Annotated in this window: 99 protein-coding genes, 1 tRNA gene and 2 pseudogenes (2 of these 102 cut by a window edge); 61 read left to right on the plus strand and 41 right to left on the minus strand. The window is 59.6% G+C overall.

Going from position 1 to position 115,343, the window contains the following annotated elements; translation table 11 throughout:
• From HU718_RS27780 to HU718_RS27840, 13 genes are all read left to right on the plus strand, one after another.
• A protein-coding gene (locus HU718_RS27780; RefSeq protein ID WP_186616309.1) for a bifunctional diguanylate cyclase/phosphodiesterase crosses the window boundary here: on the plus strand, window positions 1-793 show its final stretch. It extends 2,954 nt beyond the left edge of the window; only the last 793 of its 3,747 coding nucleotides appear in the window; the start codon falls outside the window, past its left edge; the stop codon is at window positions 791-793.
• Window positions 794-808: 15 nt separating this feature from the next.
• A tRNA-Ile gene (locus HU718_RS27785) sits at window positions 809-885 on the plus strand.
• Window positions 886-1,100: 215 nt separating this feature from the next.
• On the plus strand, window positions 1,101-1,667 hold the full coding sequence (locus HU718_RS27790) for a PBECR2 nuclease fold domain-containing protein (protein WP_186616310.1): 567 nt from the start codon (window positions 1,101-1,103) through the stop codon (window positions 1,665-1,667).
• A gap of 297 nt (window positions 1,668-1,964) precedes the next feature.
• Window positions 1,965-2,426: an Lrp/AsnC family transcriptional regulator gene (locus tag HU718_RS27795; protein ID WP_150708514.1), complete on the plus strand. Its 462-nt coding sequence runs from the start codon at window positions 1,965-1,967 to the stop codon at window positions 2,424-2,426.
• Between the two features lie 222 nt (window positions 2,427-2,648).
• Entirely contained in the window at window positions 2,649-4,331 is a 1,683-nt protein-coding gene (locus HU718_RS27800; protein ID WP_008085177.1) for a flavin monoamine oxidase family protein, read from the plus strand.
• Window positions 4,332-4,343: 12 nt separating this feature from the next.
• Window positions 4,344-5,138: a carbon-nitrogen hydrolase family protein gene (locus HU718_RS27805; protein WP_095122590.1), complete on the plus strand. Its 795-nt coding sequence runs from the start codon at window positions 4,344-4,346 to the stop codon at window positions 5,136-5,138.
• Between the two features lie 38 nt (window positions 5,139-5,176).
• Window positions 5,177-7,591, plus strand: coding sequence for a pyrroloquinoline quinone biosynthesis protein PqqF (gene pqqF / locus HU718_RS27810; protein WP_186616311.1), 2,415 nt, complete (start codon window positions 5,177-5,179; stop codon window positions 7,589-7,591).
• A gap of 156 nt (window positions 7,592-7,747) precedes the next feature.
• Window positions 7,748-7,822: a pyrroloquinoline quinone precursor peptide PqqA gene (gene pqqA, locus HU718_RS27815; protein ID WP_003422658.1), complete on the plus strand. Its 75-nt coding sequence runs from the start codon at window positions 7,748-7,750 to the stop codon at window positions 7,820-7,822.
• A gap of 81 nt (window positions 7,823-7,903) precedes the next feature.
• Window positions 7,904-8,815 (plus strand): pyrroloquinoline quinone biosynthesis protein PqqB, encoded by a 912-nt coding sequence (pqqB, locus tag HU718_RS27820; protein WP_108225161.1) that lies wholly within the window; start codon window positions 7,904-7,906, stop codon window positions 8,813-8,815.
• A gap of 142 nt (window positions 8,816-8,957) precedes the next feature.
• Window positions 8,958-9,710 (plus strand): pyrroloquinoline-quinone synthase PqqC, encoded by a 753-nt coding sequence (pqqC, locus tag HU718_RS27825; RefSeq protein WP_064365278.1) that lies wholly within the window; start codon window positions 8,958-8,960, stop codon window positions 9,708-9,710.
• Window positions 9,707-9,982: a pyrroloquinoline quinone biosynthesis peptide chaperone PqqD gene (pqqD, locus tag HU718_RS27830; RefSeq protein ID WP_186616312.1), complete on the plus strand. Its 276-nt coding sequence runs from the start codon at window positions 9,707-9,709 to the stop codon at window positions 9,980-9,982. Before pqqC ends, pqqD begins: the two co-directional genes overlap by 4 nt.
• Window positions 9,975-11,114, plus strand: coding sequence for a pyrroloquinoline quinone biosynthesis protein PqqE (gene pqqE, locus HU718_RS27835; RefSeq protein WP_016983158.1), 1,140 nt, complete (start codon window positions 9,975-9,977; stop codon window positions 11,112-11,114). The genes pqqD and pqqE overlap by 8 nt, the downstream gene beginning before the upstream one ends.
• The gene (locus HU718_RS27840) at window positions 11,080-12,891 is read left to right on the plus strand and encodes a S9 family peptidase (RefSeq protein ID WP_186616313.1); all 1,812 of its coding nucleotides are present in this window, start codon (window positions 11,080-11,082) and stop codon (window positions 12,889-12,891) included. The genes pqqE and HU718_RS27840 overlap by 35 nt, the downstream gene beginning before the upstream one ends.
• Window positions 12,892-13,041: 150 nt before the next feature.
• Here HU718_RS27840 and HU718_RS27845 read toward each other — a convergent pair whose 3' ends face one another.
• The 3 genes from HU718_RS27845 to HU718_RS27855 all read right to left on the minus strand — a co-directional run bounded on the left by HU718_RS27845 (window position 13,042) and on the right by HU718_RS27855 (window position 15,183).
• Window positions 13,042-13,200 carry a YqaE/Pmp3 family membrane protein gene (locus tag HU718_RS27845; RefSeq protein ID WP_003228885.1) on the minus strand — a complete coding sequence of 53 codons (159 nt, stop codon included), beginning with the start codon at window positions 13,198-13,200 and terminating at the stop codon, window positions 13,042-13,044.
• A gap of 110 nt (window positions 13,201-13,310) precedes the next feature.
• Window positions 13,311-13,631 carry a helix-turn-helix domain-containing protein gene (locus HU718_RS27850; protein WP_150730231.1) on the minus strand — a complete coding sequence of 107 codons (321 nt, stop codon included), beginning with the start codon at window positions 13,629-13,631 and terminating at the stop codon, window positions 13,311-13,313.
• A gap of 268 nt (window positions 13,632-13,899) precedes the next feature.
• Entirely contained in the window at window positions 13,900-15,183 is a 1,284-nt protein-coding gene (locus tag HU718_RS27855) for an aspartate aminotransferase family protein (protein ID WP_186616314.1), read from the minus strand.
• A gap of 169 nt (window positions 15,184-15,352) precedes the next feature.
• Here HU718_RS27855 and HU718_RS27860 point away from each other — a divergent pair, with 169 nt between their 5' ends.
• Window positions 15,353-16,270, plus strand: a complete 918-nt coding sequence (locus HU718_RS27860; protein ID WP_186616315.1) for a LysR family transcriptional regulator — start codon at window positions 15,353-15,355, stop codon at window positions 16,268-16,270.
• 227 nt (window positions 16,271-16,497) lie between these two features.
• On the opposite strand, the gene HU718_RS27865 is transcribed toward HU718_RS27860, so the two are convergent.
• The 10 genes from HU718_RS27865 to bioB form a co-directional block, all read right to left on the minus strand.
• On the minus strand, window positions 16,498-18,276 hold the full coding sequence (locus tag HU718_RS27865; RefSeq protein ID WP_095122571.1) for an acyl-CoA dehydrogenase C-terminal domain-containing protein: 1,779 nt from the start codon (window positions 18,274-18,276) through the stop codon (window positions 16,498-16,500).
• Window positions 18,277-18,489: 213 nt separating this feature from the next.
• Complete coding sequence (locus HU718_RS27870; RefSeq protein ID WP_186616316.1) at window positions 18,490-20,286, minus strand: acyl-CoA dehydrogenase C-terminal domain-containing protein; 1,797 nt, start codon at window positions 20,284-20,286, stop codon at window positions 18,490-18,492.
• Between the two features lie 90 nt (window positions 20,287-20,376).
• Window positions 20,377-21,666: a GGDEF domain-containing protein gene (locus HU718_RS27875; RefSeq protein ID WP_016983164.1), complete on the minus strand. Its 1,290-nt coding sequence runs from the start codon at window positions 21,664-21,666 to the stop codon at window positions 20,377-20,379.
• 192 nt (window positions 21,667-21,858) lie between these two features.
• The gene (locus HU718_RS27880; protein WP_150708504.1) at window positions 21,859-23,664 is read right to left on the minus strand and encodes a phenylacyl-CoA dehydrogenase; all 1,806 of its coding nucleotides are present in this window, start codon (window positions 23,662-23,664) and stop codon (window positions 21,859-21,861) included.
• A 274-nt stretch (window positions 23,665-23,938) separates the two neighbouring features.
• On the minus strand, window positions 23,939-24,235 hold the full coding sequence (locus HU718_RS27885) for a pyrroloquinoline quinone biosynthesis protein PqqE (RefSeq protein ID WP_150708503.1): 297 nt from the start codon (window positions 24,233-24,235) through the stop codon (window positions 23,939-23,941).
• A 108-nt stretch (window positions 24,236-24,343) separates the two neighbouring features.
• On the minus strand, window positions 24,344-25,024 hold the full coding sequence (gene bioD / locus HU718_RS27890) for a dethiobiotin synthase (protein ID WP_186616317.1): 681 nt from the start codon (window positions 25,022-25,024) through the stop codon (window positions 24,344-24,346).
• Entirely contained in the window at window positions 25,021-25,830 is an 810-nt protein-coding gene (gene bioC, locus HU718_RS27895) for a malonyl-ACP O-methyltransferase BioC (RefSeq protein WP_186616318.1), read from the minus strand. The genes bioD and bioC overlap by 4 nt, the downstream gene beginning before the upstream one ends.
• The gene (locus tag HU718_RS27900; protein WP_186616319.1) at window positions 25,823-26,554 is read right to left on the minus strand and encodes an alpha/beta fold hydrolase; all 732 of its coding nucleotides are present in this window, start codon (window positions 26,552-26,554) and stop codon (window positions 25,823-25,825) included. Before HU718_RS27900 ends, bioC begins: the two co-directional genes overlap by 8 nt.
• On the minus strand, window positions 26,547-27,725 hold the full coding sequence (gene bioF / locus HU718_RS27905; protein ID WP_186616320.1) for an 8-amino-7-oxononanoate synthase: 1,179 nt from the start codon (window positions 27,723-27,725) through the stop codon (window positions 26,547-26,549). Before bioF ends, HU718_RS27900 begins: the two co-directional genes overlap by 8 nt.
• A gap of 159 nt (window positions 27,726-27,884) precedes the next feature.
• A complete protein-coding gene (bioB, locus tag HU718_RS27910; RefSeq protein ID WP_129395794.1) occupies window positions 27,885-28,940 on the minus strand; it encodes a biotin synthase BioB in 1,056 nt (351 codons plus the stop codon).
• A 91-nt stretch (window positions 28,941-29,031) separates the two neighbouring features.
• Here bioB and HU718_RS27915 point away from each other — a divergent pair, with 91 nt between their 5' ends.
• The 5 genes from HU718_RS27915 to rarD all read left to right on the plus strand — a co-directional run bounded on the left by HU718_RS27915 (window position 29,032) and on the right by rarD (window position 34,961).
• Window positions 29,032-29,766: a ComFC family protein gene (locus HU718_RS27915; protein ID WP_186616321.1), complete on the plus strand. Its 735-nt coding sequence runs from the start codon at window positions 29,032-29,034 to the stop codon at window positions 29,764-29,766.
• Between the two features lie 185 nt (window positions 29,767-29,951).
• Window positions 29,952-30,716 carry a TOBE domain-containing protein gene (locus HU718_RS27920; protein ID WP_186616322.1) on the plus strand — a complete coding sequence of 255 codons (765 nt, stop codon included), beginning with the start codon at window positions 29,952-29,954 and terminating at the stop codon, window positions 30,714-30,716.
• Between the two features lie 70 nt (window positions 30,717-30,786).
• A complete protein-coding gene (locus HU718_RS27925; protein ID WP_150730227.1) occupies window positions 30,787-32,688 on the plus strand; it encodes a PhoX family protein in 1,902 nt (633 codons plus the stop codon).
• A 207-nt stretch (window positions 32,689-32,895) separates the two neighbouring features.
• The gene (locus tag HU718_RS27930) at window positions 32,896-33,870 is read left to right on the plus strand and encodes a serine/threonine protein kinase (protein ID WP_110720743.1); all 975 of its coding nucleotides are present in this window, start codon (window positions 32,896-32,898) and stop codon (window positions 33,868-33,870) included.
• Window positions 33,871-34,073: 203 nt separating this feature from the next.
• Window positions 34,074-34,961, plus strand: coding sequence for an EamA family transporter RarD (gene rarD / locus HU718_RS27935; RefSeq protein WP_186616323.1), 888 nt, complete (start codon window positions 34,074-34,076; stop codon window positions 34,959-34,961).
• 223 nt (window positions 34,962-35,184) lie between these two features.
• On the opposite strand, the gene HU718_RS27940 is transcribed toward rarD, so the two are convergent.
• On the minus strand, window positions 35,185-35,703 hold the full coding sequence (locus HU718_RS27940) for a glycine cleavage system transcriptional repressor (RefSeq protein ID WP_007910018.1): 519 nt from the start codon (window positions 35,701-35,703) through the stop codon (window positions 35,185-35,187).
• A gap of 504 nt (window positions 35,704-36,207) precedes the next feature.
• Between HU718_RS27940 and HU718_RS27945 the strand changes: the two genes are divergently transcribed.
• Window positions 36,208-38,385: a malate synthase G gene (locus tag HU718_RS27945; protein ID WP_186616324.1), complete on the plus strand. Its 2,178-nt coding sequence runs from the start codon at window positions 36,208-36,210 to the stop codon at window positions 38,383-38,385.
• A gap of 535 nt (window positions 38,386-38,920) precedes the next feature.
• Here the strand turns inward: HU718_RS27945 and HU718_RS27950 are convergent.
• Window positions 38,921-39,367: a response regulator gene (locus tag HU718_RS27950; protein ID WP_150708211.1), complete on the minus strand. Its 447-nt coding sequence runs from the start codon at window positions 39,365-39,367 to the stop codon at window positions 38,921-38,923.
• Window positions 39,368-39,626: 259 nt separating this feature from the next.
• On the opposite strand from HU718_RS27950, the gene HU718_RS27955 reads away from it, so the two are divergent.
• The 8 genes from HU718_RS27955 to HU718_RS27990 all read left to right on the plus strand — a co-directional run bounded on the left by HU718_RS27955 (window position 39,627) and on the right by HU718_RS27990 (window position 48,888).
• Window positions 39,627-41,561, plus strand: a complete 1,935-nt coding sequence (locus HU718_RS27955) for a putative nucleotidyltransferase substrate binding domain-containing protein (protein WP_302471979.1) — start codon at window positions 39,627-39,629, stop codon at window positions 41,559-41,561.
• Entirely contained in the window at window positions 41,558-42,265 is a 708-nt protein-coding gene (locus HU718_RS27960; RefSeq protein WP_186616326.1) for a 3'-5' exonuclease, read from the plus strand. The genes HU718_RS27955 and HU718_RS27960 overlap by 4 nt, the downstream gene beginning before the upstream one ends.
• 353 nt (window positions 42,266-42,618) lie before the next feature.
• Window positions 42,619-43,095, plus strand: coding sequence for an RNA polymerase sigma factor (locus HU718_RS27965; protein ID WP_189684071.1), 477 nt, complete (start codon window positions 42,619-42,621; stop codon window positions 43,093-43,095).
• Window positions 43,092-44,066, plus strand: coding sequence for a FecR domain-containing protein (locus tag HU718_RS27970; RefSeq protein WP_186616327.1), 975 nt, complete (start codon window positions 43,092-43,094; stop codon window positions 44,064-44,066). Before HU718_RS27965 ends, HU718_RS27970 begins: the two co-directional genes overlap by 4 nt.
• Window positions 44,067-44,274: 208 nt before the next feature.
• Window positions 44,275-46,701, plus strand: a complete 2,427-nt coding sequence (locus tag HU718_RS27975; protein ID WP_186616328.1) for a TonB-dependent siderophore receptor — start codon at window positions 44,275-44,277, stop codon at window positions 46,699-46,701.
• A gap of 74 nt (window positions 46,702-46,775) precedes the next feature.
• Window positions 46,776-47,906, plus strand: a complete 1,131-nt coding sequence (locus HU718_RS27980; RefSeq protein ID WP_186616329.1) for a PepSY-associated TM helix domain-containing protein — start codon at window positions 46,776-46,778, stop codon at window positions 47,904-47,906.
• Window positions 47,903-48,082 carry a hypothetical protein gene (locus HU718_RS27985; RefSeq protein WP_077574808.1) on the plus strand — a complete coding sequence of 60 codons (180 nt, stop codon included), beginning with the start codon at window positions 47,903-47,905 and terminating at the stop codon, window positions 48,080-48,082. Before HU718_RS27980 ends, HU718_RS27985 begins: the two co-directional genes overlap by 4 nt.
• Window positions 48,083-48,258: 176 nt before the next feature.
• Window positions 48,259-48,888 (plus strand): glutathione S-transferase, encoded by a 630-nt coding sequence (locus HU718_RS27990; RefSeq protein WP_122604349.1) that lies wholly within the window; start codon window positions 48,259-48,261, stop codon window positions 48,886-48,888.
• Window positions 48,889-49,096: 208 nt separating this feature from the next.
• Here HU718_RS27990 and creD read toward each other — a convergent pair whose 3' ends face one another.
• The 4 genes from creD to rloA2 all read right to left on the minus strand — a co-directional run bounded on the left by creD (window position 49,097) and on the right by rloA2 (window position 53,328).
• Window positions 49,097-50,467: a cell envelope integrity protein CreD gene (creD, locus tag HU718_RS27995; protein ID WP_186616330.1), complete on the minus strand. Its 1,371-nt coding sequence runs from the start codon at window positions 50,465-50,467 to the stop codon at window positions 49,097-49,099.
• A gap of 185 nt (window positions 50,468-50,652) precedes the next feature.
• Entirely contained in the window at window positions 50,653-52,071 is a 1,419-nt protein-coding gene (gene creC, locus HU718_RS28000) for a two-component system sensor histidine kinase CreC (RefSeq protein WP_186616331.1), read from the minus strand.
• A complete protein-coding gene (gene creB, locus HU718_RS28005; RefSeq protein WP_122599253.1) occupies window positions 52,071-52,751 on the minus strand; it encodes a two-component system response regulator CreB in 681 nt (226 codons plus the stop codon). Before creB ends, creC begins: the two co-directional genes overlap by 1 nt.
• A 73-nt stretch (window positions 52,752-52,824) precedes the next feature.
• The gene (rloA2, locus tag HU718_RS28010) at window positions 52,825-53,328 is read right to left on the minus strand and encodes a retropepsin-like aspartic peptidase RloA2 (protein WP_110720758.1); all 504 of its coding nucleotides are present in this window, start codon (window positions 53,326-53,328) and stop codon (window positions 52,825-52,827) included.
• 306 nt (window positions 53,329-53,634) lie between these two features.
• Here rloA2 and yihG point away from each other — a divergent pair, with 306 nt between their 5' ends.
• The gene (yihG, locus tag HU718_RS28015; protein WP_186616332.1) at window positions 53,635-54,522 is read left to right on the plus strand and encodes a 1-acylglycerol-3-phosphate O-acyltransferase, YihG family; all 888 of its coding nucleotides are present in this window, start codon (window positions 53,635-53,637) and stop codon (window positions 54,520-54,522) included.
• A gap of 1 nt (window position 54,523) precedes the next feature.
• Here yihG and HU718_RS28020 read toward each other — a convergent pair whose 3' ends face one another.
• The gene (locus HU718_RS28020; protein ID WP_095112740.1) at window positions 54,524-55,081 is read right to left on the minus strand and encodes a DUF2780 domain-containing protein; all 558 of its coding nucleotides are present in this window, start codon (window positions 55,079-55,081) and stop codon (window positions 54,524-54,526) included.
• A 150-nt stretch (window positions 55,082-55,231) separates the two neighbouring features.
• On the opposite strand from HU718_RS28020, the gene HU718_RS28025 reads away from it, so the two are divergent.
• The 4 genes and pseudogenes from HU718_RS28025 to HU718_RS28040 all read left to right on the plus strand — a co-directional run bounded on the left by HU718_RS28025 (window position 55,232) and on the right by HU718_RS28040 (window position 57,560).
• Window positions 55,232-55,867: an RNA polymerase sigma factor gene (locus HU718_RS28025; RefSeq protein WP_110720761.1), complete on the plus strand. Its 636-nt coding sequence runs from the start codon at window positions 55,232-55,234 to the stop codon at window positions 55,865-55,867.
• On the plus strand, window positions 55,864-56,538 hold the full coding sequence (locus HU718_RS28030; RefSeq protein ID WP_186616333.1) for an anti-sigma factor: 675 nt from the start codon (window positions 55,864-55,866) through the stop codon (window positions 56,536-56,538). The genes HU718_RS28025 and HU718_RS28030 overlap by 4 nt, the downstream gene beginning before the upstream one ends.
• Before the next feature lie 391 nt (window positions 56,539-56,929).
• Window positions 56,930-57,250 (plus strand): hypothetical protein, encoded by a 321-nt coding sequence (locus tag HU718_RS28035; protein ID WP_150708224.1) that lies wholly within the window; start codon window positions 56,930-56,932, stop codon window positions 57,248-57,250.
• Window positions 57,251-57,344: 94 nt separating this feature from the next.
• Window positions 57,345-57,560, plus strand: a pseudogene (locus tag HU718_RS28040) (cold-shock protein).
• Between the two features lie 68 nt (window positions 57,561-57,628).
• Here HU718_RS28040 and HU718_RS28045 read toward each other — a convergent pair.
• Window positions 57,629-57,763 (minus strand): annotated as a pseudogene (locus tag HU718_RS28045) (DUF2780 domain-containing protein); the annotation flags it as partial.
• 338 nt (window positions 57,764-58,101) lie between these two features.
• Between HU718_RS28045 and HU718_RS28050 the strand changes: the two are divergent.
• Complete coding sequence (locus HU718_RS28050; protein ID WP_186616193.1) at window positions 58,102-58,485, plus strand: DUF3757 domain-containing protein; 384 nt, start codon at window positions 58,102-58,104, stop codon at window positions 58,483-58,485.
• A 91-nt stretch (window positions 58,486-58,576) separates the two neighbouring features.
• Here HU718_RS28050 and fdhA read toward each other — a convergent pair whose 3' ends face one another.
• The 8 genes from fdhA to HU718_RS28090 all read right to left on the minus strand — a co-directional run bounded on the left by fdhA (window position 58,577) and on the right by HU718_RS28090 (window position 68,702).
• Complete coding sequence (gene fdhA / locus HU718_RS28055) at window positions 58,577-59,776, minus strand: formaldehyde dehydrogenase, glutathione-independent (protein ID WP_034155015.1); 1,200 nt, start codon at window positions 59,774-59,776, stop codon at window positions 58,577-58,579.
• A 203-nt stretch (window positions 59,777-59,979) separates the two neighbouring features.
• On the minus strand, window positions 59,980-60,837 hold the full coding sequence (gene purU, locus HU718_RS28060) for a formyltetrahydrofolate deformylase (RefSeq protein ID WP_042561445.1): 858 nt from the start codon (window positions 60,835-60,837) through the stop codon (window positions 59,980-59,982).
• Between the two features lie 221 nt (window positions 60,838-61,058).
• Window positions 61,059-61,691: a sarcosine oxidase subunit gamma gene (locus HU718_RS28065; protein WP_008086919.1), complete on the minus strand. Its 633-nt coding sequence runs from the start codon at window positions 61,689-61,691 to the stop codon at window positions 61,059-61,061.
• Between the two features lie 143 nt (window positions 61,692-61,834).
• Window positions 61,835-64,852, minus strand: coding sequence for a sarcosine oxidase subunit alpha (locus HU718_RS28070; protein ID WP_186616192.1), 3,018 nt, complete (start codon window positions 64,850-64,852; stop codon window positions 61,835-61,837).
• Window positions 64,849-65,178 carry a sarcosine oxidase subunit delta gene (locus HU718_RS28075; protein ID WP_007913119.1) on the minus strand — a complete coding sequence of 110 codons (330 nt, stop codon included), beginning with the start codon at window positions 65,176-65,178 and terminating at the stop codon, window positions 64,849-64,851. Before HU718_RS28075 ends, HU718_RS28070 begins: the two co-directional genes overlap by 4 nt.
• 14 nt (window positions 65,179-65,192) lie before the next feature.
• Window positions 65,193-66,443 (minus strand): sarcosine oxidase subunit beta, encoded by a 1,251-nt coding sequence (locus HU718_RS28080; RefSeq protein WP_034155011.1) that lies wholly within the window; start codon window positions 66,441-66,443, stop codon window positions 65,193-65,195.
• Between the two features lie 20 nt (window positions 66,444-66,463).
• A complete protein-coding gene (locus tag HU718_RS28085) occupies window positions 66,464-67,717 on the minus strand; it encodes a serine hydroxymethyltransferase (RefSeq protein ID WP_150708227.1) in 1,254 nt (417 codons plus the stop codon).
• Window positions 67,718-67,991: 274 nt separating this feature from the next.
• Window positions 67,992-68,702, minus strand: coding sequence for a TraX family protein (locus HU718_RS28090; RefSeq protein ID WP_186616191.1), 711 nt, complete (start codon window positions 68,700-68,702; stop codon window positions 67,992-67,994).
• A gap of 126 nt (window positions 68,703-68,828) precedes the next feature.
• Here HU718_RS28090 and HU718_RS28095 point away from each other — a divergent pair, with 126 nt between their 5' ends.
• The 3 genes from HU718_RS28095 (at window position 68,829) to HU718_RS28105 (ending at window position 71,667) form a co-directional block, all read left to right on the plus strand.
• On the plus strand, window positions 68,829-69,869 hold the full coding sequence (locus HU718_RS28095; protein ID WP_007913115.1) for a threonine aldolase family protein: 1,041 nt from the start codon (window positions 68,829-68,831) through the stop codon (window positions 69,867-69,869).
• A 309-nt stretch (window positions 69,870-70,178) separates the two neighbouring features.
• Window positions 70,179-70,712, plus strand: a complete 534-nt coding sequence (locus HU718_RS28100) for an REP-associated tyrosine transposase (protein WP_186616190.1) — start codon at window positions 70,179-70,181, stop codon at window positions 70,710-70,712.
• Window positions 70,713-70,842: 130 nt separating this feature from the next.
• Window positions 70,843-71,667 (plus strand): SDR family oxidoreductase, encoded by an 825-nt coding sequence (locus HU718_RS28105; RefSeq protein ID WP_186616189.1) that lies wholly within the window; start codon window positions 70,843-70,845, stop codon window positions 71,665-71,667.
• A gap of 321 nt (window positions 71,668-71,988) precedes the next feature.
• Here HU718_RS28105 and gbcB read toward each other — a convergent pair whose 3' ends face one another.
• On the minus strand, window positions 71,989-73,089 hold the full coding sequence (gbcB, locus tag HU718_RS28110) for a glycine betaine monooxygenase reductase subunit (protein WP_007911227.1): 1,101 nt from the start codon (window positions 73,087-73,089) through the stop codon (window positions 71,989-71,991).
• Window positions 73,090-73,386: 297 nt separating this feature from the next.
• Here gbcB and gbca point away from each other — a divergent pair, with 297 nt between their 5' ends.
• Both gbca and HU718_RS28120 read left to right on the plus strand, forming a co-directional pair.
• A complete protein-coding gene (gene gbca, locus HU718_RS28115; RefSeq protein ID WP_064388154.1) occupies window positions 73,387-74,682 on the plus strand; it encodes a glycine betaine monooxygenase oxygenase subunit in 1,296 nt (431 codons plus the stop codon).
• 259 nt (window positions 74,683-74,941) lie between these two features.
• Window positions 74,942-75,148, plus strand: coding sequence for a hypothetical protein (locus tag HU718_RS28120; RefSeq protein ID WP_186616188.1), 207 nt, complete (start codon window positions 74,942-74,944; stop codon window positions 75,146-75,148).
• A gap of 285 nt (window positions 75,149-75,433) precedes the next feature.
• On the opposite strand, the gene HU718_RS28125 is transcribed toward HU718_RS28120, so the two are convergent.
• From HU718_RS28125 to HU718_RS28155, 7 genes are all read right to left on the minus strand, one after another.
• Entirely contained in the window at window positions 75,434-76,000 is a 567-nt protein-coding gene (locus tag HU718_RS28125) for a GNAT family N-acetyltransferase (protein ID WP_102900087.1), read from the minus strand.
• 154 nt (window positions 76,001-76,154) lie between these two features.
• Window positions 76,155-76,925, minus strand: a complete 771-nt coding sequence (gene etfB, locus HU718_RS28130) for an electron transfer flavoprotein subunit beta (RefSeq protein ID WP_150708232.1) — start codon at window positions 76,923-76,925, stop codon at window positions 76,155-76,157.
• A 9-nt stretch (window positions 76,926-76,934) separates the two neighbouring features.
• A complete protein-coding gene (gene etfA, locus HU718_RS28135; RefSeq protein ID WP_186616187.1) occupies window positions 76,935-78,155 on the minus strand; it encodes an electron transfer flavoprotein subunit alpha in 1,221 nt (406 codons plus the stop codon).
• The gene (gene dgcB, locus HU718_RS28140) at window positions 78,155-80,104 is read right to left on the minus strand and encodes a dimethylglycine demethylation protein DgcB (RefSeq protein ID WP_186616186.1); all 1,950 of its coding nucleotides are present in this window, start codon (window positions 80,102-80,104) and stop codon (window positions 78,155-78,157) included. Before dgcB ends, etfA begins: the two co-directional genes overlap by 1 nt.
• A gap of 112 nt (window positions 80,105-80,216) precedes the next feature.
• Window positions 80,217-82,277, minus strand: coding sequence for a dimethylglycine demethylation protein DgcA (gene dgcA, locus HU718_RS28145; protein WP_186616185.1), 2,061 nt, complete (start codon window positions 82,275-82,277; stop codon window positions 80,217-80,219).
• Between the two features lie 15 nt (window positions 82,278-82,292).
• The gene (locus HU718_RS28150; protein WP_005792152.1) at window positions 82,293-82,823 is read right to left on the minus strand and encodes a DUF5943 domain-containing protein; all 531 of its coding nucleotides are present in this window, start codon (window positions 82,821-82,823) and stop codon (window positions 82,293-82,295) included.
• 106 nt (window positions 82,824-82,929) lie between these two features.
• Complete coding sequence (locus HU718_RS28155) at window positions 82,930-83,907, minus strand: dipeptidase (RefSeq protein WP_007911246.1); 978 nt, start codon at window positions 83,905-83,907, stop codon at window positions 82,930-82,932.
• 234 nt (window positions 83,908-84,141) lie between these two features.
• Here HU718_RS28155 and HU718_RS28160 point away from each other — a divergent pair, with 234 nt between their 5' ends.
• From HU718_RS28160 to HU718_RS28175, 4 genes are all read left to right on the plus strand, one after another.
• Window positions 84,142-84,543: a lysozyme inhibitor LprI family protein gene (locus tag HU718_RS28160; protein ID WP_186616184.1), complete on the plus strand. Its 402-nt coding sequence runs from the start codon at window positions 84,142-84,144 to the stop codon at window positions 84,541-84,543.
• A gap of 6 nt (window positions 84,544-84,549) precedes the next feature.
• A complete protein-coding gene (locus HU718_RS28165) occupies window positions 84,550-85,092 on the plus strand; it encodes a hypothetical protein (RefSeq protein WP_186616183.1) in 543 nt (180 codons plus the stop codon).
• 8 nt (window positions 85,093-85,100) lie between these two features.
• Window positions 85,101-85,487 (plus strand): TIR domain-containing protein, encoded by a 387-nt coding sequence (locus HU718_RS28170; protein WP_186616182.1) that lies wholly within the window; start codon window positions 85,101-85,103, stop codon window positions 85,485-85,487.
• 76 nt (window positions 85,488-85,563) lie between these two features.
• Complete coding sequence (locus HU718_RS28175; RefSeq protein ID WP_186616181.1) at window positions 85,564-85,980, plus strand: DUF3010 family protein; 417 nt, start codon at window positions 85,564-85,566, stop codon at window positions 85,978-85,980.
• A gap of 134 nt (window positions 85,981-86,114) precedes the next feature.
• Here HU718_RS28175 and HU718_RS28180 read toward each other — a convergent pair whose 3' ends face one another.
• Window positions 86,115-87,059, minus strand: coding sequence for a GlxA family transcriptional regulator (locus HU718_RS28180; protein ID WP_150708238.1), 945 nt, complete (start codon window positions 87,057-87,059; stop codon window positions 86,115-86,117).
• 192 nt (window positions 87,060-87,251) lie between these two features.
• Between HU718_RS28180 and HU718_RS28185 the strand changes: the two genes are divergently transcribed.
• From HU718_RS28185 to HU718_RS28210, 6 genes are all read left to right on the plus strand, one after another.
• Window positions 87,252-88,196: a choline ABC transporter substrate-binding protein gene (locus tag HU718_RS28185; RefSeq protein WP_102900074.1), complete on the plus strand. Its 945-nt coding sequence runs from the start codon at window positions 87,252-87,254 to the stop codon at window positions 88,194-88,196.
• A 119-nt stretch (window positions 88,197-88,315) separates the two neighbouring features.
• Window positions 88,316-89,203: a 3-dehydrocarnitine:acetyl-CoA trimethylamine transferase CdhC gene (cdhC, locus tag HU718_RS28190; protein WP_016983621.1), complete on the plus strand. Its 888-nt coding sequence runs from the start codon at window positions 88,316-88,318 to the stop codon at window positions 89,201-89,203.
• 142 nt (window positions 89,204-89,345) lie between these two features.
• Window positions 89,346-90,311, plus strand: coding sequence for an L-carnitine dehydrogenase (locus HU718_RS28195; protein WP_186616180.1), 966 nt, complete (start codon window positions 89,346-89,348; stop codon window positions 90,309-90,311).
• A 338-nt stretch (window positions 90,312-90,649) separates the two neighbouring features.
• Window positions 90,650-91,126 carry a thioesterase family protein gene (locus HU718_RS28200; RefSeq protein ID WP_150708240.1) on the plus strand — a complete coding sequence of 159 codons (477 nt, stop codon included), beginning with the start codon at window positions 90,650-90,652 and terminating at the stop codon, window positions 91,124-91,126.
• A 24-nt stretch (window positions 91,127-91,150) separates the two neighbouring features.
• The gene (locus tag HU718_RS28205) at window positions 91,151-92,314 is read left to right on the plus strand and encodes a gamma-butyrobetaine dioxygenase (RefSeq protein WP_186616179.1); all 1,164 of its coding nucleotides are present in this window, start codon (window positions 91,151-91,153) and stop codon (window positions 92,312-92,314) included.
• Window positions 92,315-92,698: 384 nt separating this feature from the next.
• Window positions 92,699-92,962 (plus strand): hypothetical protein, encoded by a 264-nt coding sequence (locus HU718_RS28210; protein ID WP_016983943.1) that lies wholly within the window; start codon window positions 92,699-92,701, stop codon window positions 92,960-92,962.
• Between the two features lie 88 nt (window positions 92,963-93,050).
• On the opposite strand, the gene gbdR is transcribed toward HU718_RS28210, so the two are convergent.
• Window positions 93,051-94,154: a choline metabolism transcriptional regulator GbdR gene (gbdR, locus tag HU718_RS28215; RefSeq protein WP_007949927.1), complete on the minus strand. Its 1,104-nt coding sequence runs from the start codon at window positions 94,152-94,154 to the stop codon at window positions 93,051-93,053.
• A gap of 549 nt (window positions 94,155-94,703) precedes the next feature.
• Complete coding sequence (locus HU718_RS28220) at window positions 94,704-96,080, minus strand: L-serine ammonia-lyase (RefSeq protein ID WP_186616178.1); 1,377 nt, start codon at window positions 96,078-96,080, stop codon at window positions 94,704-94,706.
• A gap of 437 nt (window positions 96,081-96,517) precedes the next feature.
• Here HU718_RS28220 and HU718_RS28225 point away from each other — a divergent pair, with 437 nt between their 5' ends.
• The 3 genes from HU718_RS28225 (at window position 96,518) to choV (ending at window position 99,549) form a co-directional block, all read left to right on the plus strand.
• On the plus strand, window positions 96,518-97,462 hold the full coding sequence (locus HU718_RS28225; protein ID WP_038363126.1) for a choline ABC transporter substrate-binding protein: 945 nt from the start codon (window positions 96,518-96,520) through the stop codon (window positions 97,460-97,462).
• 66 nt (window positions 97,463-97,528) lie between these two features.
• The gene (choW, locus tag HU718_RS28230) at window positions 97,529-98,374 is read left to right on the plus strand and encodes a choline ABC transporter permease subunit (RefSeq protein ID WP_016983941.1); all 846 of its coding nucleotides are present in this window, start codon (window positions 97,529-97,531) and stop codon (window positions 98,372-98,374) included.
• Complete coding sequence (gene choV / locus HU718_RS28235; protein ID WP_034153601.1) at window positions 98,371-99,549, plus strand: choline ABC transporter ATP-binding protein; 1,179 nt, start codon at window positions 98,371-98,373, stop codon at window positions 99,547-99,549. Before choW ends, choV begins: the two co-directional genes overlap by 4 nt.
• 364 nt (window positions 99,550-99,913) lie before the next feature.
• Here choV and betT read toward each other — a convergent pair whose 3' ends face one another.
• Entirely contained in the window at window positions 99,914-101,911 is a 1,998-nt protein-coding gene (betT, locus tag HU718_RS28240; protein ID WP_150729899.1) for a choline BCCT transporter BetT, read from the minus strand.
• Between the two features lie 429 nt (window positions 101,912-102,340).
• Here betT and betI point away from each other — a divergent pair, with 429 nt between their 5' ends.
• From betI to yccS, 9 genes are all read left to right on the plus strand, one after another.
• The gene (gene betI / locus HU718_RS28245; RefSeq protein ID WP_007918292.1) at window positions 102,341-102,934 is read left to right on the plus strand and encodes a transcriptional regulator BetI; all 594 of its coding nucleotides are present in this window, start codon (window positions 102,341-102,343) and stop codon (window positions 102,932-102,934) included.
• A gap of 88 nt (window positions 102,935-103,022) precedes the next feature.
• Complete coding sequence (gene betB / locus HU718_RS28250) at window positions 103,023-104,495, plus strand: betaine-aldehyde dehydrogenase (protein ID WP_186616177.1); 1,473 nt, start codon at window positions 103,023-103,025, stop codon at window positions 104,493-104,495.
• 145 nt (window positions 104,496-104,640) lie between these two features.
• Window positions 104,641-106,344: a choline dehydrogenase gene (betA, locus tag HU718_RS28255; protein WP_150708246.1), complete on the plus strand. Its 1,704-nt coding sequence runs from the start codon at window positions 104,641-104,643 to the stop codon at window positions 106,342-106,344.
• Between the two features lie 281 nt (window positions 106,345-106,625).
• The gene (locus HU718_RS28260; RefSeq protein ID WP_150708247.1) at window positions 106,626-108,068 is read left to right on the plus strand and encodes a TldD/PmbA family protein; all 1,443 of its coding nucleotides are present in this window, start codon (window positions 106,626-106,628) and stop codon (window positions 108,066-108,068) included.
• Window positions 108,068-109,405, plus strand: coding sequence for a TldD/PmbA family protein (locus HU718_RS28265; protein ID WP_186616176.1), 1,338 nt, complete (start codon window positions 108,068-108,070; stop codon window positions 109,403-109,405). Before HU718_RS28260 ends, HU718_RS28265 begins: the two co-directional genes overlap by 1 nt.
• A 151-nt stretch (window positions 109,406-109,556) precedes the next feature.
• Complete coding sequence (gene mdtD, locus HU718_RS28270; RefSeq protein WP_186616175.1) at window positions 109,557-110,984, plus strand: multidrug transporter subunit MdtD; 1,428 nt, start codon at window positions 109,557-109,559, stop codon at window positions 110,982-110,984.
• A gap of 80 nt (window positions 110,985-111,064) precedes the next feature.
• Window positions 111,065-112,450: an ATP-dependent RNA helicase DbpA gene (gene dbpA, locus HU718_RS28275; protein ID WP_064388129.1), complete on the plus strand. Its 1,386-nt coding sequence runs from the start codon at window positions 111,065-111,067 to the stop codon at window positions 112,448-112,450.
• A 148-nt stretch (window positions 112,451-112,598) separates the two neighbouring features.
• Entirely contained in the window at window positions 112,599-113,777 is a 1,179-nt protein-coding gene (locus HU718_RS28280; protein ID WP_186616174.1) for a BaiN/RdsA family NAD(P)/FAD-dependent oxidoreductase, read from the plus strand.
• A 230-nt stretch (window positions 113,778-114,007) separates the two neighbouring features.
• Window positions 114,008-115,343 carry the 5' portion of a YccS family putative transporter gene (gene yccS, locus HU718_RS28285; protein ID WP_186616173.1) on the plus strand. It continues 857 nt past the right edge of the window, so only the first 1,336 of its 2,193 coding nucleotides appear in the window; its start codon is at window positions 114,008-114,010; its stop codon lies beyond the right edge, outside the window.

Here is a 115,343-nt window from a genome sequence, read left to right on the forward strand (position 1 = left end):
CGAACTGCGCCGGGCCATCGAGCGCGATGAACTGTTTCTCTACTACCAGCCGAAAATCAGTCTGGAGGATCACAGCCTGGTCGGTGCCGAAGCGCTGATCCGCTGGCGCCATCCGACCTTCGGCGACGTGCCGCCAGAGCATTTCATTCCGCTGGCCGAAGAGAACGGCATGATCCTGCAGATCGGTGACTGGGTGCTCGAGACAGCGTGCCGGCAAATGTTCGAATGGAATCAGGTCTACGACAGCCTCGGCCCTCTGTCGGTGAACCTCGCCGGCGCGCAACTGCGTCAGCCGAATCTACTCGGACGCATCGAACAACTGCTCAACGACAACGGCCTGCAGCCGGATTTACTGCAACTGGAAATTACCGAGAATTTCATCATGAGTCAGGCCGAAGAGGCGCTGGCCGTGCTGCACCAGCTCAAACATCTCGGCGTACAACTGGCGATCGACGACTTCGGTACCGGATATTCTTCGCTCAGTTACCTCAAACGCCTGCCGCTGGATATCCTCAAGATCGACCAGTCATTCGTTCGTGGACTGCCCGACGATCCCCACGACGCGGCCATTGTCCGGGCCATTATCGCGCTGGGCCGGAGCATGCAATTCACCGTCATCGCCGAAGGTGTGGAAACCCAGGCGCAACAACAATTTCTCGCCGCCGAAGGCTGCGAACAGATCCAGGGCTACATCGTCAGCCTGCCGCTGCCGCCAGAAGAATTCGCCGCGACGTTTCTTCGTGTAACCGTATCGGATTATTCGGATAGCACAGCCGAGAAACCGTCGCTATAATCCGCGACCTACTGAGGGCCTATAGCTCAGTTGGTTAGAGCAGAGGACTCATAATCCTTTGGTCCACGGTTCAAGTCCGTGTGGGCCCACCAAATTGAAAGCCGCGCAATGCGCGGCTTTTTTTTGGGTGATGGATTAGGGCTCGAAGTCTTGGCGAGCACAATATTCGGAAGCGCATTGTTAGGAATACAACCGCAAGATCTGTAGGAATGTTCCCAAATTATGTTTTCTCTCCTCCCCGCGTGTTGTTGACCGTTTCTACAGACGAGTAATCTCCGGACGCCACCGCCCGTCCAGGATTGTTTTTATGCTCGTGAATGCTGCGCCACTGATAAAGGAAGCAGCCGACCAACCAACCTGGATCAACCTTGCTTTACCTGATCTGAGAACGTTATCGAGAGAACTTCGGTCAGCGGCAATCGACGAGATAAAAAGGGCTGACAACGCAGAAGACGCCCTCAAAATCCTTCTGGACCACTTTGGGTTCGTAGACGAGTCCGTACTGACCGTTACTATCCTCACACCCATTGGGAGAGTGGCAGTCATGAGAGACAAACTGGCTCATATCGTTGAGAAACGTCCAGACTCCCGAGAGCGCTATGTTCGACATGCCATCGATACGCTCACGGGACCTTTCGAAGTCTGGAAAGTCCTTTACGATAATGGCGGTCACCGAATGGCATTCATCAATGCCTATGAGGCAAAAAACGACATGCTTGTCGTGGTCGATGTGCGAAACGGGCATGTCCTCTGGAACTTCATGCACGCACCGGCAAGAGCGATGAACAAACACCGCCAAGGCGAGCTTTTGTACAAGCGGTACATTCTTGAAGACAAAGAAAAGGGCAGCCATTCGGCTGCCCTTGATGTTTGAATCCTGATATTTGCACCCTCAGGAAATGGGATGAAGAGGTCTCACCTTACACCGATGTTGCAGCATCGCTGAGGTACCTACGTCCGCTAATGCCCTGCAAGGCAGCAGATTTCGCGCTCTTGCTGGCATTCTTGATAAATAGGCCAGGCAAGTCAAATCAAATATCCGATGTTTTGTTTCAGCGCACCGTTAGCGTCGACGATTGGGTGAACCGCTCCAACATCACCCGCAGCGTGTCGTTTGTAGTGCCTGTAACATGCACAACTCATCGCCCCCCACACACACCGGAGCCACCCCTTGCCAGACACCCGCCCGCCCGTGCTCGATGAAATCGACCGTCAGCTGATCGCCGCCCTGCAAATCAACGCCCGCGAGAGCGTGGCCATGCTCGCCCGGCAATTAGGCATTGCGCGCACCACCGTGACGTCGCGGCTGGCACGGCTGGAAAAGGCGAGAGTGATCACCGGCTATGGCGTGCGCCTGGGTCAGCGCGTGGTCGATGGTGGGCTGCAGGCCTACGTCGGGATCAAGGTACAGCCGCGTTCAGGCAAAGAGGTGTTGCGTCGGTTAAGTGCGATGGCCCAAGTGCAACAGCTGTGTGCGGTGAGTGGCGAGTTTGATTATGTGGCGTGGTTGCGTACGGATTCGCCGGAGCAACTGGATCAGTTGCTCGATCAGATTGGCAGCGTGGACGGGGTGGAGAAGACCACGACGTCGATCATTTTGAGCAGCAAGATTGATCGGGGGCAGCCGGTTTAAGATTTTGATGGGCTTCTCGGGTGAATTTCAGGGCCTCTTCGCGAGCAGGCTCGCTCCCACATTTTGGTCGTTCTGTAGTCACTGTCCGTCATATTGATTGCTAATTTTGCAAAACGACGACACTTTGCGTCTTATTAACGTGTTCTACGCTCCCTAGAATGGCTGGCATCTTTTCCTATACTCAGACGCGCATCCCGCGTCGGGTCGCAAGCAAGGTCAGCCATGAACAAGAACAATCGCCATCCCGCAGACGGTAAGAAACCGGTCACCATTTTCGGTCCGGACTTTCCGTTCGCCTTCGACGACTGGATCGAACACCCGGCCGGTCTCGGCACTATTCCTGAACATAATCACGGCGCCGAAGTGGCGATTGTCGGCGCGGGTATCGCCGGTCTGGTAGCCGCTTACGAGTTGATGAAACTCGGCCTGAAGCCTGTGGTTTATGAGGCATCGAAACTCGGTGGGCGTCTGCGTTCGCAGGCCTTCAACGGCACTGACGGCATCGTCGCTGAACTGGGTGGCATGCGTTTTCCGGTGTCCTCCACCGCGTTTTATCACTACGTCGACAAGCTCGGCCTGGAAACCAAACCTTTCCCGAACCCGCTGACGCCGGCCTCCGGCAGCACCGTGATCGACCTCGAAGGCAAAACCCATTACGCACAGAAGCTAGCGGATCTTCCTGCACTGTTCCAGGAAGTGGCTGACGCCTGGGCGGACGCACTGGAGGCCGGCTCGCAGTTCGCCGATATCCAGCAAGCCATTCGCGACCGTGATGTGCCACGCCTGAAAGAGCTGTGGAATACCCTGGTACCGCTGTGGGATGACCGCACCTTCTACGACTTCGTCGCCACCTCCGAAGCCTTCGCCAAACTGTCGTTCCATCACCGCGAAGTGTTCGGTCAGGTTGGTTTCGGCACCGGCGGCTGGGACTCGGATTTCCCTAACTCGATGCTGGAAATCTTCCGCGTGGTGATGACCAACTGCGACGATCACCAGCACCTGGTGGTCGGCGGTGTCGAGCAAGTGCCGCAAGGCATCTGGCGGCATGTGCCGGAGCGCTGCGTGCACTGGCCCGAAGGCACCAGCCTGAAATCCCTGCACCGTGGCGCGCCGCGTTCCGGCGTGAAGAAAATCGCCCATGCACCAGATGGCCGTTTCGCTGTCACCGACAACAACGGCGATACCCGCGAATACGCCGCCGTGCTGACCACTTGCCAGAGCTGGCTGCTGACCACCCAGATCGAATGCGACGAAACCCTGTTCTCGCAAAAGATGTGGATGGCGCTCGACCGCACCCGCTACATGCAGTCGTCAAAGACTTTCGTGATGGTCGACCGGCCGTTCTGGAAGGACAAGGATCCGGAAACCGGTCGCGACCTGATGAGCATGACCCTCACTGATCGCCTGACCCGTGGCACCTACCTGTTCGACAACGGTGACGACAAGCCGGGCGTAATCTGCCTGTCATACTCATGGATGAGCGATGCGTTGAAAATGCTGCCGCACCCTGTGGAAAAGCGCGTTGAGCTGGCGTTGAACGCGCTGAAAAAGATCTACCCGAAAGTCGACATCGCTGCGCGGATCATCGGCGACCCGATCACCGTGTCTTGGGAAGCCGACCCGTACTTCCTCGGCGCCTTCAAAGGTGCACTGCCGGGCCACTATCGCTACAACCAGCGCATGTACGCGCACTTCATGCAGGACGAGATGCCGGCCGAACAGCGCGGGATTTTTATCGCTGGCGACGACGTTTCGTGGACACCGGCGTGGGTCGAAGGCGCAGTGCAAACCTCGCTCAACGCGGTGTGGGGGATCATGAAGCATTTCGGCGGTTCGACACATAAAGCGAACCCGGGCCCGGGTGATGTGTTCAAAGACATCGGCCCTATCGCCCTGCCCGAGTAAGAGGAATCCCTGATGCGTGTAGCCCTTTACCAATGTCCACCGCTGCCACTGGACCCCGCCGCCAACCTGCAACGCTTGCATCAACTGGCGATGGAGGCCAAGGGCGCCGACCTGTTGGTGCTGCCGGAGATGTTCATGACCGGCTACAACATCGGCGCAGAAGCGGTCAGCACCTTGGCCGAGGTCTACAACGGTGAATGGGCGCAGCAGATCGGGCGGATCGCCAAAGCCGCAGGTTTAGCGATTGTTTACGGCTATCCGGAGCGCACTGCCGAAGGGCAGATTTACAACGCCGTGCAGTTGATCGATTCGCACGGCGAGCGCCTGTGCAATTACCGCAAGACGCATCTGTTTGGTGATCTGGATCGCTCGATGTTCAGCCCCGGCAATGATGATTTTCCCATCGTCGAACTCAACGGCTGGAAGCTCGGTTTCCTGATCTGTTACGACCTGGAGTTTCCGGAAAACACCCGCCGTCTGGCACTCGCCGGCGCCGAGCTGATTCTGGTGCCGACGGCGAACATGATTCCGTTCGATTTCGTCGCTGACGTCACCGTGCGTTCCCGCGCTTTCGAAAACCAGTGCTACGTGGCCTACGCCAACTATTGCGGCAGCGAAGGCGAGATCCACTATTGCGGGCAAAGCAGCATCGCTGCACCGGACGGCAGCCGCATCGCCCAGGCCGGTCTCGACGAAGCGCTGATCGTCGGTGAACTGGATCGGCAGTTGATGCTCGACTCGCGCGCGGCCAATCGCTACCTCAGCGACCGCCGTCCGGAGCTTTACGGCGCGCTCAACCAGCGCTAATCCGCTAGCATTGGCACTTCACTGTTCTGGAAGTGCCCATGCCTGCGCCGACTCACCCCCGCCCCCACACCGAAACCCTGGCCAATGGCTTGCGCGTGACCCTGCGTCATGTGCCCGGCCTGAAGCGCAGCGCCGCTGCACTACGCGTGGCCGCCGGTAGCCATGACGTGCCATTGGCGTGGCCGGGGCTGGCGCATTTTCTCGAGCATTTGTTGTTTCTCGGCACCGAGCGTTTTCCTGCGGGCGAAGGACTGATGGCCTACGTGCGAGGCCATGGCGGGCAAGTGAATGCCAGCACGCGAGAACGTACCACCGACTTTTTCTTTGAGCTGCCGACACAAGCGTTCAGCGCTGGATTGGAGCGTCTGTCAGACATGCTCGCCAATCCGCGTATGAATCTGGACGATCAGTTGCGGGAACGGGAAGTGTTGCAGGCGGAATTTGTCGCCTGGTCGCAGGATCCTGCGGCTCAGCAGCAGTTTGCGTTGTATGAAGGTTTACCGGCAGAGCATCCGTTGCGCGGGTTTCACGCGGGGAATCGGGACAGTCTCAGAGTGGAGGATCCGGCGTTTCAGCAGGCGTTGAACGATTTCCACCAACAGTTTTATCAGACCGGGCAAATGACCTTGAGTCTGGCGGGGCCGCAAAGTCTTGAAGAACTAAAAGCGCTGGCTGAGCATTTCGCGTCTATGTTGCCGGTTGGGGATAAAGTTGCGCAGGTCATGCCCCTGCCGCTGGCGGTGAAAAGTTATCAACAGGTCGGTAAACAGCGCGGCAACCTGATGTTCGCCTTCGATACCGTGCCTGAATCGTCCGGCGAGGCTTTGGCGTTTCTCTGTCATTGGTTGAACAGCGGCAAACCCGGCGGATTGCTGGCGCATTTGCAGCAGCAGAATCTCGCCGATGGTTTGAACGCAGTGCCGGTTTATCACTTTGCCGGACAAGCGTTACTGCATCTGGAATTCACTGCTCCATCCGAATCGTTGACGGCCATTCGCGAACATCTGCGCGATTGGCTGAGTTTCTTTGCCCAGCAGGATTGGGCGCCACTGCGCGAGGAATACGCCGCCCTGCTTCAACGTCAGCAGCAAGTCAGTGGCGCGCTGCAACTGGCGCGGCTCGACAGTGAGCAGTTGGAACACGGTTTGGCCGATTCCGGCGTTGCAGCCCTCAGGCAGATCCTCGGCGACATCGGCACTGTGGATAACTTCAGCGAGCACTGGCACCTGCCCGCTGCCAATCCATTCCTGCGCGCCAGCGAACCTCTGGCCAATGCCGGGCTGATTCGCGGCCAGACCAGCGCCCACCGTGGCCTGCGCACGTTTGCTCAGGATCGCTCACGCGGGCGCCGCGAACGCTCGCCGATGCAGTTCAGCCAGGCATTGACGGACAGCGGCGATGAAGGCGCGATCTACCTGCGTTGGTACATGGAAGCTGCAGCCACCGCTGATCTGCACTCAAGATTGCAACGCAGTCTTCGGCAAACGCAGCAGGACGCGCGCGAAGCCGGGGTGGAGTTGACTTTCAACGCCAGCGTCACGCAATGGCTCCTGAAGCTCACCGGTTTTCAGGAATCGATGCCCAGCATCCTTGAGCACGCGCTGAAAAATCTGACGCAAGTTGACGCGAATTCCCCACGTAGTGAGTCGGAAACGCCGCTGATCCCCCTTCGCCAGCTGCTTAAGGCGTTGCCGGAACATGTTCTGCAATCTGCCAAAACCGGCGACGACGCCAAACACCTGTGGACAACTTCGCGCTGGGACGGCCTCGCCTTGGGTCTGAATCAACAGACACAGTCAGCCATGGGCCTGGCCCTTAGCCGCATTCCCGGGATCCCGGACAATCAGTTGCCAGCAACTGAGGCGATCGCAGTGCAAAAACACTGGAGCCACATCGATACCGCATCCAGCGAACACGCCTTGCTGCTGTGCTGCCCGACCGCCAATCGTGACATCGCCGACGAAGCCGCATGGCGCCTGCTCGCGCAGCTTTGCCAGACACCGTTCTATCAGCGTTTGCGAGTCGAGTTGCAATTGGGCTACGCGGTATTCAGTGCGCTGCGCCAGATCCAGGGTCAAACCGCCCTCCTGTTCGGTGTGCAATCGCCAAGTGCCAAACCTGCGGAGTTGCTCGAGCACATTCAACAGTTTCTCAACGGCATTCCCGCGCTGATCGAACAGCTTGATGACGTCGGCCTCAGCCAACACCGGCAAAAGCTCGCCGATCAATTCGACGACGCCACCCTGGCCGGCAAAGAGGCGGCCGAATTGCTCTGGCAGGCCAAACTCGCTGGCCACTCGTCGGATTATCTTGAGCAACTGATCGTTGCCATCGGCCTACTGGATCGCAAGACACTGCTCAGCGCTGCACAGCGCTTGATCAACGCAGAAGGTGGCTGGCTCTGCCTCGCCAGCGATCCAGTGCCGCAAACCCCATGGCAAGCGGCAAATTGATCATTACCTAGGCTGCAAGGAGCTTTCTCAAAGATTCACGGGCAAACCCGGTGAAATTTTGAGTAACATAGCAGCCTAACTATTTGGAACATCTCTGCGCTGCCGTGGACTATAACTATGGACAGCGCTATCCCACCCACCCTGAGGAGACACACCATGTCCTGGACAAAACCTGCTTACACTGACCTGCGTATCGGCTTCGAAGTCACCATGTACTTCGCCAGCCGCTGAGTTCTGCTTACGTAGAATTGCAGTGCAACGCCTCGGCTCGCCGGGGCGTTTTATTTTCCGCGTTGAAATGATGGAGTGTTCATGTTCGTCCAGATTCTGGGTTCGGCCGCTGGTGGCGGTTTTCCGCAGTGGAACTGCAACTGCGTCAACTGTGCAGGTTTTCGCGACGGCAGCCTGAATGCCAAGGCCCGCACCCAATCGTCCATCGCGATCTCCGATGACGGCGTGAACTGGGTGCTGTGCAACGCCTCGCCGGACATCCGCGCGCAGCTGCAAAGCTTCGCCCCGATGCAACCGGGCCGCGCCCTGCGTGACACTGGCATCAGCGCGATCATTCTGATGGACAGCCAGATCGACCACACCACCGGCCTGCTCAGCCTGCGCGAAGGCTGCCCGCATCAGGTCTGGTGCACGGACATGGTTCATGAAGATCTGAGCACCGGTTTCCCGCTGTTCAAGATGCTCACGCACTGGAATGGCGGGCTGGACTGGAACCGCATCGAACTCGACCAGAGCTTCACCGTGGCCGCATGCCCGAACCTGCGCTTCACCCCGCTGCCGTTGCGCAGCGCCGCGCCGCCGTACTCGCCGCACCGCTTCGATCCGCATCCGGGCGACAACATTGGCTTGATCGTTGAAGACCTGAACACCGGCGGCAAATTGTTCTATGCGCCGGGGCTGGGCAAGGTCGATGCGCCGTTGCTGGAAATCATGGCGGGCAGCGATTGCCTGCTGGTCGACGGCACGATGTGGGATGACGATGAAATGCAGCGCCGTGGTGTCGGTACCCGCACCGGTCGCGAGATGGGCCATCTGGCACAGAACGGACCTGGCGGCATGCTCGAAGTGCTGGAGCAGTTGCCTGAGCAGCGCAAGGTGCTTATCCATATCAACAACACCAACCCGATTCTCGATGAAGATTCGCCGGAGCGTGCCGAACTGGCGCGGCGTAATGTTGAAGTGGCGTTCGATGGCATGAGTATTGTGTTGTAAGCCGTAGATACCGATGCGCGGCCCTTCGCGAGCAGGCTCGCTCCCACATTTGGAGTGCGATCAACCTGTGGGAGCGAGCCTGCTCGCGAAGAGGCCAGTGCAAACAGAAAAGATTTCTAGGGTTGTTCCCCGGAGAACAAACATGACTGACACGCCAATGTCCCCCGCCGAATTCGAAGCGGCCCTGCGCGCCAAGGGCGCCTACTACCACATCTACCACCCTTACCACGTGGCAATGTACGAGGGCCGCGCCACTCGCGAACAGATTCAGGGCTGGGTCGCCAACCGCTTCTACTATCAGGTGAACATCCCCCTGAAAGACGCGGCGATTCTCGCCAATTGCCCCGATCGGGAAATTCGCCGCGAGTGGATTCAGCGCCTGCTCGACCACGACGGCGCCCCCGGCGAAGATGGCGGTATCGAAGCCTGGCTGCGCCTTGGCCAAGCGGTCGGTCTCGACCCGGACCAACTGCGTTCCCAGGAGCTGGTGCTGCCCGGAGTACGTTTCGCCGTCGACGCCTACGTCAACTTCGCCCGCCGCGCCAGTTGGCAGGAAGCCGCCAGCAGCTCGTTGACCGAACTGTTCGCGCCGCAGATCCACCAGTCGCGCCTCGACAGCTGGCCGCAGCATTACCCGTGGATCGACCCGGCCGGTTACGAATACTTCCGCACCCGCCTCGGTCAGGCGCGGCGTGATGTCGAGCATGGTCTGGCGATCACGCTTGAGCACTACAAGACGCGTGAAGGCCAGGAGCGCATGCTGGAAATTCTCCAGTTCAAACTGGACATTCTTTGGAGCATGCTCGATGCCATGAGCATGGCCTACGAACTGAACCGCCCGCCGTATCACAGCGTCACCGAACAACGCGTCTGGCATAAAGGAATCACCTTATGAGTTTCGACCGCAGCAAAGTCCCGACCTGGCGTCCCGGCTACCGCTTCCAGTACGAACCGGCACAAAAAGGTCATGTGCTGCTTTATCCGGAAGGCATGATCAAGCTCAATGAATCTGCCGCGCTGATCGGCGGTTTGATTGACGGTCAAAGCGATGTCGCGGCGATCATTGCCAAACTCGATGAGCAGTTCCCCGGCGTGCCTGAGCTCGGTGACGACATCGAGCAATTCATGGAGGTTGCCCGTGCGCAGCACTGGATCGAACTTGCCTGATCTGCCGCCCAAGCCTGAAGTCGGCCTGCCGCTGTGGCTGCTCGCCGAGCTGACCTACCGTTGCCCTCTGCAATGCCCGTACTGCTCCAATCCACTGGATTTCGCCGAGCAGGGCAAAGAGCTGAGCACCGAGCAGTGGATCAAGGTGTTCCGCGAGGCGCGGGAGATGGGCGCGGCGCAACTGGGCTTTTCCGGCGGCGAGCCGCTGGTGCGTCAGGATCTCGCCGAGCTGATTCATGAAGCACGGCAGTTGGGTTTCTACACCAACCTGATCACCTCTGGCATCGGCCTGACCGAGCAGAAAATCAGCGACTTCAAGAAGGCCGGGCTCGATCACATCCAGATCAGTTTTCAGGCCAGCGATGAGCAAGTGAACAACCTGCTGGCCGGCTCGAAAAAGGCTTTCGCGCAGAAGCTGGAAATGGCTCGGGCGGTGAAGGCCCACGGCTATCCGATGGTGCTGAACTTCGTCACCCATCGGCACAACATCGACAAGATCGACCGCATCATCGAGCTGTGCATTGCGCTCGAAGCCGACTTCGTTGAACTCGCCACCTGCCAGTTCTACGGTTGGGCGCAGCTCAATCGTGTCGGCCTGTTGCCAACCAAAGAGCAACTGGTGCGTGCCGAACGCATCACCAACGAATACCGCGCCAAGCTGGAAGCCGAAGGGCATCCATGCAAACTGATTTTCGTCACTCCGGATTACTACGAAGAACGTCCGAAAGCCTGCATGAACGGCTGGGGCAGCATCTTTCTGACGGTCACCCCGGACGGCACCGCCCTGCCCTGCCACGGCGCCCGACAGCTGCCGGTGCAGTTTCCCAATGTGCGCGATCACAGCATGCAGCACATCTGGTACGACTCGTTCGGCTTCAACCGCTTTCGCGGTTACGACTGGATGCCCGAGCCGTGCCGCTCCTGCGATGAGAAAGAAAAAGACTTCGGCGGCTGCCGCTGTCAGGCGTTCATGCTCACCGGCGACGCGAGCAATGCTGACCCTGTGTGCAGCAAATCCGAACATCACGGCGTGATTCTCAAGGCCCGCGAAGAAGCCGAGACCGCCACTCAAACCATCGAACAATTGGCCTTCCGCAATGAACGAAACTCGCGCCTCATCGCCAAGGGCTGAGCCATTCAGCGCTTCGCAAGCCGTCGCTGCCGGCATGGATTTCGCCGAACTGCAGCTCGGCGCCAATGGTTTGTTCTGGAATGAATACCGCCCGGAAGATGCCGCGTGCCGGATCTGGCATTGGCGCGATGGCGTGGCGAAATGTCTGACGCCGGATGGCTTCAGTGTGCGCAGTCGGGTGTACGAATATGGCGGTGGCGCGTTTTGTCTGACGCCGGATGGGGTGGTTTTTGTCGCTGAGGCGGATCAGCAGTTGTATCGGCAGAGGCTCGGTGGCGAGCCGGAAGCATTGACCTCGGGCGAGTGCCGTTATGGCGATCTGCATTTTGCTTTCGGCCAAGTGCTGGCGGTCGAAGAACAGCAAGATCAGCATCGGCTGGTGGCAATCGATCTGGCTAACGGTGGGCGGCATTTATTGGCTGAAGGCGCGGATTTTTATGCGGCGCCAATCCTTAGTGTGGATGGCCAGCGTTTGGCCTGGATCGAGTGGAGTCGGCCGCATCAGCCGTGGACGTCGACCCGGTTGATGGTGGCTGAGCGTTCGACCAATAGCGCTTTTGGTTCGCCGCGATGCGTTGCCGGCGCCGAGTTTGAAGAGTCCATCCAACAACCGCGATTCGATGCCGACAATCGCCTTTATTGCCTGACCGATCGTGGTGGATTCTGGCAGCCGTGGGCTGAGACTTCCGACGGTTTGGAGCCATTACCTGCTGCGCAAGCCGATCACGCGCCAGCACCGTGGCAACTGGGCGGCTGCACTTGGTTGCCTGTTGAAAATTCGGTTTTAGCCAGTTGGAGTGAAGGTGGTTTCGGGCGTCTGACGCTTGGCAATGACGATTTCACTGGCGACTACAGCCGCCTCCGGCATTTGGCTTTGGATGCGCAATTTATCTACTGCATTGCCGCCTCGCCGATCAGTCCTTCGGCGGTCATCGCCATTGATCGAGCGACGCGTGAAGTGAACGTGCTGGCCGGTGGCGTAGCGCCCCTGCCTGCCGAACGCATCAGCCGTCCGCAAACCCTGCGCTACCCAAGTGGTTCGGGCGAAGCACACGGATTCTTTTATCCAGCCATGAGCGGCGAGACGAAACCACCGCTGGTGGTGTTCATCCACGGCGGCCCGACATCAGCCTGCTACCCGATGCTCGACCCGCGCATCCAGTACTGGACGCAACGCGGCTTCGCCGTCGCTGATCTCAACTATCGCGGCAGCAGTGGTTATGGCCGCGAATATCGACAGGCCTTGCATCTGAGCTGGGGTGAAGTGGACGTCGAGGATGCTTGTGCGGTGGTCGCGTATCTCGCCGAACAAGGCTTGATCGACGGTGAACGCGCATTCATTCGTGGCGGCAGCGCAGGCGGCTACACCACATTATGTGCGCTGGCGTTCAAACAGGTTTTCCGCGCCGGAGCGAGCTTGTACGGCGTCAGCGACCCGGTTGCGTTGGCTCGGGCAACGCACAAATTCGAGGGTGATTATCTGGACTGGCTGATCGGTGATCCCGAGCAAGACGCCGAACGCTACGCCGCCCGCACGCCGTTGTTGCACGCAAACAAAATACGCGTACCGGTGATCTTCTTTCAGGGAGAACTGGACGCCGTGGTTGTACCGCAACAAACCCGCGACATGGTCACGGCGCTGGAGCAGAACGGCATCGCGGTCGAAGCGCATTACTACCCCGACGAACGCCACGGCTTCCGCCGCGCCGCCAATCAGGCGCATGCACTGGAGCAGGAGTGGAAATTCTATCGGCGGGTCATGGGGTTGGCGGACTGATCAGGGCGCCCCGTTGAAATCGCGCAGCCCCATTCGCGAGCAGGCTCGCTCCCACATTGGACCTGTGTTGTTCACAAATCCCCTGTCGTTCACAAATCCCCTGTGGGAGCGAGCCTGCTCGCGAAAGCTATCTACTTGGCGCCGCAGTACTCAGCGCTTGGCGATGATGTACACCGCATGCACGATCCCCGGAATATAACCGCACAACGTCAGCAGAATGTTCAACCAGAACGCCCCGCCAAAACCGACCTGCAGAAACACGCCCAGTGGTGGCAACAGAATAGCGATGATGATGCGAATGAAATCCATGGGGCAGCTCCTGTATGGGGGGTTGGCTCACTTGAGCCATACAAGCTAATCGACCTGCGCCGTTCGTCAGGGTTCAGTGCTAATCACGGTGTCGGTATCAAACTGATAGCTCAGCCAAGAATTTGCAGTCCGTGCTTCTGCACGATGCTCAGTAACTTCAGCGCCATTCCGCTGGGGTGTTTGTCTCCCGACTCCCATTGTTTGACTGTCGACGCGCTCGTGTTCAAGTAGCGAGCGAATACCGGCTGGCTAACGTTATTGCGTTCGCGCAGAGCCTTGATCTGTTCCGCCGGGATCGCTTCAGGAATCGTTGCCAGACACGACTCATCAAACTCCCGCATTGTTGCCTTGCTGATTGCGCCGACAGCCAGTAGAGCGCTGGCTGATTCGTGTATCGATCCAAAAACTTCACTTTTGAATTTCTTACTCATGAAATATCTCCACAAACTCCTTCATTGCCAACAAATCCCGGATCTGCTCCTCGGTAAGCTGAGCATAGGCTTTGGCTAACTTTCGTAAATCCTTCAATTCAGATGTCGCAGGGACCTCCTAAAAAACCATTCGTACGACGAACTCTCAAGCTCTAAACACCATTTGCAAAACCCGGCCACAAAAAAAACGCCCCACGCCAAAAGAATCAGGCGTGGGGCGTGCGTTATACCGCGAGACGGTTCTGGAAATCGGGTAGGAAACTTCAGCTCAGACGGCAATCCCTTTGCGGCATTGCAGTTGTGCGGTGCGCACTCGCGAAAAGCCGCGGCCCAGGCGCAGGAGCATTTCGTCGATGTTGGTTTTGCTCACGGTGAGCGCCGGGGTGAAGCGCAGGCAGTTGGCTTGCGGGGCATTGAGCAGCAGGCCTTCATGCAGTGCGGCGTGAACCACGGCTTCGGCGGAATCGTCTGACAGGGTCAATCCGTAGAACAGGCCCTGGCCGCGCAGTTCGCCGTGGTCGTAGCGGTGTGCCAATCGGGCCAGACCTTCACGCAGGTGCTGACCGTTATCTTTGATCTGCTGGAGGAAGCTGCGGTCGTGCACGCTGTCGAGCACGACCAGACCGGCCGCCATCATCAATGCATTGCCGTGATGCGTGCCGCCGAGTTCGCGGGCCTCGAAACAGCAGGCCTTGCCCCGCGCCAGCAGCGCCGCCAACGGCACACCGCCGCCAAGCCCTTTGCCGAGCACAACGATATCGGCGCGCACGCCGTAGGATTGTTCGGCGAGCAAGGTGCCGCAGCGACCGATGCCGGTCTGTACTTCGTCGAGAATCAGCAGAATGCCCAATTCGCGGCACAGTCGTTCGACACCTTTGAGGTAATGCTCGGTCGCCGGCACAACGCCGGCGTCGCTCTGGATCGGCTCCAGCATGATCGCCACGGTCTGCGCATCAACCGCCGCGTGCAGTGCCGGCAAGTCGTTGAACGGCACCAGATCAAAACCCGGCAGCAGTGGCGCAAAACGGTTGTGCAGGTTGCAGCTGTCGGAGGCGGAAATCGTCGCCAGACTACGGCCATGACAACCCTGCTTCGCAACAATAATCCGCGACGCGCCGCCGCGATGCAGTTGGCCCCATTTGCGCGCCAGTTTGATCGCTGCTTCACAGGCTTCGCTGCCGCTGTTGAGCAAATAAGCCTGATCGCTGGAGGTAGCGGCGCACAGACGCTCGGCAAGGCTGAGCATGCCGCGATTATGCAGATTGAAACCGGGATTGATCAGCGCGTGCGCCTGACTGCTGATGGCTTTGACCAATGCCGAAGGGCTGTGGCCAAGGCTGTTGGCGCCACCGGCCTGGGAGAAATCGAGGTACGCGCGGTCGTTACTGTCCCACAACCACGATCCCTGCCCCCGGACGAACACCTGCTGCGGTCGTTCGATGCTGGGCATCAGCCTTTCAACGCTAAGATTTTCGCTGCTTTCTGCAGGATTGGCCTCGAAGGCGAGGTCATCAAGACTCGGCGTCTGACGCCGCAAACTGAACAGATTCATTGAAAAACACCCCGTTTCAGGTGTTTTGAACTGCCTATGCAAACACTGTCGAAGCGAACGCTATTCATCGCGCTTTCTGGCCCTGTAAGCCTTGTGAATGCGGTTAGACTAGGCTCACCGAGGCTTGCGGGCCATTTCGATTTACCAGCATTTTCGATAAGCATTACTTATGGATTTCAAACAACTGCGTTATTTCGTCGCGGTCTACGAAGAAGGCCATGTTGGCCGGGCGGCGGAGCGCCTTTCGATCTCGCAACCGGCACTGTCGCAGCAGATCCGTCAGCTCGAACAGAACCTCGACGTCACCCTGTTCGAACGCAGCAGCAAGCGCCTGCTGCCGACCCTCGCCGCGCACACGCTGTACAACCATGCCTTGCCATTGCTTGATGGATTGCAACGGGCGCGCGAGGCGTTGGGAAATTTCAAAGGCCAGGCCTTGCGCACACTGGCGATCGGCGTGCTGCAAACGGTTCACACCAGTCTGGTGCCACAAATGCTTGAGCGGGTGCGTAAAGCGCAGCCGCATCTGGTGGTGCAGATTTATGAGTTGACCGGACTTGAAATCGAGCGGCGACTGCTCAACGGTTCATTGGACATCGGCATTAGTTATCTGCCGCCGCGCCAACCTGGGCTGCATGGCGTCATGCTTTACGAAGATGAGCTGACGCTGGTCATCCCGGCCGATCACCCCTTGCGTGAATTCAAGAAAGTCTCAATGCGCCAGGCTGCCGAGTTGCCGATGCTGCTGTTGGGCGAAGAATTTCAGATCCGCCAGATCTGGCAGGCGCAACTGACCGCGCTGGGACGTCGCCCGCAGGTGCAAGCTGAGCTGAACAATATGGTGGGGATTCTCGACAGCCTGCCACACACCAAACTGGCGACGGTGCTGCCGGGGCGTTCGCAAAAGGAGTACGACGATCAGGATCTGCTGTGGAAACCGCTAAGCGAACCACGGGTGCCGCTGAAGGTAGGTCTGGTGTGTCGCGATGTGCAACGCCAGCAGGCCTCTTTGGCGTTACTGCGGACCTTGCTCGAAGAAGTGATGACGCGTGAAGAATTGAAACCGGCGCTGGATCCCTTGGCCTGAGCACTTTTCTGCAGGCAAAAGAAAACCCCGCCGAAGCGGGGCTTTGCAGACTGTTTCCCTGACATCCATTTCACTCCGCCACCCTGGCAGAATCCTACGTGTCCGTGTTGTTGCTTTGCGCTTCCTGCGCGACGTCCATGAAATGTAGATTAGCCGTGGATCCAATCTACGCATATGGGAGAACAGCAGCACGTCATGTAAGAGAATGCTTACATGACGTCATCGCATCAGAATTGCGCTGCATCCAGCAGGAACAGCGACTCGCTACCGGCCTTCACCGACGCACTCAACGAGTGAATACGCGGCAGCAAACGGGCGAAGTAGAAGCGCGCGGTGCCAAGCTTGCTGGCATAGAAATCGTCCTGCGCTTCTTTACCCAACGAGGCTTTGGCCATCAACGCCCACATGTAGGCGTAGGAAACGTATCCAAACGCTTGCAGATATTCGACTGAGGCCGCGCCGATTTCGTTCGGGTTGTTCTTCGCCCGATCCAGCAGCCACGAGGTCAGCTCGTCGAGGGTGTTGACGGCATCGTTCAGCGGTTTGGTGAATTCGCCCAGATCGGCACTGGCGGTAGCGGTGAAATGGCGGATCTCGTCGGCGAACAGCTTGTAGAACGCGCCACCGCTGCCGACGATCTTGCGACCGACCAGGTCCAGTGCCTGAATGCCGTTGGTGCCTTCGTAGATCTGGGTGATGCGCACGTCGCGCACCAGTTGCTCCTGACCCCACTCGCGGATATAGCCGTGGCCGCCGAAAATCTGCTGGCCGTGCACGGTGGTTTCCAAACCCAGATCGGTGAGGAACGCCTTGGCCACCGGCGTCAGCAGTGCAACCAGATCTTCCGCACGTTTGCGGGTGGTGGCGTCTTCGCTGAACTTGGCGGTGTCGAGTTGCATCGCCACGTAGGTGGAGAACGCACGGCCGCCTTCGTTCGAGGCTTTCATGGTCAGCAGCATGCGCCGCACGTCCGGGTGGACGATGATCGGGTCTGCGACTTTGTCTTTGTTCTGCGCGCCGGTTGGCGAACGGCTTTGCAGACGGTCACGCGCATATTCAACGGCGTTCTGGTAAGAGCGCTCGCCGGTGGCCAGGCCCTGGATGCCGACGCCCAGACGTTCGTAGTTCATCATGGTGAACATCGCGGCGAGGCCTTTGTTCGGCTCGCCAACCAGATAACCCACGGCTTCGTCGAAGTTCATCACGCAGGTCGCGGAGGCCTGGATACCCATTTTGTGTTCGATCGAACCGCAGTTCGCCGGGTTGCGCGCGCCCAGGCTGCCGTCGGCATTGACCATGAACTTCGGCACGAGGAACAGCGAAATGCCTTTCGGGCCCGCCGGGGCATCAGGCAGTTTGGCCAGCACCAGGTGAATAATGTTTTCGGTGAGGTCGTGTTCGCCACCGGTGATGAAGATCTTGGTGCCGCTGACCTTGTAGGAACCGTCGGCCTGAGGCTCGGCCTTGGTGCGAATAATCCCCAGGTCGGTGCCAGCGTGCGGCTCGGTCAGGCACATGGAACCGGCCCAGACGCCGGCGTACATGTTCGGCAGGTACGCGGCTTTCAGCTCTTCGCTGGCGTGGGCGTTGATCGACAGGCAGGCGCCGGCGGTCAGCATCGGGTACAAACCGAAGGACAGGCTGGCGGAGTTGACCATTTCTTCAACCTGCGCCGACACGGCTTTGGGCATGCCCATGCCGCCGTATTGCGGATCGCCACCGACGCCAACCCAGCCGCCTTCGGCATAAGTCTGATAAGCCTGTGGGAAACCTGCCGGAGTGGTGACGGCACCGTCGGCCCAATGGCAACCTTCTTCGTCAGCCGCACGGCTCAGTGGCGCGATGCTTTTGCTGGTGACCTTGCCGGCCTCTTCGAGAATGGCTTCAACGGTTTCGGCGTCGACGGTCTCGGCCAGCGCTGGCAGTTCGGCCCAGAGTTTGGCGACTTCGAACACTTCATTGAGGACGAAGCGCATATCGCGCAGCGGCGCTTTGTAGTCAGCCATGGCAAACCTCGCAAGATCTAAACAGGTGATTCGTGGAATGGTGCTTTCGTTGAGCCGGAGTGTACCTCAACAACTTTTGCGACACATAGGGTCAACCGGTGACTGTTTTGTTATTTTTAGTCATAAAAAAAAGATCACAGCCTTCGCCAGCGCCTACAGGTAAAACACGATCCTATGTAGGAGCTGCCGCAGGCTGCGATCTTTTGATCTTGCTTAAAGCGCAAACAGTTCAGCAGGCAACTTCATCAAACAATCACTCCCCGCCTCAATCGCCGCCCGATGCGCTGCCGTACGCGGCAACAAACGCTTGAAGTAAAACTCGCAGGTCGCCAACTTGCCCCGCAGGTAATCCGCCTCCCCCTCGCCCGCGTCCAGTTGCGCCTGCGCCACCAATGCCATACGCAACCACAGATAACCGAGAATGATGTAACCGCTGTACATCAGGTAATCCACCGACGCCGCGCCCACTTCATCCGGGTTCTTCATCGCCGCCATCCCAACCTTCATGGTCAGGTCGCCCCACTGCTGGTTCAACTCATTGAGTTGCGCAACGAAACTGCCCAGTTGTGGATGCCCGGCGTTGGCTGCACAGAATTTGTGGACGATTTTGGTGAAACCGCGCAGCAACTTGCCCTGACTGCCTAGCACCTTGCGCCCCAGCAGATCCAGCGCCTGAATGCCGTTGGTGCCTTCGTAGATCGGCGCGATCCGACAGTCGCGAACCAACTGCTCCATGCCCCACTCGCGAATAAAACCGTGGCCACCAAACACCTGCATGCCGTGGTTGGTCACTTCCAGCCCGGTGTCGGTCATGAACGCCTTGCAGATCGGCGTGAGGAACGCCAGCAAGTCCTCAGCCTCCTGACGCGCCTCGGCATCGCTGCTCAGATGCGCGACATCAAGCAACTGCGCGGTGAAATAGGTCAGCGCACGATTGCCCTCGTTGAAGGCCTTCATGGTCAGCAACATGCGCCGCACATCCGGGTGAACGATGATCGGATCGGCGGCTTTGTCCGGGGCTTTGGCGCCGGTCAGCGAGCGCATCTGCAAACGGTCGTTGGCGTATTTGATCGCACCCTGGAAACTCGCTTCACCCAGACACAAACCCTGCATCCCGGTGCCGAGGCGTGCATGGTTCATCATGGTGAACATGCAGTTCAGGCCCTTGTTCGCCTCGCCGATCAGGTAACCCTTGGCTCCGTCAAAGTTCAGCACGCAAGTGGCCGAGGCCTTGATGCCCATTTTGTGTTCGATCGAACCGCAGGAAACACCGTTGCGCTCACCCGCTTCGCCTAATGCATCCGGCAAGAACTTCGGCACGATAAACAGCGAAATCCCTTTGGTTCCGGCCGGCGCGTCCGGCAGTTTGGCCAACACCAGATGGATGATGTTGTCGCTCATGTCGTGCTCGCCGGCAGAGATGAAAATCTTGCTGCCGGTGACCGCGTAACTGCCATCGGCCTGAGGCACGGCGCGGGTCTTGATGATGCCCAGGTCGGTGCCGCAGTGGGCTTCGGTCAGGCACATGGTGCCGGTCCATTGCCCGGCGGTGAGTTTGCTCAGGTAGGTGTCTTTCTGCTCGGCGCTGCCGTGGGCGTGGATCGCCGACATCGCGCCGTGTGTCAGCCCCGGGTACATGCCCCAGGACGTGTTGCTGGAGCCGACCATTTCGCTGATCACCAGCCCCAGCGAACTTGGCAGGCCCTGGCCGCCGTAGGTCGGGTCCGCCGCCAGGCCGTGCCAGCCGCCCTCGACGTATTGTGCGAAGGCTTGCTTGAAGCCTGTAGGGGTTGTCACCACGCCGTTGTCGAAATGGCAGCCCTCTTCGTCACCGCTGCGATTGAGCGGTGCCAGAATGTTCTCGCAGAACTTCGCGCCCTCTTCGAGGATCGCGTTGATCATGTCCGGGCTGGCGTCGTGGGCGCCGAGAGCGGCGTAATTGGCGTGGAAGTCGAAGACGTGGTCGATCAGAAAGCGCATGTCGCGCAGGGGAGCTTTGTACTCAGGCATGGTGGCTTCTCCGTCAGCAGATTGCCTCAACCTACTGCCGGCCACCACGCCCCACAATCATTGTGCAGGCGCTGAATGCGCCGTCATCACTCAACCCGCAGCGGTGTCCATGCGCACCGCGCCACGGCGGTTTTGTCCGTACGCCATCACGCAGTTACGCCCCGCGCCTTTAGCGGCGTAGAGCGCCTCGTCGGCGGACTTCAGCACTTGTTCCGGGTTGCGCTGCTCCACTCGCTCGGCGACACCGATGCTCACTGTCACCGACACACTGGACGCTCCCGAACCGGCGCGGCGCTGGCGACCTTGCTGATCATCCTGCGGACGGTTTTCCTGATTGCGCAGTTGAATGCTGTAGGACGCAATCGACTCGCGGATCACCTCAAGGTGCGGCATGCACTCTTCAAGGGTTTTGCCGGCGAACACCAGAGCAAATTCCTCACCACCGTAGCGATACGCCCTTCCGCCACCGCTGATCTTCGACAGTTTGCTGGCGACCAGGCGCAACACCTGGTCACCGACATCGTGGCCATGGGTGTCGTTGAATTTCTTGAAGTGATCGACGTCGCTCATCGCCAGCACATAATTGCGGCCCAAACGCTGCATGCGTTCGTTGAGCGCGCGACGTCCCGGCAGACCGGTCAGTTCGTCGCGGAAGGCCATTTGATAAGCCTCGTGCGCAACGGCAGCGGCGATCATCAACATCACCTGACTGCACATGATGTTCAGGGTAAACGGCAGGATGAAAGTTTTCGGCAGCATCCAGAACACACCGAGCAAACCCACCAGTTGCGCCGCATGAAGCGGGCGCGGATTGCGCCAGTATTGCCAGGCCAGCAGCAGGAATGCCGAGATAAACACCGGGTAGGACAGCTGGATCAGGCTCATCCATGCGCCGTGCAGCGCTGGCCAGCGGATTTCCGACAGCCACATCAGCAGCGCCTGGGGATAACTTTGCTCAAGCCCCAGCGCCACGCTGCCGAAGGCCAGCAGCACGGCGAAGCGCGCAACCATGTCCTGAAACAGATGCGTACGTTCCTGCCACGCAGCGAACAAGCCGAACAACAACGGCAGCAGCAAACACACAAGATGAAAGACCACGGCAGCGTCTTCGCGGACCTTGCCGTTGTCGCGGTAATAGTCGGTCTGGGTGTCGAGCAAAAAGTAGGCGATGTACACCGTGAGCATCAGAAACAGTTCACGCTGGCGTCGGTAAACTGCGCAATACGCGCCGCCCAGCAACAGCACCAACGTCGGCAACACGTTGAACAGCGAAGTGAAGAACACGCTGAGGTCTTTGACGTACGCAGCCGCCAACCCCGCAAGTAACAACAGCAGTGAAGGTAGGAAATGGCTGAAACGTACAGCGGAAGAACGCGGCAAGGGTAAAGCTCCGACCCGTCATATCAAAGAGATGGCATTGTGCCTGCAAAGTGCAGCCAAGCCCACACAATGTGATCCAGATCACACACTGTCTCTTTAACGGCCGGTAGCCTGACTATCTGAACTGTTCACCAACAAAAAAACCGCTACCCCCTAACGGGAGCAGCGGTTTTCAGGAGACTGCGTTAAGGCTTAGTAACCCAGTGCGAAGTCTTCTTCTTTCATGTCCATCAGGTTGTTGGCGCCCGACAGCATAGTGGCCACGTGGGTACGGGTACGCGGCAGGATGCGCTGGAAGTAGAAACGCGCGGTTTGCAGCTTGGCGGTGTAGAACGCAGCGTCGCCGCTGCCTTCTGCCAGCTTTTCAGCAGCCAGACGCGCCATGTCGGCCCAGAAATAAGCCAGGCAGGCATAACCGGAGTACATCAGGTAGTCCACGGAAGCCGCGCCGACTTCTTCGCGATCTTTCATGGCGGCCATACCAACCTTCATGGTCAGCTCGCCCCATTCCTTGTTGATTGCCGCCAGCGGTGCGACGAATTCTGCAACGGCTTCGTTGCCTTCGTTGTTCTGGCAGAACTTGTGGACGATCTTGGTGAAGCCCTTCAGAGCTTCGCCTTGCGTCATCAGCACTTTACGGCCCAGCAGGTCGAGTGCCTGGATACCGGTGGTGCCTTCGTACAGCATCGAAATGCGGCTGTCGCGAACGTTCTGCTCCATGCCCCACTCGGCGATGAAGCCGTGGCCGCCGTAGATCTGAACGCCGTGGTTAGCGGATTCGAAACCGACTTCGGTCATGAACGCTTTAGCGATCGGAGTCATGAAGGCCAGCAGTGCGTCGGCTTTCTTTTTCTCTTCTTCATCGACGCCGTACTTGACGATGTCGACCTGTTTGGCGGTGAAGTACACCATCGCACGGTTGCCTTCGGCGAACGCCTTCATGGTCAACAGCATGCGGCGTACATCCGGGTGCACGATGATCGGGTCAGCGGCTTTTTCCGGCGCTTTCGGGCCAGTCAGCGAGCGCATTTGCAGACGATCGCGAGCGTATTTCAGGCCGCCCTGGAAACCGATCTCGGCGTGGGCCAGACCCTGCAGTGCGGTACCCAGACGTGCGGTGTTCATAAAGGTGAACATGCAGTTCAGGCCTTTGTTCGCCGGGCCGATCAGGAAACCGGTAGCGCCGTCGAAGTTCATCACGCAGGTGGCGTTGCCGTGAATGCCCATCTTGTGTTCCAGCGAACCGCAGCTCACCGCGTTGCGTGCACCGACGGTGCCATCAGCATTCGGCATGAATTTCGGAACGATGAACAGCGAGATGCCTTTGGTGCCAGCCGGTGCATCCGGCAGGCGGGCCAGCACGATGTGGACGATGTTATCGGCCATGTCGTGTTCACCGGCCGAGATGAAGATCTTGGTGCCGGAAACTTTGTAGGAACCATCAGCCTGAGGTTCGGCCTTGGTGCGCAGCATGCCCAGGTCGGTGCCGCAGTGCGGTTCGGTCAGGCACATGGTGCCAGTCCATTCGCCGGAAACCAGTTTGGTCAGATAGGCTTCTTGCTGCTCTGGCGTGCCGTGCTCGGAGATGGTGTTCATCGCGCCGTGCGACAGGCCTGGGTACATGCCCCACGACCAGTTGGCTTCGCCAACCATTTCGCTCACTGCCAGACCCAGCGACTCCGGCAGGCCTTGGCCGCCGTGCTCAACGTCGTGGGCCAGGCTTGGCCAGCCGCCTTCAACGAATTGCTTGTAAGCCTCTTTGAAGCCCGTCGGGGTTTTCACGCCGGACTCGCTCCAGGTGCAACCTTCGAGGTCGCCCACGCGGTTCAGCGGTGCCAGTACCTGCTCACAAAACTTGGCGCCTTCTTCGAGAATGGCGTCAACCATGTCCGGAGTTGCGTCTGCGCAAGCCGGAAGGCTCTGATAGTGCGCTTCGTAGCCGAGCAGTTCGTCACGAACGAAGCGAATATCACGCAAGGGGGCCTTGTAGTCAGGCATAGCGATAAACCTCTGCTGATGTAACCGGGAATGAACGACCGTGTTGATTTGTTGTGACGGTCAAACAGTTGTTTGAAACATACGTTTACGCCGAAATCTTGTCAAGCGTCGATCTTTTGCCGTTCGTCATCGCACCTTTCAAACGCCGGGCACAGCAAACCGCCATGCGTTCGAATGAGCCACGGGCGCTGAAAAAAGATTAGTTGAGGGAGAAGGACTTACAACAAAAAACGCCGCGACAAGGCGCGGCGTTCAGGATGCAAATTGCGAAAAATCAGGCGAAGGTGTCGATGATCGTACCGAGCACTTCGTCGGAGGCTTTGGCGACTTTCACACCCAGCTCCGCCTGGAGCTTGCCCTGAGACATCTCGACCATATTGCTGGCCAGATCCGATTGCTGGGCGCGATCGACACCGCGCAGACGATCAATCTGCACTTCAGACGACTGGCTGGTCACCGAGCGCTCGATTGTATTGTTGGCAATCTGGCTGGCAGCCTGATCGACGCGGTTCTGCCCGCTCTGAATCGAGCTCAGACCTGCATAAAAAGCTGTGTTACCGGAGATTTCCATAACAGTTCTCATCCCTGGGAAGGATCAATGGCTGCCATTGAAGCAGAGGCGCCAGAAAAACACCCGTCAAAAACACTAATGGCACAGTGCCTGCCCATAGAGAAAAGCTTAGTCGAGCAGATCCAGTTGCAAATGATCCGCCACCGCTTCTGCGCTCAGGGCCTTGAGTTTCGGCACGCGCCCCAGGCACGGCGCCGGAATCCGCTCGGCCAACGTCGCGAGGTTTTCTTCCAGCCGTGAAGTCTTCGGATCGATGATATTCGCCACCCACCCGGCCAGTTGCAGCCCATCACGGGCAATCGCCTCCGCCGTCAGCAAGGCATGACTGATGCACCCCAGCCGCACGCCCACCACCAGAATCACCGGCAACTTCAGCGCAATCGCCAGATCCGACAAATTGTCCTGATCGGCCAACGGCACCCGCCAGCCACCCGCGCCTTCGATCAGAGTGAAATCGGCATGCATCGCCAGAATCTCACGCATCGGCCCCAGCAGCGATTGCACGGTCAACGCTACTCCGGCCTCGCGCGCTGCCAAGTGCGGAGCAATCGCCGGCTCGAACGCCACCGGATTGACCTGTTGATAAGTCAGCGGCAGCGAACATTCGGCCAATAGCGCCAATGCATCGGAGTTGCGTAAACCCTTGGGCGTCACCTCGCACCCTGACGCCACCGGTTTGCCCGCCGCCGTACTTAGCCCTGCCGAACGCGCTGCATGCAGCAACCCGGCGGCGACCGTGGTCTTGCCGACATCGGTATCCGTTCCGGTGATGAAATAGGCTGTGCTCATACGGGTTTCTCCAACACGGCGTAGACCACCTGATAAGTCGCCGGCAACCCCGACGCCTGACGGAACTGCTCGTAAGCGTCGACCAAACCGAGAATCCGCGCCCGCCCGGTCAAACCGCCCGGCCGCCCCGGGTTCAAATTGTGCGCGCCCAAGGCTTTCAACTCATGGGTCAAACTGCGCACATCCGGGTAATGCAGCACGTGCGGTTGATTCTCCAGACTCAACGTGCGCAAGCCACTGGCCGCACACAATTGTTCATAGCGGGCAAACTCGCGGAAGCGATTGACGTGCACCATCCCGTCGACCTGCCGCCAGCTGTCGCGCAACTCAAACAGCGTCCCTGCACAAAGACTAGCAAACGCGAAGATCCCACCCGGTTTCAGCACGCGAAAAGCTTCGCTGAGCACTGCATCGAAGTCCGCGCACCACTGCACGGCGAGGCTGGAGAAGATCAGGTCGCAGGTCGAATCCTGCAGCGGCAGGCGCTCGGCATCACCAGCAATAAAATACTCAGCGCCACCCAATGGCCGCGCGTGATCGAGCATGCCCTCGGCGATATCCAGCGCCAGACCGTGGCCCTCGGCAAACCGCGAAGCCAGCGCGCGGGTGAAATAACCCGTGCCACAACCCAGATCCAGCCAACGCGCAGGCACAAATTCCTGCGACAAACGCTCAATCAACTGTGTACCGACATCACGTTGCAACTCGGCGACGCTGTCGTAACTGGCCGCCGCACGAGAGAAAGAGGCTGCGACCTGACGCTTGTCAGGCAAGCCGCCAGGCAGCACAAGAGACAAATCAGTCATCACCGCACTCATGTAAAAAAGCCTGGATAGCGCCCGCCAGTCCGTGGGGGTCTTCCAGGAGGAACGCATGACAGGCCTGTTCGATCAGACCTATTTCGATATCCGGCAACAGGGCGAACAATGCCCCCGCCGCTTCCGCCGGGACCAAGCCGTCCTGTCCGGCGAACAAATGAAACTGCGGGCCACGAAAAGCCTGCAGCGCTTCGCGGGTGTCCATTTGCGCAAGCAATTCCAATCCCGCCATCAACGCCGACGGCGCAGTATTTGGCGCGCCGCCCAGCAGCAACCTCGACAAGCCGCGCGGGTCTTGCGCGCCTTGAGCACAGAGCAGCGAGAAGCGTTTGAGAGTTGTGCGCGGATCAGCCTGGCAACCGGCGAGAAACGCGTCGAAAGTCTCGCCGGGCATCGCGTTCGGCCACTGCTCATGGGCAACGAAAGAAGGATTGCTCGCCAGCGTCAGCAAACCGCAGCAACGCTCGCCACGCCGTGCCGCCAGCTCGGACGCGAGCATGCCGCCCAACGACCAGCCACCCAGCCAGACGTCCTGAGGAATGCTTTCATCAAGTTCGTCGAGCCAGTCCTGCAGGTCGCTGGAATCCAGTTCCGGCAGCGGCTCGATGTCGACTTTCAGATGTTCATCAAGGCCTTGCAACGCCGCAGCCAGAGGCTCCATCGGCGACACGCCGAGGCCCCAGCCGGGCAGCAGAATCAGGCGATTACGCATGGCTTGGCTCCGACGACAGTTGGGCAAAGCAATCGGCCAGTCCCTCTAACAATAGCTGCACCTGCGCCTCGCTGTGGGCGGCGGTCAGGGTCACGCGCAAGCGAGCGCTGCCAGCGGGCACGGTTGGCGGACGAATCGCGGTGACCATCAAACCGCGCTCGCGCAACATCTGCGACAGGCGCACCGCGCGCCCGGCATCGCCAATCATGATCGGCTGGATCGGCGTAAAGCTGTCCATCAGCTCCAGACCAATCTGCTCGGCGCCCTGGCGGAATTGGCGAATCAACGTCTGCAGATGTTCACGACGCCAGTGTTCAGTGCGCAGCAGCTCCAGACTTTTCAGGGTCGCGCAGGCCAGCGCCGGTGGCTGGCTGGTGGTGTAGATGTACGGGCGGGCGAACTGGATCATGCTTTCGATCAACTCTTCGCTGCCAGCGACAAATGCCCCTGCTGTGCCGAAGGCTTTGCCGAGGGTGCCGACCAGCACCGGCACGTCATCCTGACTCAAACCAAAATGCTCGACGATGCCGCCGCCATCCGCACCCAGCGGCCCGAAACCGTGAGCGTCATCGACCATCAACCACGCGCCTTTGGCCTTGGCTTCACGGGCGAGTGCCGGCAGATCCGCGAGATCGCCATCCATGCTGAACACACCGTCGGTGACTACCAACGTATTGCCGGTGGCTTTCTCCAGGCGTTTGGCCAGGCTCACCGCGTCGTTGTGCAGATAGCGATTGAAACGCGCGCCAGACAACAGACCCGCATCCAATAACGAAGCGTGATTGAGGCGATCTTCCAGCACCGTATCGCCCTGCCCGACCAGCGCCGTGACCGCACCGAGATTGGCCATGTAACCGGTGGTGAACAGCAGCGCACGCGGGCGACCGGTGAGGTCAGCCAAAGCTTCTTCAAGGGCGTGATGCGGGCCGCTGTGGCCGATCACCAGATGCGAGGCGCCACCCCCGACACCCCAACGTTCAGCGCCGGCGCGCCAGGCTTCGATCACTTGCGGGTGATTGGCCAGACCGAGGTAATCGTTGTTGCAGAACGCGAGCAGCGGTTTGCCGTCGACCACCACTTCCGGCCCCTGCGGGGACTCGAGCAGCGGTCGCTGGCGATAGAGGTTTTCGGCACGACGGGCAGCAAGGCGTGCGGCGAGATCGAAAGACATGCAGGCCTCGACTTTCAAGTGACACAGATCCCTTGTGGGAGCGAGCCTGCTCGCGAATAGGCCTTCACATCCAACATCAATGTCGACTGAGGCACCGCTTTCGCGAGCAGGCTCGCTCCCACAGGGGTTTTGCATTCCTTCAGAGGAATCCGCGCAGCTTTAAACCGCGGCGTTATAGAACTGCTCGCTGCTCTTCTGCTCGACCAATGCCTGCTCAATTGCAGCTTGGTGAACCTCATCGGAATGCTCTTCACGGGCTTCCGGCTGGATGCCCAGACGCGCAAACAGTTGCATGTCTTTGTCCGCCTGCGGGTTGGCGGTGGTCAGCAGTTTGTCGCCGTAGAAAATCGAGTTGGCACCGGCGAAGAAGGCGAGGGCCTGCATCTGCTCGTTCATCGCTTCGCGGCCGGCGGACAGGCGCACATGGGATTGCGGCATGAGGATGCGCGCCACGGCGAGCATGCGGATGAAGTCGAACGGGTCGATGTCTTCGGCATTTTCCAGTGGCGTGCCGGCAACTTTCACCAGCATGTTGATCGGCACCGACTCCGGATGCTCCGGCAGGTTGGCCAACTGGATCAGCAGGTTGGCGCGGTCATCCAGCGACTCGCCCATGCCGAGGATGCCGCCGGAGCAGATCTTCATCCCCGACTCACGCACGTAAGCCAGGGTCTGCAGACGCTCGCTGTAAGTACGGGTGGTGATGATGCTGCCGTAGAACTCCGGCGACGTGTCGAGGTTGTGGTTGTAGTAATCGAGCCCGGCCTTGGCCAGCGCTTCGGTCTGATCCTGATCGAGACGACCGAGGGTCATGCAGGTTTCCAGGCCCATGGCCTTCACGCCTTCAACCATTTTCAGCACGTACGGCATGTCTTTCGCCGACGGATGCTTCCAGGCTGCGCCCATGCAGAAACGTGTCGAACCGATGGCCTTGGCGCGGGCAGCCTCTTCGAGGACCTTCTGCACTTCCATCAGCTTTTCTTTTTCAAGGCCGGTGTTGTAGTGACCGGACTGCGGGCAGTACTTGCAGTCTTCCGGACAGGCGCCGGTCTTGATCGACAGCAGGGTCGAGACCTGAACGCGGTTGGCGTTGAAATGTGCACGGTGCACCGTCTGCGCCTGGAACAGCAAGTCGTTGAAGGGCTGTACGAAGAGTGCTCTGACTTCGGCCAAAGACCAGTCGTGACGCAGGGTGGCGGTGGTGCTCGCGCTCATGGGTAGTTCCTTGGTTATGCTTGGCTGGCGGCTGCGGGAACGGAATACCCACAGGCGCTACACGGATGTTCGGCATATTTAAGGAAGAGTCATGCGCTGTCAACCACGATACGAAGGACTGGTTTACATCTGTTTAAATAACGTACAACCCTGCTTGCTTTGCGATGAGCCGGCAGACGCAGAAATGCCAATTTGCGTGGCCTGTGAAACCGAACTGCCGTGGCTCGGCGAGCACTGCGTCACCTGCGCTTTGCCGTTGGTCGCAGCGGGCCTGACCTGTGGTGAGTGCCTGCTAGAGCCGCCGGCGTTCGAACAGGTGGTGGTGCCGTGGCTGTATGGCTTCCCGGTCGACAGTTTGATTACGCGGTTTAAACACAATGCGAAATGGCCGTTTGGCCACCTGCTCGCCGACGTTCTCGGGCAATACCTGCAACATCGCTTCGATGAGGGTTTGCCAAGGCCCGATGTGTTGTTGCCGGTGCCGCTGGCTGGTAAGCGTCTGCGCCAGCGGGGGTTCAACCAGGCGGCTATGTTGGCGCGGTGGTTGAGTCAGTCGCTGGATCTGCCGTGCGAAGAACAGGTTCTGCGGCGAGTCAAGGAGACCGACGCCCAGCAGGATCTTGATGCCAAGGCGCGTAAACGCAATCTGCGTAATGCTTTCAACCTCATGCCGGATGCGCAGATAAAAGACCGACATTTCGCGCTGGTTGATGATGTGCTGACCACTGGCGCGACCGCACAGGCACTGGCCCGGTTGCTGATGAACGCTGGCGCCGCGCGGGTCGATGTCTATTGTCTCGCCCGCACGCCAAAACCCGGAGCCTGAATATTGCGCAATCCCCTGTGGGAGCGAGCCTGCTCGCGAAGGGGTCAGCACATTCCACATTTATGCTGGCTGAAACTCCGCTTTCGCGAGCAGGCTCGCTCCCACAGGGAGACTTGCGTCAGGCTTGACTCTCGCGTCGCTAGCGCCCAATTTCCACGTCCACCGCCACAAAAAAGCATCCATTCATGTCCATGCCCTCCCTGCTGTCCCAGCACATCGTCCGCCGTCCGCAGCGCATCGCCTTGCTGCAACACATCGCCGAGCAGGGCTCGATCACCCGCGCCGCAAAGAGCGCAGGCCTGAGCTACAAAGCCGCGTGGGATGCCATTGATGAGTTGAACAACCTGGCACAAAAACCATTGGTCGAGCGTGCCGTCGGTGGCAAGGGCGGTGGCGGCGCGAAACTCTCCAGCGAAGGCGAACGCGTTTTGCGCCTCTACCAAAAACTCCAGGCCTTGCAAGCGCAGGTGCTGGAAGCGGCGGAAGATGCCAGCGACCTCGATCTGCTCGGGCGCCTGATGCTCAGAACCAGTGCGCGCAACCAGTTGCACGGCAAAGTCGTGGCGATCGAAGCGCAGGGCCGCAATGACCTGATCCGCCTCGAACTGGCCGAAGGGCTGCACCTTGACGCGCAGATTACCCACGACAGCACCGTGCATCTGGAGCTGCAAAGCGGGACCGAAGTGGTGGCGCTGATCAAGGCTGGCTGGCTGGAATTGCTCGGCAGCGCGCAATCTGCAACGTCTGGTCACAATCTTCTGAAGGGCACTATCGAAGCGATTCTCGACGCCGAGGACGGCCCGAGCGAAGTACGGATTACCCTGCCCAACGGCCATACCCTCTGCGCCCTGGCTGAACCGCTCGATTTGCGCACTCGCGGGCTGACGGTGGAACAACCGGTGCAGGTGCAGTTTTCCCCGTCCAATGTGCTGATCGGCACGCCGCTGTAATCAGGCGCTGCAACGAAAGCGTCATCGACGCTCATTAAGGTAGCTGCCAAAACCAAGCAGGGAGCCTGATGTGAGCCTATTAGAAGAAAACCAATCCACTGACCTGGAAAAAATGGTCGGCCTCAGCCGTCGCGGCTTCATCGGCGCCGGTGCGCTGTGCGGGGCGGCAATGTTCCTCGGCGGCAGTCTGTTGAGCCGCAGCGCACTGGCCACCGGTGTCAGCGCCGGTAACAGCCGCCTGCTCGGTTTCGAGAGCATTCCCGCTGCGACCACCGATGTCATCACGCTGCCCAAGGGCTACAAGTCTTCGGTGCTGATCAGTTGGGGTCAGCCCCTGCAAAAGAACGGCCCGGCGTTCGACCCGAGCGGTAATGGCACCGCTGCCGCACAGGAAGTGCAGTTCGGCGACAACAACGACGGCATGAGCCTGTTCGCCTTCCCCGACGACCGCAACCGCGCGCTGATGGCGATCAACAACGAATACACCAACTACCGCTACCTCTACCCGCACGGCGGCATGCCGCAATCGGCCGAAGACGTGCGCAAGGCTCTGGCCTGCGAAGGCGTTTCGGTGATCGAAGTGCAGCGCAAAAACGGTCAGTGGCAGTTCGTTCAGGGCTCGCGCTACAACCGCCGCATTCACGGCAACTCGCCGCTGCGTATCAGCGGCCCGGCGGCCGGTCACGAACTGATGAAAACCGCCGCAGACAAACACGGCAAGAAAGTCCTCGGTACGTTCCAGAACTGCGCCAACGGTAAAACGCCGTGGGGCACTTACCTGACCTGCGAAGAAAACTTCACCGACTGTTTCGGCAGCAGCAATGCCCAGCAGCAGTTTGACCCGGCGCAAAAACGCTACGGCGTCTCGGCCGCCAGCCGCGAGATCAACTGGCACCCGTACGACCCGCGCTTCGACATGGCGAAAAACCCCAACGAACTCAACCGACACGGCTGGGTGGTCGAGATCGATCCGTTCGATCCGCAATCGACTCCGGTCAAACGCACCGCGCTGGGCCGCTTCAAGCATGAAAACGCCGCACTGGCCGAGACCGACGACGGTCGCGCCGTGGTGTACATGGGCGACGACGAGCGTGGCGAGTTCATCTACAAATTCGTCAGCCGCGACCGCATCAACCACCGCAACGCCAAGGCCAACCGCGACATCCTCGACCACGGCACCCTGTACGTGGCCAAGTTCGATGCCGGCGACAGCAACCCCGATCACCCGAAAGGCCAAGGCCAATGGATCGAGCTGACCCACGGCAAGAACGGCATCGACGCCAGCAGCGGTTTCGCCGATCAGGCCGAAGTGCTGATCCATGCGCGCCTCGCCGCCAGTGTCGTCGGCGCGACGCGCATGGACCGCCCGGAATGGATCGTCGTCAGTCCGAAAGACGGCCAGGTCTATTGCACCCTGACCAACAACGCCAAGCGCGGCGAAGACGGGCAACCAGTGGGCGGACCGAACCCGCGTGAGAAAAACGTTTACGGGCAGATCCTGCGCTGGCGCACCGACCGCGACGATCACGCGGCGAAGACGTTTGCCTGGGATCTGTTTGTGGTCGCCGGCAACCCGGGCGTGCATGCCGGGACGCCGAAGGGCGGCTCGAAGAACATTACTCCGCAGAACATGTTCAACAGCCCGGACGGTTTGGGCTTCGACAAGGCCGGGCGCTTGTGGATTCTGACTGACGGTGATTCGAGCAACGCCGGGGACTTTGCCGGGATGGGCAATAACCAGATGCTCTGCGCCGATCCCAAGACCGGTGAGATTCGCCGCTTCATGGTCGGGCCGATTGGTTGTGAGGTCACGGGGATCAGCTTCTCGCCGGATCAGAAGACCCTGTTTGTCGGGATTCAGCATCCGGGGGAGAACGGCGGGTCGACCTTCCCTGAGCATTTGCCGAATGGCAAGCCGCGGTCGTCGGTGATGGCGATTACTCGGGAGGATGGCGGGATCGTCGGCGCCTGATAAAGCGCTTTCGCGAGCAGGCTCGCTCCCACATTGGATCGTCTGTGTGCATGAGATAGTGTGCACACTGAAGATCCTGTGGGAGCGAGCCTGCTCCGGGCGGCGTTCCGACGAAGAGGCCCGCCCAGACACCAACCACCTCCCCCGCTGCCATCTGCGCTACCATGCTGGGCCGGACGCGGCAGCCTGCTGCGCGCAGGAGTCAGCATGGCCCACCCGTTTGAAACCCTCACCCCCGACCTCGTGCTCGATGCCGTTGAAAGCATCGGCTTCCTCAGCGATGCGCGCATTCTGGCGCTGAACAGCTACGAAAACCGCGTTTATCAGGTCGGCATCGAAGACTCCGAACCGCTGATTGCCAAGTTCTACCGTCCGCAACGCTGGACCAACGAAGCCATCCTCGAAGAGCACCAATTCACCTTCGAACTGGCCGACGTCGAAATCCCGGTGGTAGCGCCGCTGATCCACAACGGCGAAACCCTGCACGAGCATGCCGGTTTCCGCTTCACCCTGTTCCCGCGTCGTGGCGGTCGTGCGCCGGAGCCGGGCAACCTTGATCAGCTGTATCGCCTCGGCCAGTTGCTCGGGCGGATTCACGCGGTCGGCGCGACCAAGCCGTTTGAACACCGCGAAGCTCTCGCTGTGCAGAACTTCGGCCACGCCTCGCTGAACACCTTGCTCGAAGGCAACTTCATTCCGAAAAGCCTGCTGCCGGCCTACGAGTCCGTCGCCCGCGACCTGCTCAAGCGCGTGGAAGATGCTTACGCCAACACACCGCACCAGAACATCCGCATGCACGGCGATTGCCACCCCGGCAACATGATGTGCCGTGACGAGATGTTCCACATCGTCGACCTCGACGACTGCCGCATGGGCCCGGCGGTGCAGGACATCTGGATGATGCTCGCCGGGGATCGTCAGGAATGCCTGGGGCAGTTGTCGGAATTGATGGATGGCTACAACGAGTTTCACGACTTCGACCCGCGTGAACTGGCGCTGATCGAACCGTTGCGTGCCTTGCGTCTGATGCACTACAGCGCTTGGCTGGCGCGCCGTTGGGATGACCCGGCTTTCCCGCACAGCTTTCCGTGGTTCGGCACCGAGCGCTATTGGGGTGATCAGGTGTTGGCGTTGCGTGAGCAATTGTCCGCGCTCAACGAAGAACCGCTGAAACTCTTCTGATTCACCAATATCCTTGTGGGAGCGAGCCTGCTCGCGAATACGGACTGACATTCGACACTGATGTCGACTGAAACGACGCCTTCGCGAGCAGGCTCGCTCCCACAATTTCGGTGTTCACAATTTCCCGACCATTGCGCTACGGCACTCGCCGACAAATCTCCTTACAATCCCTCCTTTGTTAGCTGCCTAAGCAAGGATTCTGCATGCAAGCCGCCAACCCGCGTCGCGGGTACATTCTGGGCCTGAGTGCCTACATCATCTGGGGCCTGTTCCCGATCTACTTCAAAGCCATCGCCGAAGTGCCGGCGGTCGAGATCATCATCCATCGGGTGCTGTGGTCGGCGCTGTTCGGTGCGCTGCTGCTGATGGTGTGGAAACACCCGGGCTGGTTGCGCGAACTGCTCGACAACCCCAAACGCTTGGCGATTCTGGCGCTGAGCGGCACGTTGATCGCGGCTAACTGGCTGACCTACGTGTGGTCGGTGAATAACGGGCGCATGCTTGAGGCGAGCCTCGGTTATTACATCAACCCGTTGGTAAACGTGCTGTTGGGGATGTTGATTCTCGGCGAACGCTTGCGGCGGATGCAGTGGATTGCGGTCGGTCTGGCGGCGGTCGGTGTCGCGCAACAGATGTGGCAGGTCGGCAGTCTGCCGTGGGTGTCGCTGGTGCTGGCGCTGACGTTCGGCTTCTACGGTCTGATCCGCAAACAGGCGCCGGTCAAGGCGTTGCCGGGGCTGGTGGTGGAAACCTGGATGCTGGTGCCGATCGCGATTGCCTGGCTGCTGTTCAACCAGACCGCGACCAGCGCTCAACCGGAGTTCTGGACCACGTCCCAAGCCTGGTGGCTGGTGGCGGCCGGGCCGGTGACGTTGATCCCACTGGTGTGCTTCAACGCCGCCACGCGCCACTTGCCGTACACCACGATCGGTTTCCTGCAATACCTGGCGCCGACCCTGGTGCTGTTGCAAGCGGTGCTGCTGTTCGGTGAGCATCTATCGTCCAGCACACTGGTGGCGTTTATCTTCATTTGGGCCGGTCTGGCCGTTTACAGCGTCGATGCGGTGATCAGTTTGCGTCGGCGCAGCTGATCAAAAAACGCACAAACCCTCGCAGGCCACGGTTCTCGTGGCCTGCATCGTTCCTTCCCAAGGTTATCCACAGCGTGATCCCCGCCGTTTGTGCGCAAGTCACTGAATGTTGGCGGTTTTTTGATCAGTTCCGCGCAAGCCCCGGCCGGCTTGACGCTGCGCCCGGTCTCTACAGGTTATCCACAGGCAGGTGCACGTTTAAACTGGATAACCTGATCGACCCTTAAACATCTGTGCGTAACACCAGTTCGACCATCAGATCGTCGGCCAGGGTTTCCAGGCGCGACTGCAAGACGTCGAGCGACAAGGTCAGCGGCACCGCAAGAATTGCTTCGGCGTGAAACAGCGGCTCGCTGCTCATCGGTGCCGGACGCACTTCCGTCACCAGTCGCTCAAGGTTGACGCCCTGCTCGCTCAACAGCCGGGTTATATCGCGGACGATGCCGGGCCGGTCATTGCCCACCAGCTCCATCGCGATCGGCTTCCATGTGCAGGACTGCTCAATGCCACTCTCGGCAATCAGTACGCGAATGCCATGCGTCGACAATGCTTGTAGGGAATCGACTAATTCGTCGTAAGCCTCTGCCGGCACGCCCACCCGAAGAATCCCGGCGAACTGCCCGGCCATCCTCGACATGCGGCTTTCCAGCCAGTTACCGCCGTGCTCGGCGATGCATTGGGCGATGCGCTCGACCTGTCCGGGCTTGTCCGGGGCGAAAACAGTGAGTACGAGATGGTCCATGGCGCAGCCCTCTTGTCATGACTTTTGTTATAGAAGGGGAAGTATAGGCAAGGGTCGAATTTGCGTTGAGGCGACCGACCCTTTCGCGAGCAGGCTCGCTCCCACATAAACCGCTGCCATAGCAGCCAAATAGCATTTATGTGTACAACTTTTTATATTTAGCTGGAACAATCCAATGGTTTTTTGAGAACATCCCGTTCCGCGATGTGACCGCAATGCGACATGAGGTCGCAGAACGACGTAATTAGTCTGATTTTCACAAGCGCAACTCATCATGTAGTATGCCGCAGCGCGCACTACATAACGCCGGATCGATGTCTGCCCAAGGCCTGTTCGCAACCCTGAAAGCCCCGTCAGCAAGGCCCCAAGCCTTTGATTGGTCCCAGCCCAGCCGCCCGCAATGGCATGTACTGGTCGGCAGGTTTGTGGTTTAAATGGCCAGAGGCTTCATTGTCAAAATTGAAGAGCTGAAAAGCGAAATAGCTGAGCAGAGTGAGGCAAGCAATGACTGAACACGTTCAAGTCGGTGGCCTGCAGGTCGCCAAAGTCCTGTTCGACTTCGTGAACAACGAAGCCATTCCCGGTACCGGCCTCACCGCCGACAAATTCTGGGAAGGTGCCGACAAGGTCATTCATGACCTGGCGCCGAAGAACAAAGCCCTACTCGCCAAACGCGATGACTTCCAGGCTCGTATCGATGCCTGGCACCAGGAACGCAACGGTCAGGCGCACGACGCCGTGGCCTATAAAGCCTTCCTGCAAGAAATCGGTTATCTGCTGCCAGAAGCGGCTGATTTCCAGGCAACGACGCAAAACGTCGATGATGAAATCGCCCGTACCGCCGGCCCGCAACTTGTTGTGCCGGTGATGAACGCCCGCTTCGCTCTCAATGCCTCGAACGCCCGCTGGGGTTCGCTGTATGACGCCCTCTACGGCACCGACGCGATCAGCGAAGACGGTGGCGCGGAAAAAGGCAAAGGCTACAACAAGGTGCGTGGCGACAAAGTCATCGCCTTCGCCCGTGCTTTCCTCGACGAAGCTGCGCCATTGGCTGCTGGCTCTCACGTTGACTCGACCGGCTACAAAATCGCTGACGGCAAACTGCTGGTCACCCTCAAGGGCGGCAGCAACACTGGCCTGCGCGACGATGCACAATTAATCGGTTTCCAGGGCGACGCCAACGCGCCAATCGCGATCCTGCTGAAACACAACGGTCTGCACTTCGAAATCCAGGTCGACGCCACCACCCCGGTTGGCCAGACCGATGCCGCCGGCGTCAAAGACATCCTGATGGAAGCGGCGCTGACCACCATCATGGACTGCGAAGACTCCGTGGCCGCTGTCGATGCCGACGACAAAGTGGTGATCTACCGCAACTGGCTCGGCCTGATGAAGGGCGACCTGGCGGAATCCGTGTCCAAGGGTGGCCAGACCTTCACCCGCACCATGAACCCGGATCGCACCTACACCGCGCCGAATGGCGGTGAAGTGACTTTGCACGGTCGTTCGCTGCTGTTCGTGCGTAACGTTGGCCACCTGATGACCATCGACGCGATCCTCGACAAAGACGGCAACGAAGTGCCGGAAGGCATCCTCGACGGTCTGGTCACTTGCCTCGCGGCGATGCACAACCTCAACGGCAACACCTCGCGCCGCAACACCCGCACAGGTTCCGTCTACATCGTTAAACCGAAGATGCACGGCCCGGAAGAAGCGGCGTTCACCAACGAGCTGTTCGGTCGCATCGAAGACGTGTTGGGCCTTACGCGCAACACTCTGAAAGTCGGGATCATGGACGAGGAGCGCCGTACCACGGTCAACCTCAAGGCCTGTATCAAGGCTGCCAGCGAGCGCGTGGTGTTCATCAACACCGGTTTCCTCGACCGCACCGGCGACGAAATTCACACCTCGATGGAAGCCGGCCCGGTGGTGCGCAAGGCTGACATGAAGGCTGAGAAGTGGATCGGCGCGTACGAAAACTGGAACGTCGATATCGGTCTGAGCACCGGCCTGCAAGGTCGTGCGCAAATCGGTAAAGGCATGTGGGCGATGCCGGATCTGATGGCCGCGATGCTTGAGCAGAAAATCGCGCACCCATTGGCTGGCGCCAACACCGCTTGGGTTCCATCGCCGACTGCCGCTGCACTGCACGCGCTGCACTACCACAAAGTCGACGTGTTCGCCCGTCAGGCCGAACTGGCCAAACGTGCTCGCGCGTCGGTCGACGACATCCTGACCATCCCGCTGGCCGTCAACCCGAACTGGACGCCAGAGCAGATCAAGAACGAACTGGACAACAATGCCCAGGGCATTCTTGGTTACGTGGTGCGCTGGATCGACCAGGGCGTTGGCTGTTCGAAAGTACCGGACATCAATGACGTCGGCCTGATGGAAGACCGTGCCACGCTGCGGATCTCCAGCCAACACATCGCCAACTGGCTGCGCCACGGTGTGGTGACCGAAGCGCAAGTGATGGAAAGCCTCAAGCGCATGGCGCCGGTGGTGGATCGTCAAAACGCCAACGACCCGCTGTACCGTCCGCTGGCACCGAACTTCGACAGCAACATCGCCTTCCAGGCGGCGGTCGAACTGGTGGTTGAAGGTACCAAACAGCCGAATGGTTACACCGAGCCGGTATTGCACCGTCGTCGTCGCGAGTTCAAGAAGGCCAACGGCCTGTAACTTGCGCTGAATGCCGGACATGAAAAAGCCCTGATCGAAAGATCAGGGCTTTTTTGTTTGTGCGGTTTGGGCTGGTATTTGTGGTGGGCTTGAGATCGCCCCCCCTCACCCCAGCCCTCTCCCCCAAGGGGTAGAGGGGGAAAGGGAGCAGATCTGTATGCTTTTCAAAATCTGAGCTCGGCTCAGGAATTGCTCAGGCTAGAGGGGAAAGGGAGCCGATCTCTGTGCTTTTCAAAATCTGAGCTCGGCTCAGGAATTGCCCAGGCTAGAGGGGAAAGGGAGCCGATCTCTGTGCTTGTCAAAATCTGAGCTCGGCTCAGGAATTGCCCAGGCTAGAGGGGAAAGGGAGCCGATCTCTGTGCTTTTCAAAATCTGAGCTCGGCTCAGGAATTGCCCAGGCTAGAGGGGAAAGGGGGCCGATCTTTGTGCTTTTCAAAACCGGAGTTCGACTGAGGAATTTCAGGTCGGTGTACCTCGAATATTCACCTCGGGTCAGTCCCCTCTCCCTCTGGGAGAGGGCTAGGGTGAGGGGCTTTTAAGGATCGATACCCAACTCGTGTTTGACCAGACCGAGCAACTTGCCCGTATCAATCGGCTTGAGCAGAAAATCCACCACGCTCAAATGCATCGCCGCAATCGCGTCTTTCACATCAGCATCACCCGAAACAATGATGATCGGCATCGCCGCCCGCACCGACTCACGCACTTGCCGAATCAGCTCAAGCCCACCGACATGGCCCATACGCAGATCGGTGATGACCAGGCCGATCGAAGGTTTGTCTTCAAGCATCTTCAGCGCAGTCTCGCCACTGGCTGCGGTCAGGCAACGAATGCCGTCCAACGCGAGAATCTCCGACAACAGCTCCCGGGCGTCCTTGTCGTCATCGACGATCAGTACGCGCTGCGGCGGCAAGTCGGGTTCGAGCATTACAGCGCTGAGCGCTTCACGCTCGGCGTCGCTCAAAATATCGTGGTCGGACATGGCATTCTCTACGTTTTCAAATCAATCACCTGGCACAGTCGTCAGACATCGCTAAGCAGAGCTTCAATGTGCACTTCGTCGGATTTTTTTCCAAGTGGGCAAACAAGGGAATTTCCGACTGTTTGCGTAGGGCATCTCCGAAACTACGCCAATGGTGGCAAAACCTAGACTTACGTCCAATGGGCACCCTGTCCGTAGGGGTCGACCATGGCCGTAACGATCCGACAACAACAATTCGAAAAAGACTGCGGTAATGGTTATGAGTAAAGCGGACGCCTTCACCCAGGCAGGGAAAACCGCGGTATTGCAGAACATTCAGGGCACCCTGCAATTCCTCCAGCGCTTCCCGCCCTTCAATCAGATGGAACACGCCCACCTCGCGTATCTGGTGGAGCAATGTCAGCTGCGTTTTTACGGCCAGGGCGAGAGCATCATCAAACCCGTCGACGGCCCGGTCGAACATTTCTATATTGTCAAGCAGGGCCGGGTGGTCGGCGAACGCCAGCACATCACCAAACCCGGCACCGAGACCACGTTTGAAATCACCACCGGCGAATGCTTTCCGCTGGCCGCGTTGCTCGGCGAACGCGCGACGCGCACCGAGCATCTGGCCGGCGAAGACACCTTCTGTCTGCAACTGAACAAACTGGCGTTCATCAAGCTGTTCGCCCTCTCCAACGCCTTCCGTGATTTCGCCTTGCGCGGGGTCAGCAGCCTGCTCGATCAGGTCAATCAGCAAGTGCAGCAGAAAGCCGTGGAAACCCTCGGCACCCAGTACTCGCTGAACACTCGCCTCGGCGAACTGGCCATGCGTCACCCGGTAACCTGCAGCCCCGACACGCCACTGCGCGAAGCGGTGAAGTTGATGCACGAACAGCAGGTCGGCAGCATCGTTGCGGTGGATGAGCACAAGGCCCCGCTGGGGATTTTCACCCTGCGCGATTTGCGCCATGTCGTGGCCGAAGGCATCGGCGATTTCAGTGAAGCCATCGAGCGCCACATGACGCCTTCGCCCTTTTATCTTTCGCCGGATCACAGCGCGTTCGATGCGGCGATTGCCATGACCGAACGGCATATCGCCCACGTCTGTCTGGTCAAGGATCAGCGCCTGTGCGGCGTGGTTTCCGAGCGCGATCTGTTCTCGCTGCAACGGGTCGATCTGGTGCATCTGGCGCGGACGATTCGCAGCGCGCAACGCGTCGAACAACTGGTGAGCCTGCGTGGTGAGATCGGCCAACTGGTCGAACGCATGCTCGCCCACGGCGCTTCTTCGACGCAGATCACCCACATCATCACCCTGCTCAACGACCACACCGTATGCCGGGTGATCGAACTGACTCTCGCGGAAAAAGGCGATCCCGGCGTGCCGTTCAGTTGGCTGTGTTTCGGCAGCGAAGGCCGCCGCGAGCAGACCCTGCACACCGATCAGGACAACGGCATTCTGTTCGACGCCCGCGATGCCGCCCATGCGGCGGAGATTCGCGGCAAGCTGCTGCCGATTGCCCAGCAGATCAACCAGAGTCTGGCGCTGTGCGGCTTCACCCTGTGCAAAGGCAACATCATGGCCGGCAATCCCGAGCTGTGTTTGTCGCGAGCGGAATGGGCACGGCGTTTTGCAGCTTTTATTCGTGAAGCGACGCCGGAGAATCTGCTCGGGTCGAGTATTTATTTCGACTTGCGCGTGGTCTGGGGTGATGAACAAGGCTGTGAACAACTGCGCCGGGGCATTCTCGATCAGGTCGGCGACAACCGTTTGTTCCAGCGCATGATGGCCGAGAACGCCCTGCGCAATCGCCCGCCGGTGGGGCGTTTCCGCGAGTTTGTCCTGGCGCGCAAGAACGGCGAGAAAGCCACGCTGGATCTCAAGGTTCAAGGCCTGACGCCGTTTGTAGACGGCGCACGCTTGCTGGCGCTGGCCAACGGTATCGACGCCAACAACACCCTCGAACGCTTCCGGCAGTTGGTCGAGAAAGAAGTCATCGAGCGACTGGATGGCGCGGCGTATGAAGAGGCCTATCACTTCATTCAGCAGACGCGCATGCAGCAACATCAACTGCAGACCCGCGAGAACCAGCCGTACTCCAATCGCGTCGATCCCGACAGCCTCAATCACCTCGACCGGCGCATCCTGCGGGAATCCCTGCGACAGGCTCAACGCCTGCAAAGCAGCCTGACCTTGCGGTATCAGCTATGAGCCTGTTCTCGTGGCTGCGCCCGGCGAGTGCGGTGGTGCCGGTGGATTTCCAGCAGCGTCTGGCGCAGCTGCCGGCGATTACCGAACTGCGCGAATGCACGTTGCGTGAACAACGTTGGGTGGTGCTGGATCTGGAAACCACCGGACTCAACCTGAACAAGGATCGTGTGCTGTCGATTGGTGCTGTGGTGATCGAGGATGGCGCGATCGATTTCAGCCAGCAGTTCGAGCGGACGCTGCAATGCCGGGAGTTGAAGCTTAGTCCCAGCGTGTTGATTCACGGTCTGGGGCCGAATGCGATTGCGGCGGGCAGTGAGCCGGCCGAAGCATTGTTGGAGTTCATGGAGTTTGTCGGTGACAGCCCGGTGCTGGCGTTTCATGCGCCGTTCGATCAGCACATGCTCGGGCGCGCGTTGAAGGAACATCTGGGGCACAAGTTGCAGCAGGTGTTTCTGGATGTCGCCGACATTGCACCGCTGGTGTGTCCGCAGGCGCACATTCGTGAGGCCGGGCTGGATGAGTGGATCGACTGGTTCAAGCTTGAGGTGTTCGAGCGGCATAACGCGAGTGCCGATGCGTTGGCGACGGCGGAGCTGGCGTTGATTCTGTTCAGCCGGGCGCGGGGGCAGCAGATTCATAGTCCGTTGAACTTGCAACAGCGGTTGAGTCAGTGGAAGCGGCGGCAGCAGGCGCCTTCGTTCTGAAGTTGAGTCGAGTCCAAGATCCATCGCCCTCACCCCAGCCCTCTCCCGGAGGGAGAGGGGGCCGACCGTGGTGTCTGAAGCCTTACATCGACCTGAAAGACCGAGTCGATTGAGGATTCGCTGAAAATCGTTCAGGTCGGTGTACCTCCAGAATATCCCCCGATCGGTCCCCTCTCCCTCTGGGAGAGGGCTAGGGTGAGGGCCTGCCTTTAACCGCCCACCTGACCAGTGGCCAATTGCTAACCATTCCCACCTCTGCCACAATCGCGAACAATTCGCGTTAGTTAACATTTCCCAATCGGTGATGTCCGGTGTCGTCAGTCCAAAGCCCTAACAGTGAGCTCGTCGGTGCGATGTATCGCGACCATCGTGGTTGGCTGTTGGCATGGCTGCGACGCAATGTGGCGTGTCCGCAGCGTGCCGAAGACCTGAGTCAGGACACCTTTGTGCGTCTGCTCGGTCGCGACGAAATGCTGACACCCCGCGAGCCGCGCGCCTTTCTGGTGGCGATCGCCAAAGGCCTGCTGTTCGACTACTTCCGCCGTGCGGCGCTGGAACAGGCCTACCTCACCGAACTGATGCTGATCCCCGAAGGCGAGCAACCGTCGGTGGAAGAACAGCAAATGATCCTCGAAGACCTCAAAGCCATCGACCGCTTGCTCGGCAAACTGTCGACCAAGGCCCGCGCCGCTTTCCTTTATAACCGCCTCGATGGCCTCAGCCATGCCGAGATCGCCGACAAGCTCGGCGTCTCGGTGCCGCGTGTGCGCCAGTATCTGGCGCAAGGCATTCGTCAGTGCTACATCGCCCTGTACGGTGAGCCGACGTGAGCCCGGCCAGTTCCAGACCGGTGCCGGCGCATGTGCTGGATGCGGCGATTGCCTGGCAACTGACCCTCGACTCGAGCAGTCCGCTGGAGCGCGAAGAGTTCGCCAAATGGCATGCGGCCCATGAAGAACACGCCCGTGCGTGGCGGCAACTGGGCATGCTCGATCAGCGTTTCAGCGTGGCCAAAGGGCCGGCGCGCAGTGCGCTGCTGCAATCACGCGAGGGCATTCGCCGGCGGGTGCGCAAACTTGGCAGTGGGCTGACCAGCGTCGTGGTGCTTGTCGGTGTGGGGCTTTTCGCCAGCGAACGGTTTATGCCGCTGGATTACTGGCTCGCCGATCAACGCACTGCTACGGGCGAACAGCGCACCGTGCACCTGGCGGATGGCACTGTGCTGAATCTCAATACCCACAGTGCGGTGGATGTGCGGTTCGATGACAAGCGCCGGCTGATCGTGTTGCAGGAGGGCGAAATTCTCGTCGAGACCGGTCATGGCGATGCGCGCCCGTTCATCGTTGAAACCCGCGAAGGCAGCATGCGCGCCTTGGGTACGCGCTTTCTGGTCAAGCGCGAAGAAGCAGGCACGCGCCTGAGCGTGTTGCAGTCGGCGGTCGCGGCGCACCCGCAATCCAATCCTGAAGAGCAAATCCTCCATGAAGGCCAGCAAGTGCTGCTGCGCAGTGACGGATTGGGTTCGATTGTCGCGCTCAACCCCGGCGCCGACGCCTGGACGCGCGGCATGCTGGTGGTGGATAACGCACGCCTTGGCGATCTGGTGCATGAGCTCGGGCGTTATCGTCGCGGGCATCTGGGCGTGGCACCGGACGTGGCGGACCTGCGGATTACCGGTAGTTTTCCGCTGCATGACACCGATAAGGCCCTGAGCGCATTGCTGCCGACTTTGCCGGTGCAGATCGAGCGGCATACGCCGTATTGGGTCACAGTCGCGAAGGCTGATATCAAGCCTGAGTAGTGGGCTGGTAGAACTATCGCTTTCGCGAGCAGGCTCGCTCCCACAGGAGAATGTATTCCAAATGTGGGAGCGAGCCTGCTCGCGAAGGCGTCATCCGCGGCAACACTATTTCCAGCTAATAAAAATTATTTTCATCCAGCCCTATCACTTTTTGCTTTTCATCCGGCACACAGGCAATTGAGAAATATTTCCATTCAGGAGCCGCCGTATGTCCCGTTCGCTAGACACTTTGTTGCGCCCCAGTCTGCTGGCCGTCGCCATCGCGCTCAGCGCGCCGCTGATCAGCAGTCCGTTGCTTGCCGCTGAACAAGCGTCCAGCGCGCGCGCCTACAATCTGCCGGCGGCGCCACTGTCGACCACCCTGAACCAGATCGCCAGCCAAGGCGGCATTGCGCTGTCGCTGAATCCGTCGCTAGCGGCGGGCAAGACTTCGGCACCGGTCAACGGCCAGTACGATGCGGCAGGCGCTCTGCGCGCAGCGCTGCGCGGCACCGGTCTGCAACTGGAGCAAAGCAGCACCGGCACCTATACCCTCGTGGCCGTGCCTGAAGGGACGCTGGCCCTGCCGGAAACTTCGGTCATCGGCGTGGAAAACTTCGAAAGCGCCTGGGGCCCGGTCGAAGGCTACACCGCCACCCGCACCGCCGCTGGCAGCAAGACCGACACCGCGCTGGTCGAAGCGCCGCGTTCGATCTCCGTCGCTACCCGCCAGCAAATGGACGACCGCAGCGTGCACAGTCTCGACGATGCTGTGCGCTACATGCCGGGCATCACCGCCAGCAGCTACGGCAGCGACACCCGCGCCGACTGGCTGCGTGTGCGCGGTTTCGAACCGACCCAGTTCCTCGACGGCCTGCCGCTGCCGAAAGGCGTGTACGCCAACCCGAAACAGGAAACCTGGAACCTCGACCGCCTCGCCCTGCTGCGCGGCCCAGCCTCTTCGGTTTACGGCCAGACCCCGCCGGGCGGTTTGCTGGACATGGTCAGCCGTCGCCCAAGTGCAGAAGCCAGCAACGAAATCCAGCTGCAATACGGCAGCGACAACCATCGTCAGATCAACTTCGCCAGCACCGGCAAGATCGATGACGCCGGCCAGTTTCTTTACGGTCTCAGCGGTGTGGTGCGCGACAGTGGCACGCAGGTCGATCACGTCGACAACAAGCGCTACAACATCGCACCGAGCCTGACCTGGAACATCGACGACGACACCAAGCTCACCCTGCTGAGCCAGTTCACCCGCGACGATACCGGCATCACCAGCCAGTTCCTGCCGGTGCAGGGCACCAAGATCAAGTCACCGCTCGGTGATATTTCTCACCACAAGAATCTGGGTGATCCGGACTGGGAATATTACGATCGCACCTACTACGCGCTGGGCTACGCCTTCGAACATCGTCTGAACGATGTCTGGCAGTTCAAGCAAAACCTGCGCTACACCAAGTCGGATCTGTCGTTCCAGTCGCTGACGCCGGGTTCCTACCCATTCGCGCAAGTCGATGCTCAGGGCAACGTAAACCGCACCAGCACCAGCGTCGACGAAGACATCAGCCAGTTCGCCGTCGACAACAACTTCCAGGCCGACTTCGCCACCGGTGACATCCGCCACACCCTGCTGCTGGGTCTGGATCACCAGCGCAGCAACACCAACTACACCTCGATCTTCGGTGATGGCCTGCCAACCAACGTCATCACGCCGATCTACGGTCAGCCGATCGTACGTCCGGCGCGCTCGACGGCGTTTTACGATTACGACCAGAAGACCTACCAGACCGGCCTGTACGTGCAGGACCAGATGGCCCTCGACCAGTGGCGCCTGACCCTCGGCGGCCGTGAAGACTGGGTGCACACCAGCACCAAATTCATCAACAAGGGCGATGCCACCAACACCCAGCGTGACAAGGCCTTCAGCGGCAACGCAGCGCTCAGTTATGTCTTCGACAACGGTTTCGTGCCGTACCTGTCGTACGCCGAATCCTTCCAGCCGACCACGGGCGCCGACGCCACCTCGACCGGCTCGCTCAAACCGACCGAAGGCAAGCAGTGGGAACTGGGCATCAAATACCAGCCACCGGGCAGCAAAACCCTGCTGACCGCCGCCGTGTATGACCTCACCCAGAAGAACGTTTCGGTCAACACCTTCGTCAACAACGTGTCGATCACCAGCCAGACTGGCGAAGTGAAAGTCAAAGGCCTGGAGCTGGAAGCGGTTTCCGATGTGACCGATAACCTGAAAGTCATCGCTGCCTACACCTTGGCCAAATCGGAAGTGCAGAATGGCGTCGACAAGGGCAATCGCCTGCAACTGATGCCGAACCAGCAAGCGTCGCTGTGGACTGACTACACCTGGCACGCCGGCGTCCTCGACGGCTTCGGCATTGGCGGTGGCGTGCGTTACACCGGCAACACCTACGGCGACAAGGCCAATACCTGGCTGGGCAAGGCGGACGCCTACACCGTGTTCGACGCGAGTGTGCATTACGACCTCGGCCGTCTGGACAACAGCCTCAAAGGCGCGTCGCTGGCCGTCAACGCAACCAACCTGTTCGACAAGGAATACATTTCCACCTGCGACAGCTTCTACTGCTACTACGGCGACACGCGCAGTGTCGTCGCCAGCGCCACTTACAAGTGGTAAGCGATTGAGCTGAAACAGGCCCTGTTACCTGGCCGTCCCTCGTGGACGGCTTTGGTGTTTTTGAAGGTCATGAAATGAAAAGTAAAACAATCCGCCGCTGGTCGTTCGTGCATACGTGGACCAGCCTGGTCTGCACCGTGTTTTTGCTGATGCTGGCACTGACCGGTCTGCCGTTGATTTTCAGCCATGAAATCGACCATTTGCTGGGCAACGCGCCGGAGCTGCAGGAGATGCCGGCCGACACGCCGCAGCTCAATCTGCAGCAACTGGTGGATGCCGCGCAGAAACATCGACCGGGCGAAGTCATGCAGTACTTCGGCTATGACGATGAAGACCCGAACGCGGCGTTCGCGATCATGGCGAAAACCGCCGGCACCGAACCGAACTCCTCGCACACCTTCATGCTCGACGCACGTACCGGTGAAGCGCTGGAAACCCCGTCGGCCAACGGCGGCTTGATGCTGTTTATCCTGCGCCTGCATGTCGACATGTTTGCCGGGCTGCCGGGCAAGTTGCTGCTGGCGTTCATGGGGCTGCTATTTGTCGTGGCCATCGTGTCCGGGACGGTGCTGTATTTGCCGTTCATGCGCCGCTTGAAGTTCGGCACGGTGCGCCAGGACAAATCCACCCGCCTGCGCTGGCTCGACCTGCACAACCTGATCGGTGTCGTCACCCTGACCTGGGCCTTGGTGGTCGGCGTGACCGGTGTGATCAGCGCCTGCGCCGACTTGTTGATCGCGGCGTGGCGCAATGAAGCACTGACTGCGCTGATCGAACCGTACCGCGATGCGCCACCGCTGACGCACCTGGCGCCGGCCACGCGTTTGCTCGACATCGCTGCTGAAGTTGCGCCGGAGATGAAACCAGACTTCATTGCCTTTCCCGGAACACGCTTTTCCAGTGAGCACCATTACTCGGTGTTCATGAAGGGCGGTACGCACCTGACTTCGCATCTGCTGACCCCGGTGCTGATCGATGCGACCACGCTGCAGGTCACTGCGGTGGCCGAACGGCCGTGGTACATGGACGCCATGGGCATGTCGCAGCCGCTGCACTTCGGTGACTACGGCGGCATGCCAATGAAAATCCTCTGGGCCACCCTCGATGTGCTGACGATCATCGTGCTCGGCAGCGGCGTGTATCTGTGGGTGGTGCGGCGCAAAGCGGCGAAGCCTGTGCTGGAAACGGCGGAGGCGTCTACATGAAGCCGCGTCAGTCGAATTTCTGGAAGGTGTTCAGCACGCCGATCGTGATTGCGTTGCTCAGTGCGGCAGGGTTGTTTGCGGCGTTGCTTGGGGATGGGATTTGGGATGCGCTGAGCTGGGTCGGGCTGGGTGTTCCGGCATTTCTGGCCATAAGAGGATTGCTGCAGCGAAGCTGAAAAACCTTTGTAGGAGTGAGCCTGCTCGCGATGGCTGCGGGTCAGTCAACATAGTTGTTGAATGTTATTACGCTATCGCGAGCAGGCTCACTCCTACATTTGGATCGGCGCAAGGCTTGAGGGCGTGGCGTTACGCGCTATGCTGCTCCCTCATCGTTCTGATCGAGACCCTGCCAATGTCCGCCCCCAGCATGACCCTGTACCACAACACGCTCTCCCCGTTTGTGCGCAAAGTGATGGTGTTGCTGCACGAAACCGGCCAGCAGGATCGCGTCGCCTTGCAAGACTGCGTGCTCAGCCCGGTCAGCCCGAGTGCCGAACTCAACGCCGATAACCCGCTGGGCAAGATTCCCGCCCTGCGTCTGGCCGATGGCAATGTCATCCATGACAGCCGCGTCATTCTCGAATACCTCGACCAGCAGCACGTCGGCAACCCGCTGATCCCACGCGAAGGCGCGGCTCGCTGGCGGCGTCTGACCCTCGCCTCGATGGCTGACGGGATCATGGATGCCTCGGTGATGGTGCGTTATGAACTGGTTTTGCGCGCGCCGGAAAAGCATTGGGACGAATGGCTCGAAGCACAGCGCGACAAGATCCGTCGCGCTCTCGCGGTGCTGGAAAAGGAGGCGATTGCCGAGCTGACCAGCCATTTCGACGTGGCCGCCATCAGCGTGGCCTGTGCCTTGGGTTATCTCGATCTGCGCTTCCCTGATCTGGGCTGGCGTGATGCCAACCCGCAACTGGCCAACTGGTTTTTTGAAGTGAGTCAGCGACCGTCCATGATCGCGACTATGCCCAAGCCTTAAATCGGCGGAGCCTGTTCCGGCCTCTTCGCGAGCAGGCTCGCTCCCACATTGGTTTTGGGTGTGGCAGAAATCTCTGTTCCAACACCCATCCTGCGGGAGCGAGCCTGCTCGCGAATGCACCACCTCGGTTCCACAGGCAAAAAACCGATAATCCGCGTCACCAACTCATTCTTCCAGCACTGATCCTCACGCAAGCCCAGCGACCGGCTCATTGCATCGCCCCGACATCAAACTCCAACGGCTTCGCCGGTTTCTGCCCGATCCCGTACCAATCCAGTTTGCGCGTCAGCACCATGAACACACCGAGCAGACCGAACAGCAACAACGAGCCCATCAACAACGCGTAATCCTCAGCGCTCAGCAAGCCATAGAGCAGGCCATACAAAGCCGCCAGCCCTGCCGAAAAGCTCAAGCCGTGACGCACGCTGCGCAGCACATGGCAGACATAAAACCCGATCAACAACACACAACCGCTGGCCGACAACAGATATGCCAGGGCGAAGCCGATGTGTTCCGACAGCGACAGCAACAACAGATAAAAGAACGCCAGCGCCACACCGACCAACGCGTATTGCACCGGGTGCACGGCCAGACTTTTCAGCACTTCGAACAGGAAGAAACCGGCGAACGTGAGGACGATGAACAGCAACGCGTATTTGATCGCCCGGTCACTCTTCAGGTACTGATCCACCGGGTCGATGAAACTCACGCCAAAGCTGCGACCGTTGAACGCCTCGCAATCATTGCCGCTGACGCAACGGCTCATGGCGTCTTGCAGGTTGGTGGAGAAGAACGTGGTCTGCCAATCGGCGCTGAAACCCTGATCATTGATCTCACGCTTGGCCGGCAGGAAATTGCCGATGAAACTTGGATGCGGCCAATTCGCAGTGAGGCTGACGCTGCTGCTCTTGCCCACCGGCAGCACCTGCAATGAACCAGTGCCTTGCAGCCGCAGATCGAAACCGAAGCTCAGTTCCGTGGTTTTGCTGGTGTCGAGCAACGGCAGCGACACTCGTACACCCTCGCCGAGCCAGCCGACCTGGGTGCCCGGCACGAAGTCCAGACGCTGACCGTCAAGTTCCAGTTTCAGCGCATTTTCGATACCGCGAATGTCGCTGATACCTACCGCGAGAAACGGCGCATCGAACTGGTAATCGCTGAAGTCTTCCTTGATGCCCAACTGTGCAGGCAATGAGAAATGGCCATTGATGCGGTTGTCGGCGTGGAACAACCGCGCCTCATAAATACCCCGCGCACGCAGCTCGGTTTGCACCTGGCCGTCGAGTTCGAAACGCTCCGGCAGGAAGTACAAACGACCGCGCTCTTCGCTCGGTTCGTCGTAGCGCTGGTTGGTCTTGTCGTTGGTTTTCCAGTTGTGAATCACTTTGCGATACGGCACCACCATCACCGGCCCGCTCAGTTGCTGGCTGTAGCTGGAACTGCGGGCGATGTCTTCGAGCACGCCATCGCGCAACTGTTGGCGGTCGTCGATGACGCCGTCGATCATCAGCAGCGGGATCAGCAACAGCAGGATGAGCACGGCGATGGCGCCGAGCTTGATCGTCAGATTCTTGTTCATGGGACTCTCCCTGTTTGGATGGGCAGAGTCTGGTGATCTGGTGTGGGGGTTTTGTGGGGAGATTGTGGAGATTGTGTGGAGACTTCACCGGCCCCTTCGCGAGCAGGCTCGCTCCCACATTGGATCTGTGTCGTTCACAAATACCCTGTGGGAGCGAGCCTGCTCGCGAAGGACCCACCTCGGTATCAAGGCAAGCGCAATGTCACCTCAACACCACTTTCGACATTACGAATCTGCATCGACCCGCCATGCAACTTGACCACCTCTTCAACGAAGTTAAGCCCCAGCCCCGTGCTTTTGCGCCCACTGTCCGGTCGCGGCAATGAGTAGAAGCGCTCGGTCAAACGCGGCAAGGCGTAATCGGGAATCGGCGCGGTTTCATTGAACAGACGCAGTTCAATCTGCTCACCCCGGCGTTCGGCACTGAAGCGCAGCAGCCCCTCAACCGGGGTGAAATCCAGCGCATTCTCCAGCAGATTACCCAACGCCTGACGCAACAGAAACGGCTCGCCAATCAACAGCAGATCCGCCGCAATCGTCTGTTCGATGCGCAACTGTTTGCCTTCAATCCGCGCTGCCTGTCCCTGCAACAACTGATCAACCAGCGCCGCCAACGGCACGGCGACCCGCTCTTCAAGGCCCTGACGTTGTTCCACCTGTGCCAGATTCAACAACCGTTCGATCAACTGCTGCATCCGCGCACTTTCGCTGTCGATGTTGCCGACAAAGCACAGGCGCTGAACCGGCGGCATGTCGCCTTGCAGCAACTCCGCCGCGCCACGAATCGCCGCCAGCGGACTTTTCAGTTCATGGGTCAGCGTGTGCACATAGCGTTCGACGTAAGCCTTGCCTTCCAGCTGTGTGCGCATCTGCTCGACCGCTGTGGCCAGTTGCTCCAGTTCACCACCACGGTAATGCGGCACTTCCACTCGCCGGCCCTCGCTCACCGCTTGGGCATAACCGGTCAGACGGTGCAGCGCACGGCTCAGCCACCACGACAGCAACGCACCGAACAACAAACCGAGGCCGATCAACCCGGCGCCGTAAAACAGCAAGCGCCGCTCGGTACGATCCACGTAAGGCTGTAAAGAGCTATTGGGTTTGGCCACGGTGACCACGCCGATAATCTTGCCGTTATCGCGAATTGGCGCGCCGACGTGCATCACTGACGAACTCGCGTCATCCGGATCGCTACGGCTCGAACGCGCGCCATATTCACCGCGCAAGGTCAGGTAGACGTCGTTCCAGCGCGAGTAATCCTGACCGACCGCGACACCACTGGAATCGAGCACGACGATGCCTTTGGCGTCGGTGACGTAGATGCGATGGTTGACCTGATTTTTCGGTAAGCCCCAAATGGTTGCTTGCGGCTGGCGCTCGCCATAGGCGCGCAGCAACTCGGGCCAGCGGTTCTCGCTGAGGGTGCCGGCCTTGAAATCGTCCCGCAGGATTTCCGCCATCAGGTTGGCGGTATCGACCAGGGTTTCTTCGGTGGACTGGCGCACGCCGGGGCGGATTTCTTCCATCACCGTGTTGAGCACGAAATAACCGGTCAGCCCGACAAACAGCACATACACCAGAAAGATCCGCAGCCCCAGTGACATCAGCTGTGCCCCGGGCTGTAGCTGTAACCGAGGCCACGATGGGTCTGGATCGGCTCGGCGTCGGCGCGCACCAGACGCAGTTTGGCGCGCACGCTTTTGATGTGGCTGTCGATGCTGCGTTCATAACCGGCGTCGGCCGCTACGCCGAGGGCATCAAGCAATTGCTCACGACTGAACACCCGCTCCGGTTGTTCGAGCAGGCATTGCAGCAGGCGGAATTCGTGGCGGGTCAGGCTTAACGTCTGGCCGCGGTAAATGATTTGAATCCGCTCCGGATCGATTCTAAATAGCGCTGAAGTGGCTTCAATCGCAGGACGCGGCGCCATGCGTTTAAGGATTGCCTTCACTCGCGCCGCGACTTCACGCGGGCTGAACGGCTTGACCACATAATCGTCGGCACCAATTTCCAGACCCACCACACGATCGATCTCGGCATCGCGGGCGCTGAGGAACAGCACCGGCACTTCGCTGAAGCGCCGCAGTTGCTTGCAGGTCTCGAAACCGCTGATGTCCGGCAGGCCAATGTCGAGGATGATCAGATCGGCCGGCGTCTGCCGCTGATGTTCAAGCGCCGCCGCGCCGAGGCTCAGCCACGTGGTGGTGAAGCCCTCGCCCTGCAAGGCAAAAATCAGCGTGTCGGCAATCGCCGCTTCGTCTTCGACAATCAGGATATGAGGCATGGCGTCCGAGCCCGTGGGTTAAGTGCGCGAACGGTGCCCCAAGCCTGACGTTACGTCAATGAAACCACTTGGTTCAGCAGTCCGGTTTGTCGGCGGTGAAGCGCCGCGCCGGGTTCACCGCTGCGCCGAATTCGCGCAAGGCTTTGGCACCGATCAGCAACGGGTAATTGAAGTTGCTGCGGTCGGTCAGGTTGACCTCAACGGTACGCTTGACGTTACCCAGGCACAGCTCCAGATCGACCACCGGGCGTTTGGCGACTTCGGTGCTTTCGCCCTCGTCCTCTTCATCCGAACGGCTCTTGATCTTGCTGATCCGCGCGACCTTGTGTTCGTAGACCTTGTTACTGGCGTCCTTGGTGGCGAGGCGGAAACGCACCCAGTCATCGCCATCACGGGTGAAGGTTTCGATGTCTTTGGCCGACAGCGAGGCGGTCAGTGCGCCGGTGTCCATCTTGGCCTTGAGCACTTCACCGCCGATTTCCGGCAGCGCAATGTATTCATAGCGCCCGTACAGGGTCGGCTCGGCGGCCATGACCGGCAGGGCGACGAGGGCAAACAGTGCAAGGAGGGATTTCACGTAAGGGGCTTCCTTGGAAAATGAGGGCGGCAGACTGGGATTTTAGACACCCATTGAGTCATTCGTTCGCCTTGAAATCGCTTTCGCGAGCAGGCTCGCTCCCACAGGGTTTTGTGTTGAGCACACATTTTCAATACACCTGAATCCAGTGTGGGAGCGAGCCTGCTCGCGAAGAGGCCAGCACATTCAACACAACGCTTGAGCAAAGCATACGCAGCCAAAAGTGAAACATTCGTCACCACCGATTTGGCCTGCCGCGCGAAGCTGCTTATCATGGCGCGCCCATCCGTTTGCAAAGAGTTGCTTATGCGCCGCCTGCTCACCGGCTGTTTCGTCACCCTGCTGCTGTTGCTCAACACCCTGATCCTGATCGGGCCGTTGCTGGTCTTCGCCCTGCTCAAACTGATCGCACCAGGCCGCTGGCGCGATTACGCGTCGGGGGCGGTGATGTGGATCGCCGAGACCTGGGCCGAGATCGACAAGCTGATTTTCCGCCTGTGCATCCCCACCCAATGGGACATTCGCGGTGGCGAAGACTTGCGCGGCGACACCTCGTATCTGGTGGTCAGCAACCACCAGTCGTGGGTCGATATTCCGGCGCTGATTCAGACGCTCAACCGGCGCACGCCGTTCTTCAAATTCTTCCTCAAGAAAGAACTGATCTGGGTACCGTTTCTGGGGCTGGCGTGGTGGGCGCTGGATTACCCGTTCATGAAGCGCTACACCAAGGCCTTTCTGGCCAAGCACCCGGAACTGGCCGGCAAGGATCTGGAAATCACCAAGCAGGCCTGCGAGCTGTTCAAGCGGCAGCCGGTGACCGTGGTGAATTATCTGGAAGGTACCCGCTACACCGCGGCAAAAAGCGCACAGCAGCAATCACCGTTCAAGCACCTGCTCAAGCCAAAGGCTGGCGGCGTGGCGTTTGTATTGGCGGCGCTGGGTGAACAACTGGATGCGATTCTCGATGTGACGGTGGTTTATCCACAGGCACACATCCCCGGGTTCTGGGATTTGATCAGCGGCAACGTGCCGCGCGTGATCATCGACATCAAGACCCGCGAACTCGACCCGGCGCTGTGGCAGGGCGATTACGAGAATGATCCGGCGTTTCGCGAGAAGGTCCAGAGCTGGGTCAACCAGCTCTGGAACGAGAAGGATCAGCGCATCGCCGAACTGCGCGGCGAGCGCGGCTGAATCAGCTACCGGTGCCGGCGCCCCAGATGCTGCCCAGGCTGCTCAGCAGCGAACCGCCGACGCCCTGCTGACCGAGGTATTGCAACAGCACAGGGGCAAACTGGCCGATCATGCCGCTGTCCATGCCCAATGCGCTGAAGGCATTGTTCAGGTCATTGGTGTCCTTGACGTTGCCCAGCGCATTCTCAAGCCCAGCGGACTTGCCGGACGAACCGAGCAAAGCGCCCAACGCCGCCAGATTGCCACTGCCGCCTGACAACTTGTCGATGCCCGGCACTTCCTTGGCCAACTGCGAATAATCGGTACTGCTCAACTGATTCTTGGCCAGCCCGAGCATCGCGCTAGTACCGCCAACGGCTTGCTCCGGCGTGACATCCAGCGCACTGAGGGCACTGAGCAAACCGGCGGTTTCCGAGGTCGGCGCCGCAGCAGCCGCCTTGTCACCGCCCTGCATCCCCGAAACCGCACCAGCGACGTCGTTCAGACTGAAACCGGCAAACACCGGACCGGCCGCCAGGGTCAGGAGCGATGCCAAGGCAAAACCGCGTGAAATCTTCATTCAGACATCCTCTTGCGCTGTGAAAACCACCCGCTGAACGGGCAGTGAAACTGCCGGTTTGACCGGGTATCCGCCGGCATGTTCCGGCGCGGCGCATCCATTTTCATCCGGCCTGCGTATATAAAACGTGAAATCCCGGACACCCTCGCGATGAATGGCACAACCGCTGTCGCTGAACTAGCCTGTGAACAGTCCGAGTCACGCCCTCGCGCGCTCACGCTTGCCTGGAGAGTTGTCATTTCCATCGCCGACGCCGATCAGCTGCGACAGTTGTTGGCCCAGTGTTCACTGGGTGATCGTCGCGCCTTCGAAACGCTCTATCGCAGCGTCGGCCCGCGTCTGCATGGCGTCGCCCTGCGCTTCATGGGCCGTGCCGATCTGGCCGAAGAAGTGCTGCAGGAAGCCTTCGTGCGCATCTGGAACAACGCCTCACGCTACGAAGCGCACCTGTCGGCACCGCTGACGTGGATGATCAACATCACCCGCAATCAAGCCATCGACCAGTTGCGCAAACACCGCGACCGACCGCTAACAGACCTCGAACAAGATGCGCTGCCGGACGAAGGACCTTCGGCTCATGATCAGTTGAACAGCGCCCGCGAAGCTCATGCGCTGAACCGCTGCCTTGAAACCCTCGACGGCATGCAGCGCCAGTCGATTACGGTGGCCTACTTTCAGGGATTGTCGTGCACGGAACTCGCCGAACACCTGGCCACGCCACTGGGAACGGTGAAATCGTGGATCCGCCGTGGCATGGAGCGTCTGCGTCGGTGCCTTGAATCATGAACTACCAGACCCCTGCCCTTCGTCGCGCCCTCGCCGCCGATTACGCCATCGGGCTGATGTCTGCGGCGGCACGGCGGCGCTTTGAACAGTTGCTGCTGGATGACGCGGCATTAAGGGCTGAACTGGCGCAATGGCAGGAAAGCCTCGCCTCTCTCACCGAAACGCAGCCAGAACATCCCGTGCCCGACCGAGTGTGGCAAGGCATTACCGCGCGGATCGAACCGCAAGTGCTGCATGTGCCCGAGAAGCGGTCGTTCTGGAACTGGCTAAGGGTTACCGCTGCGCTGTGTTCGATCGTGGCGCTGGTGTTCCTCGGCTCGCTGTACAACCGTGACGACGCCCGCTACCGCGCCACCCTGTTGACCGCCGATGCGCAACCGGCGCTGAAGGTCGAGGCGCATGCGGATTATCTGCAGGTCGAGCCGTTGACACTGGCGGCGGTTGATGCGGATCGTAGCCTGGAACTGTGGGCGATTCCGGCTGACGGAAAACCGATTTCCCTCGGCGTTATTCCGGCGGGCGGCAAAGGCAAGGTTGAGTTGAACGAGGCGCAGAAAGCCTTGATCGGTAAGCCGATTGCGCTGGCGGTAAGTCTTGAGCCTAAAGGTGGTTCGCCGACCGGGCAGCCGACTGGGCCGGTGCTGTATCAAGGGACGTTGGCGGCCTTGTAAAGCCCCTCACTAGCCCTCTCCCAGAGGGAGAGGGGACTGACCGTGGTGTTCTCTCGAGTTTTATCGACCTGAAATACCGAGCCGAACTCGGACCCGAAAACTACGAAATCTGCTCCCTTTCCCCCTCTCCCTTAGGGAGAGGGCTGGGGTGAGGGTAGCTTATGACCTTGCCTTACAACGGCGACCCTGAGGTCACCCTGATCGAGGCTGACTCCCCGCAAGACCTCAACGCCCGAAACAACTGAACGTTGCGGTCTTTTAGACTCTTTAGTTGCGAACCGTTCGAATAGATATTTCAAAATGAACTATAAACCTGTCAGACCTGACAGTAGGCGCTATTCATCATCCGCGCGAAAATTGCGGCTCCCATTTAAGTCACGGAGCACAAGTAATGAAGCTTAAAGTTGTCACCGGCTTGGTGATCAGTTTGAACATGATGAGTGCCACCTACGCAGCGACCTGCCCAACAATTTCGGTGTCCCGATCACAAGACGCTGAAGATCTCAGCTTCACCTCTGCACTCGTCAAGGATAAAAACACTTCCAAATCGGTTGTCATCTGCAGATATGAAGGCAAGAACGACCTAGGTGTATCGGCCGGATACCGAAACGGTACTCCGATTAGCACCACTGGAACCGGTTGGACGGGTAATGAATGCACAGCGGCTGACGGTGACGTCAATAAATGCGCATTCCAGGGCAAGAAAAAGTAGCAATACAAAGACAACCGTACGGGTTGTCTTTTCATTAGCGTACGTCTTGGGTCGCACCGTGTGATGCCAACCTTACAATGCAGGAAGCACAGACATGTCAAACAGGCAAACCGGTACAGTTAAGTGATTTAACGACGAAAAAGTCTTCGGCTTTATTACCCCTCAGGGCGGCGATGATCTTTTCGTTCATTTCAAGGCTATTGAAACCGTTGGGCGCAAAAGCCTTAAAGAAGGACAAACAGTTTCATTTGTGGCCGAAAAAGGGCGCAAGGAATGCTGGCGGCTCAAGTCTGTCCTGAATGAACCATAACCCATCAGAACGGCGACCCAGAGGTCGCCGTTCTGCGTTGCGGCAAAACCTTACACCGCCAGATTGCCGCTGCCTCCGGACAACTTGTCGATCATTGGCAATTCCTTGGCCAATTGCGAATAGTCGGTGCTGATCAATGGGTTCATCGCCAGGCCCAGCATCGCACTAGTGCCGCCCACCGCTTGCTCCGGCGTCACGTCCAGCAGTACATATTCATTGCCTGCGCTTACTTCATCATAATTACGCGCATGGAACATGAAAGCATGAAAAGCCCACTATGGAATGAAGGATGTAACCGCTTGTTTGAACCCTACGTGTCAGAAGTTCCAGTCTGGGTAAGGGTTATGGCATAGTTTCATGTCGAGTCGAGCTTCGCCTCGCATTGGCGCGGAACCAATGCTGGAAATTGTTATTGTCGTTCGCGATTAAGAAAAAAATATCAGTAGCTAAGAATTCTAAAAAACTGTCATAAGTATCAGTATTCATCGTCTAAAAACTGGAAGACTATAAGCACCCAACGTAAATAAATGAGTACAACACCATGCTTAAGAAATTAACTCCCTGCTTGTTGATATCAGCATTCCTTGCAAGTACGGCCCATGCGGAATCCTGCCCTCCAGGATCCTCTTTTCACAAACTTGAAGAAGGAATATATACAGTCACGGGACTTGATGGAAATCCAGTAAAAGTCAATGTCATGCCAGACGTAGACCAGCCCACATTGAAAAGTCTAAAGTTCACTTCCGCTCGCTTACTGAATAAAGAAAACAGTTCCGCCAAGGTTATTTGTAGATACGAAAATTCTACGGCAGGCGGATCGTTAGGCGTGGAGTTGCCCACAGGAAAACCGGTTACAGGTGCTGGGGCCAACTGGAGCGGCAACGATTGCGTAGCTGACGACGAACTAAGATGTGCGTTTAATTAATCTCGCCCACTGTTCAGAAAAAACTGTTATTTATCCCACCAACAAAAACGGCACTTTTCAGAAGTGCCGTTTCTTTCATTCATTTTAAACCCTACGCCGCACTAAACAACTTATGCGGATCAATCACAAACTTCTTCGGCACGCCCGCATCGAACTCGCCGTAACCTTCCGGCGCCTGATCGAGACTGATCACCTGCACGCCCACCACTTCGGCGATGTTGATGCGATCCCACATGATCGCCTGCATCAGCTGGCGGTTGTACTTCATCACTGGCGTCTGGCCGGTGTGGAAGCTGTGGGACTTGGCCCAGCCCAGACCGAAGCGAATGCTCAGGCTGCCCATTTTCGCGGCGGCATCCACGGCGCCCGGATCTTCAGTGACGTACAGGCCCGGAATACCGATCTTGCCGGCGACACGCACCACGCCCATCAGTGAGTTGAGCACGGTGGCGGGAGCCTCGGCTTTCACGCCGTCGTGGCCGTGGCCGCGTGCTTCGAAGCCGACGCAGTCCACCGCGCAATCCACTTCCGGCTCGCCGAGCAGTGCGGCGATCTGTTCGTGCAGCGGCGTGTCCTTGGAGAGGTCGACGATTTCAAAACCCTGGGATTTGGCGTGAGCCAAGCGGATGGTGTTGACGTCGCCGACGATCACCACCGCAGCACCGAGCAAACGTGCGGAAGCGGCAGCGGCCAGACCGACCGGGCCGGCGCCCGCGATGTAAACGGTGCTGCCCGGGCCAACGCCCGCCGTGACCGCACCGTGGTAACCGGTCGGGAGGATGTCGGAGAGGCAGGTCAGGTCGCGGATTTTCTCCATGGCCTTGTCGCGATCCGGCAGTTTCAGCAGGTTGAAGTCGGCGTACGGCACCAGCACGTATTCGGCTTGGCCACCGGTCCAGTCGCCCATGTCGACATAACCGTAAGCGCCACCGGCACGGGCCGGGTTGACGGTCAGGCAGACGCCGGTGTGTTGCTCTTTGCAGGAACGGCAGCGCCCGCAAGCCACGTTGAACGGTACGGAAACCAGATCACCGATTTTCAGGTTTTCGACGTCGGAGCCTTTTTCGATCACCTCGCCAGTGATCTCGTGACCCAGCACCAGACCGGTCTGCGCCGTGGTACGGCCGCGCACCATGTGTTGGTCGGAGCCGCAGATGTTGGTGGACACCACTTTGAGAATGACCCCGTGCTCGATCTTGCGACCGCGCGGGTCCTGCATTTTCGGATAGTCGATTTTCTGTACTTCGACCTTGCCAGCGCCGAGATACACCACACCACGATTGCCAGACATGCTTTCACCTCGCTGTTGTTTTTATGGAACCGCGTTGCCCAGGCAGGCAGCGCGTTAAGTGCTCGGGTACTGCTTGTTGGTTTTGCGTTGTCAGTTATGGCCCCTTCGCGAGCAGGCTCGCTCCCACAGTTGATCTTTGGTGTGACAGAGACCTGTGTTTCAACACAAATCCCTGTGGGAGCGAGCCTGCTCGCGAAAGCGATCTAAAGAACGACGGTTCTATTGGCGTTGAGAAACACCCTCCGCTCAATGTGATACCCAACCGCTCGCGCCAACGTCAGGCCTTCAATATCGCGCCCCTTGGCAATCAGATCCTCGGGGTAATGACTGTGATCCACCGCCTCGACGCCTTGAGCAATGATCGGCCCTTCATCGAGGTCGTTATTGATGTAATGCGCCGTCGCGCCAACCAGTTTCACGCCCTTGTTGTACGCCTGGTGATACGGCTTGGCGCCCTTGAAGCCCGGCAGCAGCGAGTGATGAATGTTGATCGCCTTGCCATCGAGCTTGCGGCACAGCTCCGGTGACAGTACCTGCATGTAGCGGGCGAGAATCACCAGTTCGGCGCCGGACTCTTCGATCACCTGCCACACCTGACGCTCCTGCGACGGCTTGTCGTTGGGGTCGAGGGGGAAATGGTAGTAGGGAATCTGATGCCAGTCGGCCAGCGGCTTGAGGTCCGGGTGGTTGGAGACCACCGCCGCCACGTCCATCGACAACTGGCCGATGCGCTGGCGGTAGAGCAAATCGTTGAGGCAGTGATCGGCCTTGGAGACCATGATCACCACTTTTGGCCGGTAGTTCGGCGCAGTCAGCTCGAAGATCATGCCGAAGGCCTGGCCGCGCTCGGCGAGGCCTGCGCGGAAGGCTTGTTCGTCGAAACCGTCGGGCTGGCGGAATTCCACGCGAATGAAAAAACGCCCGGAGAGGCGGTCATCGAACGAGTGGTGCTCGGTGACGTAGCAACCCTGCTCGAACAGAAAACGCGTCACCGCGTCCACCGTGCCGAGGACGCTGGGGCAGTCGGCGGTCAGAATCCATGTGTCTGGGGCGCGGCTCATGGTGCGGTGACTCCTGTTCTTGTGCGGGGTGTCAGGGGGATTTTTTCCCCTCACCCTAGCCCTCTCCCGGAGGTAGAGGGGACTGACCGAGGTGTTGTTTCGAGCTACGCCGACCTGAAATATCGCGGGTGAATATAGATCACAAAAACACCCAAGATCGGCTCCCTTTCCCCCTCTCCCCCTGGGGGAGAGGGCTGGGGTGAGGGGGTAGCTCTTGATCTTCAGGCCTGAACGCTCAACCCGTACTCAGCCGAAGCATCCTGCAACCACAACCACCAGTAATCCGAAAAGCTACGACGAATCAGCAGCTCCCACGTGTCTTCAGCGGTATGACGGATCATCAACTGCGACTTGGCAAACACCGTGCCGACCGCTTTACCCACCGGAAAGTTGTTCGGATGCACGTCGTAGCTGGTGGATTTCATCAGCACCTGACGCACGTTAGGCCCGCTCAGTTCAAGCACTTGCTGGCCGCCGCTGACGTTGACGATCGCGATGTGCAAATCGCCCAGCGCTTCACGCAGTTTTTGTTCGGCGGCGAATTCTTCACCGCTCGGCACGATCAGCAACCACTCGTCCGGGCCCATCCATTGCAGGCTGGTTTCGCCTTTGACGATCACGCTCAGAGCGCCGGGCAGTTCAATGCCCAAGGCTTTGTGCACGCCAGCGGCGAACGCGGCATCGTGGCCATCGCCACGGATGGTCAGGTGGCCGAGGAGTTTTTTCTCACGCACGATCACACCGGCGTTCTTGCGACCCTTGCCGACCAGGCTGGCGAGGTCGGCATGGTGCAGCGACGACTCGGCCTTGGCCCCGGTGGTCGGGCGTTGTTGGTAAACATTGGCTGTGGTCATAAAGCACCTTCCTGAATTCTGTTGGTTCCTGCGGTGGCTGATCTGCCGCTTTCGCGAGCAGGCTCGCTCCCACAGGGGAACGCGGTCGAATGTGGGAGCGAGCCTGCTCGCGAATAGCCGCCCGCCCACAGTTCTTGAGGCCGTCAGATGTTCTGGCGATCACCCTTCGGATCAAAGAACACCGAAGAAACGATTTCCGCCTCGATCACGCTGCCATCGGCCAGCGGTGCAAACACCCGCTCACCGAGGCGCTTCAGACCGCCCTTGACCACACCCATGGCAAACGAATAACCGAGGGAGTTGTGTGCGTAGCTGGAGGTCACGTGGCCGACCATGGTCATCGGAATGGTCTGCTTGGTGTTGAACACCAGTTGCGCACCTTCCGGCAGCCACACGTTCGGATCGATCGGCTTCAGACCGACCAGTTGCTTACGCTGATCCTTCACGCAGTCTTCACGGTTCATCCCACGCTGACCGATCCACGAGAACGGTTTGGTGCGACCCACACACCAGCCCATGTTCAGGTCGTCCGGAGTCATCGAGCCGTCAGTGTCCTGACCAACGATGATGAAACCCTTCTCGGCACGCAGCACGTGCATGGTCTCGGTGCCGTACGGGGTCAGGTTGTACTGCTTGCCGGCCTCGACGATTTTCTCCAGCACGCCCATCGCATAGTCGGCCTGCACGTTGACTTCGTACGACAGCTCACCGGTGAACGAGATGCGGAACACCCGCGCCGGCACGTCGCCGACCTGACCTTCTTTCCAGGTCATGAACGGGAAGGCTTCGTTGCTCAGATCAATGTCCGTCACGGCGCTGAGCAGCTTGCGGCTGTTCGGCCCGGACAGGGTCATGGTTGCCCAGTGGTCGGTGACGGAAGTGAAGTAAACCTTCATGTCCGGCCATTCGGTCTGGTGGTACAGCTCCAGCCATTGCAGCACGCGCGCGGCGCCGCCAGTGGTGGTGGTCATGACGAAATGGTTGTCGGCCAGACACGCCGTCACACCGTCGTCGAAGACCATGCCGTCTTCTTTGCACATCAAACCGTAGCGAGCCTTGCCCACGTCGAGCTTGGTCCAGGCGTTGGTGTACACGCGGTTGAGGAACTCGCGGGCATCCGGGCCTTGAATGTCGATCTTGCCGAGGGTCGAAGCGTCGAGCAGACCAACGCTGTCGCGTACGGCTTTGCATTCGCGCTTCACAGCGGTATGCAGGTCTTCACCGTTTTTCGGGAAGTACCAAGGGCGCTTCCACTGACCGACGTCTTCAAACTCGGCGCCATTCTTCACATGCCAGGCATGCAGCGCGGTGTGACGCACCGGCTCGAAGATGTGCCCACAGTGACGACCGGCCACCGCGCCGAAGGTCACCGGCGTGTAGTTCGGGCGGAACATCGTGGTGCCCATCTGCGGGATGGTCACGTTCAGCGAGCGAGCGGCGATGGCCAGACCGTTGACGTTGCCGAGCTTGCCCTGATCGGTGCCGAAGCCCAGCGCGGTGTAGCGTTTGACGTGCTCGACCGACTCGAAACCTTCGCGAGTTGCCAGCTCAATGGCGGCAGCGGTCACGTCGTTTTGCAGGTCGACGAATTGCTTCGGCGCCCGTGCGGTGTTCTTTTCATGCGGCACCTGGAACAGCGCCAGCGTTGGTTCTTCGTGACGGCTGAGGGCTTTCGGCAGCACGCCTTCGACGGTCTGGAAACCGGCTTCAGCGGCAGCGCGCACGCCACCTTCAAAACCGTCAGCCAGCGAATCGCCGAGACCGTAAACACCGTTGATGCCACCGACGCACACGCGTTTCTGCGGCGCTTCGCCCGGTACGAAACCGAGGATGTCTTCACGCCAGGTCGGCTTGCCACCGAGGTGCGAAGCCAAGTGAACGACCGGGCTGTAACCGCCGGAACTGGCGATCACATCGCAGTCCAGCCATTCGCCCGGGCTGGTCACGGTATGTGCTTTGACATCGATCGCGGCAACGCGGGCAGCGGTGACGCGCTTGCTGCCACGGGCTTCGATTACGGCGCTGCCGGTGAGGATACGAATACCTTTGGCGCGCGCCTCTTCCACCAGCGCACCACGTGGATTGCTGCGCGCATCGGCGATGGCCACCACTTGCAGACTGGCGTCGAGCCAATCCAGCGCGACGCGATAAGCGTGATCGTTGTTGGTCGACAGCACCAGTTTCTTGCCCGGCGCTACGCCGTAGCGACGCACGTAAGTCGACACCGCACCGGCCAGCATGTTGCCCGGCACGTCGTTGTTGCCGTAAACCAGCGGACGCTCGCAAGCACCGGTTGCCAGCACGACACGCTTGGCGCGAACACGGTGAATACGCTGACGCACCTGGCCAATCGGCGCGCGGTCACCGAGGTGATCGGTGAGGCGTTCGTGAATGGTCAGGAAGTTGTGGTCGTGGTAACCGTTGACCGTGGCGCGCGGCAACAGCAGCACGTCCGGGGTGTTCTTCAGTTCAGTGATGACACTGGCAACCCAATCCATCGCCGGTTTGCCGTCGAGGCTTTCACGAGAGTCGAGCAGGCTGCCGCCGAACTCTTCCTGCTCATCGGCAAGAATCACTCGGGCACCGCTGCGCGCTGCGGCCAAGGCAGCGGCGAGACCGGCCGGGCCAGCGCCGACGATCAGCACGTCGCAGTGCTGGTTCATGTAGTCGTAGGTGTCCGGATCGTTCTCGGTCGGCGAACGGCCCAGACCGGCAGCCTTGCGAATGTACTTCTCGTAAGTCATCCAGAACGATTGCGGGTACATGAAGGTTTTGTAGTAGAAACCCGGCGGCATCAGCTTGCCGCCGACCTTGCCGAGAATGCCCATCATGTCGTTGTTGACGCTCGGCCAGCCGTTGGTGCTGGTCGCGACCAGACCTTGATACAACGCCTGTTGCGTGGCGCGCACGTTGGGGATCTGCGTAGCTTCGGTGGCACCGATCTGCAGCACCGCGTTCGGCTCTTCGGCACCGGCAGCAAAGATGCCGCGAGGACGCGAATACTTGAAGCTGCGGCCAATGATGTCGACGCCGTTGGCGATCAGCGCGGCGGCCAGCGAGTCACCCTCGAAGCCTTTGTAGCTCTGGCCGTTGAAGGTAAAGCTCAGCACTTTGTTGCGGTCGATCCGTCCACCGTTGGACAGGCGATTGGTCTGGCTCATACCTTCTCTCCCAGCGCCGTCGTGGCTGTTTTCGCCGAATCAGCCTTGTCGGTGAATTGCGGCTTGGTGCCGATCTTGTAGGTTTCGAGAATCTCGTAGGTCACGGTATCGCGGGTGACGTTGAAGTACTGACGGCAACCGGCGACGTGATCCCACAGTTCGTGGTGCAGTCCGCGCGGGTTATCGCGGAAGAACATGTAGTCGCCCCACTCCTCGTCGGTGCAGGCGCCAGGGTCGAGCGGGCGCGGGATATGCGCCTGCCCGGATGCGTGGAATTCCTCTTCGGAGCGCAACTCGCCGCAGTGAGGACAGAAGATATGCAACATGGGGATTTCTCCTGTTAGTGGGCAACCGCAGCAGCGCCGTGTTCATCGATCAACGCACCGTTGTGGAAACGGTCGATGGAGAAAGGTGCAGCCAATGGGTGCATTTCACCCTTGGCCAGACTCGCGGCAAACACGTTGCCCGAGCCAGGTGTTGCCTTGAAGCCGCCGGTGCCCCAACCGCAGTTGAAGAACATATTCGGTACCGGGGTTTTCGAAATGATCGGGCAGGCATCCGGCGTGGTGTCGACGATGCCGCCCCACTGACGGTTCATGCGTACCCGCGACAGCACCGGGAACATCTCGACGATGGCCTGGATGGTGTGCTCGATCACCGGGTACGAACCGCGCTGGCCGTAGCCGTTGTAGCCGTCGATACCGGCGCCGATCACCAGGTCGCCCTTGTCGGACTGGCTGATGTAACCGTGCACGGCGTTGGACATGATCACGCTGTCGATAATCGGTTTGATCGGCTCGGACACCAGCGCTTGCAGCGGGTGGGATTCGATCGGCAGACGGAAACCGGCAAGTTTGGCCATGTGCCCGGAGTTACCGGCAGTGACCACACCGACGCGCTTGGCGCCGATGAAACCCTTGTTGGTTTCAACACCGATGCACACGCCGTTTTCCTTGCGGAAACCGATCACTTCGGTCTGCTGGATCAAGTCCACACCGAGGGCGTCGGCGGCACGAGCAAAGCCCCAGGCCACGGCATCGTGACGGGCGACGCCGCCGCGACGCTGAACGGTGGCACCCAACACTGGGTAGCGGGTGTTTTTCGAGCAGTCGAGGTACGGAATCTCGTCAGCGACTTGCTTGGCGTTGAGCAGCTCGCCATCGACGCCGTTGAGGCGGTTGGCGCTGACCCGACGCTCGGAGTCACGGATGTCCTGCAGGGTGTGGCACAGGTTGTAGACACCGCGCTGGGAGAACATCACGTTGTAGTTCAGATCCTGCGACAGGCCTTCCCACAATTTCATCGCGTGTTCGTAGAGGTGCGCCGACTCGTCCCACAGGTAGTTGGAACGCACGATGGTGGTGTTGCGCGCGGTGTTACCGCCGCCCAGCCAGCCCTTCTCGACCACGGCGACGTTGGTGATGCCGTGCTCTTTCGCCAGATAGTAGGCCGTCGCCAGACCGTGCCCGCCGCCGCCGACGATGACCACGTCGTAGACCTTTTTCGGCGTTGGCGTGCGCCACATGCGCTGCCAGTTTTCGTGGTGGCTGAGGGAGTGTTTGAAGAGGCCGAAGCCCGAATAGCGTTGCATAGTCAGTTACTCCAGAACACTCAGCGGTAAACCGGGAAGTCAGCGCACAGGGCTGCGACGTTCTTGGCAACATTTGCCTCAACGTCGGCATCGCCAAGGTTGTCGAGGATGTCGCAGATCCACAGAGCCAGCACTTCGCACTGCGCCACTTTGAAGCCGCGGGTGGTGACAGCCGGGGTGCCGATGCGCAGGCCCGAGGTCACGAACGGCGATTGCGGGTCGTTCGGTACGGCGTTCTTGTTGACGGTGATGTGCGCACGACCAAGGGCGGCGTCGGCGTCTTTGCCGGTCAGGCCCTGACGGATCAGGCTGACCAGGAACAGATGGTTGTCGGTGCCGCCGGACACTACATCGTAGCCACGTTTGATAAACACGCTGGCCATCGCCTGAGCGTTGTCGATCACTTGTTGCTGATAAGCCTTGAAGCCTGGCTCCAGCGCTTCCTTGAAGCACACGGCTTTACCGGCGATGACGTGCATCAGCGGGCCACCCTGAGCACCGGGGAATACGGCAGCGTTGAGCTTCTTCTCGATTTCTTCGTTGGACTTGGCCAGGATCAAGCCGCCACGTGGACCACGCAGGGTTTTGTGCGTGGTGGTGGTGACCACGTCGGCGTACGGCAGCGGGTTCGGGTACAGACCGGCGGCAACCAGACCGGCAACGTGGGCCATGTCGACAAACAGCAGCGCGCCGACTTTGTCAGCGATCTGACGGAAGCGCGGGAAATCCAGAGTCTTCGAGTAAGCGGAGAAACCGGCGACGATCATTTTCGGCTTGGATTCGACGGCGAGACGCTCGACTTCGTCGTAATCGATCAGCCCGGTGTCAGTGTTGATGCCGTACTGCACCGCGTTGTAGAGCTTGCCCGAGGACGACACTTTGGCGCCGTGGGTCAGGTGACCGCCGTGGGCCAGGCTCATGCCGAGGATAGTGTCGCCCGGCTGGATCAGCGCCAGGTACACGGCGCTGTTGGCGGAGGAACCGGAGTGCGGCTGGACGTTGGCGTAATCGGCGCCGAACAGTTGCTTGGCGCGTTCGATGGCCAGCGCTTCGACTTTATCCACATGCTCGCAGCCACCGTAATAGCGCTTGCCCGGATAACCTTCGGCGTATTTGTTGGTCAGGCCGCTGCCTTGCGCTTCCATCACGCGTTTGCTGGTGTAGTTCTCCGACGCGATCAGCTCGATGTGATCTTCCTGACGTTGCTCCTCGGCATTCATCGCCGCCAGCAGTGCATCGTCGTAACCCTGGATCTGGTCTTGCTTGCTGAACATCGCGTCTCTCCCAGCGGCATCTGTGCGCCATTCGTCTCGGTAAGGCACTGGCAATGAAGGCAGTGCCCTTTGATGCCGATGGTATGACCGGCGCAGACAGCTCAAATGCCTGCGCGCGCCACGCAAAGGTGCGTTTACGACATGGCCGGAAATGGCTTATTCGAAACGCCGTAGATCCCCTGTGGGAGCGAGCCTGCTCGCGAAAGCGGTCTGTCAGCCAACTTCTATGTTGGATGTGCCGGCCTCTTCGCGAGCAGGCTCGCTCCCACAGGGGTCAGGTGTATGCAGTGCGGACGGCGAGTAGCAGGAGAAAATGCGCGGGATAGAGGGCGTAAGCCCAGCGCCGCATCGGTGGCGGCTGAAGATGTCGCGCATGTCGCAACAGGAACATTCCGAGCATGGGCGCAAACAGACAGATGGCAATGCCAAGAATGGCGACGCTACTGCCGAACCTCGCCGAGTCGTACAGCACCTGCCACTGATTCGCTGCGAGGCATATCAAACCCGGCAGCAAGCTGAAGTACCACGGCCGGCGAAACACCAGCAGCATCGCCAACGGCAGCAACACCCCGAAGAAGCCGAACATCAGTCGTTCCGGGAAAACTATCGCCAACACCAGCGCAGCAACACCCAGCAATCGCGACATGATCGAGGGATCCTGCCACCCCCGCGCCACCAGTAAACCCAGCGCCAACGTCGGCATCACGTTCAACGTATCCGGCTCTGGAATGTACAGCCGATAGGGGATTTCACTCACGGCGCTGAACAACACCAACCAGCCCAGATAGCGCCATTCCATCCTCCGCGAACCATCACGCGCCAGATTCGCCGCCATCGCCAGACAAAACCACGGAAACGCCAGCCGCCCCGGCACATACAGCCAATCGGCGGAGAACCCGACATATCGCAGGTGATCGAACAACATGCTCAGCAGCGCCAGCCACTTGAGCAGATCCAGCGCGCCGTCGCGTTTGCTCAAGTGCATAATCGTCCTACAAACTGGTAATTTCCTGAATGTGACATCCCGTGTGCTCCCCGGAAGATCTTCGGTAAAGTGCGCACCCTCATTGACCACGAGCCTTCACAAGAGTCTCGACCACGGAAGCCGGCCATGACCGACAAGAGCCAACAATTCGCCAGCGACAACTATTCCGGTATCTGCCCTGAAGCCTGGGCTGCAATGGAACAGGCCAACCACGGCCACCAGCGCGCGTATGGCGACGATGAATGGACCGCACGCGCGGCCGACCATTTCCGCCAATTGTTCGAAACCGACTGCGAAGTGTTCTTCGCCTTCAACGGCACCGCCGCCAACTCGCTGGCCCTGTCGTCGCTGTGCCAGAGTTACCACAGCGTGATCTGCTCGGAAACCGCCCACGTCGAAACCGACGAATGCGGCGCCCCGGAATTCTTCTCCAACGGCTCGAAACTGCTGATCGCCGGCACTGAAAACGGCAAGATCACCCCGCAGTCGATCCGCGAAGTAGCGCTCAAGCGCCAGGACATTCACTACCCGAAACCGCGCGTGGTGACTCTGACCCAAGCCACCGAAGTCGGCAGCGTCTACACCCCGGAAGAAGTCCGCGCCATCAGCGCCACCTGCAAGGAGCTCGGCCTGCACCTGCACATGGACGGCGCGCGTTTCTCCAATGCCTGCGCGTTCCTCGGCTGCTCGCCAGCGGATCTGACCTGGAAGGCCGGCGTTGACGTGCTGTGCTTCGGCGGTACGAAAAACGGCATGGCCGTGGGTGAAGCGATCCTGTTCTTCAACCACAAACTGGCGGAAGACTTCGACTATCGCTGCAAACAGGCCGGGCAACTGGCGTCGAAAATGCGCTTCCTCTCGGCCCCGTGGGTCGGCATCCTCGAAAACGACGCCTGGCTGAAATATGCGCGCCACGCCAATCACTGCGCACAATTGCTGGCGGAACTGGTCAGCGACATTCCCGGCGTCGAACTGATGTTCCCGGTGCAGGCCAACGGCGTGTTCCTGCAACTCTCGGAACCGGCCATCGCCGCCCTGACCGCAAAAAACTGGCGCTTCTACACCTTCATCGGCAAGGGCGGCGCACGCTTCATGTGCTCGTGGGACACCGAAGAAGAACGCGTCCGCGAACTGGCGCGCGACATCCGCGAAGTCATGTCCGCCTGATCCCCCAGCACTGATCGTTCCCACGCTCCGCGTGGGAATGCCTCTCGGGACGCTCCGCGTTCCAGCCTCACCACTGTCGACATGCTTAACACCGCTATGACGCGAAGCGTCGACGGCTGCATTCCCACGCAGAGCGTGGGAACGATCTTCGATCGGGAATGATTTTTCCCACCGCGACACCAGACTTCTCTTCTAGCGAGAACATGCCACCCGCCTCATCTTGATCGTTCCCACGCTCCGCGTGGTAACGCATCCCGGGACGCTCCGCGTTCCATCTCCAATGCACCGCAAGATTCAAGGAAGAATCCCATGGGCCGCAGCCGCTACACCTTTACCGAAACCGACAAACCGCATTTCCTGACTTGCACGATCATGGAATGGTTACCGCTGTTCATCCGTCCCTACATCGTCGACCACCTGCTCAACTGCTGGCGTTATCAACAGACCCACCATGACTTGAAGCTGTACGGCTACGTGATTCTGGAAAACCATCTTCACTTCGTCGCTCAGGCACCCGACCTGAGTAAATGCCTCAGCCAGTTCAAATCATTCACTGCTCGACAGATTATTGATGACTTGCAAAGCAAAGGTGCTGACAAAGCCCTGCAACGGCTGCGCTTTAGCAAACGGGCGCACAAGCAGGATCGGGTATACCAACTGTGGCAAGAAGGCTCCCACGCAGAGATGGTTTACAGCGAATCGGTCATGCGCCAGAAGCTTGAATACATTCACAACAACCCGGTGAAACGCGGATATGTGGATTTCCCAGAACAATGGCGTTATTCGAGTGCCAGGAACTACGCGGGAATGCCGGGGCTGATCGACGTTCAGTGCTGGTATTGAAATGGGACGCAGAGCGTCCCGGGCTGCATTCCCACGCAGAGCGTGGGAACGATCAACAGGTTGTGCTTCTGCTTGGTCTACATTGTCTGTCGAGCCCTCCGCTCACATAACAATAAGCAGGAGCATCGGCATGTCGTTACAAGGCAAAACCCTGTTCATCACCGGCGCCAGCCGTGGCATTGGCCGTGAGATCGCGCTGCGTGCCGCGAGGGACGGGGCCAATATCGTGATTGCGGCGAAAAGCGCCGAACCCCACGCCAAACTGCCCGGCACCATCCACAGCGTCGCCGCCGAAGTCGAAGCGGCGGGCGGCAAGGCTCTGGCCCTGCAAGTGGATGTGCGTGATGAAGAGGCGGTGCGCAAAGCGCTCGCGCAGGCCAACGAGCATTTCGGCGGCATCGATGCGCTGGTGAACAACGCCGGAGCGATCAAGTTGACCGGCGTGCAACACATTGAGCTCAAGCGTTTCGACCTGATGCACCAGATCAACACCCGCGCAGTGCTGCTGTGCAGCCAGGCCGCCCTGCCCTATTTGAAGAAATCCGCCGGACACATTCTCAACCTGTCACCGCCGCTGAATCTTGCGAGCAAGTGGTTTGCACAGTTTAGCCCTTACACCGTGACCAAGTACGGCATGAGCATGCTGACGCTGGGGATGAGTGAGGAATTTGCCAGTTACGGGATCAGCGTCAACTCACTGTGGCCGCAAACGATGATTGCCACGGCGGCGATTGAGTTTCAACTGGGGAGTCGGGAGTCGTTCAAGCAGGCGCGAACACCAGCGATCATGGCGGATGCTGCGCATGTGATTTTGAGTAGCAGCGGACGGCAGATTACCGGGCGGTTGTTGATTGATGAGGAGATTTTGCGCGAGAGCGGCGTGACTGAGTTCGATCATTATCGCTTTGATCGAGAAAGCGAGGCGGCACTAATGCCGGATTTGTTTATCGACTGAAAAGCCCCTCACCCTAGCCCTCTCCCAGAGGGAGAGGGGACTGATTGGGGGATATTCAAGAATTACGCCGACGTGAAACTGCTGTACCGAATCCATAGTCGACTCGATATCTCAAGTCGGTGTACCTCGTGAGAACAACTCGGTCAGCCCCTCTCCAAAAGAGAGAAGGGACTGATTGGGGGGATATTCAAGAATTACGCCGACGTGAAACTGCTTTGCCGAATCCATAGTCGACTCGGTCTTTCAGGTCGATGGATCCCTCAAGACACCTCGGTCGGCCCCCTCTCCCTCCGGGAGAGGGCTGGGGTGAGGGTTTACCGATCAGAAATCGATTCGCACATCCCCCTTCGGCACACTGCAGCACGACAAGATAAACCCTTCGGCTTCATCGTCCTCGGTAATCCCGCCGTTGTGCTCCATCTCCACCTCGCCGCCCAGCTTGAGCACCTTGCACGTCCCGCAAATCCCCATCCCGCACGCTTTCGGAATCATCAGCCCCAGCTTGGCCGCCGCCGCATGCACGGTTTCACCCGGTGCCACACGAATGCTCTTGCCGGACGAGGTGAACTCGACCTGATGCAGATCCGCCGCATCGATTTCCGGCGCATCCGCAGCCTGCTCGGCCTGTTCCACAGCATCGGCACGGGCTTCCGGTGGCGTGGCGCCGAAAGATTCCTCGTGATAACGCGACATGTCGTAACCAGCCACTTCCAAAAGGCGCTTGACCGCATTCATATACGGCGTCGGTCCGCAGCAAAACACTTCGCGCTCAAGGAAGTCCGGCACCATCAACTCAAGCATCTTGTGGTTGAGATAGCCGCGATACCCGGCCCACGGTTCGCCCAAGCCATGCTTCTCGCAAATCAGGTGCAGGCTGAAGTTGTCGATCCGCGACGCCATGTGTTCCAGCTCGCGGTGATAGATGATGTCTTTCGGCGAGCGTGCGCTGTGGATAAAGGTCATGTCGACGTTGGCGTTGGTGTCGTAAAACCAACGCGCCATCGACATACACGGCGTAATCCCCACACCGCCGCTGAGATAGAGCACCTTCGGGCTCGGAAAGTCGATGGCATTGAACAACCCGACCGGCCCGTGCACCGCCAGCTCCTGGCCTTCATGCAGCGTATCGTGCAGCCAGTTGGACACCTTACCGCCCGGCACCCGTTTGATCGTCACCGAAAAGCTGTACGGCACCGACGGCGAACTGGAGATCGTGTACGAGCGCATGATCGGCTGGCCTTCGATTTCCAGCTCCAGGGTGACGAATTGCCCGGGCTTGAAGAAGAACAGGATCGGCTGGTCGGCCATAAAGCAGAAGGTGCGCACGTCCCAGGTTTCCTGGATGACTTTGACGCAACGGACGATGTGTCGGCCATTGGCCCAGGTCTGGGTGGTGACCGGATTCAGGAAGCTGTTGGACATGCTGTTCTCCACGGCCGACTGTCGGCCTCATGTCGGCGATTCTGCGTATAGCGCGAACCGCCCGTTTACCTATCCGCGACATCGGCATACTTATCGCGACCAGCCCCCAACCACCGGGGGTTGCGCGTCGGGAACAGATTGCACCATGTCGCCCATGGATAAGGTTCCGCCCTGCGCCGGCCCCACACTCGCCCCAACACCAAGACAGCTTCTTTACACCTTGCGTAGCAACCGTTAGCAGCACACCTGATCAGCCACTTTTCGCCGGCCACGCAGATGGCCATGAGGATCACATCGATGGACGTCACCGCAAAAATCAGCCTGGGCGATCCGCTGGAACCCGCACGCAAGGCCACCGCACAAATGCTCCAGGAGCGTGAGCGCACGTTCTCGCTGCCACAACCGTTCTATAGCGATGAGCGGCTGTTCGATATCGACATGCAGGAGATCTTCCAGAAAGAGTGGTTGATCGCCGGCATGACCTGCGAGATCCCGGCCAAAGGCAACTACCTGACCCTGCAGATCGGCAAGAACCCGATCATCGTCATCCGTGGCGCCGAGGGCGTAGTGCATGCGTTCCACAACGTCTGCCGCCATCGTGGCTCGCGTCTGTGCACCAGCGAAAAAGGCAAGGTTGCCAAACTGGTCTGCCATTACCACCAGTGGACGTACGAGCTGGACGGGCGCCTGCTGTTCGCCGGCACCGAAATGGGCGCCGACTTCGACATGAAGCAGTACGGCCTCAAACCGGTGAACGTGAAGACTGCCGGCGGCTACATCTTCATCAGCCTGGCCGAGAACCCGCCGGCCATCGATGACTTCCTGTCGACGCTGAACCATTACATGGAACCGTACGACATGGAGAACACCAAGGTGGCGATCACCACCACCTTGATGGAAAAGGCCAACTGGAAACTGGTGCTGGAAAACAACCGCGAGTGCTACCACTGCAACGCGTCGCACCCGGAACTGTTGAAAACCCTGCTGGAATGGGACGACGTGACCGATCCGCGCGCCGATCAGGCGTTCAAGGATCACGTCGCCGCCTCCGCCGCCGCTTGGGAAGCCGAGAAGATTCCTTACGCCCACGCCAGCTTCGGCCTGCGCAACCGCATCGTGCGCATGCCGCTGCTCAAGGGCACCGTGTCGATGACCCTCGACGGCAAACAGGGCTGCGCGAAACTGATGGGCCGGATCAAGAACCCGGACCTCGGTTCGATGCGCATCCTGCACCTGCCGCACTCGTGGAACCACTGCATGGGCGACCACATCATCGTTTTCACCGTGTGGCCGATCAGCGCGCAGGAAACCATGGTCACCACCAAATGGATCGTGCACAAGGATGCGGTTGAGGGGGTCGATTACGACGTCGAGCGCATGCGTCAGGTGTGGGATGCGACCAACGATCAGGACCGCCGACTGGCGGAAGAGAATCAGCGCGGGATCAACTCGACGGCGTATCAGCCTGGGCCTTATTCCAAGACTTATGAGTTTGGCGTGGTCAACTTCGTTGATTGGTATAGCGAGCGCCTGTTGAGCAACCTCGGCGCCGAGCCTGCGCCGTACCTCAAAGGCGTCCCGGTTCAGGGCTAAAGCAAAAGCTTCGCGAGCAGGCTCGCTCCCACAGGTGGAATACATTCCAAATGTGGGAGCGAGCCTGCTCGCGAAGGCGTCATGAAAGTCATTACATCTCTGAAACCAGATTGCTCAATTTCTGACCAACCACCCCACACCCCATACCCACCAAGCCCCCCAGCCTTCCGCAAACAAGTTATCCACATACCCACCCACAGCTAATGGGGACAACTGTGGATGACTCAAAAAATATCTCACTGATTTGCAAAGAAAAACCGTGACTTATCCAGAAGCACGGTTTTCGAAAGGCAATGATCGTTTTTTGATCAACAGGCTGAAAGGTACACAGATCGTGGCCTTCAGCGGATGGCAAACACCTTATCCACAGAAGCGCCAACAGAGATCGGGGGTAACTTTGCATCTGCTGTGGAAAAGTGCTGAAGACTGCGAAAAATCGGGGGTTTCGGAAGATTCATCCGATTAAAAGTGCAAATTGATCAGTTATTGATCAAACCTTTGAAAGCCACGTTTTGCATGACTGTCAGCGGACAGCGAACATCTTATCCACAGAAGCGCCAACAGAGATCGGGGGTAACTCAGGAAGTTATCCCGCGGGAAAATCCCGTAAAAACCGCAACTTAGGCTGGCTGTTTTTTGATCTGCGGCCTGCAAGCCACGGCTGACGTGACTTGCAGTGAAGGGCAAACACGTTATCCACAGACTGACCAACAGGGATTGTGTGTAACCCCTCGTCAGTGGATAACCGGCTTCATGCTCGGTGCATGAGATAGGCCTCACCCGTCACCCGAATCATCGGATGCGGTACCACCTGACAGGTTTTGACGATGCCAAAGCCATGTCGCTCATAAAATCGCCGTGCACCGGTATTGGCGGCGTAGTCGATCAGGCTCAGCCCTTTGAGCGTGAGTTGATCGGCGCGCGCCTGGGCATGTTGGAGGAACTGCACGCCCAATCCTTGATTGCGCCAGCCTTCGTGCAGCGCCAGGCTGGAGATGTACAGCGTATCCGCCACCTCCATATCGGCGTAAGGCGCCAGCACAGGATCGGTGGGCGGTGCCGGGTCTGGATCTTCGCGCATGACGTAGCTGTGCATCATGCCGACCACGCAGCCTTCGGCCTCAGCGATCAGGCAGTTCTGCCAGGAAAAGTCCACATCGTCGCGGGCATATCGCCGCTCACCGACATCAAGCAATGTCTCGCCCGGCTCCGCCAACTGGCTCCAGATGTAATCCGAGGCGCCCTCTGAGGAGATCTGAAACAAACGCGCAATATCGCGCGCATCCGTGCGCCGGGCAGGTCGAAATTTAACGGTCATTCACATTATTCCTATGGCAAACCCACCAACCTGTAGGAGCTGACGAGTGCAACGAGGCTGCGATCTTTTGATCTTGGTATTTGAAAACAAGATCAAAAGATCGCAGCCTCGTTGCACTCGTCAGCTCCTACAGAGATTTGGGGGGTGTCGGGTGTCAGCGGACGACGCCTTCTTCGATCAGCAACTTGAGGATGGCTTCGGCGCCAGCCTGCGGGGTAACGCCTTTGAGCACTTGTCCACCGCCACCACTGGCTTTGGCGGTAGCCGCTTTCATGCGGTCGGCACCGCTTTTGGCCTTGATCACTTTCAGGCGTTTGGGCCTTGGTTTGGCCGGCTGCAGGGTGGCGACAGCGAGGAGTTCATCGTCGACAACCTCTACGTCATCCGCCTCCAACACCCCGCGTCGCGCCGGGCCATAGGCACTCTGCCGAGGCTTCGGCGCAGCGTTATCCACAGTCGCCAGAAACGGCAGTTTCACCTTCAAGCGCCGCCGCTGCCCACGCGGCAACGCTTGCAGCACCAGCGCCGAGCCGTCATTGATCGACTCGACCTGCGCCAGCCCCACCACCAGCGGCCAACCCAAACCTTCCGCCAACAAGAACGGCAACATCCCCGAACCTTCGCCGGTTTCCGCCTGGCTCCCAGTCAGCACCACCTGCGCACCAGCATCGCGCAGATACGCGGTCAGCGCTGGTAGCGCATCGGCGCCAGCCGGTTGCTCCAGCACATGCATCTGCTCAAGACCCATACCCAGATAGGCGCGCAACGCCGGTTCCGCAATGTCGCCGGCATGCAGCACTTGCAGGTTATCCCCAGCCAGTTGCAGGCCCAGTTCAACGGCGCGCGCGTCCTGATCAGCACGGCGTGGCCGCCCGGAAGTCGGGTGAGCGCCGATGGAAACCAGACTGATAACTTTCGTGTTCATAGCGTTTCCTTAAGCCGCATCGCGCTTGGCTTCGTTGCGGTAAGCCGCGACCGCTTCGATCAACGCCTGCAGAATCTCTGCGCTCTCGCCGATCACCGACAAATCGGCACGCTTGATCATGTCGCAACCTGGATCAAGGTTGATCGCCACCACTTTGTCACAGGCACCAATGCCTTGCAGGTGCTGGATCGCGCCTGAGATACCCACCGCGACATACACCCGCGCAGTGACCCAGGTACCGGACGCACCAACTTGGCGATCACGGGCCATGAAGCCATCGTCCACCGCGACCCGCGACGCACCTTCGGTAGCACCGAGCGCCGCCGCCGTTTCGTGGAACAGCTGCCAGTCCTTGACGCCGTTACCGCCGGAGAAGATGAACTCCGCTTCGGCCATCGGAATCGCTGCCGGGTCGACCGCCACAGCGCCAAGATCTTCGATCCGCGACAAGCTGCGCGCAACGCTTGTGGATAACTCCACCGGCAACGCTTCATGTCGGGTTTCGCTGACCGGCTCGGCGCATTCGGCGGCCGCCAGAATCAACCGCGCGACCGGACGGGCGATGTCTTGCAAGCCAGCACCTGCACGGCCGATGCATTCCTGATCCTTGACCTGCCAGACCCGCGTCGCCGGGCGCTCGCCCAGTGCAGCGGCAAAGCGCCGACCGAGTTCACCGCCACCGCTGCGGCTGTCCGGCAGCAACCAGTGACGTGGATTGAACTGGTTATCCACAGCGCGCAAACCTTGCACCCGTTGTTCCGGTGCATAACCGCTGAATTCCTCGCCTTCGAGTACCAGCAAGCGATCGACGCCAGCGGTCGCGAAAGCGTTTTCCTTGTGCTCGCCAAAGACCACCGCCAACACCGCACCGTCCTGGCCGGCGAGTTGATGGGCAAGGCCAAGCAAGTCACGGTCGTGGCTGCTCAAACGGCCGCCGACCATGTCGGGCACCACGGTGATATAGAACGCCGGCGCCGGCACCTGATGCAGCGGCAGTTGCACTTCCACAGCAGCGGAACGTTTGACCGCCCCGCCCTGTTGCGCGCCGCTGCGGTCGATACGTTTGATGCCGTTGGGGCCGATAAAACCGATGCCGTGCAAATTCTTGCGGATGATGCCGTTGGGGCCCATCCAGCTGTGTTGCGCCGGTTGCATCGCCGCGTGCAACGGGTGCAGGCGGTTACGGGCAATCCATTCGGCGCGTGGGTCGCGGCGGATAATGTCGCTCATCAATGGGCCTCCGCAGGTTCACGTTTGGCCGGGGTGGCAGGCTTGTTCGGCGCGGCGTCTTCGAGCAGCGCGTCGGCCACCAGTTCGGCGATGTCCTTGATCAGCGGACGCGGTTCGACCACGCCTTCGAGCATCGCCGTGCACTGTGGACAACCCACTGCCACCAGTTCGGCGCCGGTTTCGCGGATGTCTTCCATGCGCATGTCGGGAATCCGCTGCTTGCCCGGAATGTCAGTGATCGGTGCCCCGCCACCGCCACCGCAGCAGCGCGAACGGAAGCCGGAACGTTGCATCTCTTTGACTTCAATACCGAGCGCACGCAGCACTTCACGCGGCGCCTCATACTCGCCGTTGTAGCGGCCGAGGTAGCACGGATCGTGATAGGTCACGCTGTTGCCTTTGTGCTGTCCGAGATTGAGTGTGCCAGCCTGAATGATTTCCGCCATGTAGGTGCTGTGGTGCTGCACCAGGTAGTTGCCGTCGAACGCGCCGTACTCGTTTTTCAGCACGTGGAAGCTGTGCGGATCGCAAGTGACGATGCGGTTGAAGCTGTATTTGGCCAGGGTCTGGATGTTGCGCTTGGCGAGCAACTGGAAGGTCGCTTCATCGCCGAGACGCCGGGCGACGTCGCCGCTGTCACGCTCTTCGAGGCCGAGCACGGCAAAGTCGATTTTCGCCGCTTTCAGCACTTTGACGAAGGCGCGCAGGGTGCGCTGGTTGCGCATGTCGAATGCGCCGTCGCCGACCCAGAACAGCACGTCGGTGGATTTCTTTTCGCTGAGCAGATTGAGGTTCAGATCCGCCGCCCAGTTCATCCGTCCGCCCGGTGCAAAACCGCCGGGGTTGTCGGTGGCGATCAGGTTTTCGAGGACTTCGGCGCCTTTGTTCGGCGTCGCGCCTTTTTCCAGGGTCAGGTGACGGCGCATGTCGACAATGGCATCGACGTGCTCGATCATCATCGGGCATTCCTCGACGCAGGCGCGGCAGGTGGTGCACGACCACAGGGTTTCAGCGTCGACCAGACCGTTGACGATCGGTTGATGTGGATTACCGCTATGTTCGCCTACAGGTTTACCCGGATACGGGCTGCCGGCGAACTTGGCATCGGTACCGCCAGCGAGGCCGACGACCATGTCCTGAATCAGTTTTTTCGGGTTTAGCGGCTGGCCAGCGGCGAAGGCTGGGCACGCCGCTTCGCACTTGCCGCACTGCACGCAGGCGTCAAAACCGAGCAACTGGTTCCAGGTGAAATCCTTGGGTTTTTCCACACCCAGTGGCGCGCTCGGATCGTTCAAATCGAGCGGTTTCAAACCGGTGGAACGACCGCCGCCAAAACGCTCGGCGCGACGGTGCCAAGCCAAATGCAAAGCACCAGCGAAGGCGTGTTTCATCGGCCCGCCCCAAGTCATGCCAAAAAACAACTCCGACACACCCCACAGCACGCCGATCCCCAAGATAACGGCGAGCACCCAGCCACCGAAGTTCTCCGGCAGGATTCCGGCCACCGGCAATGTCAGCAGAAAGAACGACGCCGAGAACGCCAGCAGGCTTTTCGGCAAGCGCATCCACGGGCCTTTCGACAACCGCGCCGGCGGGTTGCGCCGACGCAGATAAACGAAGATCGCGCCGACGAACATCACTGCCGTCATCAGCAGCAAGGCGTAACCGAGGATGCGGTTGTGCAGGCCGAAACCGTGCACCAGCAGCGCCAGCACAATCGACGCCACCGCACCGCCGGCCGTGGCCACGTGGGTGTTGGCAATGTATTTGTCCCGCGCCACCACATGGTGCAAGTCGACCATATAACGCTTGGGCATGGCCAACAGGCCGCCGATCAGATCGACCTTCGAGGCCCGGCCCCGACGCCACATGGCCACCCGCCGCAACGCGCCGAGGACACCAAGGCCGATAGCTGCGAACAACAGGATTGGAAGAAGGGTGTTCAACATCAGAGTCACCTCTGGCGAGGTGCAAGCTACAAGCTACAAGCTGCAAGAAAGAGCAGCAAAATCTGCCGGGCTTTTACTTGCGGCTTGAAGCTTATGGCTCGCAGCTGAGCCGTCAAAAATCCTTACAGAGCCGGAGTGCGTCATAAATGGCGGCGTGCGTGTTGCGCTGTGCCACGCAGTCGCCGATGCGGAACAGCAAGTAGCCGTCGCCCGTCTCGCTCAGCGAAGGTTGCGGCTGGATCGCGAACAACGCTTCGACGTCGATCTGACCCTTGTTGCGCGAACCCTCTTTGAGCGCGTAGTAGATTTCCTCATCCGGCCGCACGCCGTTTTCCACCACCACCTGATCGACCACCCGCTCCTCTTTCGCGCCGGTGTATTCGTTCTCCAGCACCGCGACCAGTTTGTCGCCTTCGCGGTAGACCTTCTCCAGCATCATGTCGCCGGTCATGATCACTTCTTTCGGGTACATGCTGCGGTAGTAGGTCGGGAACGACGTACCGCCGATGGCCACACCCGGTTTGATGTCGTCGGTGACGATCTCGACCTGGCTGCCTTTGTCGGCGAGGAAGTCGGCGACCGACATCCCGGTGAACTCGCAAATCGTGTCGTAGACCAGCACGTTCTTGCCCGGCGCGACCTTGCCGTCGAGCACGTCCCAGCTGCTGACCACCAGCCCTTCGGCAGCGCCCCAGTGCTCGTTCTGTTCCAGATACGGATGCCCGCCGACCGCCAGCACCACCACGTCCGGACGCAAGTCCATGATGGTCTCGGCATCGGCCGCGGTGCCCAGGCGCAGATCCACCTTCAGCCGTGCCAGTTCCAGCTGGAACCAGCGAGTAATACCGGCGATCTGGTCGCGCTGCGGCGCTTTCGATGCGGTGGTGATCTGCCCGCCGATAAATTCCTTCTTCTCGAACAGGGTCACGTCGTGGCCACGCTCGGCAGCAACCCGTGCCGCTTCCATCCCGGCAGGGCCGGCACCGACGATCACCACTTTGCGTTTCGGCCCGGTGGATTTCTCGATGATGTGCGGCACGCCCATGTATTCACGGGACGTTGCAGCATTCTGGATGCACAACACGTCGAGGCCTTGATACTGGCGGTCGATGCAATAGTTGGCGCCGACGCACTGCTTGATCTGGTCGATCTGGCCCATCTTGATCTTGGCGATCAGGTGCGGGTCAGCGATGTGCGCGCGGGTCATGCCGACCATGTCGACGTAACCGCCTTCAAGGATGCGCGTGGCCTGGTTCGGATCCTTGATGTTCTGTGCGTGCAGCACCGGCACCTTGACCACTTCCTTGATCCCGGCGGCCAGATGCAGGAACGGCTCCGGTGGATAACTCATGTTCGGAATCACGTTGGCCAGGGTGTTGTGTGTGTCACAACCCGAGCCGACGACGCCGATGAAGTCGAGCATGCCGGTGTCGTCGTAATACTTGGCGATCTGCTTCATGTCCTCGTGGGACAAACCGTCCGGGTGGAACTCGTCACCGCACAGACGTATGCCCACGCAGAAATCATCACCGACCTCGGCGCGCACGGCCTTCAGCACTTCCAGACCGAACTTCATCCGGCCTTCGAAGGTGCCGCCCCATTCGTCGGTACGCTTGTTGACGCGCGGGCTCCAGAACTGGTCGATCATGTGCTGGTGCACTGCCGACAGCTCAACGCCGTCGAGGCCACCGGCCTTGGCCCGGCGCGCAGCCTGGGCGTAGTTGCCGATCACCCGCCAGATTTCTTCCGGCTCGATGGTTTTGCAGGTGGCGCGATGCACCGGTTCACGGATGCCCGACGGCGACATCAGCGTCGGCCAGTTGAAGCCGTCCCAGCGCGAGCGGCGGCCCATGTGGGTAATCTGAATCATGATCTTGGCGCCATGCTTGTGCATGGCGTCGGCCAGATTCTGGAAATGCGGAATGATCCGGTCGGTCGACAGGTTGACCGAGCTCCACCATTCCTGCGGGCTGTCGATGGCGACCACGGAGGAGCCGCCACAGATCGCCAGGCCGATGCCGCCCTTGGCTTTCTCTTCGTAATACTTGACGTAGCGGTCGGTGGTCATGCCACCGTCCGTCGCGTAGACCTCAGCGTGCGCGGTGCTGAGCACGCGGTTGCGGATGGTCAGTTTGCCGATCTGGATCGGCTGGAACATTGCTTCGAAAGCCATGGCGGGTTCCTCGACTTACAACGGCTTGACGGTGAACAGGCCGTCGTCGTGGCCTTCTTCGGAGCCACCGTAGACTTGCTCGGCGACGGTGCGAATCTTGCTGCCGCGTGCTTCAAGAATCTGATCCATGGCCCCGGCAAACCAACCGGTGAACATGTAGTCGACCTTGCGCCCGACCTTGCCGTAGACGTAGACGAACGCCGAGTGTTCGAGCTTGACGCTGGCGGTGCCTTTGTCGAGGTCGATGTCCTGGATCTTGAACAGGCCCCAGCCGCGTTGCGACAGGCGTTTCATGTAGTGCTCGAACACCGCGACGCCTTCCAGGCCGTGGCATTCGGCTTCTTTTTCGCACCAGTGCCAGGCGGACTTGTAGCCGGCCTTGTAGAGGATCTCGGCGTAGGCGTCAGCGCCCAGAACCTCTTCGATGCCCATGTGATTGTTGACGAAGAAATGGCGTGGCACGTAGAGCATTGGCAGGGCGTCGGAGGTCCAGACACCGGTCTCGCTGTCGACTTCGATTGGCAATTGCGGGGCGATCTTGGCCATGGAAACTTAACTCCAGAAAAATAGTGGATTCAGTGGTGACCGCTGCCCTCACCCCAGCCCTCTCCCACAGGAGAGGGGGCAGATCGGCGGCGGTCTTGAGTCAGCGTTACTCGCCCCAGACGTCTTTCAGGACGTTCACCCAGTTTTCGCCCATGATCTTGCGCACAACGCGCTCGGAATGGCCGCGCTTGAGCAGGGTTTCGGTCAGGTTCGGGAACTCGCCGACGGTGCGGATGCCCAGCGGGTTGATGATCTTGCCGAAGCTGGTCAGACGGCGGGCGTAGCCCTTGTCGTGGGTCAGGTATTCGAAGAAGTCCTGGCCGTGACCCTGGGTGAAGTCGGTGCCGATGCCGATGGCGTCTTCGCCGACGATGTTCATCACGTATTCGATCGCTTCGGCGTAATCGTCGATGGTCGAATCGATGCCCTTGGCGAGGAACGGCGCGAACATGGTCACGCCAACAAAACCGCCGTGGTCGGCAATGAACTTCAGTTCTTCATCGGACTTGTTGCGCGGGTGCTCTTTGAGACCCGACGGCAGGCAGTGGGAATAGCAGACCGGTTTTTTCGATTCGAGGATGACTTCTTCCGAGGTCTTGGAACCGACGTGGGATAGGTCGCACATGACGCCGACGCGGTTCATCTCGGCGACGATTTCGCGACCGAAGCCCGACAGACCGCCGTCACGCTCGTAGCAGCCGGTGCCGACCAGATTCTGGGTGTTGTAGCACATCTGCACGATGCCGACGCCGAGCTGCTTGAACACCTCGACATAGCCGATCTGGTCTTCAAACGCGTGGGCATTCTGGAAGCCGAAGAGGATGCCGGTCTTGCCTTGTTCTTTGGCACGACGGATGTCGGCAGTGGTGCGCACCGGCATCACCAAATCGCTGTTTTCGCGGATCAGCTTCTGGCTGGCGGCAATATTGTTCACGGTCGCCTGAAAGCCTTCCCACACCGACACAGTGCAGTTGGCTGCCGTCAGACCGCCCTTGCGCATGTCTTCGAACAGCTCGCGGTTCCATTTGGCAATGATCAGACCGTCGATAACGATGCTGTCGGCGTGTAATTCGGCTGGGCTCATCAGGCGTCCCCTTATTGGCGATTCATGCGCCGAATCGTCTGCCGGCGCTTTGGGGCCAGCATATGCCTCGGTGCCGGGGCGACCGGGTGCAAAAACGACAGGGGAATTGCCGAAAGCGTCAATCCGCGACAAAGGGTCGCCAGACGCTCCGATCGACTACCTGTTCAAGCTAGCAAGCTTGAGCCAGAATCTCCGGCATCTTGGAAACACCACTGGATTAGAGCGGCGACAACAATGAAATCGATCTTCCTGGCTTTGGCTTTGCTTGCGACCGGCGTACACGCCGCCGAAGAGTCCGACAACAACCCGTGCGACGCCGTCGAAAACGACGTCCAGACCCTGGAATGCTCGACCTACAGCCGCAGCACCGCCGAAGACCTGCTCAAGGACAACTACGCCAGCCTGACCGAACGCATGCAGACCGCGTACGGCAAAAACGCCACGCAACTGGCGGATATCACCGCCAAACTCAAGACCGCCCAGCAACAATGGCTGAAGACGCGGGATGCGGATTGCGCGGTTGAGGCATTCCCGGCGACGGCGGGGAGCAAGGCTTTTACCATTGCGCAGAATGATTGCGTGGCGCGGATGAGTGATGAGCGGTCGGAATTTTTGGAGTCGATTGGGCAGGAGTGATATTTATTGAACAGAATAAAATCGGCTTATTACGCCATATTGGGCAAAGACACAGAGAGCGATAGCCGCATGGATAATGAATTTAAGCGCTCATGCGAAGACGAGCTTGATTGGACGACCGTGGAGCAGCTTCACGAGGCAACGCTTCAGATAAGCAAAAGCTGCTTTGAGCTTAAGAAGCTATGTATAGCGCTTATCGGGATTGCAATCACGCTAGTGACAAAGCTTGCCCCGACTACCTCAGTGAGAGGCTACATAGCACTGACAATTTTAATTTGCCTGTTTTTTTGGATTGCAGATACGACAGCCTACTACTACCAAAAATCCACTCGACGGATAATGAGCAACACCATCAAAAGAATTGCACAGAGAAACAAAATAAAAAACTATCCTGCTGAACCGATAGAATTGAGTTGGAGAAAATCAGCGATAAACCCATCAATGTCGCTTTACATCATCCTCATACTGTTTGGATTACTGGCATTACTGTACATAAAGTTTGAAGCGAGCATCACGTCCACGGCAACTTTCCTTGAATCCTTGATATGAACATCTTTGTGAGCTATACAACTCGCGACGTTTTCATTGAAAAAAACCTGCTGCGAGAGGTAGCTAAGGCTCTCTCAGAGTTCGGCACTCCATACATTGACTTGATTCATAACACAGCAACAAATAAACAAGAACATGTAGAGCTTCAGCTCATAAACGCAGATTTTCTTCTTCTACTCTCTTCAAGTTCCATACCGCAATCAAGCTGGGTAATGTGGGAAATCGAGAAAGCAAATAAAATCGGCTTACCCATTCTTTCAGTACCTGCCGATGAAAAAGACATCCCTACACTTTTGGGAAACCTGAAAACAAGGCTCGCTAAAACCCTTACCCCCAAAAACCAAATGATCAAAACGCAAAACAACAACAACAACAACAACAACAACTCAAACTAACAACCAACCAGCACTCCAACACAAAAAACCTGTCACTCTATAAACCGCAACTTCAAAATTTAATTCAGGCCAAATCATGAACATCTGCGGCATCGAAATCAAAGGCAGCGAAGCGATCATCGCCGTGGCCGCTCTCGACGGTTCGACCTTGAGCCACGTCCCCCTTGCCACCAAGAAAATCGCCCTTGAAGACGATGACGAGGCGGCCAACGTGAAGTTGTTCGCGGCGCAGGTGGCGTCGTTTGTGCGGGAGAATTCGGTTGACCGGATTGCGATCAAGAAGCGCAGCAAGAAGGGTGAGTTTGCCGGTGGGCCGACGACGTTCAAGATCGAAGGGGTGTTTCAGTTGCTCGATGGGTGTGAGGTGACGCTGTTGTCGCCGCAGACGATCAATGCGCAGGCGAAGAAGCACAACTTCGAGCTGCCGGGGACGTTGAACAAGTATCAGCATGAGGCCTATAAGGCGGCGTGTTCGGCGTTGGTGAAGAAGTAAGCTTTCAGACAATGAAGATCCAAAATGTGGGAGCGAGCCTGCTCGCGAAAGCGGTGGATCAGTCAATCCTGTATTGACTGACACGCCGTCTTCGCGAGCAGGCTCGCTCCCACATTGGCTTTGGGTGCATCCATTCAGGCTTGGGCGGTACGGCGGTCTTCACGCGGGCAGCGGGCGAAGCGGGCGCGGTAGCTGCGGGTGAAGTACGACGGTGATTCAAACCCGCAGGCGATGCTGACTTCGAGCACGCTCATGTCGGTCTGGCGCAGTAGCTGCCGGGCTTTTTCCAGGCGCAGACGCAGGTAGAAGTTGCTCGGTGTATCGTTCAAATGCAGCCGGAACAGGCGCTCCAGCTGCCGCCGCGTCACTTTGATCGAATCCGCCAATTGCAAAGTGGTCAGCGGCGGCTCGCTGTGCTGCTCCATCTCGCCAATCACCTGAACCAGTTTCTTGTTATTGATGCCGTAACGCGTGGCGACTTCCATGCGCTGGTGATCTTTGCGCGGACGAATACGCCCCAGCACAAACTGTTCGCTGACCTGAATTGCCAGTTGCGGGCCGTGGGCCTGGGCGATCAGATCGAGCATTAAATCGATGGAAGCAGTGCCGCCCGCCGAGGTGATGCGTCGGCGGTCGATCTCGAACAGCTCCTGGGTCACGCTGAGCTGTGGATAAGATTCCTTGAATGCGTCGATGGCTTCCCAGTGCAGGGTCAGGCGATGGCCATCGAGCAGGCCAGCCTCGGCAAGGACGAAGCTGCCGGTGTCGATGGCGCCGAGGGTCACGCCTTCGTTATCCAGCCGCCGCAGCCAATGCTCCAGGGTCGGCGTGGCAAATTTCAACGGTTCAAACCCAGCCACCACCAACATCGTTGCGCCTTTCTTCAGCGGTTCCAGCGCCGCGTCGGCGTTGACCGACATGCCGTTGCTCGCCAATACCGCCCCGCCATCGGCACTCAACACATGCCAGCGGTACAACTCGCCACGAAAGCGGTTGGCCACGCGCAGCGGTTCAATTGCAGAGATAAAGCCAATGGCGGAGAACCCCGGCATCAGCAAAAAGTAGAAATCCTGGGACATGTGCGCACTCGGTCGGCGGGTAGCGTGGCTCGTTGATACGCCGATTGTCGTCAGCGTTCAAGCGCACAGGTCGCTACAGTGCAAATGCCAGTCGCCGCAGTGCGCTTTTACGGGGGCATAGCTGCGTAACTTGGCATCACCGGCGCGTCAGACGCCGGGAACCACAATAAACGACCTGCCGAGGAACCCGACATGAAACGACTGATCAGCAGCTGTGTTCTTGCACTCAGCGGTACCGCTTTCTTCAGCGCCAGCGTCATGGCGGCCGAACCCGCCTCATGCCAGAACGTGCGCATGGGCGTGGTCAACTGGACCGACGTGATCGCCACCAGTGCCATGACCCAGGTCCTGCTCGACGGCCTCGGCTACAACACCAAACAAACCAGCGCCTCCCAGCAAATCATCTTCGCCGGGATCCGCGATCAGCGCCTGGACCTGTTCCTCGGTTACTGGAACCCGTTGATGACCCAGACCATCACGCCGTTCGTCGACGCCAATCAGGTCAAAGTCCTCGACGCACCGAGCCTGAAAGATGCCCGTGCGACCCTCGCCGTACCGACCTATCTGGCCGACAAGGGCCTGAAGACCTTCGCCGACATCGCCAAGTTTGAAAAAGAGCTGGGCGGCAAGATCTACGGCATCGAGCCAGGCTCGGGCGCCAACACGCAGATCAAGGCGATGATCGCCAAGAACCAGTTCGGCCTCGGCAAGTTCCAACTGGTCGAGTCCAGCGAGGCCGGCATGCTCGCCGCCGTCGACCGCGCTGTGCGCCGCAAAGAGGCCGTGGTGTTCTTCGGCTGGGCGCCGCATCCGATGAACGTCAACGTCAAGATGACGTATCTGACCGGCAGCGACGACGCCCTCGGCCCGAACGAAGGCATGGCCACCGTGTGGACCGTCACCGCGCCGAAGTACGCCGAGCAGTGCCCGAACATCGGTCGCCTGCTGACCAACCTGACGTTCACCGCCGAGGACGAGAGCCGGATGATGCAGCCGCTGCTCGACCACAAGGACGCCTTCGAATCGGCCAAGCAATGGCTCAAGGATCACCCCGAAGACAAGCAGCGCTGGCTTGAGGGTGTGACCACGTTCGATGGCAAACCGGCCGCTGAAAACCTGCAGCTGACCAGCAAATAACCCTCTCATTTAAAAGCCCCTCACCCTAGCCCTCTCCCAAAGGGAGAGGGAACCGGACGAAGCTCGCAGCCCCGAAACGGGCTGCGGACAGACCCATCACGCCTGAAGGAAACCGCACCATGAACCACGACGTCATCATCACCTGCGCACTCACCGGTGCTGGCGACACGACCGCCAAGAGCCCGCACGTGCCGGTCACCCCGAAACAAATTGCTGCCGCCGCCGTTGAAGCAGCCAAGGCCGGCGCCACCGTTGTGCATTGCCATGTGCGCGATCCGCAGACCGGCAAGTTCAGCCGTGACGTGGCGCTGTACCGCGAAGTGATGGAGCGCATCCGCGAGGCGGACGTCGACATCATCGTCAACCTCACCGCTGGTATGGGCGGCGACCTGGAAATCGGCGCCGGCGAGAACCCGATGGAGTTCGGTCCGAACACCGATCTGGTCGGCCCGCTGACCCGTCTCGCCCACGTTGAAGAGTTGTTGCCGGAAATCTGCACCCTCGATTGCGGCACCCTCAACTTCGGCGATGGCGACACCATTTACGTCTCCACCCCGGCGCAACTGCGGGCCGGTGCCAAGCGCATCACCGAGCTGGGCGTGAAGGCCGAGCTGGAGATTTTCGATACCGGTCATCTGTGGTTTGCCAAGCAGATGATCAAGGAAGGTTTGCTCGACAACCCGTTGTTCCAGCTGTGTCTGGGGATTCCATGGGGTGCGCCGGCAGACACCACCACGATGAAAGCCATGGTCGATAACTTGCCGGCGGATGCGGTGTGGGCCGGGTTCGGGATTGGCAGGATGCAGATGCCGATGGCGGCGCAAGCGGTGCTATTGGGCGGCAACGTGCGGGTCGGTCTGGAAGATAACCTGTGGCTGGACAAGGGTGTGCTGGCGACCAACGGCCAATTGGTTGAGCGCGCCACCGAAATCCTCAGCCGCCTCGGCGCCCGCGTGCTGACGCCTGCGGAAGGCCGCAAGAAAATGGGCCTGACCCAGCGCGGCTAACGAACTCACCTCAAAACCCTGTGGGAGCGAGCCTGCTCGCGAAGAGGCCGGTACATCCGAAGCATCTTCATCAGCAGAGCCAGCGCTTTCGCGAGCAGGCTCGCTCCCACAGTTGATCGCCGAACTATTCAGGAATGTCGCCATGAGCTTTATCACCGAAATCAAAACCTTCGCCGCGCTGGGCAGCGGTGTCATTGGCAGTGGCTGGGTGGCCCGCGCCCTCGCCCATGGCCTCGACGTGGTGGCTTGGGACCCGGCACCGGGCGCCGAAGCGGCGCTACGCAAACGCGTGGCCAATGCCTGGGGTGCGCTTGAAAAAAACGGTCTGGCGCCGGGCGCGTCGCAGGATCGTCTGCGCTTTGTCGCGACCATCGCAGAGTGTGTTCGGGATGCTGATTTCATTCAGGAAAGCGCCCCGGAACGTCTCGAACTGAAACTCGATCTGCACAGCAAAATCAGCGCCGCGGCCAAGCCCGATGCGTTGATCGGTTCGAGTACATCGGGCTTGCTGCCGAGCGAGTTCTACGAGAGTTCGACGCACCCGGAACGCTGCGTGGTAGGCCACCCGTTCAACCCGGTTTATCTGCTGCCGTTGGTCGAAGTGGTCGGCGGCAAGAACACCGCGCCGGAAGCTGTTCAGGCAGCGATGAAAGTTTACGAATCCCTCGGCATGCGTCCGTTGCATGTGCGCAAGGAAGTGCCAGGGTTTATCGCCGACCGCTTGCTCGAAGCGCTGTGGCGTGAGGCGCTGCACCTGGTCAATGACGGCGTGGCGACCACTGGCGAGATCGATGATGCAATTCGCTTTGGCGCTGGTTTGCGCTGGTCGTTCATGGGCACGTTCCTGACTTACACGCTGGCAGGTGGTGATGCAGGCATGCGCCACTTCATGTCGCAATTCGGCCCGGCGTTGCAGTTGCCATGGACCTATCTGCCGGCACCGGAACTGACTGACAAGTTGATTGATGATGTGGTGGAAGGCACCAGTGATCAGCTTGGTCGTCACAGTATTTCGGCGCTGGAGCGTTATCGTGATGATTGCTTGCTGGCGGTGCTGGAGGCGGTGAAGACTACCAAGGAGAAGCATGGGATGGCGTTCAGCGAGTGATGGGGTTGGCATGACATCGCTGCCCTCACCCTAGCCCTCTCCCAGAGGTAGAGGGGACTGACCGAGTTGAATGTTCGAGTTACGCCGACTTGCACCATCGAGCCGAACTCAAGTTTTGAAAGGCCCCCGATCTGCTCCCTTTCCCCCTCGCCCCCCTGAGGGAGAGGGGACTGATCGCGTTGATTGTTCGAGTTACGCCGACTTGCACCACCGAGCCGAACTCAGGTTTTGAAAGGCCCCCGATCTACTCCCTTCCCCCTCTCCCCCCTGGGGGAGAGGGCTGGGGTGAGGGGGTAGCTCTTGATCTTAACGACCCGCCACCTGCCGGAACCCAAACCATGCCCAACCTCACCACCTACCAAACCAGAATCATCCCCGACTGGGTCGACTACAACGGTCACCTGCGCGACGCCTTCTACCTGCTGATTTTCAGCTACGCCACCGACGCCCTGATGGACCGTCTCGGCATGGACAGCAACAACCGCGAAGCCAGCGGCAACTCGCTGTTCACCCTCGAACTGCACCTCAATTATCTGCACGAAGTGAAACTCGATACCGAGGTGGAAGTACGCACGCAAATCATCGCCCACGACAGCAAACGCCTGCACCTCTATCACAGCCTGCACAAGGTCGGTGATGCGCAGGAGCTGGCCGGCAACGAACAGATGCTGTTGCACGTCGATCTCGCCGGCCCGCGTTCGGCACCGTTCAGCCCGGACACGTTGAGCCGCCTGCAAAGCATCGTCGCCGAGCAAAACGACCTGCCCACTCCCGCTTACATCGGCCGCGTCATCGCGCTGCCGCCTGCAAGGTAAATCCATCGATCGCAAGGAGCCGCCATGAACACCGCTGCCGCTGTTGCCGATTTCCGTACTTATCCGTTGATCAGCGCGCTCGGTGGCGTGCAGAGCCTGGCGGATCGTGTTGCCATTGAGTGGGCTGACGGTCGCGTCAGCCCGTTTCACCATGTCTGGTTGCGGGACAACTGCCCCTGTCCGCAGTGCGTCTACAACGTCACCCGCGAGCAGGTTTTCGAGAGCGTCGATGCCGCTGAAGACCTCAAGCCTGCCGCCGTGCATATCGACACCGACGGCTGCCTGCGCATTGACTGGCAGGACGGCCACCTCAGCCGCTTCGATCCAGGCTGGTTGCGCGCCCATGCCTACGATGAGCAATCCCGCGCCGAACGCTTGGCCGCCAAACCCAAGCCTTATCTGTGGCGCAGCGATTTGCAGTTGCCGGTGTTCGAATACGCGGCACTGATGAACGACAACGCCGTGCTGCTGCAATGGCTGATTGCGGTACGCGACATCGGCCTGACGCAAGTGCGCGGCGTGCCCACAGAACCCGGTTCGCTGAAACTCATCGCGCAACGTATTTCGTTCATCCGCGAAAGCAACTTCGGCGTGCTGTTCAACGTGCAATCCAAGGCCGATGCCGACAGCAATGCCTACACCGCTTTCAACCTGCCGTTGCACACCGATCTGCCCACCCGCGAGCTGCAACCGGGGCTGCAATTTCTGCATTGTCTGGTGAATGACGCCGAGGGTGGCGAGAGCATTTTTGTCGATGGCTTTGCGATTGCCGATGCGTTGCGCGGTGAAGACCCGGCGTCGTTTCAGGCGCTGTGTGAAATACCCGTGGAGTTTCGCAACAAGGATCGTCATAGCGACTATCGCTGCCTGGCGCCGATCATCGCTTTGGATGCGTTGGGACGCGTGGCGGAAATTCGCATGGCAAACTTTCTGCGCGGCGCGTTCGATACGTCAGTGGAGCAAATGCCACGGTTGTATCGGGCTTATCGACGCTTTATTGCGATGACCCGCGAGCCACGGTTTCGGCTGATGCAGCGGCTTAATTCCGGCGAGCTGTGGTGCTTCGATAATCGCCGCACGTTGCATGCGCGCAATGCGTTTGACCCGGCCACCGGGGCGCGGCATTTCCAAGGCTGCTATATCGACAGAGATGAATTGTTGTCGCGGATTCTGGTGATGCAACGTTAGACCGCGTCATCGTTCTTCGCGAGCAGGCTCGCTCCCACATCTAATCGCATTCCCCTGAATGAACGCGTTCACCTGTGGGAGCGAGCCTGCTCGCGAAGGCATCAGCAGCAACACAGCATTCTCTGGCTCACAGGCAAAAAAAGCCCCGATACCAGCCGTGACTGGATCGGGGCAGAGGGTACTGTTGAGGAGCTGCCAAGCGAGGGTGACCAAACCTTCGGGTTGCAAGCTGAGTTCAGTGTGCCCACTCCCTTGAGCGGCGAGTTAGCCGAAAACGACCTGTTCATAGCCGTCGCGGCCACGGCGACAAATCGCCCTTGCCGTGCCTCGGCGTGGCTACCAGAATCGAGCCACGACCTCCGTTACCGAAGAAGGATGCGCGTCATGATGTATGCCGATTTGATCGATCAGGAAGATTTGTTGGGCCAACTCAAGGCGTTGGGTATTCAAGTGCCCAGTGGCACGACCGCCGATCAGGCGTGCGAGTGCGCGGTGCGCGGTCTGGATAATGTGCGCGCGTTTGAACTGCGCAAGATGGTCAAGGACATGTACACCAGCGGCGCCAGTATCCAGCCGGCGGTGCGTCAGGCGATCGACAAACAATTACTGCCGGCATTGGCGGACTATCAGCAAAGCCATAGCGCCTGACAGCAGATCAAAAGATCGCAGCCTTCGGCAGCTCCTACATTGGAACGCATATCCCTGTAGGAGCTGCCGCAGGCTGCGATCTTTTGCCTTACAGCCTTACGCTTGCAAACGTCGATTCATTGCGCGCCTGACTCAACGCCGACATCGGCCCCGACAGCGGCGACATCACGATGGCTTGTGGCAGCGGCAGCATCGCCACTTGCTGGGTGGTGTTGGAGCCTACGCGCTCGTCACGCGGCGGAATGCCGAAGTACTCGCGGTAGCACTTGGAGAAGTGCGGCGTTGAGACGAAACCACACACCGACGCCACTTCGATGATCGACATCGGCGTTTGCTTGAGCAACTGCCGGGCGCGAATCAAACGCAGCTTCAAGTAATAACGCGACGGCGAGCAGTGCAGGTATTTCTGGAACAACCGCTCCAGCTGTCGACGCGACACCGCGACGTACACCGCCAATTCATCGAGGTCGATCGGCTCTTCGAGGTTGGCTTCCATCAGCGCGACGATTTCCTGCAGTTTCGGCTGATTGGTGCCGAGCATGTGCTTGAGCGGTACGCGCTGGTGATCCTGCTCGTTGCGGATGCGTTCGTAGACGAACATTTCCGAGATCGCGGCGGAGAGTTCACGGCCATGATCGCGGCTGATCAGGTGCAGCATCATGTCCAGCGGCGCGGTGCCACCGGAGCTGGTGAAACGGTTACGGTCGAGGGTGAACAATCGAGTGCTCATGGCCACGCGTGGGAAAGCTTCCTGCATCGCCGCCAGACATTCCCAGTGCACGCTGCAATCGAAACCGTCGAGCAGACCAGCGCAGGCCAGTGCCCAACTGCCAGTGCACACGGCGCCGAGGCGCTTGGACTGACGCGCCTGGCTTTGCAGCCATGAAACGTGTTCACGGGTAACGGTGCGTTGAATGCCGATGCCGCCGCAGACAATCACAGTGTCCAGTGGCGGGGCTTTGTGCATGGAAGCGTCGGGAGTGATTTGCAGACCGTCACTGGCCCACACCTGGCCGCCATCGACGGTGAGGGTGCTCCAGCGATACAGCTCGCGACCGGACAATTGGTTGGCCATGCGCAGGGGTTCTACTGCGGACGCCAGAGAAATCAGCGTGAAATTGTCCAGCAGCAGAAAGCCGATGGATTGAGGCGCACGGTTCTGGGGTTGGGCCCCGGAGTTGAACGACGTCATCGCGGTATCTCCTCACACAAAGCGGGTGATGGCCTCAGGCGGAGGCTCTTGTTATTGCCAGCGTTCTCGCGTGGGAGACGGGCTTTGTTATGACAGAGCAAATGCCATGCCTAAAATTGAATGGCTGTTCAATAACTCCTGAAAACGACGTCGCGACGTGTCTATACGAGCCGTCCGACGAAAGGTGTTTCGAAGTGCCATCAGCGTTGCTGAACGCCCTGCCCCCAGGGGTGTGAGCAAATCGGTAGCACTTGTGGGAACTGGCCTGCGCGCGATTGTCGGACAGTGTCACCGCAAGCACGGGTGACGGACGGTAGGAGAGCTGAGCGCGTGTAACAGGTGGGAAAGACTCTTATCTGATTGCGACGCGCTAAAAGGTGGCGTGATTTATTGTCTGTGTTCACTTGGTGAGCAGTTTTGACTGGTCTGACCCCTTCGCGAGCAGGCTCGCTCCCACATTGGACCCTGGCGTTCACACATTTTGTGTTCACTGGAGATCTACTGTGGGAGCGAGCCTGCTCGCGAAGAATTCACCTCGGTGTCACTAATTCAGCACTCAACCGCGCTGACCGCCAACCCACCCCGCGAGGTCTCTTTATATTTGTCATGCATATCCGCACCGGTATCACGCATGGTGCGGATCACCCGATCCAGCGAAATAAAGTGCTGACCATCACCACGCAACGCCATCTGCGCCGCGTTGATCGCTTTCACCGCCGCAATCGCATTACGCTCGATGCACGGCACTTGCACCAGGCCACCGACCGGATCGCAGGTCAACCCGAGGTTATGTTCCAGGCCAATTTCGGCCGCGTTGCACAACTGCTCCGGCGTGGCACCAAGAATCTCCGCCAGCCCCGCCGCCGCCATCGCACACGCCGAACCGACTTCGCCCTGGCAACCCACTTCGGCGCCCGAGATCGAAGCATTCTTTTTGCACAGAATCCCCACCGCCGCTGCACCGAGGAAGTAATCGACCACGTTGGCGTCAGTCACCGCTTCACTGAACTTCATAAAGTAGTGCAATACCGCCGGAATAATCCCTGCGGCGCCATTGGTCGGCGCCGTGACCATGCGCCCGCCCGCCGCGTTTTCTTCATTAACCGCCAGGGCGAACAGGTTGACCCACTCCATCGCACTGAGCGTCGAGCCGATCACATTGGGCTTACCCAATTCCTGAAGACTGCGATGCAACTTCGCCGCACGCCGACGCACATTCAATCCGCCAGGCAGGATGCCTTCGTGTTTCAAACCCTGCTCGACGCAATCCTGCATAGCCCGCCACAGCTTCATCAGCCCGGCGCGGATTTCTTCCTCGCTGCGCCAGACCTTTTCGTTGGCCATCATCAATTCGGCGACGCGCAGGTTGTTTTTCTTGCACAACTCCAGCAGTTCAACCGCACTGGAAAAGTCGTAGGGCAATTCAGTGCGATCCAGATCAACGACGCCGCTGGACGCCTGCGCTTGATCCACGACAAAACCGCCACCCACCGAATAGTAGGTGTCGCGATGCAGCTCGCCGTGATCGCCCTCGGCCACAATCGTCATCGCATTGGGATGAAACGGCAGGTTCTCGTCGATCAGACGCATGTCCCGTGCCCAGACAAACGGCACCGACAAACGACCATCCAATAGCAGGGTATGCGTTTCACGCAGCGCCTGAATGCGCGGACCGATCTGCGACGGGTCGATTGCGTCCGGCCACTCGCCCATCAGGCCCATGATCACCGCGTTGTCGCTACCGTGACCAATGCCGGTCGCCGATAACGAACCGTACAGCTGCACTTCGATCCGCCGCACCTGCTCCAGCTGGTGCTTGTCCCGTAGCGACTCGACAAACAACGCCGCCGCGCGCATCGGCCCGACGGTGTGGGAACTGGAAGGGCCGATGCCGATTTTGAACAGGTCGAAAACGCTGATAGCCATTGCTGCAGAGCTCCTGAGGATACCGGTCCGGGGCGCAAAAGCGCCCGCTGGCGGAGCTGCTACGCTCAAGCTGCGATCCGCCGGAATGCCCGCATCATCAGGCTTTTGTCGGGACGCACGGCGTCTGACACCGACGCACTCATGTCCACCAGCGCCGCGCCGTTTTCGTCCCGGTTTTTCGCCGTTTTTGTGCGGTTCAGATGGCCATTCGGGGCTGAAAAAAGCTGTAAACGACGTCACTGACACTGGATGCGACCATCCCTGTACTGGATACGACCCCCCCTGTAGGCGTCAGATTTTCACTGGTACATGATCGTTATGACTCGATTGCAAGGCGCCGTGGTAGAGCTGTCTCCAGAACGCCATCCAACCGCAACCTATAAGTGCGGTGGTCCACAGTCGGAACACTGCCAAAAAAAACACCAAGGAGTCCATCCATGAAAGGTTCCCCGTCGTTGTTGTTGGCCGCCATGCTGAGTCTGCCGTTACTGGCGCAAGCTGCAGAACCGGCACAGTGCAGTACCGTTAACTTCTCCGATGTCGGCTGGACCGACATCACCGCTACCACCGCTACCACCTCCGTTGTCCTCAACGCCCTCGGCTACAAGACCAAGACCACCATGATCTCCGTGCCCGTGACCTACAAGTCGCTGGCCGACGGCAAGAACATGGACGTGTTCCTCGGCAACTGGATGCCGACCATGGAAAACGACATCAAGGCTTACCGCGACGCCGGCACCGTGGAAACCGTGCGCACCAACCTCAAGGGCGCCAAGTACACCCTCGCCGTGCCGCAAGCCCTGTATGACAAAGGTCTGCATGACTTCGCCGACATCGCCAAATTCAAGAAAGAGCTCGACGGCAAGATCTACGGCATCGAGCCTGGCAACGACGGCAACCGCCTGATCCAGAGCATGATCGACAAGGACGCCTTCGGCCTGAAGACCGCCGGTTTCAAAGTCGTCGAATCCTCGGAAGCGGGCATGCTCTCGCAGGTTGATCGCGCGCAAAAACGCGACACCGCCGTGGTCTTCCTCGGCTGGGCGCCGCACCCGATGAACAAGCGCTTCAAGATTCAATACCTGACCGGCGGCGACGATTTCTTCGGCCCCGATTTCGGCGCGGCAACCGTGGCGACCAACACCCGCAAGGGTTACGCCACGGAATGCAGCAACGTCGGTCAGTTGCTGAAGAACCTGGAGTTCACCGTCGACATGGAAAGCGAACTGATGGGCAACATCCTCGACGACAAGATGAAGCCTGACGCGGCCGCCAAGGCCTGGCTGAAAAAGAATCCACAAGTGCTCGATACCTGGCTCGCTGGCGTAACCACCATTGACGGTAAACCTGGCCTGGAGGCCGTTAAAGCCAAGCTTCAGTAATCGCTTATGCCGGGTGGGCTCGCCCACCCGGGCTGTTTATTTCCTTGCATGCGGACGTTCACTACCATGCTGATTGATCAGAAAATACCTTTAGGCCAGTACATCGCGGGCTTCGTTGAATGGTTGACGCAACACGGCGCCAACACCTTCGACGCAATCGCCGTGACACTGGAAACGATGATCCACGGCGTGACGTTCGCGCTGACCTGGTTCAACCCACTGGTCTTGATTGGCCTGATCGCCCTGCTCGCGCACCTGATCCAGCGCAAATGGGGATTGACCGCTTTCGTGATCGCCTCCTTCCTGCTGATCCTCAATCTGGGGTACTGGCAGGAAACCATGGAAACCCTCGCCCAAGTCATGTTCGCGACCCTGGTCTGCGTGGTCATCGGCGTGCCGCTGGGCATCGTCGCCGCACACAAACCGATGTTCTACACTGTCATGCGTCCGGTACTCGATCTGATGCAGACCGTACCGACCTTCGTTTACCTCATTCCTACCCTGACCCTCTTCGGGCTGGGCGTGGTCCCGGGCCTGATCTCCACGGTGGTGTTCGCCATCGCTGCGCCGATCCGCCTGACCTATCTGGGCATCCGCGATGTCCCGCAAGAACTGATGGACGCCGGCAAGGCCTTCGGCTGCTCGCGTCGCCAATTGCTCTCACGGATTGAACTGCCGCACGCCATGCCGAGCATCGCGGCCGGCATCACCCAGTGCATCATGCTGTCGTTGTCGATGGTGGTGATCGCGGCACTGGTAGGCGCCGACGGACTCGGCAAACCGGTGGTCAACGCACTGAACACTGCTGATATCGCCCTGGGCTTCGAAGCGGGCCTGGCGATCGTACTGCTGGCGATCATGCTCGACCGTATCTGCAAACAACCCGACGCCAAAGTAGGGGGTGACGCATGAGCATAATTCGCTTCGAAGACGTTGACGTAATCTTCTCCAAAGATCCGCGCGAGGCACTCAAGCTGCTCGATCAGGGCATGACCCGCAACGAGATCCTGAAGAAGACCGGACAGATCGTCGGTGTGGAAAAAGCCACGCTGGACATCAACAAAGGCGAAATCTGCGTGCTGATGGGCTTGTCCGGTTCCGGCAAGTCGAGCCTGCTGCGCTGCATCAACGGCCTCAACACCGTGAGCCGCGGCAAGCTGTTCGTCGAGCATGAAAACCGCCAGATCGACATCGCCTCCTGCACCCCGGCCGAGCTGAAAATGATGCGTACCAAACGCATCGCCATGGTGTTCCAGAAGTTCGCCCTGATGCCGTGGCTGACGGTGCGCGAGAACATCAGTTTCGGTCTGGAAATGCAGGGCCGTCCGGAGAAGGAACGCAAGAAACTGGTCGATGAAAAACTCGAACTGGTTGGCCTGACCCAATGGCGCAACAAGAAGCCGGACGAACTCTCCGGCGGCATGCAGCAACGTGTCGGTCTGGCGCGGGCACTGGCGATGGACGCCGATATTCTGCTGATGGACGAACCGTTCTCGGCGCTCGACCCGTTGATCCGTCAGGGTCTGCAGGATGAACTGCTGGAACTGCAACGCAAGCTGAGCAAGACCATCGTGTTCGTGAGCCATGACCTCGACGAGGCGCTGAAACTCGGTAGCCGCATCGCGATCATGAAAGACGGCCGGATCATCCAGTACAGCGTGCCGGAAGAGATCGTGCTGAACCCGGCGGACGATTATGTGCGTACGTTCGTGGCGCACACCAATCCGCTCAACGTGCTCTGCGGTCGCAGCCTGATGCGCACACTGGACAAGTGCAAACGCATCAACGGTTCGGTGTGTCTCGATCCGGGCGGCGATTCCTGGCTGGATCTGGCTGAAGGCAACACCATCAAAGGCGCGCGGCAGAATGGTTCGGTGCTGAACCTGCAGAACTGGGCACCGGGGCAAGCGGTCGAGGGCCTGGAGCGCAAGCCGACGCTGGTGGATTCGAACATCGGCATGCGTGATGCGCTGCAGATTCGTTATCAGACCGGCAACAAGCTGGTGCTGCACGATGACAATCATGTGGTGGGGATTCTGGGCGACAGCGAGTTGTATCACGCGCTGTTAGGCAAGAACCTCGGTTAAGGCGGGATAAAAAAAGGGATCGCGGTGAGCGATCCCTTTTTTATTGGGTCAGGGAAAAGCCCCTCACCCTAGCCCTCTCCCAGAGGGAGAGGGAACTGATTGGGGGATGCTGCAGATCTACACCGACCTGATCTTGCTTCACCGAATCCATAATCGACTCGATCTTTCAGGTCGATGTACAACGCCAGACACCTCGGTCAGCTCCCTCTCCCTACGGGCGGTCCGACGTTTCGGGAGGGTTGGGGTGAGGGGCTTTTGACTGGCATTGAAATATCGAGTCGAACTCAGGCTTTGAAAGGCCCCCGATCTGCTCCCTTTCTCCCTCTCCCTTGGGGAGAGGGTTGGGGTGAGGGGGCTTTTGACTTTAGCTGTACACCCGGCCAAGGAGCTGCCGATGGCTTTCAAACTGATCGAGCACATCGCGTGTGATCTGATCCTGCGTGAATCCCATCAGGTCGTAATCCTGGCTGCCGTTGTGCAGATACACTTCAGCGCGGTAGTAACGCTGGCGCGCTTCATCGGACTGCGCCGATTCAGTCGGGGTCGCCAGATAGCCGTCCAGGCTCACTTCGTAAACGAAAGGGTTGCCCTCTTCCATCTCGACGCGCACACCCATGCAGCGCTTGGATTTACCCAACAGCGTCTGCACTTCCAGACCCTGCGCACGCATCTGCGCGGTGGCATCTTCCAGCGCCGGGCTAACCTGCTTGTCCATGAAACGCTGCACCACCGATTGGCTCGGTTGCAGGTCCAGTTGCGTCAGACGCTCGCTGAATCCACGACGACCGCGCTCCGCCAGTTGCGCCTGCTCTTGTTCGATCTGCACGTCCTGACGCATGGCCTTGTGCAGGCCGAACATGAAGAACACCAACACCACCGAGAACGGCAGACCGGCCAGCACGACCATGGTTTGCATGGCTTCGAAGTTACCGGCAAACAGCAGACCGATGGTCACCAGGGTGATCACCACCGACCAGAAGATCCGCAGCCAGTGCGGCGCATCTTCGTCGACGTTGCCGCCCTTGCAGGACAGATTCGCCATCATCACCGCGCCGGAGTCGGCCGGGGTCAGGAACAGCACGAAACCGACAAAGATCGACACGCCGATGACGACTTTCGACGCCGGGTAGTGCTCAAGCAATTGATAGATCGCCATCGACGGCTGTTCCAGCGCCGTCTTGCCGAGTTCCACCGCGCCATGGTTCATCACCAGGTCCAGTGCCGAGTTACCGAAGATCGACAGCCAGGCCAAGGTGAAGCCCAGCGGAATCAGCAGCACGCCAGCGACCAGTTCACGCACGGTACGACCACGGGAGATACGCGCGATGAACATGCCGACGAATGGCGCCCAGGAAATCCACCACGCCCAGTAGAACAGGGTCCACAGGCCCATCCAGCGCTCGGACTTGGCGTTGTCGCCTTCGTACACATAAAGGTCGAAGGTTTTCAGCACGATGCCATTGAGGTAGTCACCGATGTTCTGCACGAAGCCGTTGAGCAGGTGCAAGGTCGGGCCGAACAGCAATACGAAAATCAGCAGACCGCTGAACAGTACGATGTTCAGGTTGGACAGACGACGAATGCCGTTTTCCACGCCGGACACGGCAGCGATGGTCGCCACGGTGCTCATCACGATGATCACGATCAGCAGGTTAGTGTTGCTGTGTTCCATGCCGAACAGGTTTTCCAGCCCCGACGACACTTGCAGCGAACCGATCCCCAGGTTGGTCACCAGACCCAGCAGGGTCACGAACATGCCGAAGCCGTCTACCGCGTGACCGGCCGCGCCTTTGACCCAACGCTCGCCCACCAGTGGATACAGCGCCGAACGCAATGCCAGCGGCTGGTTATGACGGTAAGCAAAATACGCCACGGCCAGACCGACCAGCGCATAGATCGCCCAGCCGTGCAGGCCCCAATGCAAGAAAGTCAGCTGTACAGCCTGACGCGCGGCCAGGTTGCTGGCCGAGGTGCCTTCCGGCGGATTGAAGTAGTGATCCAGCGGCTCGGACGCGCCGAAGTACAGCAGCGAAATACCGATACCCGACGAGAACAGCATCCCCGCCCAGGCGCCGTAACTGAAATCCGGGGTGTCGTCCTTGCTGCCCAGTTTGAGTTTGCCGTACGAGGAAAACGCCAGACCGACGACAAATACCAGGTAGGCGGCGATCACCACCATGTAGTACCAGCCGAAGCTGCGCGACAACCAGGCCTGAGCGATACCCAACAGTCTGCCGGCCTCTTGCGGGGCGATAATCAGAATGGCGGTCAACAACAGAATCAGCGCGGTAGAGGTGTAAAACACCCAACCGTTGACCGTCACCTTCTCGGGCGGGGTCTTTATAAGCGAGGCAGAACTCATGGCACAAATGCTCCAGGCAGTGCGAGAGAAGAACACAAGGCAACACGGAACCCGACCAATCGGTTAGTTGGCAGCCGACCGGCGGGTGATATAAAGACACCCCGAAAAATGCCCGAACCTGCCGAAATGGCGCTGCGAATCGCTTTCGTGGCCGAAGGTGGACGGACGTTCATCCGAAACCTGGCCCTGAGCGTCTTGCCCTTTCAACACGTCCATCGAATCGCGAACCGCGCCATGCCCCACGCAGGTTTCGAGCTGTTTCGGATGTCGGTTTTATCGCCACTTACACGTAGGAAAAATCTGTAGGCAGCGACGATTTGTCGCAGATCTTATTCTTTGTTGATTGAACGTTCAATCAAAACAAAATAGACTGGCCGTCAATCCGATAGGCGTGATTCGCCGCTCGGAAGGCCTAAGGAGATGTGCAAGATGCCCAAGGTCGGTATGCAACCCATCCGCCGCCAACAACTGATCGAAGCCACATTGCAGGCGGTCGATCAGGTCGGAATGGGGGACGCCAGCATTGCGCTGATCGCCCGTTTGGCCGGTGTCTCGAATGGCATCATCAGTCATTACTTTCAGGACAAGAACGGCCTGATTGCCGCCACGATGCGGTATCTGATGACCGCCCTCAGCGAGAGCGTCACCGCGCGCCGTCAGGCGCTGGCAGATGACAGCCCACGGGCGCATCTGCAGGTGATCATCGAAGGCAACTTCGACGCCAGCCAGGTCAATGGCCCGGCAATGAAAACCTGGCTGGCCTTCTGGGCCACCAGCATGCACCAGCCGTCTTTGCACAGGTTGCAGCGGATCAACGATCACCGTCTGTATTCCAACCTGTGCTGCCAGTTCCGCCGTGTGCTGTCGCTCGAAGATGCGCGCAGCGCAGCACGAGGACTGGCAGCGTTGATTGACGGCTTGTGGTTGCGCGGCGCTTTGTCGGGAGACGCTTTCGACACGGCGCAGGCGCAACAGATCGCTTACGAATACATGGATTTCCAATTGGCCAAGAAGGTGAGCTAGAGCACACAGAAAACGCTCGGCCCCTGAACGCCACCGCAGCCTCACCGCGGTGGTCAACGCCAACCACCAATGCACTTGCGAGGACACTATGGCCCGTTTCGAACTGCAAAAACTTTACATCGATGGCGCGTACTCCGACGCCGGCAGCGATGCCACCTTCGAAGCCATCAACCCGGCTAACGGTGAAGTCCTCGCACTGGTGCAACGTGCGACCAAGGAAGACGTCGAGCGCGCCGTAGTCAGCGCTGAAAAGGGCCAGAAAATCTGGGCCGCGATGACCGCCATGGAGCGTTCGCGCATCCTGCGTCGTGCCGTCGACATCCTGCGCGAGCGCAACGATGAACTGGCCGCGCTGGAAACCCTGGACACCGGCAAATCCTTCTCCGAAACCAAATACGTCGACATCGTTACCGGCGCTGACGTGCTGGAATACTACGCAGGCCTGGTACCGGCCATCGAAGGCGAGCAGATCCCGCTGCGTGACACTTCGTTCGTCTACACCCGTCGCGAGCCGCTGGGCGTTGTCGCCGGTATCGGCGCGTGGAACTACCCGATCCAGATCGCCCTGTGGAAATCCGCTCCAGCGCTGGCGGCCGGTAACGCGATGATCTTCAAGCCAAGCGAAGTCACCTCGCTGACCACCCTGAAACTGGCCGAGATCTACACCGAAGCCGGCGTTCCAAACGGTGTGTTCAACGTACTGACCGGCAGCGGCCGTGAAGTCGGCACCTGGCTGACCGAGCACCCGCGCATCGAAAAAATCTCCTTCACCGGCGGCACCGACACTGGCAAGAAAGTAATGGCCAGCGCTTCGGCTTCGTCGCTGAAAGACGTGACCATGGAACTGGGCGGCAAGTCCCCGCTGATCATCTGCGACGACGCCGATCTGGATCGCGCTGCCGACACCGCGATGATGGCCAACTTCTACAGCTCCGGTCAGGTCTGCACCAACGGCACTCGCGTGTTCGTACCGGCGCACCTGAAAGCCGCTTTCGAAGCCAAGATCGTTGAGCGCGTTGCACGCATCCGCGTTGGCAACCCGGAAGACGAAAACACCAACTTCGGCCCGCTGGTCAGCTTCGCGCACATGGAAAGCGTGCTGGGCTACATCGCCAAGGGTAAAGAGCAAGGCGCCCGCGTACTGTGCGGCGGCGAGCGTCTGACCGACGGCGAATTCGCCAAAGGCGCGTTCGTGGCTCCGACCGTGTTCACCGATTGCACCGACGACATGACCATCGTTCGTGAAGAAATCTTTGGCCCGGTAATGGCGATCCTCTCCTACGAAACCGAAGAAGAAGTGATCCGCCGCGCCAACGACACCGACTTCGGCCTGGCCGCCGGTATCGTCACCAAAGACCTGAACCGCGCGCACCGCGTGATTCATCAACTGGAAGCCGGTATCTGCTGGATCAACGCCTGGGGCGAGTCCGACGCAAAAATGCCGGTTGGCGGTTACAAGCAGTCGGGTGTTGGTCGTGAAAATGGGATCAGCTCTCTGAATAACTTCACGCGCATCAAGTCCGTGCAAGTCGAACTGGGTGAGTACGTTTCGGTATTTTGATTAGCTGATCAGCTACGAGCGGCAAGTTTCAAGCTGCAAGTAAAAGCAGTTTGGGGGTTGCCGCACTCCCCGATTTCGAAGCCACCGCTCGCTGCTTTTTCTTGCAGCTTGAAGCTTGTGACTTGTAGCTCCCTCAGGAGAACTTATGACTCAAGAATACGACTACATCATCATAGGGGCCGGCTCTGCAGGTAACACACTTGCGACCCGTCTGACTGAAGACGCTGGCGTCACCGTTCTGCTGCTCGAAGCCGGCGGCCCCGACTACCGTCTCGACTTCCGCACACAAATGCCGGCTGCACTGGCGTTCCCGCTGCAAGGTCGTCGCTACAACTGGGCGTACGAAACCGATCCAGAGCCACACATGGACGGTCGCCGGATGGAATGCGGTCGCGGCAAAGGCCTTGGCGGTTCTTCGCTGATCAACGGCATGTGCTACATCCGTGGCAACGCGATGGACTACGACGGCTGGGCAAAATTGCCTGGTCTGGAAAACTGGTCGTACCTCGACTGCCTGCCGTACTTCCGCAAAGCCGAAACCCGCGACATCGGCCCGAACGACTACCACGGTGGCGAAGGCCCGGTCAGCGTGACCACACCGAAGGCTGGCAACAACCCGCTGTTCCACGCCATGGTTGAAGCTGGCGTACAAGCCGGTTACCCGCGCACCGAAGACTTGAACGGTTATCAACAGGAAGGCTTCGGCCCGATGGACCGCACGGTGACGCCGAACGGCCGTCGTGCTTCCACCGCCCGTGGCTACCTCGACACCGCGAAAAAGCGTTCGACCCTGACCATCGTCACCCACGCCCTGACCGACAAGATTCTGTTCGAAGGCAAGCGTGCGGTCGGCGTGCGTTACCTGGTCGGCGACGCTGAAGAGCGCGTTGAAGTCAAAGCGCGCAAAGAAGTGCTGCTGTGCTCCGGTGCCATCGCTTCGCCGCAGATTCTGCAGCGCTCTGGTGTCGGCCCGGCCGAGCTGCTGAAGTCGCTCGACATCCCGGTCGTTCACGACCTGCCGGGCGTCGGTGAAAACCTGCAGGATCACCTTGAGCTGTACCTGCAATACGCGTGCACTCAGCCAGTTTCGCTGTACCCGTCGCTGCTCTGGTACAACCAGCCAGCCATCGGTGCCGAGTGGCTGTTCAACGGCACCGGCATCGGCGCCAGCAACCAGTTCGAAGCCGGCGGTTTCATCCGTTCGCGTCCGGAATTCGAATGGCCGAACATCCAGTACCACTTCCTGCCAGTCGCGATTAACTACAACGGCAGCAACGGTGTGAAAGAGCACGGTTTCCAGGCGCACATGGGTTCCATGCGCTCGCCAAGCCGTGGTCGCATCCAGGCCAAGTCGAAAGACCCGCGCCAGCACCCGAGCATCCTGTTCAACTACATGGCCACTGAGCAGGACTGGCAGGAGTTCCGCGACGGCATCCGCCTGACCCGTGAAATCATGCAGCAGCCGGCACTCGACGCCTTCCGTGGCCGCGAAATCAGCCCGGGCATCGAAGTGCAAACCGATGAGCAACTCGACAAGTTCATCCGCGAGCACGCCGAAACTGCGTTCCACCCGTCCTGCTCGTGCAAGATGGGCACCGACGAGATGGCCGTAGTGGATGGCGAAGGTCGCGTGCACGGCATGCAGAGCCTGCGGGTGGTCGATGCTTCGATCATGCCGATCATCACCACCGGCAACCTGAACGCGCCGACGATCATGATCGCCGAGAAAATCGCCGACAAGATCCGTGGCCGCCAGCCGCTGCCGCGTAGCACCGCCGACTACTACGTAGCGGGCGATGCGCCGGTGAAGGGCAAGCCGATGCGTGATATCACCCCGGCTGCTCAGTAAGACGTAATACCGAGGCGCGGCCTTCGCGAGCAGGCTCGCTCCCACATTGGATTCCGGGTGTTCACAAATTTTGTGTTCACTGGAGATCTACTGTGGGAGCGAGCCTGCTCGCGAAGGGGCCCTCACATTCAGCACAAATTCCCGCGCTGCACAGTAAATCCCCCTACACCCCCTCTTCACTTGATCCTACCCCCACGCAGGCCTACTCTAGACCTCGCGCAACCGTTTCACCCCCTCCCCGCCGCTGCTCTACCGCTTCCCCCTGACAAGGAGGTTCCCGAATGTTCGATTTCCACCCCCAGCTCAAGCAGCGCTTCGCTGCCTTGCGCACGGGCGCTGAGTTTTTTTCCCTGCGGTATGTACGCGAATCCGGTCAGTACCTGTCGGTGCGTAAAAACGTCGCCGAACCGCCGAGCCTGAGCCGCGACGAAGGCGCGATGCTCACCGTTCGGGTCAATGGCGTTGAGGCCTACGCGGCGACCAACGACTTGTCGCAGCAAGGTCTGCAAGCCGCCCTCGAACGCGCCGAGCTGCAAGCCCGCCGGCTCAAGCCGCACGCCTTGCTCGACCTGCGCGATCAGCCAGTGTCCAGCGATCGCGCTGATTACTTTTCGCCCAATCTCGAACAAGCCTTCCCGTCCCTGAGCGAATGCTTTGAGTTGCTCGGCGCGGAATCCGCCTCGGTGCCAAAGGATGAGCGCCTGGTAAATTGGCAGGTGAGCATTGGCATCACCCACGTCGAACAGATCTACCTGAGCAGTGCCGGGGCTGAATTGCGCCAGGCCCAGCGCTTCGTCTACCCGGGTCTCGACGTCACCGCATACGACGGCAACGACAGTCAGACCCGCAGCCTCGGCCGCGAGAACTTCGGCCAACAGGGCGGCGCTGACGTGATCAGCCGTTGCGGTCTGATCGGCGCTGGTCCGCAGGTTGCCGATCAGGCCCTGCAACTGCTGCTCGCACCGAACACCCCGCAAGGCCCGCGCGACCTGCTGTTGATGCCGGACCAGATGATGCTGCAGATCCACGAATCCATCGGCCACCCGCTGGAACTCGACCGAATCTTGGGCGACGAGCGCAATTACGCCGGCACCAGTTTCGTCAAGGCCAGCGACTTCGGCAGCCTGCAATACGGCTCGAAACTGCTCAACGTGACGTTCGATCCGGGCATTCCCGAAGAACTCGCCAGCTATGGCCACGATGACGACGGCAGCAAGGCCAGCAAACAATTTCTGATCCGCGATGGTTTACTGCTGCGTCCATTGGGCGGGGCGCTGTCGCAGTTCCGCGCCGGTCTCGATGGCGTTGCCAACAGCCGCGCCTGCGGCTGGAACCGGCCGCCGATCGACCGCATGGCCAACCTCAATATCGAACCGGGCGATCAGCCGCTGAACAAGCTGATCGAAGGCATCGAGCACGGCATTCTGATGAGCACCAACCGCTCGTGGTCGATCGACGATGCGCGCAACAAATTCCAGTTCGGCTGTGAATGGGGCCAGTTGATCGAGAACGGTGAACTGAAAGGCGTGGTAAAAAACCCGAACTACCGGGCAATTTCCGCACATTTCTGGAAAAGCCTGCGCGCCGTCGGCGACGCCAACACCGTCAAGGTGCTGGGCACGCCGAACTGCGGCAAGGGCGAACCGAACCAGGTGATCCGCGTCGGCCACGCTTCGCCGGCCTGCGTATTCAGCAACGTTGATGTGTTTGGGGGAGACGCCTGATGAGCATTTCGAAGAGTCAGTCCGACGCCTTCAAGGTCATGGTCGAGTGGCTGCGCGACAGCGTGCGCGAGCCAGAACAGTTCACCCTTAGCTATGCCGCCGAATCGTCCGCGTTTGTGCGTTTCAACCACGCCAAGGTGCGTCAGGCCGGGCAAGTGCAGCAGGCCAATATCGTCCTGAAGCTGATTAACGATGGGCGTCACGCCGACCTGCAAGTCACCCTGTCCGGTGATCAGGAAGGCGATCTGCAACGGCTTGCCGAAGGTCTGCAACAACTGCGCGAAACCCTGCCGTTGCTGCCGCAGGATCCGTACCTGCTGCTCAATCACAACGGTTGGCAGAGCAAGAATGTGCAGGAACATCCGCTGCCGGATACCGAACAGGTGGTCGATGAAATCTGTGCTGCCGCTGAAGGTCTGGACCTGGTGGGCTTCTATGCCGCCGGCCCGATCAGCCGGGGTTTCGCCAGTTCTTCAGGCGCATTTGGCTGGCATCAGGCCAACAGCTTCAACTTCGACTTCAGCCTGTTTCACGACAACGGTGAAGCGGTAAAGGCCAGCTACGCCGGGCATGACTGGAGCAGCGAAGGTTTCGCCAAGCGCTTTGCTCAGGCACGTGAGCAACTGGAGTTTCTCGGCCGCCCGCTACGCACCTTGGCGCCGGGGCAGTACCGTGCGTATCTGGCACCGGCGGCGCTGGAAGAAATCATGGGCATGCTGAGCTGGGGCGGTTTCTCGGCGCAGTCGATTGCCAGCAAAAGCAGCCCGTTGCAGAAGTTGTATGTCGGTGATCAGGCGTTCAGTCCGCTGGTGTCGCTGGACGAGAAAGTCAGTGAATCGTTGAGCCCGGCGTTTTCCGGCGAAGGTTATCCACGCAGCGATTTGCGTCTGATCGTCGAAGGCAAAGCGGGCGATCAACTGGTCGGTTCGCGCAGTGCAGCGGAATATGGTCTGGCCGCCAACGGCGCCGGTGGCGGTGAAATGCCAAGTGCTTTGAACATGGCGGCGGGTGATCTGTCGCAAGCAGAGATCCTCAAGCAGTTGGGCACCGGGTTGTACATCAGCAACCTGTGGTACCTGAACTACTCGGATCAACCGGCCGCGCGCATGACCGGCATGACCCGCTTCGCGACCTTCTGGGTCGAGAACGGCGAGATTCAGGCACCGGTGAGCACCATGCGTTTTGACGACAGCGCTTACAGCCTGCTGGGTTCGCAGCTGGAAGCGTTGACCGCCGAGCGCGAGTTACTGCTGTCGGCGAGTACGTACAGCCAGCGCAATACCTCGTCGGCGTTGCTGCCGGGCGCGCTGGTCAGCCGTTTGACCTTGACCCTGTAAACGCAAAACCTGTGGGAGCGAGCCTGCTCGCGAAAGCGGTAGCTCAGTCGACATCAATGTTGAGTGAAATGGCCTCTTCGCGAGCAGGCTCGCTCCCACACTGACCGCGCTCGACAATGGATATGCATTAACTCCAACGACAAGAGGTTCCATGCCCAACCGCCCGCCTCTCGACGCCATCACCGCCCGCTGGTTGCCGTGGGTCGTCGCCATCGCTTTCTTCATGCAGTCCCTCGACGGGACCATTCTCAACACCGCCCTGCCGGCCATGGCTCGCGATCTGGCCGAGGATCCGTTGCGCATGCAAGGCGTGATCATCGCCTACATGCTCACCGTGGCCTTGCTGATCCCGGCTTCGGGCTGGATCGCCGACCGCTTCGGCACCAAGAAAATTTTCTTCGGCGCGATTCTGCTGTTCAGTTTCGGCTCATTGCTCTGCGCCTTGTCGAGCAGCCTGAGCATGCTGATTGGCGCCCGGGTCATTCAGGGTCTGGGCGGTGCGCTGATGCTGCCGGTCGGGCGACTGGTGGTGCTGCGCGCCTATCCGCGCTCCGAACTGGTGCGGATCATGGGTTTCATCACCATTCCCGGCCTGCTCGGCCCGTTGATCGGCCCGACCATGGGCGGCTGGATGGTCGAATACCTGACGTGGCACTGGATCTTCCTGATCAACCTGCCGGTCGGCGTGATCGGTTGCTACGCGGTGTGGAAATTCATTCCCGACCTGCGCGGCACCGAGCGTACGCGCTTCGATAGTTTGGGTTTCCTGCTGTTCGGCGCGGCGATGATTTTGATCACCATCGCCATGGAAGGCCTCGGCGAACTGCACCTGCCGCACCTGCGGGTGATGTTGCTGCTGTTCGGCGGCATGGCTTGTCTGGCGGCGTACTGGTTGCGCGCCGGGCACATCGAAAACCCACTGTTCGCGCCTTCGCTGTTCAAGACCCGCACCTTTGCCGTCGGTATTCTCGGCAACCTCTTTGCCCGCTTGGGCAGCGGCGCCTTGCCGTTTCTGGTGCCGCTGCTGCTGCAAGTGGCGCTGGGCTATTCACCGTCGCAAGCGGGGATGAGCATGCTGCCGCTGGCGGCTGCGGCGATGATTGCCAAGTGGGTGGCGCGGCCGCTGATCGAACGCTTCGGCTATCGAATCGTGCTGACCGGCAACACCCTAGCGCTGGGGATCATGCTGGCGAGCATGGGCCTGGTCAGCGAGCAGACGCCGTACTGGCTGCTGCTATGCCTGCTGGCAGTGCTGGGCGCGATCAACTCGCTGCAATTTACGGCGATGAACACCGTGACCCTGATCGATCTCGACGATGCCAGCGCCAGCAGTGGCAACAGTTTGCTCTCGGTGGTGGCGCAGTTGTCGTTGAGTCTTGGCGTTGCCTGCGCTGGTGCATTGCTCGGCGGGTTTACCGCTGAGATAGGTAACGATGGCGTGGAAACCGTACTCGGCGCGTTCCAGCTGACCTTCGTCACCGTCGGGATCATGGCGATGCTGGCCGCGACGATCTTCTCGCAACTGTCGAAGGAAGACGGCCGCCGCGCCAAACGCCCGGAAGAACACATCGAACATTAACCACTGTTCGTCCAGAACTTTCGAAGAAAGTGGCACGGGGCTGCTACACTGCGCGACATTTTGTTTTGCAGGCCAGTCCCGTGACCACCATCGCCACCGCTTTTAATACTCTGCCGCTGTCCGCCGCCATGCTGGCTAACCTCGAATCCCTCGGTTATGCCCAGATGACGCCGATCCAGGCGCAGAGCTTGCCGGTGATCCTCAAGGGGATGGACCTGATCGCCCAGGCCAAGACCGGCAGCGGCAAGACCGCCGCATTCGGCATCGGCCTGCTGAACCCGATCAACCCGCGCTACTTCGGTTGCCAGGCGCTGGTGATCTGCCCGACGCGCGAACTGGCCGACCAGGTCGCCAAGGAAATCCGTCGTCTGGCCCGTGCCGAAGACAACATCAAGGTCCTGACCCTGTGCGGCGGCGTGTCGTTCGGCCCGCAGATTGCTTCGCTGGAACACGGCGCGCACATCATCGTCGGCACCCCGGGCCGCATTCAGCAGCACCTGCGCAAAGGTTCGCTGGTCCTCGATGGCCTGAACACGCTGATCCTCGACGAAGCCGACCGCATGCTCGACATGGGTTTCTACGACGCCATCGAAGACATCATCATCAAGACCCCGGAGCGTCGTCAGACCCTGCTGTTCTCCGCGACTTACCCGGTGGGCATCAAGCAACTGGCGTCGAAGTTCATGCGTGATCCGCAAACGGTGAAAGCCGAAGCGTTCCACGATGACACGCAGATCGAGCAGCGTTTCTACGAGATTTCCCCGGAAGATCGCATGGGCGTGGTGACGAAAGTCCTGCACCACTTCCGTCCGGCGTCCTGCGTGGCGTTCTGCTTCACCAAGCAGCAAGTGCAGGAAACCGTTGATCACCTGACCGCCAAAGGCATTTCCGCCGTCGGCCTGCACGGCGATCTGGAACAGCGTGACCGCGATCAGGTGCTGGCGATGTTCGCCAACCGCAGTACGTCGGTACTGGTCGCCACCGACGTGGCCGCCCGTGGTCTGGACATCGATGCGCTGGACATGGTGATCAACGTCGAACTGGCGCGCGATTCGGAAATTCATATTCACCGCGTTGGCCGTACCGGTCGTGCTGGCGAGAAAGGCATCGCGATCAGCCTGGTTGCACCGGGTGAAGCGCACCGCGCGCAAGCCATTGAGCAGCTGCAGAAGTCACCGCTGAACTGGGATCAGGTCGATAACCTCAAATCCCAGGGCCTCGCCCCGCTGCAGCCGCCGATGACCACGCTGTGCATCGGTGCCGGTCGTAAAGACAAGGTTCGCCCGGGCGATATCCTGGGTGCATTGACTGGCGATGCCGGCATTCCCGGTGCACAGGTTGGCAAGATCGCGATTTTCGACTTCCAGGCTTATGTAGCCGTTGACCGCACCGTGGCCATGCAGGCCTTGCAGCGTCTGAACGACGGCAAGATCAAGGGCCGTTCGCTGCGCGTCCGCATCCTCTAAGGACTGCGTACATCCCCTGTGGGAGCGAGCCTGCTCGCGAAGGCAATCTGTCAGCCAACATCAATGTTGAATGACACACCGCTTTCGCGAGCAGGCTCGCTCCCACATTAGGTTCCGGTGATTTTGAAATTTGTGTGAGGACACCGTTTTGCGCTCTACCGAAGTCGTGATCATTGGCGCTGGCGCCGCTGGGTTGATGTGTGCACTGACCGCCGCCGGGCGTGGGCGTCAGGTGTTGCTGCTCGACCACGCGAACAAGGCCGGCAAGAAAATCCTGATGTCGGGCGGTGGCCGCTGCAATTTCACCAACATGTACACCGAGCCGAGCAATTTCCTCTCGCAGAACCCGCATTTCTGCAAATCCGCACTGGCGCGCTACACCCAGTGGGATTTCATCGGCATGGTCGGCAAGCACGCCGTGCCGTACCACGAGAAAAAACTCGGCCAGTTGTTCTGCGATAACAAATCCAGCGACATCCTCGAAATGCTCCTGACCGAGTGCGATCAGGTCGGCGTCGAACTGCACCTCGACACGTCGATTCAAACGATTGAGAAAGTCGAGAGCGGTTACCTGCTCGACACCACCCTCGGCCAGGTTCAGTGCCAGTCGCTGGTGATCGCCACGGGCGGCTTGTCGATCCCGACGCTGGGCGCCACCGGGTTCGGTTATCAGGTCGCCAAACAGTTCGGCCATGAGCTACTGCCGACCCGCGCCGGGCTGGTGCCGTTCACCATCACCGATCAGCTCAAGGAGCTCTGCACCGAGTTGTCCGGGACGTCAGTGGATTGTCTGGTCAGCTGCAACGATCAGAGCTTTCGCGAGAACATCCTGTTCACTCACCGTGGCCTCAGCGGCCCGGCGATTTTGCAGATTTCTTCGTTCTGGGAATCCGGCGACACGGTGGAAATCAATCTGCTGCCGGATCATGACGCGGCGAGCTGGCTGCAACAGCAAGTGGCCGAGCGCCCGAACAGCGAATTGAAAACCCTGCTCGGTGAGATCTTCACCAAGAAGATGGCCAATCTGCTGGCGGACAACTGGTTTGCGTCCAAGCCGATGAAGCAGTACACCCATGCTGAACTGGCGGAAATTGCCGAGAAGCTGGGCAGCTGGAAGGTTGTGCCGGCCGGGACTGAGGGTTATCGCACAGCCGAGGTAACACTCGGTGGCGTCGATACCCGTGAAGTGTCGTCCAAGACCATGGAATCGCTGAAAAGCCCTGGCCTGTACTTCATCGGCGAAGTGCTCGACGTCACCGGGCATCTGGGCGGCTTCAACTTCCAATGGGCCTGGGCCTCCGGCTACGCCGCCGCGCAGTACGCTTAACTCAAGGCCAAATACAAAACCCTGTGGGAGCGAGCCTGCTCGCGAATGCGGTGTACCAGTCGACATCAATGTTGAATGACACTCCGCTTTCGCGAGCAGGCTCGCTCCCACAGTGGTCTGTGGTGTAAGTAAAAGGAACACTTTTTGCTGTCAGATGTGATCGGCGCCATTGCGTCGGCGTCATTACTGGCTCAATTTAGCGGCATCGCCTCGGAAGGCCTTCGCACTTCATGTCCTCGACCTCGTTTCGTCAGTCTTTGCGGCGCCTGTGGGCGCTGGATAAATTCAGCTACAGCGTGCGGGTGTTCATCGCCCTGACCGGCAGCATGGCGCTGTGTTGGTATCAGGATGAAATGGGCCTGCTGATCCCGTTGTTCCTCGGGATTATCGCCAGCGCCCTGGCCGAGACCGACGACAGTTGGCAGGGCCGTCTCAACGCCCTCGCCGTGACGCTGGTGTGTTTCAGCATCGCCGCGCTGTCGGTGGAATTGCTCTTCCCCTACCCCATCGTCTTCGCCATTGCCTTGGCGCTGGCCAGTTTCGGCCTGACCATGCTCGGCGCGCTCGGCGAGCGTTATGGCGCGATTGCTTCGGCGACGTTGATTCTGTCGGTGTACACGATGATCGGCGTTGATCAGCGCGGTGGCGCGGTCACCGACTTCTGGCACGAGCCGATGCTGCTGGTCGCCGGTGCGGCGTGGTACGGCTTGCTCTCGGTGGTGTGGCAGGCGCTGTTTTCCAACCAGCCGGTGCAGCAGAGTCTGGCGCGGTTGTTCCGTGAGCTGGGCTTTTACCTGAAGCTGAAATCGTCTCTCTTCGAGCCAATCCGGCAGATGGATGTCGAAGCCCGTCGCCTCGAACTGGCCCAGCAAAACGGGCGCGTGGTGGCGGCGCTGAACAGTGCCAAGGAAATCATTCTGCACCGCGTCGGCAACGGCCGCCCCGGTTCGAAAGTCAGCCGCTACCTGAAGCTGTATTTCCTCGCGCAAGACATCCACGAACGCGCCAGTTCTTCGCACTATCCGTACAACGCGCTGGCCGAAGCGTTCTTCCACAGTGACGTGCTGTTCCGCTGCCAACGCCTGTTGCGCCAGCAAGGCAAGGCCTGCCGCGCGCTGGCCGAATCGATCCAGATGCGCCAGCCGTTCATTTACGACGCGAGTTTCGCCGAAGCCCTGAGCGATCTCGATGCGTCCCTCGAACACTTGCGCATCCAGAGCAACCCGGCGTGGCGCGGATTGCTGCGCTCGCTACGTGCCCTGGCAGCGAACCTTGGCACCCTCGACCGCTTGCTCAGCGACGCGAGCAACCCCGACGCCTTGGCCGATGCGACCGACAGCAGCCTGCTCGACCGTTCGCCGCGCAACCTCAAGGACGTCTGGGTGCGCCTGCGCACGCAACTGACGCCGACGTCTTTGCTGTTCCGTCACGCCCTGCGCCTGCCCTTGGCGCTGAGTATCGGCTACGGCATGGTGCATTTGATTCACCCGTCGCAGGGTTACTGGATCATCCTCACCACGCTGTTCGTCTGCCAGCCGAACTATGGCGCGACGCGGCGCAAACTCG

Origin of the sequence: Pseudomonas tensinigenes, from assembly GCF_014268445.2 — a bacterium.
GTDB lineage: Bacteria > Pseudomonadota > Gammaproteobacteria > Pseudomonadales > Pseudomonadaceae > Aquipseudomonas > Aquipseudomonas tensinigenes.

Coding starts and splice junctions, on each gene's coding strand:
- HU718_RS27790 (WP_186616310.1), top strand. CDS start 1,101: ATGCTCGTGAATGCTGCGCCACTGATAAAGGAAGCAGCCGACCAACCA.
- HU718_RS27800 (WP_008085177.1), top strand. CDS start 2,649: ATGAACAAGAACAATCGCCATCCCGCAGACGGTAAGAAACCGGTCACC.
- HU718_RS27805 (WP_095122590.1), top strand. CDS start 4,344: ATGCGTGTAGCCCTTTACCAATGTCCACCGCTGCCACTGGACCCCGCC.
- pqqF (WP_186616311.1), top strand. CDS start 5,177: ATGCCTGCGCCGACTCACCCCCGCCCCCACACCGAAACCCTGGCCAAT.
- pqqB (WP_108225161.1), top strand. CDS start 7,904: ATGTTCGTCCAGATTCTGGGTTCGGCCGCTGGTGGCGGTTTTCCGCAG.
- pqqC (WP_064365278.1), top strand. CDS start 8,958: ATGACTGACACGCCAATGTCCCCCGCCGAATTCGAAGCGGCCCTGCGC.
- pqqD (WP_186616312.1), top strand. CDS start 9,707: ATGAGTTTCGACCGCAGCAAAGTCCCGACCTGGCGTCCCGGCTACCGC.
- HU718_RS27840 (WP_186616313.1), top strand. CDS start 11,080: ATGAACGAAACTCGCGCCTCATCGCCAAGGGCTGAGCCATTCAGCGCT.
- HU718_RS27845 (WP_003228885.1), bottom strand. CDS start 13,200: ATGGATTTCATTCGCATCATCATCGCTATTCTGTTGCCACCACTGGGC.
- HU718_RS27850 (WP_150730231.1), bottom strand. CDS start 13,631: ATGAGTAAGAAATTCAAAAGTGAAGTTTTTGGATCGATACACGAATCA.
- HU718_RS27855 (WP_186616314.1), bottom strand. CDS start 15,183: ATGAATCTGTTCAGTTTGCGGCGTCAGACGCCGAGTCTTGATGACCTC.
- HU718_RS27860 (WP_186616315.1), top strand. CDS start 15,353: ATGGATTTCAAACAACTGCGTTATTTCGTCGCGGTCTACGAAGAAGGC.
- HU718_RS27865 (WP_095122571.1), bottom strand. CDS start 18,276: ATGGCTGACTACAAAGCGCCGCTGCGCGATATGCGCTTCGTCCTCAAT.
- HU718_RS27870 (WP_186616316.1), bottom strand. CDS start 20,286: ATGCCTGAGTACAAAGCTCCCCTGCGCGACATGCGCTTTCTGATCGAC.
- HU718_RS27880 (WP_150708504.1), bottom strand. CDS start 23,664: ATGCCTGACTACAAGGCCCCCTTGCGTGATATTCGCTTCGTTCGTGAC.
- HU718_RS27885 (WP_150708503.1), bottom strand. CDS start 24,235: ATGGAAATCTCCGGTAACACAGCTTTTTATGCAGGTCTGAGCTCGATT.
- bioD (WP_186616317.1), bottom strand. CDS start 25,024: ATGAGCACAGCCTATTTCATCACCGGAACGGATACCGATGTCGGCAAG.
- bioC (WP_186616318.1), bottom strand. CDS start 25,830: ATGACTGATTTGTCTCTTGTGCTGCCTGGCGGCTTGCCTGACAAGCGT.
- HU718_RS27900 (WP_186616319.1), bottom strand. CDS start 26,554: ATGCGTAATCGCCTGATTCTGCTGCCCGGCTGGGGCCTCGGCGTGTCG.
- bioF (WP_186616320.1), bottom strand. CDS start 27,725: ATGTCTTTCGATCTCGCCGCACGCCTTGCTGCCCGTCGTGCCGAAAAC.
- bioB (WP_129395794.1), bottom strand. CDS start 28,940: ATGAGCGCGAGCACCACCGCCACCCTGCGTCACGACTGGTCTTTGGCC.
- HU718_RS27915 (WP_186616321.1), top strand. CDS start 29,032: ATGCGCTGTCAACCACGATACGAAGGACTGGTTTACATCTGTTTAAAT.
- HU718_RS27920 (WP_186616322.1), top strand. CDS start 29,952: ATGTCCATGCCCTCCCTGCTGTCCCAGCACATCGTCCGCCGTCCGCAG.
- HU718_RS27930 (WP_110720743.1), top strand. CDS start 32,896: ATGGCCCACCCGTTTGAAACCCTCACCCCCGACCTCGTGCTCGATGCC.
- rarD (WP_186616323.1), top strand. CDS start 34,074: ATGCAAGCCGCCAACCCGCGTCGCGGGTACATTCTGGGCCTGAGTGCC.
- HU718_RS27940 (WP_007910018.1), bottom strand. CDS start 35,703: ATGGACCATCTCGTACTCACTGTTTTCGCCCCGGACAAGCCCGGACAG.
- HU718_RS27945 (WP_186616324.1), top strand. CDS start 36,208: ATGACTGAACACGTTCAAGTCGGTGGCCTGCAGGTCGCCAAAGTCCTG.
- HU718_RS27950 (WP_150708211.1), bottom strand. CDS start 39,367: ATGTCCGACCACGATATTTTGAGCGACGCCGAGCGTGAAGCGCTCAGC.
- HU718_RS27955 (WP_302471979.1), top strand. CDS start 39,627: ATGAGTAAAGCGGACGCCTTCACCCAGGCAGGGAAAACCGCGGTATTG.
- HU718_RS27960 (WP_186616326.1), top strand. CDS start 41,558: ATGAGCCTGTTCTCGTGGCTGCGCCCGGCGAGTGCGGTGGTGCCGGTG.
- HU718_RS27965 (WP_189684071.1), top strand. CDS start 42,619: ATGTATCGCGACCATCGTGGTTGGCTGTTGGCATGGCTGCGACGCAAT.
- HU718_RS27975 (WP_186616328.1), top strand. CDS start 44,275: ATGTCCCGTTCGCTAGACACTTTGTTGCGCCCCAGTCTGCTGGCCGTC.
- HU718_RS27980 (WP_186616329.1), top strand. CDS start 46,776: ATGAAAAGTAAAACAATCCGCCGCTGGTCGTTCGTGCATACGTGGACC.
- HU718_RS27985 (WP_077574808.1), top strand. CDS start 47,903: ATGAAGCCGCGTCAGTCGAATTTCTGGAAGGTGTTCAGCACGCCGATC.
- HU718_RS27990 (WP_122604349.1), top strand. CDS start 48,259: ATGTCCGCCCCCAGCATGACCCTGTACCACAACACGCTCTCCCCGTTT.
- creD (WP_186616330.1), bottom strand. CDS start 50,467: ATGAACAAGAATCTGACGATCAAGCTCGGCGCCATCGCCGTGCTCATC.
- creC (WP_186616331.1), bottom strand. CDS start 52,071: ATGTCACTGGGGCTGCGGATCTTTCTGGTGTATGTGCTGTTTGTCGGG.
- creB (WP_122599253.1), bottom strand. CDS start 52,751: ATGCCTCATATCCTGATTGTCGAAGACGAAGCGGCGATTGCCGACACG.
- yihG (WP_186616332.1), top strand. CDS start 53,635: ATGCGCCGCCTGCTCACCGGCTGTTTCGTCACCCTGCTGCTGTTGCTC.
- HU718_RS28020 (WP_095112740.1), bottom strand. CDS start 55,081: ATGAAGATTTCACGCGGTTTTGCCTTGGCATCGCTCCTGACCCTGGCG.
- HU718_RS28025 (WP_110720761.1), top strand. CDS start 55,232: ATGAATGGCACAACCGCTGTCGCTGAACTAGCCTGTGAACAGTCCGAG.
- HU718_RS28030 (WP_186616333.1), top strand. CDS start 55,864: ATGAACTACCAGACCCCTGCCCTTCGTCGCGCCCTCGCCGCCGATTAC.
- HU718_RS28035 (WP_150708224.1), top strand. CDS start 56,930: ATGAAGCTTAAAGTTGTCACCGGCTTGGTGATCAGTTTGAACATGATG.
- HU718_RS28050 (WP_186616193.1), top strand. CDS start 58,102: ATGCTTAAGAAATTAACTCCCTGCTTGTTGATATCAGCATTCCTTGCA.
- fdhA (WP_034155015.1), bottom strand. CDS start 59,776: ATGTCTGGCAATCGTGGTGTGGTGTATCTCGGCGCTGGCAAGGTCGAA.
- purU (WP_042561445.1), bottom strand. CDS start 60,837: ATGAGCCGCGCCCCAGACACATGGATTCTGACCGCCGACTGCCCCAGC.
- HU718_RS28065 (WP_008086919.1), bottom strand. CDS start 61,691: ATGACCACAGCCAATGTTTACCAACAACGCCCGACCACCGGGGCCAAG.
- HU718_RS28070 (WP_186616192.1), bottom strand. CDS start 64,852: ATGAGCCAGACCAATCGCCTGTCCAACGGTGGACGGATCGACCGCAAC.
- HU718_RS28075 (WP_007913119.1), bottom strand. CDS start 65,178: ATGTTGCATATCTTCTGTCCTCACTGCGGCGAGTTGCGCTCCGAAGAG.
- HU718_RS28080 (WP_034155011.1), bottom strand. CDS start 66,443: ATGCAACGCTATTCGGGCTTCGGCCTCTTCAAACACTCCCTCAGCCAC.
- HU718_RS28085 (WP_150708227.1), bottom strand. CDS start 67,717: ATGTTCAGCAAGCAAGACCAGATCCAGGGTTACGACGATGCACTGCTG.
- HU718_RS28090 (WP_186616191.1), bottom strand. CDS start 68,702: ATGCACTTGAGCAAACGCGACGGCGCGCTGGATCTGCTCAAGTGGCTG.
- HU718_RS28095 (WP_007913115.1), top strand. CDS start 68,829: ATGACCGACAAGAGCCAACAATTCGCCAGCGACAACTATTCCGGTATC.
- HU718_RS28100 (WP_186616190.1), top strand. CDS start 70,179: ATGGGCCGCAGCCGCTACACCTTTACCGAAACCGACAAACCGCATTTC.
- HU718_RS28105 (WP_186616189.1), top strand. CDS start 70,843: ATGTCGTTACAAGGCAAAACCCTGTTCATCACCGGCGCCAGCCGTGGC.
- gbcB (WP_007911227.1), bottom strand. CDS start 73,089: ATGTCCAACAGCTTCCTGAATCCGGTCACCACCCAGACCTGGGCCAAT.
- gbca (WP_064388154.1), top strand. CDS start 73,387: ATGGACGTCACCGCAAAAATCAGCCTGGGCGATCCGCTGGAACCCGCA.
- HU718_RS28125 (WP_102900087.1), bottom strand. CDS start 76,000: ATGACCGTTAAATTTCGACCTGCCCGGCGCACGGATGCGCGCGATATT.
- etfB (WP_150708232.1), bottom strand. CDS start 76,925: ATGAACACGAAAGTTATCAGTCTGGTTTCCATCGGCGCTCACCCGACT.
- etfA (WP_186616187.1), bottom strand. CDS start 78,155: ATGAGCGACATTATCCGCCGCGACCCACGCGCCGAATGGATTGCCCGT.
- dgcB (WP_186616186.1), bottom strand. CDS start 80,104: ATGTTGAACACCCTTCTTCCAATCCTGTTGTTCGCAGCTATCGGCCTT.
- dgcA (WP_186616185.1), bottom strand. CDS start 82,277: ATGGCTTTCGAAGCAATGTTCCAGCCGATCCAGATCGGCAAACTGACC.
- HU718_RS28150 (WP_005792152.1), bottom strand. CDS start 82,823: ATGGCCAAGATCGCCCCGCAATTGCCAATCGAAGTCGACAGCGAGACC.
- HU718_RS28155 (WP_007911246.1), bottom strand. CDS start 83,907: ATGAGCCCAGCCGAATTACACGCCGACAGCATCGTTATCGACGGTCTG.
- HU718_RS28160 (WP_186616184.1), top strand. CDS start 84,142: ATGAAATCGATCTTCCTGGCTTTGGCTTTGCTTGCGACCGGCGTACAC.
- HU718_RS28175 (WP_186616181.1), top strand. CDS start 85,564: ATGAACATCTGCGGCATCGAAATCAAAGGCAGCGAAGCGATCATCGCC.
- HU718_RS28180 (WP_150708238.1), bottom strand. CDS start 87,059: ATGTCCCAGGATTTCTACTTTTTGCTGATGCCGGGGTTCTCCGCCATT.
- HU718_RS28185 (WP_102900074.1), top strand. CDS start 87,252: ATGAAACGACTGATCAGCAGCTGTGTTCTTGCACTCAGCGGTACCGCT.
- cdhC (WP_016983621.1), top strand. CDS start 88,316: ATGAACCACGACGTCATCATCACCTGCGCACTCACCGGTGCTGGCGAC.
- HU718_RS28195 (WP_186616180.1), top strand. CDS start 89,346: ATGAGCTTTATCACCGAAATCAAAACCTTCGCCGCGCTGGGCAGCGGT.
- HU718_RS28200 (WP_150708240.1), top strand. CDS start 90,650: ATGCCCAACCTCACCACCTACCAAACCAGAATCATCCCCGACTGGGTC.
- HU718_RS28205 (WP_186616179.1), top strand. CDS start 91,151: ATGAACACCGCTGCCGCTGTTGCCGATTTCCGTACTTATCCGTTGATC.
- HU718_RS28210 (WP_016983943.1), top strand. CDS start 92,699: ATGATGTATGCCGATTTGATCGATCAGGAAGATTTGTTGGGCCAACTC.
- gbdR (WP_007949927.1), bottom strand. CDS start 94,154: ATGACGTCGTTCAACTCCGGGGCCCAACCCCAGAACCGTGCGCCTCAA.
- HU718_RS28220 (WP_186616178.1), bottom strand. CDS start 96,080: ATGGCTATCAGCGTTTTCGACCTGTTCAAAATCGGCATCGGCCCTTCC.
- HU718_RS28225 (WP_038363126.1), top strand. CDS start 96,518: ATGAAAGGTTCCCCGTCGTTGTTGTTGGCCGCCATGCTGAGTCTGCCG.
- choW (WP_016983941.1), top strand. CDS start 97,529: ATGCTGATTGATCAGAAAATACCTTTAGGCCAGTACATCGCGGGCTTC.
- choV (WP_034153601.1), top strand. CDS start 98,371: ATGAGCATAATTCGCTTCGAAGACGTTGACGTAATCTTCTCCAAAGAT.
- betT (WP_150729899.1), bottom strand. CDS start 101,911: ATGAGTTCTGCCTCGCTTATAAAGACCCCGCCCGAGAAGGTGACGGTC.
- betI (WP_007918292.1), top strand. CDS start 102,341: ATGCCCAAGGTCGGTATGCAACCCATCCGCCGCCAACAACTGATCGAA.
- betB (WP_186616177.1), top strand. CDS start 103,023: ATGGCCCGTTTCGAACTGCAAAAACTTTACATCGATGGCGCGTACTCC.
- betA (WP_150708246.1), top strand. CDS start 104,641: ATGACTCAAGAATACGACTACATCATCATAGGGGCCGGCTCTGCAGGT.
- HU718_RS28260 (WP_150708247.1), top strand. CDS start 106,626: ATGTTCGATTTCCACCCCCAGCTCAAGCAGCGCTTCGCTGCCTTGCGC.
- HU718_RS28265 (WP_186616176.1), top strand. CDS start 108,068: ATGAGCATTTCGAAGAGTCAGTCCGACGCCTTCAAGGTCATGGTCGAG.
- mdtD (WP_186616175.1), top strand. CDS start 109,557: ATGCCCAACCGCCCGCCTCTCGACGCCATCACCGCCCGCTGGTTGCCG.